Genomic DNA, 105,318 nt, shown 5'->3' with positions numbered 1-105,318 from the left:
CTTATGGTGGTTTTGCCGAGGGTGTTCACCTCTTCCCATTCCGAACAGAGAAGTTAAGCCCCTCATGGCCGATGGTACTGCACTATCATGCGGGAGAGTAGGTAGCTGCCATATTTATTGGAAAAAGGTTCAGGAGCAATCCTGGACCTTTTTTTATTTATACCCATCCCGGAATGTACCTCTACTTTGCACTTCCCCTGTGGATAATTCGCCCTCAAAAGCCCGCAGCCCCTCAAAATAGCGCGCCATAAATATGCAATACACATTGTAATTGCACTTACCGTACAAATGTACCCTTACTCCAAACACAACTTCTATCCGCCGAAAAACACGCGCTTTTATTTACCCCCTGTCAAATACGACGGCATCACCGGATGATGTACTGTTCCTGATCGCCAACTTGCCCGCGAAATTTTGTAGCCGCGACAACGATGCCGATTTGAAAATGACCACATACGCCACCCCGGCAACTTGCCGAACAGGATTTCCTCGCTGATAAAAAAGCAGTATTCCGGAATAGAAACACGCTCAACTATCCCGATAGCGAAAGGAAAAAGTCGGAGGTAAAGCGCATCTAAAAAGAGGATGGATGATTTTGGCCGATGAAATCGCCTCTTTTCTGCATGTCTCCGGTAGCGGTGAAGACCTGAATGGAACGGAGGACTGGCTTTTCCGGAAAGATTCGCAGGAAGGAACGGAGAAAGTACTGCATCGTAACGGCGATATCGCTTTGAAAATCTTTCAGGTGCAGTTGAATTTCGGAATTGATGTGGATAACTTCCCCTGCTGCCTCGGTTGAATCGTTGCCGATCTGCCGTATCTATACATCTCCGGCTTCCCATCGTCCTTACAATTATTCAACACCCTATATCGTTATCCGGATAGTAAAAAGATGCGGTCGTTTATCACCGGCTACATCCAACGGTACGAAATCATGCTGTCTGAAAATATTAATTTTATAAAAGACGAGGGCTTGTAGACTACCATCATGCCGACACTATACCAGGTTTTGGGCGTCCCGGAAAATGCGGCGCCTGCGTTCATCAAAGGTGCTTTCCGGAAGTTGTCCATGCAATACCATCCGGACCGCAATCCCGGCAATCCCGCCGCGGAGGCCCTTTTCCGTGAAATCCTCGAAGCATATCGCATCCTTTCCGATCCAAACGACCGCCTGCGCTACGACCGCCAGCTCGCCTGGAGCCGCGTGCCCCCCGTTCCCACGGCCACACAAACAAAACAGCATACACCGCCACGGAATCAACCGGCTGGCGGATACCGGAACCCTGCTCCACCGCCCCCTCACGCCGCGCAACCACCGCGCACCATGCCCCTGAAATTCATGGGCATCGTGTTGGGTGCCTTGATTTTGCTTTTCGTAGGGTTGTACAATTTCGGCCCGAAACCCAAAGATGCGATTCTGCCGGAAATCGAATATAACCCGCAAAACGTTGCGAATCTGCCGAAAGGCGTCTCCCCGGAACAGCACGTCCTGTTTGCCAACGGCGATACTACCACATACGGGGAATGGCACGAATCCATCTCGCACCACACCGTCAACGAATCCTGGCAGTCGTTCGGCGCACAGGGTACGCCGGCGCTGTTTGTCACCATTTATTTTACGCCAGACAGGCATACCTATTGCGATTTCGTTTTCCTGGAAGATGGGGAAGGCACTTTCAGGCAGGTGTTTCGCTACCACGGCGGTACCTATAAAAACGGAACGCTCGTCCAGCTTTTCTTCGGAAGGGACGTGGAGCCGGAGAATTGCGGTGATTGTGAAGCGGACGACCTCCCCAATCCCGGGATTACCGGAATTTTCCTCCGCGAATTAACGGAAGGCTACCGTTTTGAAAACGCGACCCAACGCCATGAAAGGAAGATCCGGCAGAACCTGGAATGGTTGGCCGCCAATGCGGATGTGGTGGATTTCGGGCCAGGCGGGCTGCAGCGACAGTTTCTCCGGCAAATGCTGACATGGCATTTCCTGCATCGTGCGGATGCCTCTGCCGAAGAGGTTTTTAGGGAATATTACCAACGACCGGATGTGGATAAAGCCTGGGAAGCGATCGCCCGGCTGATTAAAAATTATGAAAACAAAATAGCCTTCGATGTTGCATTGCTGCATTCGAAGGCTATCTGAGCCACCCATCGGAATCGAACCGACGACCTGTTATTTACGAAACAACCGCTCTAACCAGCTGAGCTAGGGTGGCAGGTGGTGCAAAAATAATGTCCGGAACGAAATAAATTACTATCGCACCCAAAAAAAACTTTATTTATACCTCCTCGTTTTCCTCCTCATCTTCTTCATCGTCTTCCCGCATCGCTTCGCGAACGTTATCTGCTTCCACGGAAAGCGCGTCCCACAGGATGTCTTTCAGCTGCTGCAAACCCGCTTGCGTGACCGAGGAAATGAAAACATGCGGCACATCGGCGGGCAGTTCCGCGGAGATGGCTTCCTGAAGCTCTTCGTCGAGCATATCGCTTTTGGAGATGGCGATGAGGAATTGTTTATCGAGAAGTTCGGGATTGTATTGTTCGAGCTCGTTGACGAGGATGTCGAATTCCTTTTTGTGATCGGGGCTATCGGCGGGGATGACGAACAGCAGCACGGCATTCCGCTCGATGTGGCGGAGGAACCGGTGGCCGAGGCCTTTGCCTTCGTGTGCGCCTTCGATGATACCCGGGAGATCGGCCATGCAAAACGAGCGATCGTCGCGGTAATGCACCATGCCGAGTTGGGGCGTGAGGGTGGTGAAGGCGTAGTTCGCGATTTTAGGCCTGGCGGCGGTGATGCTGGACAGGAGGGTGGATTTGCCGGCGTTGGGGAAACCCACCAGCCCGACGTCTGCCAACACTTTGAGTTCCAGTACCTTCCATCCTTCAAGGCCGGGTTGGCCCGGCTGGGCGTATTCGGGAGCCTGGTTGGTGGCGCTTTTGAAATAGGCGTTGCCGCGGCCGCCCTGGCCGCCCGGCATGAAGATGATCTCTTCGCCGTCTTTCATCACTTCTGCCTCCACTTCGCCGGTTTCTTCGTCGCGCACGATCGTGCCGAGGGGCACTTCGATCACGATATCTTTCCCGTTGTGGCCGGTGCAATTGTCGCCGCTACCGTTCCCGCCGTTTTCGGCGAGCACGTTTTTGTACCAGCGAAGGTGCAGCAGCGTCCACAGTTGGGAGTTTCCGCGGAGGATGAGATGCCCGCCACGGCCGCCGTCGCCCCCATCTGGACCGGCAAGCGCCTTGAATTTGGTGCGCATAAAGTGCCTGCTGCCGGCGCCGCCGTGGCCGGATTTACAGAATACCCTGATATAGTCTACAAAATTCTCCATGATTCAATATTTGCCTGCTTCGGTGTTGGCCGGGAACAAAAGCAAAACGCAAAGATCGTAAAGTTTGGCTTTACCTGATCTTTGCGTTGTAAATATGATGCAAAACGGGCTGGCTACACGCGCACGCCCATCAGATCGTCGATTTCTTTGCTGAGCGATTCGAAAATGTTTTCGATGGTGCCTTCGCCCTTGATTTTCTTCAGTTTGCCGAATTTGGCGTAGTGATCGGCAACGGGAGCGGTTTTGTTATGATACTCCACGATGCGTTTTTTCACCACCTCTTCGCTGGCATCATCAGAACGGCCGGAGGTATGACCGCGCTCCAGGAGGCGGCGAACCAGCTCATCTTCAGGTACTTCGAGGCTCAGGACGGCGGAAATGGCCGTTTTCTTGAGGGTCAGCAGCTTGTCTAACGCTTCCGCCTGGGCGGTGGTACGCGGAAAGCCGTCGAAAATGAAGCCGCGGGCTTCAGGATTGGCGTCCAGCTTGGAGGAGATCATGCCGATCACCACCTCGTCGGGCACCAGTAAGCCCTGGTCCATCACCTTCTGCGCTTCCAGGCCGAGCGGCGTTTTTGCCGCGATCTCGGAGCGCAACAGGTCGCCGGTAGACAGGTGAATCAATCCGTACTTTTCGATAATGTTGGCACTCTGCGTTCCTTTCCCGCTGCCGGGAGGGCCAAATAGAATTAAATTGACCATGTGTTGCTGATAAAAATTGACCGCAAGCAATAGGCTTGCGCTTGTTTACAGGTTCGTTCGCGATGCTTCTTCTTACAGTCTGCGCCCTAAAAAGGTTCATCCATCAACGGGCCGTAAGGTGCAAATATAATAAGAAATTGAATGAGTTGGTAATTTATATTGTAATTACTGAATTCTGGCGAATGTATCAGCCAAATTAATAAAGATAATTCAAGAAAAGAAGGAAAAACGTAGACGACGATTAAATCAATCCATCCCAATTCGACCATCCGTCCCAAAGATATATTCGAATAATGCAATGCGTTCGCCGTCAGTCAATTCCCGCTGGTGGATGCACAGGATTTTTGTTATGTTTATGACATGATGAGATTATTAACGGTAGCAGGGCTGAGCGGATTGCTCATGGCCGCTTCCGCCCGGCCGGAAAGCTTCCTCGAGAAACCATCCATCCAAACGGACAACACCATGCAGGCGCGCCCGGGCCCCGGGCCGGCCGAACGCTGGGTCGACAGTGTATTCAATTCACTCAGTCATGAAGAACGGATCGCGCAGCTGATCATGATCCGCGTGCATTCCAACCTTGGGGCAGACCATGTTGCCGCCGTTCTCAACGATATCCGCAACGTGAAAGTAGGCGGGATCGTGACGTTCCAGGGCGGACCGGGGCGGCAGGCCCACCTCGTCAACCGCCTGCAGGCGGCCAGCAAAACGCCGCTGCTCGTAGCGGTAGACGGTGAATGGGGGCTCGGAATGCGGTTCGTGGACAGCGTCATCGCTTTCCCGCGGAACCTGATGCTGGGGGCGGTGCAAGACAGTGCGCTCATTTACGAAGTGGGCAAGGCGATCGGCGAACAATGCCGGCGGATGGGCATCCAGTATAACTTCGCGCCCGTTCTCGATGTCAACAACAATCCCGAAAACCCCGTGATCAACGACCGATCTTTCGGGGAAGACAAATACCAGGTGGCGCGCCTCGGCGTGGCCATCATCAAAGGGATGCAGGACGTGGGCGTGATGGCCTGCGCCAAGCACTTCCCCGGGCATGGCGATACCGACGTGGATTCGCACCACGACCTGCCGGTGATCCGGAAATCGCTGGCCAGCCTCGACTCCCTCGAACTGTATCCCTTCCGCCGCGCCATCGAGGCCGGCGTGGCATCGGTGATGATCGCCCATCTGAACGTTCCCGCGATCGACAACAAGCCCAACACCCCCACATCCATCTCCTACAAAACCGTTACGGACATGTTGAAAAAAGACATGGGCTTCGACGGGATCGTGGTGACCGATGCACTGGAAATGCAGGGCATCCGCAAATATTACAGCAACGGGCAGGAATCGCTGCAGAGCCTCCTGGCGGGGAACGACCTTATGGAACTGCCGTCCACGGCGCGCGGGAGCGTGCAGGCCATCGCAACGGCCATCCGGAAGGGACAGATCAGCCGGGAAGAAGTTTACCGCCGCGTCAAGAAAGTGCTGCGCTCCAAATACGATGCAGGACTGGCCTCCCTCCAGCCCATCGATGCCCGCAACATCGCAGCAGACCTCAACGCGCCGGTGCTCCCTCTCCGCCGCCGGATCTCGGAAGAGGCCATCACCGTACTTCGCAACGATAATCACCTCCTGCCCGTATCCACCGTTCCCGGCCAGCAGAAAATAGCCGTGGTAGCCGTGGGGGTAGACGGCGGCAACAATACCTTCCTTTCCGCCGTGCGCGCCCACCGCCCCGATGTGGCGGGATACGTGTTCAGCCCCAGGCAAACCGAAGCCCAGGTGGCCGGAATGGTCAAAGTGCTGAAAAGGGATTACGACGCCGTGATCATCGCACTGCAGCATTACAGCCGCAGGCCTGCGAACAATTACGGCATCACCCGGGCCGAAAGGGCCGTCATCAACCAGATACAGGAAGAAATGCCCGCCGTGACGGTCGCGTTCGGCAACCCCTACGCCATCCGTTATTTCTGCGACGCGCCCACGGTCATCGCGGCATACGAAGACGATAGCATCACCCACCGCGCGGCGGCAGACGTGATTTTCGGTAAAACGCAGCCGAAAGGGAAGCTGCCCGTTACCGTATGCGAGAATTTCCCCTTCGGTACCGGGCTCACCAGTCTTGTCCCCGAAACTCCGGCCGTGACGGCGGCAACCATCGACCCGGAAAGCGTGGGTATGAAAAGCGCCGTCCTGCAAAGGATCGACTCGCTGGCATACGACATGATCGCCCAGGGTGCGGCACCCGGATGCCAGGTGCTGGCGGTGAAAGACGGCAAACTCGTCTACCATAAAAATTTCGGTTTTTACGATTACAGCCAACGTGAAAAAGTGACCGACAGTTCCGTGTACGATCTGGCTTCTGTCACTAAAATCTGCGCTACCACGCTGTCTGTGATGCGGTTGTACGACGAAGGCAAGTTGCGTCTTGATGCTACGCTGGGCGATTACCTGCCCTGGGTGCGCGGGACGGACAAGGCAAAACTCACGATCCGCGACGTGCTCCTTCACCAGGCGGGCCTCGTAGCCTACATTCCCTTTTACAAGGAAACGCTCATGCCCAACGGCTGGCCCGACACCTTGCTGTTCGCCCCCCAGCAGGATTCCCTGCACACCGTACGGGTCGCGGAAAACCTGTATATGGAACGCCGGTACGAAGACACCATGTTCCGCCGGATACTCGACAGCAGATTGCTGCCCGCGGGCCGCAGGTATATTTACAGCGATAATGATTTCATTTTCCTCGGGAAGATCGTGGAAGCGCTTACCGGCCAGCATCTCGACCATTACGTGCGCGAAACTTTCTACGAGCCCCTCGGCCTGCAGACCACAGGCTTCGAGCCGAGGAGCCGGCTGGCGCTGAGCCGTCTGGTTCCCACGGAATTCGAGTCCAATTTCAGGGTGCAATGGATCCGTGGGGATGTGCACGACCCCGGTGCCGCGATGTTCGGCGGCGTGGCCGGCCATGCAGGGCTGTTCTCCAGCGCCAGCGACCTGGGCGTGCTGGTCCAGATGCTGCTGAATGGCGGCGCGTATAACGGGACCCAGTTCATCCGTCCTGCCACGATCCAGATGTTCACGGGGTATCATTCCGGGATCAGCCGCCGCGGGCTGGGGTGGGACAAGCCCGAGAAAGACAATGCCACGCGGAGAGACCCTTATCCCTGCAAGTCTTGCTCCCCGCAAACCTACGGCCATACCGGGTTTACGGGAACCTGCGTGTGGATAGACCCGGCGAAGAACCTGGGGTTTATATTTTTAAGCAACCGGGTTTGCCCGAACGGGGGAACGAATTACAAGTTATCGAGCCTGAAGGTGCGGGAGAATATGATGGAGACGTTATACCAGGCAATGCTGTAGGAAGAAGATTTTCGATAAAGGGACGGGGCCGGTATTACGCCGGCCCCGTTGTTTTTGGTGTTAACGAAACAGGCAGCCGGTGAGCGGGGTCACGGGCTGCCTGTGGGGAACATGGGGCTGGAAGAGCCAGGGGTTATTATTCGACAGACACGGCGCGGTTTACCATGTACTGCGTTTTGATAACAACGGATTTTTCCAGTTTATTTTTTCCATTTCTGATTTCGAAGGTATAGTCGCCGTCTTCCAGCTTCTCGAGGTTGTAGCGGCCAACAAACCGGGATGAATTCAGGTCGAGCGCTTCTTTGTGAAGCGTATTGTTGTACCCGTCTTTGATGTAAAGGGTAAGTTTGTCTTGCATGGGATTGTCGATCTGCACGATGAATTTCAGGCCGCGGGCGCCTTCCTGTGCGATGTCGATCCTGCATCCTCTTTTTACCATATAGTTGGCGTCTTCAGGGCCTTTCTCTGCGCGGGTTTCGCGGTTGGCCGGCTCGGTGGCGTAGGCGAAAGCGCTTTCCTGCGCGAGGGCTTGCATCGAGATGCCGATGATCAGTAAAACCGTCGTGATAAATCGTTTTGGAGCTGCAACAAATGTCTTTTTCATTTCTTGGATATTTTAATAGTTAACTTTCTCTGGTTTCGTAAGTGTCTTTCTTTTTGACACCACAAAGGTCCAGCCTTGTCGTTAAGCCATCATTAAGCGGGCATTAAGTAAATGTGAGCAGATCGTTGATTTTTTGTTATCGATAGGTAATTGCCTTGGTAAATTGCTCGAACGGTAGATCGTTTTGGAACGGGGTATCGGAACTGTCTGTAAGCTGCTGACGGGCTAAAGTTGTTAATCGTCTGTTAATCGGGAAAACGAAAGTACGATTTAACGCTATACAAAAATCAAAACGGAAAGATTTTTTTTCGTAAGGATAGCGTACCAAATACACGAACGCCGCCGGCCGGAGGGGCCTGGCGGCGTTCGTTCGCTATTGTCTTGTAATTGATAACGGCTTGTTAATTATAGCCGGGGTTTTGCTTGATTTTATCGTTCCTCCGGATCTCCGCCGCCATGATCGGCACGAGGTAGTGCTTGTCGGAGAAAACGCGGTCTTGCCCGCTGTTCACTACCTTGTACGACCAGGTGTAAGTGGTGCCGTCGGGGTTCAGTTTCCCGAAGATCTCGATCCCGTTCGCGGGGCCGGTGAATGCGGTTTTGGCGATCATCCAGCGGCGGGCGTCGTAGTAGCGGTGGTCTTCGAACGCAAGCTCGTAGCGGCGCTCGTAGCGCATCGCTTCCCGGAGCGCATCGCCTGTAACCGTATTGGCCAAAGCCGGCATGCCGCCACGGGTACGGATTTGATTGATCAGCGGGCGCGCTTCGTCAAACCTGTTCAGCTCGATCATCGCTTCGGCCGCGTTCAGCAAAATCTCGGAATAGCGGAACCAGGGCCAGGCCTGGTCGCCTCGGAAGAATTGCGCGTCGAGCGTAATGTCCATGAACTTGCGGATGTAATATCCGGTATAGGTGCCGTTCCAGTTCTCGATCGCACTGGCGCGCGTGTCGAGACCGTTTTGCACAACGATCGCGCCCTGTGCATTTTTCTTTTCGAATTTACCGGTCTGGATTTCACCTACAGGATCGAGGGCGATGGCATCCGCCGGACGTTTCTTCCATTTCGCGCCGTTATACAAAATTGTTGCGTAGAAGCGGGGATCGCGGTTTGCGTAAGGGTTTGCCGCATGCGCGGGATTGGCCCAGCTGAAAGCGGATCCGTCCGCCATCTGGTATCCGGATACGAAGTTTTCCAGGGGAACGTTGCCGCCCCAGTTGTGGTACCCGTTCGGCCCGTTGTACAAGTCGTGCGAAGTGCCCTGGAACTGGCGGTTGAAATACCGCGCGAAAATGATCTCCGGATTATCCTTGTCCAGAAACACGCGGGTATAGTTGTCGGTAGCGTTGGACGTGGGTTTGTAGATGGAGAAAACGTTCAGGTCGATGATCGCCCTGGAAGCGTCGAGGGCTTTCTGGTAGCGTTGGTCCTGCGTGGCCGGGGTCGCGTTCACATAGCCGCGGTACGCCTGGTCGGCCGGGATGTTCGGCTGGTTGAAAAGATCGCTGGCGGCGAACGTGAGAATGCGTGCTTTCAGGGCCATGGCGGCGTATTTGGTGGCGCGGCCGGGCTGTTCGTGCTTGGGCGGGAGGATGCCTGCCGCCTTGTCGCAATCTTCCACGATGAAATTCACGCATTCTTCAAACGATCCGCGGGCGATGAGCATTTCATCCCGGTTTTCGAGCGAGTACGGTTTCTTCACGAGCGGAACGCCGCCCCAATATCTCACGAGGGTGTGATAAAAGAACGCGCGGAGATAATGCACTTCCCCGATGAGCCGCTGCCGCTGGGCTTCGTCCGTAAACGGCACTTTCCCGATCATTTCGAAGAAAATATTACAGTTACGGATGGCGCGGTAATATTTCTCCCACTCGCCGTACCGGTCGTTGAACGCACCAAGATCGTCGGGCGAAAGCGCATCGGTTACCGCCGTTTGGGTCCCGTAGTTATGGATAAACCGGCTTTCGTCCGATACCGAGCTGAGCATCACTTCGGTAAAGCCATGCCGCATTTGCAGGTACAAATTGTTGACGTAAGCCACCACCAGCGGAGGATCTTTCCATACGTCTTCGTCGCTGTAATCGTTCAGCGGCTTTTTATTCAGTATGTCTTTGTTGCAGGCAGCAGAAAACAACGTCATCGCCGCAATAAGCATATATGTAAGGTGTTGAATTGTTCTTTTCATGACGCTTGTTTTAGAAGGTGAGGTTCAGGCCAACGTTGAAGATGCGCGTTTGCGGATAGAATTGTCCGCTGCCGGAGGGCGATTCCGGGTCAAAGATCTTCACCTTGTCGAACGTAATGAGGTTCTGTCCGCTCACGTAAATCCGCAGGTCTTCGATGCCGGCGCGTTTCCGGAGGCGTTCGGGGATGGTGTACCCCAGTTCCACCGTCTTCAGTCGCAGATAATCGGTATTCCAGAACCAGAAAGAGTTGGGACGGCTCACCCAGTACTCACGGTCACGGTCGTACGGCCGCGGCATGGAAGCGTCGAGGTTGTCGGTCGTCCAGCGGTCGTTAGCGATCTTCATGGGGAAGTTCCCGATGAGGCCGGATTCCGTCCGGATGTACTGGCTCGATCCGGTGGCGCCCTGCCACAGCATCGTCACATCGAAATTGCGATAATTGGCCGCCAGCGTGAGCCCGTAGTTCCAGGTCGGGTATTCTGAACGGTCGATGCGCATGCGGTCGAGGTCGTTGATCACCCCGTCTCCCTTACCGTCTTTGGTGGGTAAGTCTTCGAAGATGATATCGCCAGGCCGTGCGCCGCCTACATGTGGATAACTGTTTACGTGGTCGGCGTCGCGGAAGATGCCGATAGCGCGGTAATAGAGCGGTGCGCCGATCTGTTTGCCGGTCACTTTCTGCCATTCGGGCGTGTTCGGCGCTTCGTCCCAGTTCACGATCTTGTTTTTGGCGTGGGAAATGTTCGCCACGATTTCGTAGGTGAACTTGTTCACGGTGCGCTTGTGGGTGATGTGCAGGTCCACGCCTTTGTTCTTCACTTCCCCGATGTTTTCATCCGGCAGCGTCATGCCGGTATACAGCGGGATGGAAGCCTGGCGCGGCGCCAGGATGTCTTTTCGGTGCGTGAAGAAGAACTCCGCTTCCAGCCCGATCAAACCGTTGAACAGCTTCGTTTCCAGCGCGATGTCGGTGTTGTTGGACCGCTCCCAGGTGATGAACGGGTTGGGAATGGTAGACGGGTTGATGGCGCTGTTGGGCGTGCCGCCGAAAACGGGCCCGTTGGCGATGATGTTGTAAGTCTGCACGTACTGGAATGCCTTGATGAGGTCGTTCCCCATTTGTCCGTAAGACGCGCGGATTTTGAAATAATCCATCGTGGAACCGAACGTCGATTTCCAGAACGGTTCGCTGCTCAGTACCCAACCGGCGGAAACGCCGGGGAAGAAACCGAACCTGCGGCCTTCGGGGAAGTTCTGCGACCCGTCGTACCGCCAGTTGAAATCGAACAGGTATTTTTCGGAGTAGTTGTAGGAGAAACGGCCGAAATAGTTCAGGCGGGCGTATTCGAAGCCGCTGCCGCTATTGTCTTTCTCGTCGTTGGAGCCGGCATTGATCTGGTCAACGGAACCGGAGAGATAATACTTCCGCTTCAACCATGCCGCATCGCCGCGCTGCTCGCTGCGTTCTATCGCAACAATGCCGCCCACGTTGTGTTTGCCGAATGCGCGGATATAGTTGATCTTCCCATTCAGGGTGATGTTCTGGCCCTGGTTGAACCATTCTTCCAGTTCGGGGGCGGATACACCGCGGTTGGAACCGGAAACTTTCGGTTGGCCGTTCTGATCGAAACCGTTGAAGGAATACAGCGTCCAGGGCTTGATGAAGCGCTTGTTGAAGTTGAAAGACTGGTCCAGCGCAAAGTTGGCGTCGAGGAAGAGGCCTTCCACCTGCGGGATGTACAGTACGGCGCCGAGGTTGCTGTTGAGGATGTAGGTTTTGTCTTTCTGGTACCCGATGGCGTTGGTACTGGTTACCACGGGGTTGTCGCCGTATTCGATATCGGGGCCGGGCAGTCCGTTGGGCCAGACGGCGGCTTCTGTGGGCCGTCCGCGAAGGAGGGCGCGGAAGATGGAACCGGCGCTCCTCGGCGGGAAGTTCCTGTCTTCGAGCCGGCCGGCCACGTCGAGGCGAACGGTGAAGTATTTGTTGACGTTCGCGTCGAGGTTGATGCGGACGTTATGCTGCCGGTATTTGGTGGCGCTTTCCTTGAAGATCCCGTCCTGGAAAAGGGTGCCGAGGGAAACGAAATAGATGAACTTGTCTGACCCGCCGCGCAGCGAGAGATCATGACGGTTCTGGCTGCTGAGGGGCTTCACCACTTCGCCTACCCAGTCGGTGTTGGGATGCGTCCAGGGGTCGGAGCCGGAAGCGAACTTCTGGATGTCCTGGTCGGTGAAGGGTGCCGTTCCGCCTGCATTGACGTTGATTTCATTCACGATCCTGGCATACGTAGGGGCATCGGCCATTTCGGGAATACGCGTAGGTTGGGTGAAAGCCTGGTTGAAGCTGTAGCTCAGTGTAGGCTTGCCCGTTTTACCGCGCTTGGTTGTGATGAGGATAACGCCGTTGGCCGCGCGGGAACCGAAGATGGCGGCGGATGCGTCTTTCAGCACCGAAATGTTCTCGATGTCGTTCGGGTTCAGCCGCTGGAACCCGTCGCGGGGAATTCCGTCGATCACCACGAGCGGATCGGAGTTGTTGAAAGTGCTTCGGCCGCGGATGAGGATGCGGGAACCATCGTAGCCGGGCTCACCGCTGTTGTTGAGGGCCATCAGCCCGGAAACGCGGCCCACCAACGCGTTGGAAACGTTCACGGTCGGCGCCTGCTTGATTTCTTCCCCCTTCACCGTGCTCACCGAACCGGTTTTGGTCACTTTCTTGGTAACGCCATACCCCGTTACCACGTACTCGTCGAGCTGACTTTCCGTTTCCTTCAGGGTGATGGTGACGGAGGAAGCGCCATTGAGCGGGTACTCCTGGGTTTCGTACCCGATAAACTGGATCACGAGCACGGAATTGGGCTCCACGCCAGACAGCGTGAAGTTCCCTTTTTCATCTGTAACTGTCCCTTTGGTAGTGCCTTTCAATACTACCGTTACGCCGGGGAGGGAGACGTTCTTGCCATCCCTGATTTTTCCCCTGACCGTTTGCTGGGTAGTTTGCTGGACAGATTGGGCGTGGGAGACGGGCATGTCCCCTGAAAAGACGGCGAGCACAGCCATGAGCATGGCTCCGCCATAACGTGGAATTCTTCGCATAACTGTAACGTGTTAGGTTTCGTTCAAAAAAATAGTAACGGGTATCGATTCAATAATTACCGATGCAATTCGTCAATGATATATTCACTGTGTCGTATCAACTCATCGTTGAAAATTCGTGGAATGCTTGAAGCATAGCCATGGGCATGGCTTTGCCGCAACGAGGAATGTTTAGCATAATTTTTTCTGTTTAGGTTTATTCAAAAAATGGCCACTGTATCGATTTAGATCCTTCTAATTACAGATGCAAGAATTCACTGTTATTACTATTGCATCCATATCATACAACCGGGCAACAAATCGGGCTACACTTAAACGGGTCTGGCTGTCTGTCGGGAAAAACGTGGAGGCGGACAGGCCTCCGGGAAAGATAATGGCGTGGCCAAAAGCCTGGCACAGCCGTAACGTGGAAAGTTTCGCATAACGTATCGGGTTTCGTTCAATAAATAGATTAACGGGTTCGATTCAGATTTCAGGAGTTAAGTTATCAAGATTTTCTTTAAATATTTTCTAAATAAGTGTAAGATGGACATAATAAAGTTTAGAAAATATCCGGTAACTTAGTCTTGATACTGCATATTCATGAAAGCGAGACTCTTACTGACTGTGGCCGTATTGACATTTTCGGCCTGCACCAAGGAAAAAAGCAAGGAAACGCCTAATAAGGGTACAACCTGCGATTATGCGCCCTACTTCACAGGCGCTACGTTTTCATATAATACGGTAGACGGGTCTGCCGATACGCTGCGCTATTCGCTCCTCGTAAAAGGCGACTCCATGATCAACGGCCAGCCCTGGCGTGTGCTCGAAGATGTGGACATGGGCGAAAAATCCCTTTTCCGCTGCGGCGGGGGAGAATATGAAACCATGGCCGATTTTTCAGACATCCCCGGTGCGCCGGCAGATAAATTCCACACTGTTTACCTCCGCGATAACCTGCCGCCCGGCGGGTCGTGGAATGAAACTATCGCGGTCGATATTCCCATTCTCGGGAAAGTCGACGTCACCGTTACGCACACCATCATCCAGAAAGGATCGCCTAAAACCACCAAACAGGGGCAAACTTTCGAAGATGTGATAGGCGTCAGGACGGAAGCATCCATTCCCCCGGTTTATCCCGCACAGGAAATATTCACGAATTTCTACGCGAAAGGGGTAGGCCTCATCCAGCTGGAAGGCCAGACAGACACGACGTACATAACATCGTACGTTTTTCCTTGATTGTCAGTTTATTATTCACCATCCTTCCAGGCCCAGAGGTACCGGCACGCGTGTGAACGGTAGGGCGCCCATTTGGCAGACAGTTCCAGCAACCGTGCGCGGTGCTGCTTTTTGTCGGAGTGGTCGAGCTTGTACAGCCGGGTCATGGCTTGCTGAATACCGAGATCGTCGGGAGAGAATATGTCTTCACGGCCCAGGTAGAACATGAGCAGCATTTCTACGGTCCACCGGCCCACGCCCTTGATGCGGGTGAGGTAGGCGATCACTTCTTCGTCGCTCATTTTGTGAAGGCGCGCGTCGGTCAGTTTTTCTTCGATAACGAAGCGGGCCACGTTGTGGACGTAGGAGACTTTGGCGTTGGAAAGCCCGATGGCGCGGAGGGTTTCGGGCGGGGTGTCGAGGATTTGCCGGGGCTTGGGTTCCTTGCCGCCGTAAAGCGCCAGGAATCTGCCGTAGATCACCTCCGCCACGCGGACAGACAACTGTTGGCTCATGATGGAGCCCACGAGCTTCAGTGCGATGTTTTTCCGCACCGGCAGTATTTCCAGCGGGGCGGAGACGATCTTTTGCAGTTTTTTATCCTTACGAAGATGTTGAATGTAAACTTCGTGCGGTGTCATGTTGTGAACGGTTAATCGATGGCGTAGGAAACGGTCCCGTCTTTCTCGTCTTTCAACTGGATGCCGATGGCCTGCAGCTGGTTCCGGATTTTATCTGACGTTGCGTAATCCTTGCGGCCCTTGGCTTCTTTCCGGATGTCGATCAGCAGTTGCAGCACGCCGTCGAGCTTGCCGGTGTCGGCGGTTTCTTCGGAACGCATGCCCAGGATGTCTACCAGGAACGTTTGCCAGGTGGTTTTGAGCAGGGCGAAAGTGGATTCGCTGAGCTCGTGCATTTTGATCTGACCGCCGCGGAGCGAATTCACGATGGGCGCCAGTTCGAAAAGATTGGCGAGCACGCGGGCGGTGCTGATGTCGTCGCTCATGGCGGTGGCGCAATCGTCGCAGAAGTCACGCACCTGCTTGTCCAGTTCATCGTTGATGGGGCTTCCGTTGCCGGCGTATTCCAGTTTCTGGAGCGTTTCGAAGGCAGACCAGAGGCGGGCCAGCCCTTTTTCCGCGGCCTGCAGGGCTTCGTTGGAGAAGTCGAGCGTGGAGCGGTAATGGGTCTGGAGGATGAAGAAACGGATGGTCATGGGGCTGTAGGCCTTTTCCAGCAGCGGGTGCGTGCCGGCGAAGAGGTCCGTGAGGCGGATGACGTTGCCGTAGCTTTTGCCCATCTTTTTCCCGTTGATGGTGATCATGTTGTTATGGACCCAATAGCGGGCCATCATGTCTCCATGCGCAACGGTGCTTTGGGCGATTTCGCATTCGTGGTGCGGGAACTGGAGGTCCATACCGCCGCCGTGAATATCGAATTGCTTGCCGAGGTATTTGCCGCTCATGGCGGAGCACTCGATGTGCCATCCGGGGAAGCCGTCGCCCCAGGGGCTGGGCCAGCGCATGAGATGCTCGGGCGGTGCTTTTTTCCACAGGGCGAAATCGACCTTGTTCCGCTTTTCGTCCTGGTTATCCAGTTCGCGGGTGGTTTCCAGCTGGTCTTCGATGACGCGGCCGCTGAGGATGCCGTAATGATGCTGTTCGGAATATTTCTTGACGTCGAAGTACACGGAGCCGTTGGCTTCGTAGGCGAACCCGTCGTCGATGATCTTTTTGATCATCTCGATCTGTTCCACGATGTGGCCGGTGGCGGTGGGCTCGATGCTGGGTTGGAGGTTGTTGAACTGTTCCATGGCCCAGTGGAAGAGGTTGGTGTATTTCTGCACCAGTTCCATGGGCTCCAGTTTTTCCAGCAGCGCGCCTTTGGCGATTTTGTCTTCCGCATCTCTTCCTTCTTCCTCAAAGTGCCCGGCGTCGGTGATATTGCGGACGTATCTCACTCTGTAGCCCAGGTGCAGCAGGTACCGGTACAGCACGTCGAACGTGATGAACGGGCGCGCATGGCCGAGGTGGGATTCCCCCGAAACGGTGGGGCCGCACACGTACATGCCCACGTGACCGGGATACAACGGTGTGAATACTTCTTTTTGTCGGCTTAGGGTATTGTGTAGTTTAAGCTGTTCTGACATATCAAAAGGTTCGAGGGGCGAATTTCGCATTTTATCACCCTAATTTCGAATTTTTTAGCCAAAAGCCGAAGACAAACTTATGAAGCTTATTCGTCCTCCCCGAACCGCAAATTCGTGATCACGGGGTAATGGTCGCTGAGATCGGTGGGGATGGTGCGGAAGCCGTGGACGGTAAACGCGGGATCCGCGAAGATGTAATCGATGCGCAGGGTGGGCGAGATGCCGGAGAAAGTTCTGCCCACACCGCTGCCTTTCTGCAGGAACGCGTCTTGCAGGTTGCCGCGGATGGTATAATAGGTATAACTGGCCGGGGTATCGTTGAAATCGCCGCAAACCACCACAGGATGCGGGCTCGTACGGATGAAATCGGCTACGATCACGGCCTGGCGGCTCCGGCGGACGTACGCGTCGCGCATTTTGTACAGGATGCCGCGCGTGGCCACGAGCCCCGTGTCTTTCTGGGCTTTCACTTTATTGATAGACTGGTAGTCTTCCTTGTTGAACCGGAAAGATTCGAGGTGCATGTTGATGATGCGGACCGTGTCTCCGTCCTTTAAGATGTCCGCGAAAATGAGGCTTTCGCCCAGTGGCCCGCTCGATAATTTTACTTTGTCGGACAGGATGATGGGGAATTTCGAAAAGATGATGCTCCCCCAGTGCTGGGAGCCGTTGCGGTTGAAATCGCTCGAAAAGAAACGGTGGGGCATATTCAGTTCCCGCGAAATATCTTCCCGGTTATTGAAATCGTTTTTCTTTTCGGAAGTGTAAAAATCCTGCAGGCACAACACATCCGGCTCATACCGTGCTATCAGCCTGAAAATGGAATCGCGCACGGGCTTGCTGTTCTTCGTACTGTACAGCCCGAAAAGCGCCACGTTGAAACTCATGACGTTGAAACTACCGTCGGGCCGGTCGGCCGTATCCCAGTTCTGCGGCCAGCGGATCGCCACGAAGGAGGAGACCGACTTCCAGCCGAGCAATATCGCTACCAGCGGGATGAGCGCATATTTGGGATGAAAGATGAGCCAGAAAATGAGGAAAAGCCCCAGGATGGCCAACAGGAAAGGAAACCCGAGGGTCAGGAAACTGATCGGCCAAAACCGTACCGGGGAAATGAGGGGGACCAGGCAGGCAAGTAGGAAAAAAACAACAACAAGGATGTTCACCGTAAGGAAAAAACCTTTTGTAAAAAGTCGTAAAAATTTCAACAGGTCAAATGTTTGGCTGCTATAAATTTAAATCATTAATTGACAATACGTTAATAAATGTAATGCCAAGTTGTGGAACAGCCGGTTTCGTATGCAAAATCTCTTTATTGTGTGATCACCGGCGCAAGGATAAACGCGCTGAAAGGGGAAAATGTTGCAGCAGGCGGCTCCTGTACACTTTCACGTCTTCCACCTGGAAACGCTCGTCGGGCAGCATGTAATCGATCCGCAAGGTGGGCGAGATGGAGGAGAAAGTCCTCCCCAGGCCGAATCCCCGTTCCAGCCAGGCGTCCTGTAGCCGGTTGCCGCGAACGGTGTGGTAGGTATAAGACAGGGGAACGTCGTTGAAGTCGCCCGTCACGATGATCGGTTCGGGTATTTTTTCCATTTCATCTTTCAGGATATTGGCCTGTTGGGCGATGAGCCTTTTGGTGAGCCGTCGCCCGCTGAAGGGCAGGATGGCCCGGCGGAAATTGTACTGGTCGCTGTTGAGCTGGTACGACGCGAAGTGCGCCACCAGCAGGCCCACCGTGTCGCCATGCACGAGGAGCCGCAGCCGCAGGAGGTCTTCGTCGCGGCCGTAACCGCCTTTGAACGGGATGCGTGCGGAGTCGATGATGGGGAAGCGGGAAAAGACGATGGTGCCGTAGTGCCAGGTTTTCCAGTTCACGAAATGCGGTGCGAAGTAATGGTAAGGATAATTGCCGGCTTCGCGGATGCGCTGGAGGTGCCGGTCGCGGTCGGGCCGGGTGTTGGTGTAGAACTCCTCCATACAAAGGATGTCTGGCGACGCTTCGCGGAGCACTTCGTCGATTTTATGGACGATGGGCGTGTCGGTTTTATATTTTTTCAACCCCATGCTGGAGGAGTTGAAGGTCATGACGGTGAATGATTTCGCGGAGGCGCCCACATCGCCCCGGATGCCGCCGAATGCGAAATAGGGGATAATACCGCGGACAGACAAAACCAGCGCCAGCAGCGGGATGCGCCAGTATGGCCGTTTCGTTTTCCAGAGCACGGCCATCAGTATGATAACGATGATCCAGAGAACGGGAAAGGCGAGGCCGGCAAAGCCGAAGGGCATATAATTTCGCGGTCTGGCGAGGGGGAGCCAGGCGGAGGCAACAAGCATCAGGGAAACGGAATAAGTGGTGACGCGGAGGTTCAGGAATCGGAACTTCTTCATGACGGCATGGGGTATGGGATGTTGAACAGCTAAAATAATAAAGCTGCCGCGATTTTCTGTATAAATCCGTGTTATTCTTCGTCGCGGCTGGCGCGGATGAGGATTTCGCGATCTTCGGGCGAGAGGCTTTCCATGCCCTGGTCGTTGATCTTGTCGAGGATTTCGTTGATGCGGTGTTCCGGAACATGGCCCACTTTTACGTAAGGCAGGGGCGTGTTGCGAGAGGGCGGCTCGGGAAAAGTGGCGCTTTCCTCAGCTTTGCGGCTCAACTTTTTTTTTGGATCGAAAATATGGGTGATGTTGTAAAAGAGGTCGAAAGATTTGTCGCCGAAGCGGCTGCCATTCCGCAGTGCCAGGGCGATAAAAGCGCCGGCGATGGCACCTCCGGTCATGTAGGCGAGATGGGTAAGGCTGCCCTGCTCGATGGATACTTCTCCCAGGGTGGCGGAAGCGATGTGTACTACGAGGAAAATCCCGAAGAAGATCCATACGGGCACTCCGCCGCGCCAGAGCTGTGGAAATACGCGGAGCCCCGGGGAAAGGAAGGTGATACCGGCGGCCATGGCCATCACACCTGCGTGCGCGCCCATGATGCCGGAACCGGCGGTTACGGGCGGGAAAACGCCTGGCAGTAAATTAACGGCGGCCATATACGTGGCGTATCCGGCGAAGCTGCCGATCACGTAAACGACGGGTATCTGTTTGTATCCGGCGCGCTGTTGCAGGATGGTGCCGAATACGAACAGCCAGACCATATTGCTGAAAATATCCCAGAAGTCGAGATGCGCGAACATCGCCGTGAGCAAGGTCCACGGTTTGGCAAGCAGGGTTCCCGGTGAGGCGGATACCATGGTGTTGGTCATGATGTCACGTACGAAATGCTGCTCCTGGTACCCTTCCATGAAGAAAATGATCTTGATGAAGTACAGGAGAATGAATACGGTAATATTCACCAGCAGAAGCTGGGTTACCATGTTCTTTTCTTCTCCGAGGGACAGGCCCGGCGTCCGCTCTTTTTCTGCTACTTCCATGGCGCTGGTGTTTGTATGCAAAAATACGATTTTAAAAGGTCATTAACTGCGGGGACGGCTTCGTTCCCGCCATATCTTCAGCAAAATGTACCCGAACAAAGCGCCGCCGATATGCGCGAAATGCGCGATGCCGTCGCCACTGTTCCGGAACCCTACGTAGAGCTCGAGGAGTATGTATCCGCCGATAAGGAATTTAGCTTTTATCGGGAATGGAATGGGTATGATAAACATTTCTACATTTGGGTACAGGTACCCAAACGCCAGTAACACTCCAAAAACCGCACCGGAAGCACCCACCATGCTCCCGTTCCGGAAAGCGTCCACCAAAAGGGAAACCTCATGCTTGGCCTGCCAAACAAGCGCATCCGAGTCTGGTGGCAGCTTTTGCCAGGCGTCAAGGAAGCCGTACCAGGATTCTTCCTTGTATTTTAAAGCGATATGCCGGAAATTTTCGAGGGTGGGCTGGTCGAAGAAAAGCTGCGCTTCTTGGGCGATGGTTATATTTTCCCAGGTAAGCACGAGTTCCTGGCACACGGCGGCGCCCAGGCCGCAAATGAGGTAAAAGTTGAGGAATCGCTTCGGGCCCCAGCGGTTTTCGAGGATAGACCCAAACATCCAGAGGGCGAACATATTCGAAAATATATGAAGGAACCCTTGCTTGAAGCCTTGCTGAAATCCGAAACGGACGCCGGAATCATCGTGCAGAAACATGTGCGTGATGAACTGATGGGGACGGAAGTGTTCGGAGCCCCAATATCTCAGCGCGAGGTAATCCGACAGGCGGATGCCATACATTCCCGGCAAAGCCAGCTGCGTAAGCCAGACAATGATGTTGATGATTATCAGATATTTGATGACCGTTGGTAAAGGCTGGAATCCGCCCATTCTCATCTCACTCATGACCGTTACTTATTCGTGATGTTTGCTGTCAATCTTTGTTACCGCTTCACGCTGCAATATTAATATCTGCGCTGCAGCAGCACTACGTTCTCGATGTGGTGGGTGTGCGGGAACATATCCACCGGCCTCACCCGTTCGATGGTATACTTTTCGGCCAGCAGGGCGAGGTCGCGCGCTTGCGTGGCGGGGTTGCAGGATACGTACACGATGCGCGGCGCGGCTACTTCGAGCAGTTTGGCCGTCAGTTTTTCGTGCATGCCTGCGCGCGGAGGGTCGGTAATAATGACGTCCGGCGCGCCATGGGCGGCAAAAAACGCATCGTCGGCAATGTCGATCACATCTCCCGCGAAAAATTCCGCATTCGTCACGTTATTCATGGCCGCGTTTTCTTTCGCATCGGCGATGGCTTCGGGGATGAGCTCGATGCCCACTACCTTGCCCGCCTGCCGCGACACGAAAATCCCGATGCTGCCGGTACCGCAGTATAAATCGTACACTGTTTCCCTGCCGGTCAGTCCTGCAAATTCGCGCGTCACTTTATATAATGCTTCGCCCTGGAACGTATTGGTCTGGAAAAACGATTTCGGCCCGATCTTGAAGGTAAAATTCTCCAGTTTCTCTTCCACATACCCTTTCCCGAACCAGGTTTTCGGCTCGAGATCGAAGATACTGTCGTTTTTCTTCGGGTTGATGGTGTAAAGCAGGGTGGTGATGGCGGGAACCTGTTCCTGCAGGTGATCGAGCAGGCCTTTCAGGGCCTCGTCTTCATGATGGACCACGAGATTGGCCATCACTTCGCCGGTGGAGCAGATGCGCAGCACGAGGTTGCGCAGCCATCCGGTTTGCTGGCGGATATCGAAATAAGACAGGTCATGCTTTTCAGCATAAGCCCGGATGGTATTCTTGATAAGATTTGCCGGTTCCTCCATGAGGTGGCAGGTCTTGATATCCAGCACTTTATCGAAAAGGCGCGGAATGTGGAAGCCGATCGCGTTGCGGCGGGGGATTTCTTCCCCTTTGGCCGGCATTTCCGCATCGGTCAGGTACGCTTTATTGGAAAAAGTGAATTCCAGCTTGTTCCGGTAACGGCGGATGTGTTCCGCGCCCAGGATCGGCTCCAGCGGCGGGAATTCGAGGTGGCCGATGCGTTTGAGATGATCTTCCACCTGCTGTTGTTTGTAAGCCATTTGCTGATCGTAGGGCAACATCTGCCATTTACAACCTCCGCAAATGCCGAAATGTTCACAGAAGGGCTCGGTCCGCTGGTCGGAATAGCTCCGGATGTGGGTGGCTTTGCCTTCCGCCCAGTCTTTTTTGCTTTTCGACAGCCGGACGTCTACCACATCGCCGGGCACCACGCCGCCTTCGATGAAGATCACCTTGCCGTCTACCCGTGCAAGGGCTTTGCCTTCTGCGGCATAGCCGGTTACAGGCACATTTTCAAGTACTACATTTTTTTTCCTCACGGGTGCAAAGGTAGGACGGTTTTATTTACTTTTATTCCTCCTATGCAAAAACTGCTAACTCTCCTGCTCGGCTGCCTTTGCAGCACTTTATCCCTTCATGCGCAGGGCTACCAGATCACCGTCAGTTTCCGGAACCCGCCGTCCGGCACCCTGTACCTCGGGCATTATATGGGCAAAACCACTTATGTAATGGATTCCGCGAAGATCAACGATCAGGGCACCGCCGTGCTCCAGGGCAAAGAAACCCTCCCGGGCGGCATTTACCTGGTCGTATTGCCCGGAAAGCAAAAATATTTCGAGATACTGCTCGATAAAAAGCAGCAGTTTTCCATCCAGGCAGACACGGCCGACCTCCTGGCCAACACGGTTTTTACCGGCAGTCCGGACAATGCCATGTTCTCCGATTACAACAAATTCATTCTCCACAATAGCCGCGAACTGCAGGCCAAAGCCTCCGCGGCCCGCACCGCGGCAGACTCCGCAGCGCTGCGCCCCCTGTCAGACGCATTCGGGAAGCAGCTCCAGGATTACCGGGCCAACGTTATCTCGAAGCATCCCGCGTCGCTGCTGGCCGCCATTTTCAAAGCCATGCGCGAACCGCAGATCCCCCCCGTTCCCCGGCGCGCCGACGGAACGGCCGATTCCACCTATCCGTACTTCTATTATAAAGGGCATTATTGGGACGATGTGGATTTGGGGGACGGGCGCCTCGTGCGCACGCCCATCCTCGAAGCCCGCCTCGAACGCTATTTCAAGCAGCTCGTGGCGCCGGTGCCCGATTCCGTGATCCTGGAGGCAGACAAAATCGTTGCCAGAACACGGAAGGATAAAGAATCCTTCAAGTTTGTGGTCTGGTGGCTGACCCATACCTATGAAACAAGCCCGGTAATGGGGATGGACGCGGTTTTCGTTCACCTCGTAGAAAAATATTACGTGACCGGGGAAGCGTACTGGTTGAGCGATGAGCTGCGCGACAAGATCATCAGCCGCGCTTATACCATCGCGCCGAACCTCATCGGCCAACAGGCGGCACCGCTGGAGTTGAAAGATACCTCCGCGCGGAAAACCAGCCTGTACGACATCAAATCCAAATACACCGTGATCGTTTTCTGGGACCCCACCTGCGGCCACTGCGTCACCGAAGTGCCGAAGCTCGACTCCGCCTGGAAAGCCAGCTGGAAAGATAAAGGGGTTACGATGCTGGGGGTGCGGACAGACGGAACGCGCGAAGAATGGACCAAATTCATCCGCGACAACAACATGGCCGGCTGGATCCACGCCTGGGACCCAGAATACAAAACCAACTACCGTAAATTCTACGACGTATACGCCACTCCGGTCGTTTACCTGCTCGACGAACGGAAAAAAATCCTGGCAAAACGCCTCGGCGTCACCCAATTAGATGAATTCCTGAAACGGGCCACATCCGGCGATAGCCGAAAGTAGTTGATTGTATGTAGATGATTTTCAGTTAGTTGATACGGTATTTGCCGCCTTTGGCACGTTCTTTGGAATGCACCTGTCATCACCAAATCCAAAGGTTATGACGAAAACGATGATCTTAACTTGTATGGCGATCGGAATCTCGGTTGCCGCAATGGCCCAGGTAAGAGTAGGTGTAAAAGGCGGTTGGAACGTGGCAAACGTTTCTGACGCAAACAGCGGTTCGGTCGATAAAAGCCGTTCGCTGAATTCATTCCACATCGGCGCGATCGCGGACCTTCCGCTGTCTCCCGTCCTCTCTTTGCAGCCGGGCGTTTTTTACACCGGTAAGGGCACAAAACTCGAACGTGGCGAGTCTGACGGCCTCAATTACTTCAAAACAACAACCGGCCCCCGCTACATAGAAGTCCCCGTAAATTTCGTCGGTAAAATCCCCGTCGGGCAAGACACCCGCGTTTTCCTCGGCGCCGGCCCGTATGCAGCATTCGGCGTAGGCGGTAAAAACAAATGGGAAACCACCGTGGCCGGTATTAAAACCTCCGGCGAAAGCAATATCAAGTGGGACGACGATACCCCGTTCAACGACGGCGATCCCAACAAGGGGTACGATAAATTCAAACGGTTCGATTATGGTGGTAACCTCCTGGCCGGTATCGAATTCGGGAATTTCCTGCTGTCTGCCCAGTACGGCCTCGGCTTCGGCAAAATCCTTTCCGGGACAGACAACAGTTCGGACGACAAGGGTAAAAACCGGGTCTGGAGCTTTTCCGTCGGCTACATGCTTGGCCGCAGCAAGTAAACAATTTGAACGGCATGGCAGTTTATTAGTCGAAACTTACATCCGTACTGCAACATTTTCCTAAAACAACAAAAATATATCATGAAAAAAGTTCTCTTGTCCGTTGCAGCCATGCTGATGGCAGGCGCTACATTTGCCCAGGTTAAATTCGGGGTGGTGGCAGGACCGCAGTTTTCCAGCCAGACGTATAAAATGAACGGCAACAAGGAAACCAGCGATTTATTGACCGGTCTTCGTGGCGGTGTTACGGTAGATCTTCCGCTGGCCGACGAATTTGTTATCCAGCCGAGCCTGCTGTATTCCGGCAAGGGCGGTAAGGAGAAAAACGGAAATTTCGAGGGCAAGATGCGCATCCATTACCTGCAGTTGCCGGTCAACTTCATGTTCAAGCCGGAAGTGGGATCGGGGAACCTGTACCTCGGCGCAGGTCCGTACTTCGCCATGGGCCTGGGCGGTAAACTCGAGGGCCAGGCATTCGGCCTCACGGGCAGCCGCGATATCGACTGGGACAATGACATCAAGCGTTTCGACGCGGGTGCCAACCTCCAGTTCGGTTACGAATTGCCCCAGGGCCTGAACTTCGGGCTGTATGCAGATCTTGGCCTGGTGAACATCCAGCAGAACGGCAACAGCGACAATTCCCGCCGCAATACCTCCTTCGGTGTGACCGTGGGTTACAAGTTTGCGGGCCGTTAACCGGCGCTTTCATCGCAACGCTCAATATTTAAAAAGTCAGGCGTGGATCGCATCCATGTCTGGCTTTTTTTTATCGCCTACGCATTCACTATCAATGGTTCAGCGGTTAAAACGACACTTTGGGGCCCGATAAGTGGAATTTAAGTTAACAATTGGTTATTACGGATGTTTATACTATGGAACTCAATCTTCTTTGTAGTAGCTTGCGGCCGCATTACATTAGGACAGTAGACGACGATTGTAGGACCCCTAACCGAATTACACTCCGATTTTTTCGATTATGCCAGCCTTAGGATCGTCTGGACCCCTAAAACTATATCCATGAAGAGAGCTTTAATCGTGTGCATGCTCATGTATGTAACCCCCGTTGTATTAGGACAGGTTAGTGTAGGCGTGAGAGGAGGGATGAACGCATCCAACATTGAATTTGGCGGAGATGCTGCCGACATTATCGGCAAAGGTTACATGGACCCGCTGTATGGCTGGCACTTAGACCTGGTGCTGAACATCCCGTTGGTGAACAGGGTTTACCTGCAGCCGTATTTCCGGTATATCCGGAAGGGCGCTACCATTCGCGATCAGCCCTGGCTGAAACCGGACGTACCGGGGATGCTGATTTCCAAAGGCCGGCGGATGGAGCTGAATTATCTTGAATTACCGTTGAACATTGTGTATAAATTGCCCGTCGGCAAAGGGTACCTCACCGGCGGATTGGGCCCATACTTGGGTTATGGCCTCAGCGGCAGGTACAGTTACCGGACCATGCGCGATGGGGAGGTGCAGAGCCATGAAAACAGGAAAGTTCGGTTTTCGGGCGGCGGGAACGATGAGAACGTGATCCGGATGGGCCGTTGGGACGCCGGAGCGCATTTTTCAGTTGGGTACGAGTTTTTCAGCTCGCTGACCATCGCGGCCAACTGCAATATCGGGATGGTAGATGTGGACCGCAGCAGTTCTACCCACAGCCGCAACCAGTATGTGGGGCTGAGCGTGGGTTTCCTGTTCAACCGGGAAGATTATTAAGGGATTATCGATGCCTGATAAAAAAAGGAAGGGACCATCATGCGGTGGTCCCTTCCTTTTTATTTTTTATCCCCGGGTAGGGGTAAGGTGAATGGCAGGCGTCATAATACCAAGCAATACATCACCAATAAGTTTTCTAAACAAAGGTGTGACAGTTATAGGGAAACACAGCCATTGCGTATCCACGCAATGGTTTTTCCATTTTTACTGGATGGCCGAAACCACCGCATGCACCACTTTGGGTTTGCCGAGCGTGTAATAATGCAGCACGGGGATGCCGGCGGCTTTCAGTTCTTTCGACTGCTGGATGAGCCATTCGGTGCCCACCAGTTCCACGTCTTTATCGGTTTTGCATTTCACCACTTCGTTGGCGAACTCGTCGGGCATATCTACATGGAAGATGCGCGGGAGCACGGTCAGTTGTTTTTTGGAAGTGAGGGGCTTGAGGCCGGGGATGATGGGAACGGTGATCCCGTTTTCGCGGCATTTGGCTACGAAATCGAAGAATTTTTTATTGTCGAAGAACATCTGGGTAACGATATAATCGGCCCCGCCGTCCACTTTTTTCTTCAGGTAGTTCATGTCGGTCTGCAGGTTGGGGGCTTCGAAATGTTTTTCGGGATAGCCGGCCACGCCGATGCAGAATTTGGTTTTGATGCCGCCCTGGAGGTCTTCTTCGAGGTACATGCCGTTATTCATCTGTACCACCTGCTCGAGCAGTTCGAGGGCGTAGCGGTGGCCGTTGGGATGGGCTTCGAAGAAGGTTTCGTTCTTGGGCGCGTCTCCGCGGAGCACGAGCACATTGTCGATCCCGAGGAAGTTGAGGTCGATCAGGGCGTTTTCCGTCTCTTCCTTGGAGAAGCCGCCGCAGATGAGGTGGGGCACGGCGTCTACCTTATAATGGTTCATGAGTGCGGCGCAGATACCCACGGTGCCGGGGCGCTTGCGGATTTCTACCTTGTCGAAACTCCCATCGGCCCGCTTCTTGAACATATGCTCGCTGCGATGGTAAGTGACATTGATATATGCCGGCTTGAACTCCATCAGCGGGTCCAGGTGGTCCCAGATAGAGTCGATGCTTTTCCCTTTCAGGGGCGGCAGGATCTCGAAAGAGATCAGGGTGTCTTTCGCCTGGGCGATATGTTCGGTGACTTTCATTGTTGGTCTTTGCTTTTTGAAGCCCCGCAAAAATAATATATCCCCCAATAATTAGCTAATAGCCAATAAATGGTTAAAATCCTTCATCTGATTGGCGCAAAACCCTTTTCCATTCGCTGATTTTATTATTTTTGCCGAGATTCTAACTATGGCATTAAGGATACATACCCAGCAATTGGTGAAACGCTACCGCAGCAGAACGGTGGTGAACCACGTTTCGGTGGAGGTGACGCAGGGCGAGATCGTAGGGCTGCTGGGCCCCAACGGTGCGGGCAAGACCACTACTTTCTATATGGTAGTGGGTTTGATCAAGCCGGACGAGGGCGAAGTATTCCTCAACGATCTGAACATTACCAAACTGCCCATGTACAAACGGGCCCAGATGGGCATCGGGTACCTGCCGCAGGAAGCCAGCGTTTTCCGCAAGCTCAGCGTGGAAGACAATATTTCCGCCGTCCTGGAAATGACGAAACTGTCCCGGACGCAGCAGAAAGAGAAACTGGAAAGCCTCCTCAGCGAGTTCCGCCTCCAGCACGTACGTAAAAGCCCCGGCGACGTTCTCTCCGGCGGCGAAAGGCGCCGTACCGAGATCGCACGGGCGCTGGCCGTAGACCCCAAGTTCATTCTCCTCGATGAGCCCTTCGCCGGCATCGACCCCATCGCCGTGGAAGATATCCAGGGCATCGTGGCCAAACTCAAATACCGCAACATCGGCATCCTGATCACCGACCACAACGTACAGGAAACCCTTTCCATCACCGACCGCGCTTACCTCCTTTTCGAAGGCAAAATCCTCAAAGCCGGATCTGCCGAAGAACTCGCGGAAGATGAACAGGTGAGAAAAGTGTATCTTGGCCAGAATTTCGTGCTCCGAAGGAAAGATTACCTCGACGAAGCAGCAAAACAAGTAGAATAACCTATAACAAAACCCTGCTATAAACCGGTATGAAGATATTAAGTCCAGCGCTGTCGCAATTGGCCAGACTACGGATGGGGCGTATTGAGCACTTTATGCAGTACCCCCTGCAGGTTCAGCAGCAGGTCTTCCAAAGCCTGCTGAGCGCCGCGCAGTACACCGAGTTCGGCAAACAGTACGGATTCTCCAAAATATATAAAGTCGAAGAGTTCAAGCAAAGAGTGCCCGTTCATTCCTACGAAACCATGAAGCCCTATATCCAGCGCGTCATGGAAGGAGAACAGAACGTCATCTGGAACACGCCCATCAAATGGTTCGCCAAATCCTCCGGCACCACCGCCGATAAAAGCAAGTTCATCCCCGTATCCGTCGAAAGCCTCGACGAATGCCATTACCGCTCCGGCCGCGACGTGTTCTCCCTGTATTATAACAATTTCCCGGACTCCGACGTGCTCACCGGCAAATCGCTCGTGATCGGCGGCAGCCACCAGGTTAACAAACTTTCTCCCGATTCCGACAGCTATTACGGCGACCTGAGCGCCGTTATGCTCCAGAATATGCCGTTTTACGGCAACCTCCTCCGCACGCCCGACCTCTCCATCGCCCTCATGGACGAATGGGAAGAAAAGATCGAGCGGATGGCCAGCACCGTCATTCATGAAAACGTCACCAATATCGCCGGGGTCCCCACCTGGACGATCGTGCTCATCAAACGGATTTTCGAACTGACCGGGACAGACAACCTGGCCGACGTTTGGCCGAACCTCGAAGTGTACATGCATGGCGGCGTGAGCTTCACTCCGTACCGCGAACAGTTCAAAAAGCTCATCCGCAAGCCGGATATGAGTTACCTGGAATCGTACAACGCTTCGGAGGGCTTCTTCGCCGCGCAGGACGTGATCGGGCAGGAGGGACTGCTGCTGTTCCTCCAGCACGGTATTTTCTACGAATTCATGCCGATGGAAGAGCTGGGGAAGGAATTCCCCCATACCCTGCAGCTGCATGAAGTGGAACTAGGCAAGAACTATGCGCTCGTGATCAGCACCAATGGCGGCCTGTGGCGTTACCTGGTGGGCGACACCGTGCAGTTCGTTTCCCTCGCGCCGTACCGCATAAGGGTGAGCGGGCGCACGAAATCCTTTATCAATGCATTCGGGGAAGAACTGATCGTCGACAATTCGGACAAGGCCATCGCCGAAGCGGCCGCAGCAACAGGCGCCGTGGTGAACGATTATACCGCCGCTCCGATCTATTTTAGCGACGGCGATTGCGGCGGGCACGAATGGCTCATCGAGTTCGAACAGCAGCCCGAAAGCCTGGACGCGTTTATCGACATCCTCGACCGCACGCTCAAATCCATCAATTCCGACTACGAAGCCAAGCGGCATAAAGATATGGCGCTGCGCCGGCCAACAATGCACGCCCTCAAGCCGGGGACCTTCACGGAATGGCTGAAAAGCAAAGGCAAACTGGGCGGACAGCACAAGGTACCGCGCCTCAACAACGAAAGGAATGTGCTGGAAGAACTTCTCCGGTTTATTGAAAAACAATAGGGAAAGATGTAATTTTCAATACCTTCACTCATCATCAGACTAAAGTTAAAACTACACAGTTACAATGAAATTACTGGACAACAAAGTAGCCATCGTTACAGGTGCCAGCCGTGGGATCGGTGAAGCGATCGCGCTGAAGTTCGCCGAACAGGGCGCACATGTCGCTTTTACGTATGTAAGCTCCGATGAAAAAGCCAAAGCGCTCGAAGCCAGACTGCAGGCGCTCGGTGTGAAAGCAAAAGCATACAAAAGCAACGCCGGCGTGTTCGAAGAATGCGAAGCGCTGGTAAACGATGTGGTGAAAGAGTTCGGCACTGTTGATATTTGCGTGAACAACGCCGGTATATCCAAAGACAACCTGATCCTCCGTATGAGCCCCGAGCAGTGGGACGAGGTGATGGACGTGAACCTGAAAAGCGTCTTCAATATGACGAAGCTGGTGGTGCGCCCGATGATGAAAGCCAAAAAAGGCAGCATCATCAACATGAGCTCCATCATCGGTATCAAAGGCAATGCGGGCCAGAGCAGCTACGCGGCTTCCAAAGCGGGGATCATCGGTTTCTCGAAATCCATCGCGCAGGAGCTGGGCAGCCGCAACGTTCGCGTGAACTCCGTGGCTCCGGGCTTCATCGAAACCGATATGACCCATTACCTGAAAGACGGCGAAGGCGCCAAAGCTTACCTGGACAAAATTCCCCTGGGTAAATTCGGCTCCACCGACGATATCGCCAACGTTTGCCTCTTCCTCGCTTCCGACATGAGCGCCTACGTTACCGGCCAGACCTTGAGCGTTTGCGGTGGTCTTAATACCTGATAATCAATTATTTGAAATATGATGAAGGCGGTCCGGCAACGGTCCGCCTTTTTGTTATCGGTGCCCGGGATGCCGCTGATACAGAAAACTGGGAAATTGCCGTAACGGACGTTATATTGGCAGGCGTGGAAGCCTTCTCCGCGAGTATGATATAGCAAACGCATCTAAAAAGAGCGAACCATGAAGCTACTGAATATTACCCTCCTCGCCGGAATGCTGCTCCCGGCGATGGCGCAGGCACAACAACGGCCGAACATCATCGTTTTTCTCGTCGACGATATGGGCTGGATGGATACGTCGCTCCCATTGGGCGACAGCACCTATCCGCTGAACAAACGGTACCACACACCGAATATGGAAAGGCTGGCGGCCGAGGGGATGAAATTCTCCCAGGCATACGCCACACCGGTGTGCACGCCCACGCGCGTAAGCCTCATGACCGGCATGAACGCCGCGCGGCACCGCGTCACGAACTGGACATCGCCGGTGAAAGACCGGCCGACGGACCGGCCAGACGATCAGTTCGGGCCGCTGGACTGGAACATTAACGGTTGCAGTCCTGTAGCGGGGATTCCCGGCTCCGTGCATGCCACACCGTTGCCGCAACTGCTCCGCGACGCGGGATATTTCACGGTGCACGTGGGCAAGGCGCATTGGGGCTCGCAGGGCACGCCCGGCGCCAGTCCGTATAACTTTGGTTTTACCGTGAACGTGGGCGGCCATGCGGCGGGGCATCCGCAAAGTTACCAGGGCAAGGAAAATTACGGGAACCTCCCCGGGAAAGCGAGCGCACAGGCCGTTCCGGATCTCGAGGAATATTGGGGCACCGAAACTTTCCTCACCGAAGCCCTCACCGTAGAAGCGATCAAATCCATCGAAACGCCCGTCAAAACCCAACAGCCTTTCTTCCTCCATCTCGGCCATTACGCCGTTCACGACCCCATCCAGGGCGATCAACGTTTCCTGCAGCGTTACCTCGACGCCGGGCTGGACACGATCGAGGCGCGGTATGCATCGCTGTTGGAAGGAATGGATAAAAGTTTGGGCGATATCATGGATTATCTCCGGAAAAAGAACATCGACAAACAAACGGTGATTATTTTTATGAGCGACAACGGCGGCCTCAGTTATTCGCCCCCGCGCGGCGGCCCTTCGCACACGCAAAACCTGCCCCTGAAAGCCGGGAAAGGTTCCATGTACGAAGGCGGCATCCGCGAGCCGATGATCGTGAAATGGCCGGGCGTGACCAAAGCAGGATCGATGACGAAGCAATACGTGATGATCGAAGATTTTTTCCCGACGATACTCGCCATGGCCGGTGTCCGGCAATATAAAACGGCGCAGCCGGTAGACGGGAGAAGTTTCGTGAACGTATTGCAAAACCCCCGCTCCGCCGATTCCACGCGATCACTGGTGTGGCATTTTCCGAACAAATGGCAGCAGCAGGACGGGCCGGGTATCAATTACAAATCCGCCATTCGCCAGGGCCGCTGGAAAATGATCTATAACATGCGGAACGGGAAAAAGGAATTGTACGACATCGAAGCCGATCTTCGCGAATCGAACGACCTTTCCGCCGCCAACCCCGCAAAGGTAAAAGCCCTTTCCGCACTGCTGTCTGACCGGCTGCGTGAATGGAAAGCGCAAATGCCGCCGCTGAAAAACACCGGGAAAGCCGCGCCTTTCCCCGACGAAACCGAATAACTCGAATATGCAGATACAACGACTGGCTGCCGCTGCGGCCCTGTTGCTGGGGCTTTCCGGCACAGCAATGGCGCAGCGCAAGCCCAACATCATCCTCATCGTTTCGGACGACCACGCCTTCCAGGCCATCGGCGCCTACGGCGGGCAGCATGCACGAACGCCCAACATCGACCGCATTGCGCGGGAAGGCGTGAAATTCAACCGCGCCTACGTCACCAATTCCATCTGCGGCCCCAGCCGCGCGGTGATCCTGACCGGTAAACACAGCCACCGCAACGGGTTCAGGGATAACGAACATTCCCGGTTCGACGGCAGCCAGAACACTTTCATCAAAGAGCTCGGCAAAATCGGCTACAATACCGCGTGGATCGGGAAGTGGCACCTGGAAACCCAGCCACAGGGGTTCTCGTACTGGCAGGTGCTCCCCGGGCAAGGTTCCTATTACAACCCGGATTTCCTCATGATGGACGGATCGAAGAAAAGGTTCGACGGATATGTGACCAACGTCATAGAAGACGAGGCCGAAAAATGGCTCGACGGGCGCGATACCACCCAGCCTTTCTGTTTGGTCATCGGCCACAAAGCCACCCATCGCACCTGGATCCCCGACACTACCGACATGGGCGCCTACGAAAACACGACGTTCAACCTCCCGGCGAATTTCCGCGATAATTATGAAGGCCGGAAAGCCGCCGCCATACAGGAAATGAGCGTATCGAAATCCATGATCATGGGCTACGACCTCAAAATGTTCGGAGACAGCGCCGAAGCCAACCGCGACGGTAACATCAAACGTATGAACCCCGCACAGCGCGCGAAGTTCGACGCATTCTACGGCCCCATTGCAGACGGGCTCAAAACCGTCCGCTTCACCGAAGAAGGCTTCGCACAGTGGAAATTCCAGCGGTACATGCGCGATTACATGAGCACTGCGCTTTCGCTCGACCGCAACATCGGCCGCACGCTCGATTACCTCGACCGCCACGGGCTCACCGATAATACCATCGTGATTTATATGTCCGACCAGGGTTTTTATCTCGGCGAGCACGGCTGGTTCGACAAGCGTTTCATGTACGAGGAATCTTTCCGCACGCCCCTGGTGATGCGGTACCCCGGTGCCGCGAAGCCCGGTTCCGTCAACAACGATTTCGTCATGAACCTCGACATCGCGCCTACGTTATTACAGGCCGCCGGCGCGAAAGTTCCCGCGGATATGCAGGGAGCATCTTTCCTGCCGAAGCTTTCGGGAAAGGGAAAATCCCGCAAGTCGATGTATTACCATTATTATGAAAACGGCGAGCACGCGGTATCTCCGCACTTCGGGGTGCGCACGGAACGGTACAAGCTCATCCGGTTCTACAAGCGTGTGGAAGGCTGGGAGCTGTACGATCTGAAGAAAGACCCTTCAGAGATGAAGAACCTTTACGGTCAGAAAAAATACCAGAAAATCCAGGCGAAACTGGTAGCCGAACTTCAAAACGAGATCGGCCACTACGGCGACACAGACGCCATGGTTATCCTGCGGAAAGGTTTATAAACCTTTGCCGGGAATCTCCGCACGGAAGTATTCCATGCATTTGCGATCCTGCAGCGTCACGTACACGGTACGGCCATCGTGCCCGCCGAATACGAGATTGCTGCAGGATTTTCCTTTCAGGGGAATTTCCCGGTAGATTTCGCCCTCCGGTGTGATCATGACGATCGTGCCTTTGCCATAGCGGGTTACGTAGAGGTTGCCTTCGCGGTCGGTCTTCATCCCGTCGAACCCGAAATCGGGGAACTCGGCGAAAAGGCGTTTGTTGGAAATGCTTCCATCGGCATCGATATCGAATTGCCAGATTTTACGCTGCACGCTTTCGTTGACGTAAAGCGTTTTTTCGTCGGGGCTCAGGCAGATGCCGTTGGTGGTGCCCATGCTCCCGTGGAGCAGGTGGGGCGTTCCATCGGGATCGATGCGCCAGATCTGGCCGGTGCCGGCTTTCCAGTTGGGATCGGAAGCGAAGAGCTGTCCTTTCGCGTTGATGCAGAAATCGTTAGGCTGGTTGAAACGGTCTGAATGGCAGAAAATGCTGATATTCCGGGATTTCATGTTCACTTTCAATATGTTATGACCGATAAAGTCGGCCAGTAGCATATTCCCGGACTTGTCGAAAACGATGCTGTTGGCGATGCTGCTGTCTGGCAGGGTCACGAACACATTGCCGCGGCCCGTAACAGTGCTGATGAGGCCCACGGTGCCGTCGTACTTGAAATTCACCACGTACAACTGGCCACGGGCGTCGAAATTCGGGCCTTCGATGTTGGAGGAAAACATGTTTTCCTTCGTAAGGTCGCGGGCAACGTAGGGGATCTGTGCTTTCTGGCCGAGGGCCACGGTGGCAGAGAGTGTCAATAGTGCGGTGATCAGGCGTTTCATACCGGTAAATTAATTTTTTTGACGGAAAATGGGAAATGCCCCTAATTTGCAGCCCGTATGATTCACGTATCGGATATCAAAGACCTGGAACTGCTCACGATCCATAAGGTGGGCAACGGCAATAACGACGAGCCTCTCGTGCTTTCGCAGCAACCGCTCGAACTGCAGGACGAAACCATCGGCACCCTGCTCCTCAGCTACTTCATCCAGCCATTCGCCAACATGGCCGAATATTTCCGCTTCACCCACGAAGCCGATATCCAGCTCAATGAAGTGTATAAATATTGCAGCCTCATCTTCGAGAATAAAGACAACTTCCAGGAACAGTCCGTCAACATCGCCAAACACCTCTACAAACACTCCACCCATCCCAAAATCAAGGGCGGGGAACTGTATATCACCCATTTCTCGAAATGCCAGGTAGATGGCGAAGAGGTGGAAGCGATCGGGATTTTCAAGTCGGAAACCCGCGATACCTACCTGAAAGTGTTCCTCAACGACGAAAACTACCAACTGAACTACGACGACGGTATCAACATCAACAAACTCGATAAAGGCTGCCTCGTTTTCAATATCGGACCGGAAGAAGGGTTCAAGGTCGGCATCGTAGACAGCAACAGCAAACAGGAGGCCGTGTACTGGAAAGACGCGTTCCTGCAAGTGGAGCGCCGGGCAGACAGCTACCATCAAACCGAGACGATGGTAGACCTGTGCCAGCAGTTCATCCAGAAAAAACTGCCGGAAGAGTTCGAAATGAACCGGATCGACCAGATCGAGCTACTGAAAAAATCCGCTACTTATTTTAAAGAGAAGGAAGAATTCAAGATGGAGGAATTTGCGGAGGAAGTGCTCGGCCACCCCGATGCCGTAGACGCCTTCCGCGAGTACCGCGATCATTACCGCGATGAATACAAGCTCGACGTGCCCGACGAATTCGAGATCAGCAACCCGGCATTCAAGAAAGGCCAGAAATTCTTCAAGAGCATCCTCAAGCTCGACCGCAACTTTCACGTATATGTGCATGGCAACCGCGAAATGATCGAGCGCGGCTACGACGAGGAGCGGAGCATGAATTATTACAAATTGTATTTCGAGGAAGAGAAGTAGGCGCTAGTAATCGAGCTGCTGCTGCAGGCTGTCGAGCTGCTTGAGCGCGCGGAGGATTTCGGTGTCGTAGGGATTTTTTCCTTCAGACAGCGTTTTATAATTCCAGACGAACAATTGTTTCTGTGTGGTGTAAATCTTGCGCAGGATGCGGTTCTGCCTGCGGGAATCCTGTGCCAGGTGGAGTTTGTCGACTTCGTCCATGATGCGCAGGTTTTCATCCATATAATAAATGGCGTAATTCTTCAGCCATTTCATCCTTTCCTCGTTGGTGCGGGCCGTGTAGGCGCCCGATGCCATGAGGTAATTCTCGTCCATTTTGGTCCTTTTCTCCAGGTAAACATTCACATCGCGCGGGGCGAGGAAGTACGCGGCGGAGAAGATGATCCCGCAAACGGCCAGTCCCAGCGCGGTGAAGCCCGTTTTACGCTTCGCGGAAGCTGTGGGGCGGAGGCCGGGAAGCCAGAGCAGCCCCATGAATAATCCGCAGAACAGTCCGCCGAAATGCGCGGCATGGTCGTAATTGGTGGAAAAGAAGATGGATGCGAGGTTCATGACGAGATAAATCCCGATGCTGACGAGCAGGGCTTTCCGTTCGCGCGGCTCGATGAATTTATGCAGCAGCAGGGCGAGGATAAACCCGAACAGTCCGAAAACCGAAGCGGAAGCGCCGAGGGAAGGCGTGATATCGTACCACCAGAGCCCGGCGAGGGCGCCGCCGATGCCGGTCAGGAGATAGACGAGGGCGAACCGGGCCCTTCCGAGGAGGGGCTCCAGGTAAATGCCGCACATCATCACGGCGTACATATTAAAGAAGAGATGGAACCCGTTGGCATGGAGGAACCCGGCCGAAACCAGCCTCCATGGCTCACCGAAGAGCGTTAGCGGCTTGTAGTTGGCGCCCACGGCGTTGAGTGCTTCGCCGGCGGGCGTCCAGCCGCTACTTTGCGGGAACAGCCATTTGTTGGTGGTGATGAGGAAGATGAGGGCGTTGAGGACGATGAGGATCGGCGTCACGAAATAACCTTTCACCGGCTTGAAAACCTGCGTGAAACCGTTTACCACCCTTCGGCTCCGTGTGAGATGGACCGTTTCCCCTTCCGGACGGATAAGGTGCCGGCGCTCCCGGATGGCGGCTTCCAGTTCATCCGGCGCAATGGCGGCGTCGATGGAATGGAGCGCCCTCAGCAGGCGGATCACGTTCTGGCGGTTACGCCCGAAGTCGAGGACCTGTACGCCGGTGGAAACACTGAACAGTTCGATCTCTTCCTGTGAGAAGTCGATGCTGACCTGTTCGTTCCACGATTTAAGGCTGAAGTGGGTGAAGGCGGTGAGGCTATCGGGGGTGGCGGTGCCTACTTCCCATTCGAGCCTTTCGGCGGCGAGCCAGAAAAGGATGAGCCGTTCCTCCGTGCTGCGGTGGGAGAGGGAAGCGTAGGTGCTATATCGGGGTGGGAATCCGATCATGGTACAATAAAGAGAGACGCACCGGAATGCGTCTCTCTTGTATACGAAGGTACTCGAAAATTATTGATTGTTTTCAGGCTTCGGCTCGCGTGGTTCCCTGGGCTTTTGATCGCCACCGCGGTTCTCGCGTGGTTCTCTGGGCTTTTGTTCGCCACGGGGCTCGCGCGGTTCGCGAGGCTCGCGGGGTTTTTGATCGCCGCCGCGGGGTTCCCGGGGTTTCTGATCGCCGCGGGGCTCCCTGGGCTTTTGGTCGCCGCCGCGGTTTTCGCGGGGTTCCCGGGGCTTTTGGTCGCCACGGGGCTCGCGCGGTTCACGAGGCTCGCGGGGTTTTTGATCACCACCGCGGTTTTCGCGGGGTTCCCGGGGTTTCTGGTCGCCACGGTTTTCGCGGGGCTCCCGGGGTTCCCTGGGTTTTTGCTCGCCGCCGCGGTTCTCGCGTGGTTTCTGATCTCCGCGGTTTTCGCGTGGCTTTTGGTCGCCGCCGCGGTGTTCACGGTGTTCCCGGGGTTTTTGTTCTCCGCCCCGGTTATCCGGCCTGGGCTCGCGTGGTTTCTGATCTCCACGGTTTTCGCGTGGCTTTTGGTCACCGCCGCGATTGTCGGGCCGTTGCTCCCGGGGTTTCTGATCACCGCCCTTGCCTTTGTTCTCCTTTTGTTGCTGCTGTTCCTTCTGCTTTTCGCGGCTTTTGGCCTTGCGCTTCTGGGACGCTTTTTCGAGGGAGCGGAGACTGATCTGGCCTACCACGTCGGCAAACCCGAGATCGGCTTCCTTATTGGGTTTGGACGTTACCACTTCCACCGCCTTCAGCTCGTCCGGACGGATGCCCTGGGTATTGAGCTGGCGGATTTCCTTCACACGGGTGATGGTGAGGGGGTATTGTTTGTTGCTGTTGTCGTAGGAGTACCACATCAGGTTCTTGAAGATATCCCTTTTCTGCAGCGAGGCTTTGCCTGTGGAGGTTTCGATCACATCGCAATCGTCGGGGAAATCTTTCAGGGCGTCGAGGTAGGTATCCAGTTCGTAGTTCAGGCAGCATTTCAGACGGCCGCACTGGCCGGAAAGCTTCGCCTGGTTGATGGAGAGGTTTTGGTAACGGGCTGCGGTCGTGTTTACCGATTTGAAATCGGTCAGCCAGGTGGAGCAGCACAATTCACGGCCGCAAGAGCCGATGCCGCCTACTTTTCCTGCTTCCTGGCGGGCGCCGATCTGGCGCATTTCCACCTTTACACGGAATTCGGAGGCATATACTTTAATCAATTCACGGAAATCGACACGGTCGTCTGCCGTGTAGAAGAAAGTCGCTTTCCGGCCGTCTGCCTGGATTTCCACTTCTGCAAGCTTCATCTCCAGGCCCAGGTTCCGGGCGATGGCACGTGCCTTGATCAGCGCGTCCCGCTCACGGTTTTTGTTCTCCGACATGCGGTGCATATCGTCGTTAGACGCGCGGCGGAGTACCTTTTTCACTTCGGGTGTATCTTCCACCCGTCTCTTCTTCATCTGCAACTTCACCAGTTCGCCGGTGAGGTTGACCATGCCTACGTCAAAACCGCTGATCCCTTCCACAGCCACCATTTCGCCCTTCTCGAACTGTTGTTTGGTGGAATTTCTGAAGAAATCTTTGCGACTACCGTTATTAAAACTTACTTCTAAAATATCGAATGGTGCTAAACTATCACTCAAGGGAATATTGGAAAGCCAGTCGAAGACGTTGAGGCGGTTACATCCGCCACTGCTACATCCTCCATTGCTCTTGCATCCCGTCGGCTTCCCCTCTGCACCCGTACCACATCCGGCACAAGCCATATTATTCGGTTTATTAATTTAAAAAATGTTGATCCCTGGTACCCCAGGTCACTAAAAGTACATATTAACTTCCAGATTCAAAAGGGCGTATAGGGAAATAGCCGGACAAAGGTACGTTAAATAGTTGACAGCTAAACAGGCAGCGGACGGCCCTTAAAGACGTACTGAAGCCTGATGGAGAGCGCGTGGAACAGGATTTTCCCGTTAGCGTTCCGCTCGATGTGATAGTACGCATTGTCCAGTTCTTCCATGATCTGGCCCATTTGACCGAGGTTGGCCAGTTTTTTCAGTTTTTCTGCGAAATCGATCTCTTCCTGGGTGAAAGCGAGCTGCGAGGGGTCCATATATTGAACGCGGAGACTGTGCTCCAGCACGTTGATGAAGTAGCGGATGAACTGCTTCTGGTTTTCACGGCCCATTTTGGCGCTGGCCATATGGTCTACCCACTCCTGGAGCCCCGCCCTGTTTTGCATGAAGATGGCATTGAGCCAGTTACGCAAAAGTTCATGGTAATCGTTATCGGAATGGTTGAGCAGTTGCACCGCTTCGCGATAGTTCCCCGACGCGATCGTGGCGATCTGGCGGGCACGCGTTTCGGGAACGGCGTTCCGCTGGGTGAGGGCTTTCACGATCTCTTCTTTCGGCAACGGATTGATCTTGATGAGCTGCGTTCTCGACAGGATGGTCGCCAGGATCTGCTCCTGGTTTTCCGCCACGAGGATGAAAACCGTATTGGCCGGCGGCTCCTCGATGAGCTTCAGCAGCCGGTTGCCCTCGTTCCCGAGGTATTCCGGCATCCACATGAGCAATATCTTGAAAGGGCTTTCGAAGCTCTTCAGGTTCAGTTTCCGGATAATGTCCTGGCATTCATGGGCCGTAATATTGCCCTGTTTGTTCTCCGCGCCGATGAACTGCAGCCAGTCGTACGCGTTGCCATACGGCTGCTGCGCCACAAATTCGCGCCACTCGCTCGCATAATCGGTGCTGACAGGCTTGTCGCCCGATTTGCGGGGGATGACGGGGTAGGAGAAATGAATGTCGGGATGGATATACTTCCGTGCTTTCACACAGGCGGAACACTCGCCGCAGGAATCATGCCCCTGGCGGTTCTCGCATACAAGGTATTGCGCAAAGGCCAGTCCCATGGGCAGCCCGCCCGCTCCTTCGGGGGCCAGCATGATCATGGCGTGGCTGAGCCGGTTGTTTTCAACCGCATGCAAAATCTGGTCGCGCGTGGCTTCCTGTCCGATGATATCCGCGAAAAACATGGCGGTAAAAATACGGGATAATTGGTTATTTCCCTTCGATCGCGGCGGTCACTTCCGGACTAAAAACCGAAGTACGCGGTTTGAAAACGGCGATCAGTTCCCCTTTTTCGTTCAGCAGGTACTTTTGGAAGTTCCAGGTCACCTCTTCCGGGGCGAGCTGTTTGGCTTTCGCTTCTTCCGTCAGCCATTTGTAGATCGGGTGGATGTCTGCCCCCTTCACGGAGATTTTCGCCGCCATGGGGAAGGTTACGGCGTATTCCTTGGTGCAGAACGCCTTGATATCGGCATTGGAACCGGGTTCCTGGCCGCCGAAGTTGTTGGCGGGAAAGCCTACGATCACCAGTTTACCGTGGTATTGCCTGTACAGCTTTTCCAGCTCGGCATATTGCGGCGTGTTCCCGCATTGAGACGCGGTGTTGACGATCAGGATCTTTTTGCCCTTGTATTTCGAGAAATCGATCTTGCCGCCTTCGATGGCGTCTACCTTAATATCATACACATTCCCGAAAAGGACGGGGAAAAGGGCGGAAAGCAGAAATATTTTGAACATGTTCAGCCTGTTTTGAGGGATGGTTAAAAACTCGGTGTTGTCTATCCAAATATACGTTTCAACGTACAAAAATCAAGCCCTATTTGCCCTGTTGGAGGTAGTTGTCGAGCGGGAGGCGGTTGGTGAGCGACCGGGCGAGCGTCATTTCGTCGGCATATTCCAGTTCCCCGCCGAAAGCGATCCCCCGGGCGATGGTAGTCACTTTCACCGGGTAATCCTTCAACTTTTTCGATAAATAATAGATGGTGGTATCCCCTTCGATGGTAGGGCTCAGGGCCATAATGACCTCTTCCACACCGTCCCGCTGCACCCGCTCCACCAGGGAATGGATCTGCAACTGGTCTGGCCCGATCCCGTCGATCGGCGAAATGATGCCCCCCAGCACATGGTACACCCCGTTAAACTGCTGGGTATTTTCAATGGCGATCACATCGCGGATGGATTCCACGACGCACACTACTTTATGATTGCGGGAAGCGTTGGCGCAAATGGTACAGGTATCTTCGTCGGAAACGTTATGGCAGGTTTTGCAGAACTTGATCTGCCGGCGCATTTTGGCGATGGCCTCCGCGAAACCTTCCACCTGGGCCGTATCCTGCTTCAGCAGGTGCAGCACCAGCCGTAAAGCCGTTTTCTTGCCCACGCCCGGCAGCCGCGCAAACTCGCTGACTGCATTTTCTATCAATGCGGAAGAAAAGATCATACGGCAAAATTACGGATATTGACTATAGTTTGACGTTAGTGGGGACCGTCCAGTTCTTTTTAACGTTGATGGGATCTTTGAAGGTAAACACCGTTTCGGGCTGCTTTTTCGGGTTTCGGTAATAAATGCCCGTATCCCAGCGCCCGTTGAAGTTCCGGTCCACGATCACGCGGATTTCGTACTCCCCGGGCTGGATGAGCCCGCGTTCCCATTTGCCGTTTTTCACAATGCCGGTATATTTCACTTCCTTTCCGCCCTGCACCAGCTGCACCACAAACTGGTAACTGCTGTCGCTTTCGGGCAGGATGTGGCGGGCGCTGTCGCTCACGCTGAGATTTACGGTCACGGTACCGTAATCGTCCAGCTGTTTGGCTTCGAAGCGGACGGTATCCGCCTTCGCCGTTTGCAGCCCGGTGGTATCGGTGGCGAAGCCCGCGGGGAGGATCAGCTGGTAAGGCATGCCGGGCTTCCAGTTGTACGACATCCTGAACTGCTTCATAGTGGTATCCGCCACGGTCAGCCCGAACCGCACGGGCCGGAGGGTCGTATCTTCCAGCAGCGAAATGGCGGAAGAATCGAGGCTGCGGATGGGGAAGTTGAAAGACAGGGTAAGGCTGTCGCCCAGTTCCTGGCGCCCGCCGCTAAGATCGGCGCTCACGATCAGTTTGGGTTTCTTCTTGTCGTCTTTCTTCTTTTCTTCCTGCTGCGGCTGGGCTTCTTCCGGCGCGGCCAGGTCTTCGTATTTCGGCCGGAGCGAATCCGGCTCCCTGAAGAGCGACATATTCACATCCGCCAAATTTTCCGACAAATCGAGCGGCGCATCGTAATAGGCGATGAGCTCGTCGGCTTCCGTATACTGGAAATCGCGGTTTTCTTCTTTCAGGGCGAAAATCCTGTAAGTGCCCGGCTTGAGGTTCTTGAACCGGAACGTTCCGTTGCCTTTGGTTTTGGCCAGGTACAACGGTTTTTCCTTGGACACCACGGAGTCTTCCGTGATATTGGAATACAGCATCACGGCCACGTTACTGTCCGGCTTGCCGGTTTCGGCGATGAGGATGGTGCCCGACAGGGTGATGGAATCGAGGTAATCGCCGGTAGACACCACGTACTGGAAGTCTTCGATCGGGTTGCGCTCGTTCACGTCCTTCACGGCGTCTCCCAGGTTGAAAGTATAAGTGGTGTTGGGTTGGAGGGAATCCTTGATCACCATGGTCACCGAGCGCAATTTGGCGGTGATCACGGGCGTGCGTTTCAGCGTGGGCGACACGATGAGCTTTTCCAGCACATTATCCAGCTCCACGTATTCATCGAACCGGAACGTAACGCGCTGTTCGTTGAAATTGAGGGTGGAATCGGGCGGGGAAACGGACAGGACCCTCGGCGCCAGGGTGTCTCGCGGCCCGCCGCCGGGCGGCACGATGTTGGCGCAGCCGGAAAATAGATAGCCGCAAGCCATGAGAACGATCCAAAAGCCGGTCCAGCCACGCATTATATGATTCATGATTCCTTTTCGCTGAATTTTTATGATTTGCAAACTTACTGTTTGTTGGCCATTAATTATTCTTCCTCCTCCACCAGGGTGTGCAACGCCACCTCCAGCTTATTGTCTTTCACGAAGTTGCACCATTTGCAGTCGTCTTTCCCGCAGCCGGTATAAAACTCCTTGTTCTGGATGCGGACCCAGGTGTCGCGGATCTGCTGGTTCACCGTCGTTATATCTTCGGGGAGGATGTCGATCTTCTCCTTGAAATATTCCTTCTGCTTGTTCGGCTCCACGAAATCGAACTCCGTGCTCACCACATGCCAGTTCTTCTGCTTATAATTATCGAGGAGGATTTTATAGAAAACCGCCTGCCGCCAATAGTCGCCCCCGTTGGGATTGCGATCGTTGGGCCGGTCGAATTTCTTGTAATCCTTCTTCGTTTTTTCATAATCCCCGGTTTTGTAATCCACCACGTTCACATTGCTGCCGTCGAACTCGAGCTTGTCGATCTTCCCTTTCAGCGGAACGCCGTTCACCACCACGTTCCGGATGTTCCGCTCGATGCTGACGATGCGGTTCCAGACCGGGAGGTATTTGTCGTAATAATTGGAAAGGATCTCTTCCCCGTATTCCATTCTCCGGTTGAAAGCCTCTTTGGTAAAGGCTTCCCGGCTGCGGAGCATGCTGTACCGGAAATCTTTGATGAACTCTTCTTTCGGGGGGAACTCGTTCTTCTTTTCCTGCATCTTCTGGAAAAGCTTCTCCAGCGCAAAGTGCACCGCGGAGCCGAATTCCGTGTTCTCCGACCGCCCGGAAGGCACGCGGAGCAGATTCTGGTAGAAAAACGCGAGCGGGCAATGCAGGTAATTATTCAACGCCGTCACGTTCATCGTAAACCCGCTCAGCAGGGTATCGATAAACAGCTGGTCCACTTTCTCGATCTCCGGCGCCTGTTCCTTGCCGTATTGCAGGATCTCGAAATGGAACATGGTTTCGTCGTCCATGATAACCGGCACCACGTCGAGATTGTGCACTTGCTGTATTTCGGCTACGAACACACTGGGTACCAATGGTTTGCCGTCCTGTTTAAATTCGGGATAACTGATGTAGAGATGTTTTTCGGCACGGGTGATGGCCACGTAAAACAGCCGGCGCAGCTCCTGCTGGTCGGTGGAGGTGGCTTCCGTGGTAAAAACGGTGTCGGGGAAAGAGAACCCGCCCGACATCTTTTTCTTGTCTTCCCAGATGTTGGACGTTACCCCCGCGATGAACACATATTCGAATTCCAGGCCTTTCGAGCCGTGGGCGGTCAGTAAATTGACGCCCTTTTCGTTGCCCGACACCTGGATCAGGGGGATCGACAGCCCGTTGGATTCCATCAGGTCGATGGTTTCCATGAGTTTTACCACGTTCATTTCTGGCCGGCGGCGCGTTTCGTCTTTGACGAAGTCGAACAGCGCCTGGAGCACTTTCATGAGCCAGATTTTTTCCGGGCTGGCGAGGATGTACTGGAGGATGCCGCCGTCGCTGATGATGGACGAAAACAGTTGTTGCAGCGTGATGTTATGCGCGTCGCCGATCCATTTTTCGAGGAGGCGCCCCAGCCGCAGGGCTTCATCGTGCGGGGCGAGCGAAAACAGCGTGGGGTTGCGGGTGTTCACCCATTCCTGGAGGTATTTGCGGATGGAGGATTTTTCCGCATATCCTTTTTCCGCTACTTCTATGCTGATGCGCGCCGTTTCGATGGGCGGCACCTTATAAAAATCGTAATGCAGGAGCTCGAAAAGAATATCGTCGCCGCTGTACGGCGTTTCCAGCTCGCGCGCAATGTACCGGACTATCTGCAGCACCTTTTTGGCGAAGGGGATCTCGAAAAGGTTCTGGTTGCGTTTCGAGAAGAAAGGCACGCCTTTCAGCCGGAAATACTGCGCCAGCTCTTCGCCGTACCGGTTCTCTTTATATATGACGGCGATTTTCCCCGGGTTCACGCCGCGGCCCAGGAGGCCCTCCACTTCGAGGGTGATGTGGGCCATCTCGTCGCGGGGAGTGTTGTACCGGCGGATCACGGGCGGCAGGTCCAGCGGCGTCAGTTTGTCGTTGGATGCTTTCAGTTGCTTGCTGAGGCCGGGCAACTTGTCTACCAGCCGCGAGCCCTCGTTATGTGCGATCACCGACATCGACACGTCGAGGATGTTCTGCACGGAACGGTAATTCTGCGTCAGCACCACCGTCCGCAGGTCGTGCGCAAGGTGATCGTTGGCGAATTGCTCCATGTTTTCCACGTTGGCGCCCTGGAAGCGGTAGATCGACTGGTCATCGTCCCCCACCACGAACACGTTCGGCTTTTCCTCGCCGGAAGTGAGCAGGCCGATGAGCATATTCTGGGTACCGCTGGTATCCTGGTATTCGTCCACCAGTATATATTGAAAACGTTCCTTATAGTCGAGCAGGAGGTTGGGATGTTCGCGGAATGCGCGGATCACCCAATTGATCATGTCGTCGAAATCGTAACGGTTCGCTTTGTGCATGAGTTGCTGGAACACGTCGAATTGCTCCACGGCCGCGAGGAGCCGGGCCATTTTTTCCCGTTCGCCGTTCAGTTTGTCCTGTTTCAGGTCGCCTTTTTTGAAGCGGCCGGAGTTGCGTTGATAGATGTATTCGGTGCGTTCCGGCAGCGATTCCACGTAGGCTTCCACGCGTTCGCGGATGAAAGGGACCGTCCAGCCTTCGCGCTTCATGGTCGAGAAAAGGCTCGCCAGGTTGCGCATATCGAAATACACATCGCCGCGGTAGCGCTTGAGCGGATTGTCTTTGGAGAACCCGTCGATGAGGGTTTTGAGCAGTTGTATCTTTTCGAGATCGGAGATCGGATCGAGCACGTTCTTTTCAAAAAGCGACAGGTTGTCCTGGATTACTTCGTTGCAGAACGAGTGGAAAGTATGGATGTTGACGCGATAGGCGTCTGGCCCGATAAAGTCGGTGAGCCGCTTGCGCATGGCTACGGTGCCGGCATCGGTGTAAGTGAGGCAGAGGATGTTGTGGGGGAGGAAGTCGGTGTCGCGGAGGATTTTGCCGATGCGCGACGCCAGGATCTGGGTTTTGCCCGTTCCCGGCCCGGCGATCACCATCACGGGCCCTTCGGTATTGTCCACCGCTTCGCGCTGCGCGCTGTTGAGGCGGGCGTATACTTCCTCGTACCGTTGATTATATTGTTCCTGTTGCGGATTGATCATGTTTTTGGTAAATATGCCGGTTGTACGACGGAGCGGATGTCGCTCCAGGGTACGAACAGCGAGATTTGTCCCACTGCGTACGCGGCGATTTCGTAAGGGATAAAGCTAAAAACGACCCCCTTACCGGTCGGGTAAAAATTTTCGTTCGGCACGATATGCGGTTCGAAGAGGAACCCCTTGTCCAGCGGTTCCCCTGCCGGTACGCGGAACTGTTTGCGGAAGGCTTTCTCCAGCGCGGCGCCCACCGCGGGTTTATATCCCGGCTTGAAAACGTCTTTCACCGTGAGTTTTTTCTTCGCGGCGAGGTCGTACGCATCAAATGTAGTGCCGTAGTTCCCGTGGGCGCCGCCACTGTAATCATAACTGAAATTGGCGATCACCAGCAAAGGGTATTTATTCCATACCACGCTTTGCGACTCGTGCGATTCCCAGTTCCAGGTAGCCCCCGATCCGGATTCGATCCCGGATGAATCGATGGTTTTCAAATTGTCCTGGTAACCGGAAAGGTACCCCAGCGCCGAGGATTTTAACACCTGCGAAGGCATTTCCCCCGGTTTCATATCCGGCTGCATCGCCTTGCGGAGAAACGCGATGATGTCAGCGTCGGCGCCGCCCGAAGGCCAAATCATCCCGGCGCTGAATTGCGCCATGGGCGACGAAGCATCGCCCGGCCGCAACTTCGCCGAATCCCCGAACACATACGTCCCGAACGTAATGGCGCTGTCCATATCTTCCTGCAGCCCGAATTCGAACGACTTTTCATTGCCGGTCCAGATGCCGCGGAATTGCGATCCGTCGAAAGTCCCGCTGAAGATGTTCTCGTTATTCGGCCCCGCGAACTCCGCGAAAATGAGGCTGTCTGCCGTTTCGCGGGAAAGCGAGAGGCCGATGGGCTCGCCTGCTTTATCATAAAGGTACCAGGCCTCATAATCGCCAGGCGCATATTTGACAAGCTGCATCGTAACCGGCTGGCCGGCCAATGTACCTTTGAATTGCTTGTAAAAGGAATGGGCGACGGATACTTTGACCGGCGCAACGGCGGCGGCGGTACTATCCAAAGCGGCTGGCTTCTTTTGCCCGGACTGGCATGCGCACAGGGGCGCCAGTGCCGTTAGCATACAGATCAACATTCTCATGATGCCGGAGATTACGGACGAAATTACCACAAAACCGCGAAACGGAGGCTATCGTGCGTAGCCTTCCTGTACCACCGTTTTTATGTCGGCCCAGGGCACGAACAGGGTGATCTGCCCCATTGCATAGGCGGCGATCTCGTAGGGGGTATAACTGAATACTACGCCGTGGGAAGTCAGGAAGAAGTTATCGTTCGGCTCGATTTTTTTCACGAAAAGCCCGGCTTCTTCGAGGGATTTCACCTGGTATTTTTTTAGGTACGATTTGCCGAGCGCGGCGGATACGACGGGTTTGTAATTGGGCTTGAAAACGTCTGCCAGGGTGAGTTTTTTCTGTTTGGCGAGGTCGTAGGCGGAGAAGTTCGACCCTCCGTTCCCGTGGGCCCCGCCGGTGAATTCGTAGGTCCAGTCTTCGATGGCGAGCAGGGGCCACTGGTTCCAGGCTACTACCGAGCCGGATTCGGTGCTCCAGCTCCAGGAGGGGCCCATGCTGGTGGAATCGAAGTCTTTTGCGTTGCTTTTATAATTGGTGAAGAATGAGTCTGCGCCGTTTTTGAGCAGGGAGGCCGGTGTGGAACCTTGCGGGATCCCGGGGGCGAGGGTTTTCTGCAGAAACGCGACCGTGCTTTCGCCGCCGCCGGTGGGCCAGATGGTATACGTGGAAGCCCTGGCCAGAGGGGAGTTGGACCGGTCGGGCAGGAGCCGGGTGGAATCGGCGTAGGCGATCACGGAGAAGATCACGGCGCTGTCGTTATTTTCGGCCAGGTCGAAGTCGAAGGTATTTTTCACGTTCACCCATTTCCCCTTGAAATGCCCGTCGGCGCTCACCATCCCGCGGAAAACACCGTCGGTTTCCGTGTAGCCTTCGTTGACGATCACGCTGTCGTCCGTCCTTTTTTCGCCGTAAAACGGGCGTAAAGCGATGGGTTCGCCATGGGAATCATAGGTGTACCATCCACGGAAATCGTTTTGACCGGCTTTTTGGAGCAGGAGCGTGATGTTTTGTCCTGCCAGCGAGCCTTTGAATCGTTTGGCCCAGGTGGCGGGCAATTCGGTGGAAGCGGGAACGGCGGTGCTGTCGGCGTTTCCGTCTTTTTTTGTGGCGGATTGGCAGGCGGCCAGGGCGAGGAAAGCGGCGGGAATGAGGAGGTGTTTATGCATGTTGTGTTTTTTTGGATTGATGGAAATTACCAGTAATAGAGACAATCGTCAGTCTCCGAAGGTTCAATATCCCGTAATTTTGCAAAAAAGAAGCCGAAAATGATCAATCAGAAGATAGCAGACCTGCGGCAGGATTATCGCCGCGCCACGCTTAACGAGCGGGAAGTAGCTGTTCATCCCGTGCAGCAGTTCGACCATTGGTGGCAGGAGGTGCTGGCGGGGGAGATCGAAGAGCCGAACGCCATGACGCTGGCTACCTGTACGCCGGATGGTATACCTTCTGCGAGGATCGTATTGCTGAAAAGCTTCGACGGGAAGGGGTTTATGTTCTTCACGAACTATGAAAGCCGGAAGGGGCAGGAGCTGGCGGAGAACCCCCGGGCCACGCTGCTTTTCTTCTGGAAGGAGCTGGAGCGGCAGGTGAGGGTGGAAGGCCGGGTGGTGAAGGTGGCGCCGGCGGTGAGCGACGAATATTTCGATTCCCGCCCGGTTGGCAGCAGGATCGGGGCGATCGCGAGCCCTCAAAGCCGGGTGATACCGGGGAGGGAAGTGCTGGAAGAAAAGGTGAAATCCCTGGAAGCGCAATACCTCCAGCATGCGCCGCAGCGGCCGGAACATTGGGGCGGATACCTGGTGGTGCCGGAGAAAGTGGAGTTCTGGCAGGGGCGGAGCAGCCGGCTGCACGACAGGTTGTTGTATACCCTGGAACCCGCCGGGAGCTGGAAGATCGAGCGATTGGCGCCCTGATCAGGGGGTGAAAATAATAAAGGGGATACCGGTCATATGCCTTGGCGGCAGTTGCCTGGTATCCCCTTTTATTGTCTGCGTGCGATTAAGCTTTCTTAGCGGCGGCTTTAGCAGCAGTGGCTTTCTTGGTTTTAGCCGGACGGCTTTTGCCAAAAGATCCGTTGGAGATCTTGCCTTTCTTGGTTTTGATATCACCTCTACCCATGGTCGAATGATTTTTTATTGATGAATGATAAGGGGAAGTTGCCTCCTGCGGGAGGGCTTCCGGCTGCAAAAATAAAAAAAGCAAGAAACATTTGATGTTCCTTGCTTAATAAAGTTGGGTCGCCAAGTGTTAGATCTTGTCGGACAGCGCTTTACCGGCTTTGAATTTAGCCACTTTCTTAGCTTTGATCTTGATGATCTGGCCAGTCTGGGGGTTTCTACCGTTACGTGCAGCGCGTTTGCTAACAGAGAAAGTACCAAAGCCTACCAGGGTAACTTTACCACCTTTTTTCAGGGTATCGGTAACTGCTTTGGTGAATGCGTCCAGAGCGTCGTTGGCCTGGGTTTTGGTAATACCGGCGTTTTTTGCAATGACTTCTACTGCTTCGGCTTTGTTCATAGTTAGTTAAGATTTAACTAGTGAGAAAATGTTTGATGTGAGCAAATATAAAGCCTTTTACAAGATTACCAAATTACAGCAAAACTTTTTTACCGGCTGAAAAACCCTACAGGTAACGTTTACAGCAGATTGAGATATGCAAAAACGGAAAGCCGGCGATTTGCCTGTTCTGCTGAAATGCGCTACTGCATTGAGTTTGAATGCTATTTGCGCTGAAACGCCCGTCCCTGCCAAGTTTTGTGCCAAATACCCACCCATTTTAAAACAGTGGATTACCTGTGGATAAGTTATGCGGATCATACCACCTGCATCACCGTTCTGAAGGCTACAAACTGGTCTCCGAACAGCTCGAAAGCCTGCTGCCGCAAGCGCGGAGCGTGCTCCTGGATATAGGTATTATAGTTCTCCAGGGTGTCTGCGAAGTACTGAACGGTATACGTTGGCCCGTCGGAATCGTCCTGGTCCAGCAGGCGGCACATGCGGTAATCATGGAAAAAGCCGGTGCCGATGATGGTGGGGATGTGTTCCTCCCGCATCCATTGCAGCCAGCTGGCGTGGATTTCGGGCGTTACTTTGGTGGTGACGTTATATATGATCATGCTTGTTTGAGTTTGAGATAAACGGGGCAATGGTCGCTGTGCTTCACGTCTGGCCGGATCGCCGCGTCTTCGATGCGTTGGCGGAGGGGATCGGAGACGGTGATGTAGTCGATACGCCAGCCCTTGTTATTGGCGCGTGCGTTGGCGCGGAAGCTCCACCAGGAGTAATGGTCGGCGGCCCCGGGGTGCATGGCGCGGAAGCTGTCTGTGAACCCGTTGCTGAGGAGCTTGGTCATCCAGGCGCGCTCCTCGGGCAGGAATCCGGAAGAATCCTTGTTGGAAACGGGATTGTGAATATCGATCGCCTCGTGCGCGATGTTGTAGTCGCCCACTACCACCAGGTTCGGGCGTTCCTTGCGCAATTGCTGGAGATATTCGTAGAACTCGTCGAGCCACTGGTATTTATAGGTTTGTCTTTCCTCGCCGGTGGTGCCGGAGGGGAAATAGGCGTTGATGAGGGTGAGGTCGCCATAATCGGCGCGGATCACCCTTCCTTCGGCGTCGCTCTGCATATATCCGTTCCCGTATTGTACGTGGTCGGGTTTGAATTTGGAGAGGATGGCCACGCCGCTGTACCCTTTTTTCTGGGCAGGGTGCCAGTAATCATGGAAGCCGAGCTGTTCGAACTGCTGGTAGTCCACGTTATCGCGGTGGGCTTTCACTTCCTGCAGGCAGATCACGTCTGCCGGGTCGGTTTTGAGCCATTCGGTGAATCCTTTGGTCATGGCCGAACGCAGGCCGTTGACGTTATAAGTGACGATCCTCATGTAATAATGTTTGCGGCAAAAATACAGGATTCGGGGAATGGATGGATGGCTACAGGCCCGTAAGATTTTTATGGGGATGGATAAGCGGCCCGATCTGGCGGGTTAACGACGCTTGCGGCCGGCGGGGTGGTTGGAGGGAAGAAGCCGTTCGCCGGGGTGGGGAAAAAAAGAGCGGCTGCGCATGGGAGCGGCAGCCGCTTGAGATGCCTGGGAGGAGTGTGTGGTCCTCCGCCGGAGCATTAGAGGGGTCTTACGATCCCGCCGAGGCCACCGAGGAGGCTGTTGAGGAGGTTGGTAACGGTGGAAAGGAGACCGCCTACGGGGTTGCCTTCGCCGCCGCCGAGGATGCCGCCGAGCAGGCCGTCGAGCAGGCCGCTAAGGTCCAGCAGGCCGCCTTGTGTGTCTACGGCTTCGATTTGGGTCAGTTCTTCGCAGCCCAGTTCTTCGAGTTTGAAGTTTTCCATGTGTTCAGGTTTATGGTTAAAAAGAATAGTGGCGCCCAGTACCGCGGGCGCCACCAGGGTTCAGGTACGACTAGCGCAGCAGACCGCCGCCGAGGCCGCCGAGGAGGCTGTTCAGCAGGTTGGTCACGGGAGACAGGAGGTCGCCCAGGCCACCGAGGCCAGGCAGGCCGCCGCCAGTGCCGGGAAGGCCGGGAAGGCTGCCCAGTAATGCGTTGGTGTCAAGTTGTGCTCCAAGGGTAATTTTACCGTTTACGTTGTTAAGGCCGAGGGAAAGGAAGCCCCCGTTTACTTCCTGGGCTGTAGTTGCGTCGAGTTCCTGGCAACCGAAATTTTGAACTTGCAAGTTTTCCATGATTATAGGAGGTTTGGTTAAAAAGCACGTTATGTCTTTAAGGTATCGGCAGTACTTCTCCCGGATGATTTCTTTGGCAGCAGGCAAACATCGCGCGGGGAAACGCATTTCCGTTAACGGGCGTAAATTACGGAGCAGCAATCGATCGACGGTCGTTCATTTCTGTTCATTTTCAACGGAATAACTGAAAAATCCGTTCATTTTTTGAACAGAGGGGGCATTTGCAAACCGTTAACATAAAATCCGGTTGGCAAACGGCATATTGAAATAGCCGGATTTTGCGTAAATTATATATGTAGCAGCGCCATGTTACCGGCCGGAAACACCTCCGGGTTCACACACAGCAATATGACCAGCCTCGCCCCGCTTCCCTCCCCAAACCCCCTGATGCCCTCCCGGAAGGGCGGCTATCTGCTTTTGTGCCTTTGCCTCGCCGCTTTCAGCTCCTTCGCCCAGGCTTCCCTCATCCAACGCCTCAAAACAGAACTGCACCGCACAAAAGACAGCACCGCTTACAACGATCAGCTCAATACCCTCAGCGCCATTTACCTCGTCACCCATCTCGACAGCTCCCTGCTTTATGCAGAACGCGCGCGCGACCTCTCCCGGCGCATCCATTATCAAAAAGGACTGGCAGACGCATCCGTCAACCTCGGTGCCTGCTTCACCTTCCAGAACAACTCCAACGTAGCGCACCGCCTTTACCTCGAAGCCCTCAGCCTGTACCGCACCCTCGGCGATTCCGCCGGCGTTTGCACCGCGCTTTACTGCATCGGCGGCTACTATCATTACGAAGGCAACCTGCCCCAGGCGCATCAGTACATGGAATCTGCCATGGGCGTAGGCAGCAGGCTGCTGAAGGATTCCATCTGGACCACCATGCTCGCCAACTATTACATCGTTTTCTCCTCCGATTCCGCCAAGGCAGATTCCGCGCGATGGGCGCTGCATAAAGCGCGCGACATCGCCATTCGTTATCACGACGATCGCATGATCACCTACACCGGCCTGTTCCTCGCGCATGAAAAAGTCCGTGAGAACAAACTCGATTCCGCCTTGCTGGAACTTCAGATGCTGACGGCACATGCCGGCGCGGAGAAAATGCATTACCTCGATCTGTACGGGAACGCGCAGATGGTCATATACGCCGCATGGGCGAAGCTCGCGGATTCTACCCGCTACCGGCAGCGCGTGCTGGATGCCGCTGCGGCCGGCGGTTACAAGAAGCTCATGATCAGGCCCGTCATCGCGTTGTACGAATTCTATAAAAAGTCCGACCCCGTAAAAGCCCTGCACTACGCCGATATGCTCGAGGAGATCGCTTCGCACCAGGAGCACCTGCGCTCGCGCCAGGAGCAGGATTACATGGAATCTTTCCTGCGCGACCAGGAGCTGAACAATTACCGGTTGGATAAACAGTTGCGCGAACAAACCGAAACGTACGACCGGATGGAAAGCCGCAACCGGGCCACGGTATTCATTTTCATCGCAGTGTGCCTGGCGCTTTCCGCGATGTTGCTGTTTACATGGTACCGCGCGCAAAGCGAGAACAAACGCATTAAAAAGCGCATCAGTACGATCAACCGGATGGTGATCGAGAAGAACCAGTTGCTGCATCATCACGACGATTTCAAGAATAAACTGTTGACGATCCTTGCGCATGATTTCCGTTTGCCGTTGAGCCACATCATCAATGTAGCGGAGCTTTTCAGGCAGAAAGACCTGCGGCCGGCGCAGTACCAGGAGATCGCGAATACCATTGCCGCCATGGCGGCGGATACGCTGCAACTTTTCGAAACGGTGCTGAGCTGGATACGTTCGCAATTGACGGGTTTCGAGTACAACCCGCTTCCGTATTCGCTGGAAGAGTTATGGCAGGAGGTGCTGGACCTTTACGCTGCCGATATCCGCGATAAGGGATTGGTGCTGGAAATGGCCATCCCGGCGGGTATGCAGGTGAAAGGGGATCGGGAGATGATGCAATTCGTGCACCGGAATTTGTTGCACAACGCCATCAAATTTTCGCTGAAGGCGAGTGCGGTGAGCATCCGTGCATCGAAGCAAAAAGAGCGTGCAGTCATTTCCGTTACAAATGGCGGTTCGGGGATTTCCGATGTCGACATTTATCACATCTTCGAATACAAGGTGCCGGGCAAGTATGCTCGGGAAGGTAATAGGGGAGCGGGTTTGGCGTTGATCATCTGTAAAGATTTCATCGAAAAAATGGAAGGGTCTATTACCGTTAGAAGTGATGGATCTTCTTACACGACGTTCGAATATACGTTAATGTTGGAGGATGAAGGTATTAATACCATACCTATAAACTGAATAAAATGAACGATCGATATATCAATTCCTCCGACTAAATTGCAGGCATTGTTTGACACACCAAATATCAAATTGATGATGCAGGAGTCAAAATGATTGAAACGGAACGGATCACGCGTTAGCCCCGATGATCGTTCTCCCCGGCGGAAAGTGCCGGACTTGCACATATACAGCGTTTCCTGAACAGAAAGCCAACGATGGCGCCATTGCTGCCGACAGCGGGATGCACCTGATTTTACAGGCGCACCGGGTATCGGTACGGTGTTCGCCTTGCCACAAACTCAAAGTGGTTATTTATTGAGCGCTTAAAAATCATGCATATATGTCAAAACATATAGCCAGGTCAGCTTTGCCTTTCATCTATTGATGAGTTAGCCCGAAGAGGTACCAGTGTGCTGTGTGGCAGGGCGTTTTGGCTTTGCCGCGCAGCTGGTGCCGGAATATGGGAGCGCACACACGTCCAGCGGCTTTGCCGGATAACTTTTGCAGGCTGGCAGGTTCGGGCCGGAGTCTTGTAACCTGAATAGGAGCAAATGCATTGAGAAACATAAAATGATGCGGTTATGTCAGGGCATATGGCCGGGATGGTCATCTGGTGCTGTGTGACAGCGCATTCGAGCCTGCCCGGCGGTAGGTGGCGATAGTCGGGAAGCATCCGGGTTACGCGGTGTGTTTTTACCTGCCGGCCAGTTGGGTCCCAGGTTTTATAATCTGTTTATGAGCAAAGTTTACCCTATAAAACAACCAGGCAGCGTCCAGTTGGTGACGGCCTGCTGCTACAAAGACCATGCTTTGTTGCGCGATGATCGATACAAGCAGTTCGTAATGGAGGGCCTGTCGTTCATGGTGGCCCAGCAGCGGATTTGGCTGTATGGTTATGTGTTGCTGGAAGACGAGTTTCATGCCATGTGGCAGCAACGGCCTCCCTGGGAGAAAGCGAATGTCCGCCAACCTTTGCTGCGGCACATCGCCCGGCGTATCAAGTACGATTTGCGGGCAACGGACCCCGGAGCGCTGGAACTTTACCGGAGCCACCTGGCAGACCGTGTGTTCCAATTCTGGGAGAAACAGAAGATCCGGGTGGAAATCACGAATTTCTCAACCGCCGGCGAAATGCTGGAAAATATGCATCAGGCGCCGGTTCATTCCGGGTTGTGCCGCGATCAGACCGAATATCCATATTCCAGTGCCTGGTTTTATGGGGATCGGGTTCCGCCGGAGGATATTCCTGTACCGGAGCTGACAGACTTTTCAATTGCTTTCCAGCAACCGGGATCCAGGATGGTTCAACCGGAATCCGGCCGGGTAAGAAAGCGGTACATCCGTAGCAGGGGAGGATTGTTGTTGCCGAAGCCCCCTCACAGGAAGTTTCCCGGACCGGAAGGCGATTAATGGCCTGCCCCCCGGGATAAGGCAGACAGTGTTTCGAATGTGGGGTAAAGTATCCTTTGCCGAAAGGTTCCGCCAGGCACATTTCGTTGTGCGGTGCGGGGAAACCCCGGTCGAAGTCAGATGCTTTACTGATCAATAAAAGCATCAATTCGGGATAGGGCATCCTTTGCCGGGAGGTCCCGCACCTGCGCATCTCGTTGCGTATTGCGGGAGAAACTCCGGGAGTGGTTTAATGCTTTGCCACTCGATTATGTTCCGTTTTTGAGAATGGATCCCTTGAAAGGAGGTTCGCATCGCAGTATCTGGCTGGGTGCTGAGGGCGAGCCTCCGGAAGAGGGGCTGTTATGGTAAAAATGCAGCGAATGCAATCGCACTCGTTTGTCGTGATTTGACAATGGAATAACATAATGCGCTATGCGTGTATTCATAGCGATTGGTTTCACAGACAGCCCGTTTGCATCTGCAAATGGGGCCGGAATCCCTCCTTCGGAGCGCTCCGTTCTGTTCGCAGGGTTAGGCGTGCGAACGGACCTCCGGGAGGTCCGGGATCGAAGACGGGATGTGCCGCCGATCGCTGTGATGATATGGGAAATTAAAGAATACGCATGATGGATGCACACTTTTGAAAGGGTTAAAACGGGGTGGGGATTCTTCCTCTGGCCTTGGACTTTCAGGAAAGCAGCAACCGCGGGCCGTCGGGATGAATGGACGGAATTAGCTGTGCCGGATGAAAACCTGACACGAAATGGTCGGTCGCATGTGTATTGACCGGTGAAGGCACACCGGGAAAAGATTTGAAAGGTTCTAACATGTGGGTATTAACGAACCAACCAATGGGAATAAAACGGCCTGGGGATTCTTCCCCGGGCGCTATTTCCACGCAAAAAGCTCTTTGAAAGGCGGGACAAACCAGGATGATTAACTATGGGGTTATGTCTGAAAATACAGTTATCTGTACACAAGTGATAACCGGCCGGGGATTCATCCCGGGCTGCAATTTTTATCAGGCATACCTGCAGCATAAAATATCAGGATAGGTCAAATTCATACATTTTCCATTATTACCGGTCTGGAGATTCCTCTCCGGGCTCATTTCTAAGCAGATCGGTCGAGGGTAAGATTTTACGGGGTTGTAAATCCTTAATGGTTAACTATAGGTGCAAGCCAGGGGATTCTTCCCCGGCATTTTTATAACGGAATGAACACGAGAGTAGACACCTTCTTCCTTGAATTCCTTCAATAACGCAAATGCCAGATGAACAACGCCTGGGGATTTCTCCCCGGGCAATGTTTTTCGACCGGAGGAATTTACCGGGAATGGACTCCCGGTGTAAAAGATAGCAATGCTGAATAGATAGGCTGGTGTATCCGGATTTGATCAGATACAAATCTTGATTGATACGGAAGAAAAGGGCCGGGGGATTCTTCCTCCGGCACATACGGTTAAGATGCCGGAGAGTCGGGCAATGCAGCGACGCACAGGCATAGGCGGTAAAAAATGCAATACTGATTCTTTGACTTTGATGAAATGAAACCCGGGGAATCTTCCCTGGGTGGGGTTTCCCCTGAATCAAGCGTAAAGGCCAGGTATCGGCAAATGCTGCATGGTGCGGAAGTTGGCTTGAAACGAAATAGATGTTGATCGATTCATTTTCATTGGATGAGATTTCCTACCTGGGGATTCCTCCCCGGGTATTTTCATCCTCCTAATCGTATGGAGCAGTAAGTTTATCATGACATGATCGAACAAGCATTATTATGTGCTGCAATAGGAAAATGTCTAAGTTATCCGAAAAGAGATAGTGTGAAATTGACGCCTGTGGCGGCTGGAAACGTTTTTTTGTTCGAGAACGCTCGGCCTGGGGATTCTTCCCCCGGGGCCTTTCATTTCCCTGATGTAAATCGAACATCATAATTGACACTGAAAGGATCACAATCAGTTTTATGTACTGCTGTGGGATTGAACATAAGTTAACCGAAAGGAATTATAAATGGAATTGAGCCAAGTTGGTGCCGGTGGCAGCCGGGAACGTATTTTTTGTTCGAGAACGCACGGCCTGGGGATTCTTCCCCGGGGCCTTTATTTTCCCGATCAGGTGAAACACAGTCAATAAAGATACTCCTTACCGATTCGACATACGCTCGCTTGAGCAAACGGGCCTGGGGACTCTTCTCCAGGCATCTTTGACGCAGCAGAGGGGAAACGCCTTTGCAACGAGTCCGCGGATTTTTTCGACAGGCAATCGCTCAGCTTCGTTTGTGCGAAGCGGTAAGTATCAGATAAATGGTTGCATGAATTTTAGTTGCTTTTTAAACTGGGGTTAGAGTTTAACAGAATGGATGTTTGGGGCTGGGGATTCTTCCCCGGCCGTTTTCCAGTCCTTCTGAAATTTCTTAACAACTGAACGTTTGCTTCCGACCCCATATAAACATATTCAAACAGATTAGTACAACGATCCATTAACAATTAGACAGGCCATTTTGCTTTTGAATTCAATGTCGATTGCATGTTCAAACACCCTGGGATTCTTCCCGGGGTAATTTCCTTATTCATTTCCTATACAATACTTCAAGATTCAATCTACACAGTTACTAATGGACACATGAAATGAAGCCTGGAGAGTCCTCTCCGGGCAACCTATGGTTGGGAACAGACTATCCGGGGGCTGGTTCCCGATGCCGGCTCATTTTGTGTGATGAAGGGGCACATTGACTTGCGGGTGATTTTCAAAAAGTTTTTTGAACGGTTACGCATGAAAACATTCTTGCTGGGGGTGACCAGTCTCAGTTTAGGTAGCCCGAAAATTGTTAGTGATCAAAATTATCGTCAACTCCCGTGGGCATATTGTTCACTTAATGAATAACGGCTGGCTTGCATATGCTTGCTGCCTTCATTTTCCCAATCTGGATTGCCGGATCGATTGAATAGCCGTGCCCGCCGTTAAGTTCGGGCGATGCCTACTTTGCCGGATTCCAGGACGCGGATACCGCCCAGCCCCTGCCAAATTCAAAACGCCTCGCCCTGGTACAAACAAAGTCCCCCCGATCCATCAACCAGATCGACCGCTAAATGCCCCAATCCCCCCAAAAAATCAAGAGCCGGAAAGCGTTCGCTTCCCGGCTCACAAATTTCCCGGAGCCTTCTATAGAGGGCGTCCAGTCATTATTTTATTATCCCTTCACCAGGGTCCCCACGTTACGGCCCATGATCACATGGAGGAGGTTGCCGGGTTTGTTCATGTCGAACACGATGATCGGCAATTTGTTCTCCTGGCAGAGGGTAAACGCGGTCATGTCCATGACATTCAATGACTTCTGGTATACTTCGGAAAAAGTAATCGTCTCAAATTTAGTCGCGGTCGGATCTTTCTCGGGGTCAGCGGTATAAATACCATCTACTCGGGTGCCCTTCAGGATCACGTCGGCCTGGATCTCGATCGCACGGAGGGAAGCTGCCGTATCGGTGGTAAAGTATGGGTTACCGGTACCTGCACCAAAGATAACCACACGGCCTTTCTCCAGGTGGCGGATTGCCCGACGGCGGATATAGGGCTCGGCGATCTGTTCCATTTTGATCGCGGATTGCAGACGGGTATACATGCCCTCTTTCTCCAGGCCGCTTTGCATCGCCATACCGTTGATCACGGTAGCCAGCATACCCATATAGTCGCCTTGTGCCCGCTCAATACCGGTTTCTGCTTCATTCATCCCCCGGTAAATATTGCCGCCGCCGATCACGATGGCCACCTGAACCCCCAGGTCGGTCACCGACTTGATATCGTGTGCATATTGGGCAATTACCTTCGGGTCAATTCCATAATTACTATCTCCCATCAGAGATTCACCACTCAGTTTGAGCAGAATTCGTTTGTACTTTGGCAACATGTCAACTATGATTATGAGTAATTCGCAGAATTTGTTAAATATACAAATCTGCCTCAAAATTATCCCCTGTAATCGTAAGGGCAAAAAAAAGGAGAGAAATTTTCATTCTCTCCTCTATATTTTGCTAATAGCGATTAACCTAAAGCTACGCGTTTGAAGGCGGAAACCTTCAGTTCAGCGTCGATTGATTTCAAATGGTCGGCTACGGTTTTGTTGCCGTCCTTCACGAAAGGCTGACCCAGCAGGGTGCTGTCTTTCAGGAATTTGTTGATTTTACCGGCAGCGATTTTCTCAGCCATTTCGGCGGGTTTGCCTTCGGCTTTGATCTGCTCGATCGCGATTTCTTTCTCGCGGGCGATGGCTTCGGGGGAGATACCGTCTGCGTCGATTGCTGCAGGATTCATGGCAGCGATCTGCATAGCGATGTCTTTACCTACTTCTTCACCAACTTCTTTGTTCAGACCAACCAGAACGCCCATGCGGTAGTTACCGTGGATGTAAGCGGTTACGCTGGCAGCGTCTACTCTTTCGAAGCGGCTCAGGGTGATTTTCTCACCGATTTTAGCCACCTGGTCGTTCACCTTGTCGGCAACCGTAGCACCGTCGAGGGGAGCTGCGTTCAGCTCTTCTACGGTCTGGGTATTATTAGCCAGCGCCAGGTCGGCGATGGATTGAGCGAATTTTACGAAATCTTCGTTCTTGGCCACAAAGTCGGTTTCGCAGCTCAGCAGTACCACAACACCGGATTTACCGTCTGCAGCGGTTTTTGCGATCACAACACCTTCTTTGGTTTCGCGGTCGGAACGCAGGGCGGCCACTTTCTGACCTTTCTTGCGGAGGTAATCAATTGCTTTCTCGAAATCGCCATCGGTTTCTACGAGTGCTTTTCTGCAATCCATCATACCGGCTCCGGTTTGCTGACGCAGTTTATTTACATCAGCTGCTGTAATTGTTGCCATTGTATATAATTCGTTTATATGTTAACGTTTGTTGAAATTTCCCTTGCCGGGAATCTTTATAACCGTAAATCGTGAACGATTTTTGGTCATTCACGATTTACGTATAGTTATGTTGACTTGATCAGTGCTTAGCGAGCGCCACCGGGTCTGCCTGCACCGGAGGGGCGGAATCCGCCACCACCGCCAGGACGGTTGCCGCCAGAGCGACCACCACCGCCACCGGGACGGTTACCACCGCCGGAGCGGCCACCACCGCCACCAGGACGGTTGTTACCACCACGACCGCCGGGGCCACCAGGTCCGCGACCGCCCGGGCCACCAGGACCACCGGGTTTACGGCCTCTTTCGCCACGCTCGTCTCCACCTTCCAGTTCGAACTTGCGAATTTTGCTGTCGGCTTCTTCTTCTTCAACCTCGTCGGTTTTCTCTACGGCGCGCTCAGCCAGACCTTCCGCGATAGCTGCAGCGATGTAGCTAACGATGATGGCGATGGATTTGGTAGCGTCGTCGTTCGCAGGGATTGCGAAGTCTACCTTGGTGGGGTCGGAGTTGGTGTCAACCATACCGAAGGTAGAGATACCGAGACGTTTTGCTTCTGCCATAGCGATATGCTCGTGGCTGATGTCTACGATGAACAGGGCAGCCGGAACACGTGCCAGTTGAGCGATACCGCCCAGCACTTTTTCCATTTTGTCCTTATCGCGGGAGAGCGTCAGGCGCTCTTTCTTGGTGATGTTGTCGAAAGTGCCGTCTGCCAGCATTTTCTCGATGCTCTGCATCTTCTTCACGCTCTTGCGGATCGTGGAGAAGTTGGTGAGCATGCCACCCAGCCAACGCTCGGTAACATAAGGCATGTTTACGCGCTTGGCAGCTTCGGCCACGATTTCTTTCGCCTGCTTTTTGGTAGCAACGAACATGATCTTTTTACCGCTTTTGGCGATGGATTTCAGCGCAGCGGCTGTCTCCTGCAAACCTTCAACGGTTTTGTTCAGGTCAATGATGTGAATACCTTTCTTCTCGGCGAAGATATAAGGCAGCATCTTGGGGTTCCACTTCTTCTTCAGGTGACCGAAGTGTACACCGGCTTCCAGTAACTGCTGCTGTAATGAAGTATTATTTTCCATGTTGTTTTTGTCGAATTGATGTTCAAGAATTGAATGATACAATCATTAACGTTTAGAGAACTGGAAGCTTCTTCTGGCTTTAGCTTTACCGGGTTTCTTACGTTCAACTGATCTCGGGTCACGTTTCAGCAGGCCTGCAGCTTTCAGCGCAGGACGGAACTCGGGGTTGATCTCGCACAGTGCGCGCGCAATACCCAGTTTCACCGCTTCCGCCTGACCTTTGATGCCACCACCCTGTGCATTCACCTTAACATCGAACTTGTCAAGCGCGTCAATGGTCTTCATCGGCGCTTCTACCTGGTTCTGCAGGTAAATCAGCGCGAAATATGTTTTATAGTCCTTGTCGTTCACCAGGATGGTGCCGGTACCTTTGCTCACATATACGCGGGCAACTGCTTCCTTACGACGACCGATAGTATTTTTTTGTTTTTCCATTATTCAGGCGATATTAGAAAGTTAAAGACTTCGGTTGCTGAGCGGTATGCGGATGCTCGGCACCGGCGTAAACGAAGAGTTTCTTGTACATGGCGCGGCCCAGACGGTTCTTCGGCAGCATACCTTTTACAGCACGCTCGATCACCACTTCAGGACGACGTTTCAGCAGATCTTTCGCAACCTCTGCTTTCTGACCGCCGGGATAACCGGAGTAGGTCAGGTATTCCTTGTCGTTCAATTTGTTACCGGTGAACTTTACCTTCTCAACGTTGATCACGATGATGTTGTCGCCGCAATCGGTATGAGGAGTGTAATAAGGCTTGTTCTTGCCTCTGAGGATCGCCGCAATTTTGGCGCTCATTCTGCCTACAGTCTGGTTGGTAGCGTCAATAACGTACCAGTCACGCTTTACGTAAGCGTCGTTAGCAGATTTTGTTTTGAAACTTAAAGTATTCATTGCTTATTGATAATAAAATTAAAGTCTCGCCCACTTATGGGAGTGCAAAGCTAAGTCGATATTTTATATAAACCAGCAAATGGGAGGGGTTTTTTCGGAAAGGCCTTCGCAAGTTATTGATTCTCAATAAAGAATTTGTATCGCCATTTTAGTTGTCCTACTTTTTCCTTGATTTTCAAGGGTTTCTGCGCAGCAAAAAGGACCGGTTGCCCGGCCCTTCTACATTTGCTGTGATGTTGATCAGCTTAATCGCGGCGGCTGGCGCCCAGATATATCATTAAATATTGCAATAGGATCACTACGGATGATACCGCCGCCACCACATAGGTCATAGCCGCCCACCAGAGCGCATCTTTCGCCTGGTCGTGCTCCTTCTTATATGTAATGCCGGCACCGTCCAGCCACGCCAGTGCGCGCCTGGAGGCGTCGAACTCCACAGGCAGGGTCACCACGGAAAACACGGTGGTCACCGCAAACAGGCCGATACCCAGCAGGAGCAGGTTAGGCCAGATATTGACCATCAGGATGCCCGCGATCAGTACGATCTGCACCAGGTAAGAGCTCACCTGTACGGCCGGCACCATTTTGGACCGGAACTGCAGCCATGCATAGCCCGTAGCGTGCTGCACGGCGTGCCCGCACTCGTGGGCTGCCACCGCAGCGGCGGCCACACTGGCCGAATTGTATACGTCCGGGCTGAGGTTGACGGTCTTGTTGGCCGGATTATAGTGGTCGCTGAGGAAGCCTTCGGCGGATAATACCTTTACGTCGGTGATGCCATTGTCGCGGAGCATCTTTTCCGCGATCTCCCTACCGGTCAGCCCCGAAGAAGTCGGCACTTCGCTGTATTGCTTGAACTTGCTCCGCAATCGCCAGCTGACCAAAGCACTGATCCCTACGAAAACGAGGGAAATTATCATGATTGATGGTGTCATCTGAGTCGTGGTTTAATTTAACGCTGTTTGTAAATGTACTTATTTCCTATCAAATCCCTTACCAGCCGGCCCGAAGCTGACAGCCGGCCGAAAGATGGACGAATTTGTCCGGATTTACCGGTTTTCCGAAATTTAACACTGACAGTTTGGCGGAAAAAACGGGTGGTCCACCGATTTCGCATGGTTATATGTAAATTAATTAATATTCATAATATATTCAAAAAATTATATGTGATTATCCGCTTTAGCGTCCCTCGCTATCAAGGATTTATGATGGCCCGCCGAAAATGAACTGCAAGCGAAATAGGCGTCGATAGTGGCTTCCAGCCGACCGACTGCCAAAACAATTAACACGTTAAAAGTTATCAACATCCATCAAATAAACTTTTTTATTCTCATCCCATTTAGTAATTTAGTCCTGAATTTAATGGGTTAGTAAGTAGAAAGAGTCAGCGGAATCATCCGTTGGCTCTTTTCTCATTTTTACCCAGATCCGATTTTCCCTACGTCAATTTTTTTTCCCGTTATTTTGTTCCATGAGCAAAATCAGAACAGCTTTTTTTTGTCAGAACTGCGGATATGAATCAGCGAAATGGACCGGAAAATGTCCGGCGTGCAATCAATGGAACACATTCGTGGAAGAAAAGGTACAAAAAGAGATTCCGCTAAGACAACAAGGCTGGAAATCGGACGATGCGTGCGCACCAAAAACCATCCATCTCGCCGATGTGGAAACGATGGAGGAAAAACGCCTGCATACGCCCGACAATGAGCTCAACCGTGTGCTCGGCGGCGGCATCGTTGCCGGTTCGCTGGTACTGGTAGGCGGTGAGCCCGGCATCGGTAAATCCACCCTGTTCCTGCAAAACGCATTGCTGCTCAAAGGCGTGCGCACACTGTATGTCAGCGGAGAAGAAAGCGAACAGCAGATCAAAATGCGGGCAGACAGATTGCAGATTCAGAACGATGAATTTTACCTGCTGACGGAAACCTCCACGCAAACGATCTTCCAGGAAATCAGGAAACTCGAACCGCAACTCGTCATCATCGATTCCATACAAACCCTGCAATCTCCCCTGATCGAATCCGCACCAGGCAGCGTATCGCAAATCCGCGAAACAGCCGCTGAAATGCAACGCTTCGCCAAGGAGTCCAACACACCTGTTTTCCTCATCGGGCATATCACGAAAGACGGCTCCATCGCAGGGCCCAAAATACTCGAGCATATCGTTGACACCGTGCTCCAATTCGAAGGCGATCAGCATTATGCTTACCGCATCCTCCGCACCATCAAAAACCGCTTCGGCTCCACGGCCGAACTGGGCATTTACGAGATGACCGGCACAGGGCTCCGGCAAGTGAGCAATCCTTCGGAAATCCTCATCTCCCAGCGCGACGATATGCTTAGCGGCGTAGCGATCGCAGCCACCATAGAAGGTTTGCGGCCCATGCTCGTGGAAGTGCAGGCCCTGGTGACGCAATCGGTATACGGTACCCCGCAGCGAACGGCCACCGGCTTCGACCTCCGGCGCCTGCAGCTGTTGCTGGCAGTGCTGGAAAAACGCGGCGGCTTCCATTTCGGCGTGAAAGACGTATTCCTCAACATCGCGGGCGGCTTGCGGGTCGAGGACCCGTCGATCGACCTGGCGGTACTTTGCGCGCTGCTGTCGTCTTACGAAGACATAGGGATTTCACACAAGGTATGTTTTGCAGGAGAGGTGGGCCTCAGCGGGGAGATCCGTGCGGTGAACCGCATCGAGCAGCGGATCGCGGAAGCGGAAAAGCTTGGTTTCGAGAAAATATTCATCTCCCGGTATAATAAAAAAGGCCTCGATTTCAGTAAGATGAACATCGAAGTGGTGCCGCTCGGGCGGGTGGACGAAGTGTACCGGTTGCTCTTCTGACCGGGCGCTTCGCGTATTTGTTAACCCAAAAATCATCAATTATGTTGCGAGCACTGTTGCAGCTGCTCTATCCGCATGCCTGTGAGCTTTGCGGGCGGGACTTGTCGCCGTCCGAACAGTTGTTGTGCCTGCGCTGTTCCATGCGCATGCCGGTTTCGGGATTCCACGCCGTGCGCGGCAATCCGGTGGAAAGATCGCTTTGGGGGCGGGTTCCGGTGGAATTCGCTTCCGCGGGGTACGTGTTCAGCCGGCATTCCGGTTTGCAGTCGCTCATTCATTTGTTCAAGTACGGTGCGCGCCGCGATGTGGCGGTGCACCTGGGCCGGCAGTTGGGATTGCAGTTGCGGGAGCAGGGCGTGAGCCGGGAATGGACGGGTATTTTGCCGGTGCCGTTGCATACGGCCAAGTTGCGGAAGCGCGGTTATAACCAGGCCGAGGCGCTGGCGGAAGGGATCGCCGGGGTGGAAGGGATGCCGGGGCTGGTGAAGGGGCTCGTACGGCATATGGCGGCGGAGTCGCAAACGAAGCGGTCGCGCGTCGGCCGCTGGGAGAACGTTTCCGCGGGTTACGCCTGGCATGGCGTATTGCCGGAAGCCGGTGCGCATTTGTTGCTGGTAGATGATGTGCTGACGACCGGGGCAACGATCGAGGCCTGCGGGCGCGCCGTGCTGGGGGCTTCTCCGGAAACCAAGCTCAGCGTTTGTTGCCTGGCCTGGGCCGGGTGAGGCGGATGGATGTCGGGAGTTGCGGTAGTCTGGGCGGGGTGGCCTGGATAGGGATGGTATTGCCGCGAAGGAAATAAACTACCGAAGCAATCAGCGTGGTGAAGTTTATGATAGTTTGCAGCCGATAAGCGGGGCAATTTTTTGTTGAAACGCGCAGGTACAAAAAAATACAGGTGTTCGAAAACACCTGTCTCTGGTAACTATTCCACGTTATGAATACGCAATTGTTGCATTATGTCAACTACAGCTTAAGCGGATTTATTCACCTTATGCTTGTGCTGGCGGGGCTTACCCTCTTTCTGCGAGGCAGATGCGTTAGGGTTCACGTACACGATCCTGAATCCCCCGCCGGTAGCGGTGCGCTCGGCTACGACCTGTTCGAGGCCCAGCTTCGCGAGATGCCGGCTAAGCTGCCGGATGTCATTATTGTCCATTTGTTTGAATTTGCGGTTGCTGAATAGGTTTCGGTCTGATGTGGGTTGCGATCAGCGGCACATATAACAGCAGCCGGCTGCCGAACGGCAGTGGTAGGAGTACGCCGCGGGGCGCGTGTCCGGTTCCGTTTTTCTTACTGGTAATAACATCGTCAATGAGTTTAATGGTTGGTCTTTGTTGCTGATCCTGTTGTATTACCCTACAAATATAGTAGACTAAATAGACTAAACAAAATTATTTTTGGGGGGATTTGATAAAATTAGCAACATTATGTTGATATACAGATGATTAGATAAGATGTTATTTGGATCGGTATGGAAACTGACCGTTCCATCGGCAGTCTTTCATTTATTATGTGGGAGTTTTCTATCTTTGCAAATGCCCGCGGGTGGATTTGTTTATTGTTCGGCCCCGGGTTTCATCTTGAAATGTAACTAATAAACGTACAAGCCATGAAATCTTTGCATCAATGCGCCGCAGAGCGCATCCTCATCATCGACGGTGCCATGGGCACCATGATCCAGCGATACAAACTCCAGGAATCCGACTACAGGGGCAAGCGCTTCGCCGATCACCATTCAGACGTGAAAGGGAATAACGAGCTCCTATCCATTACCCGGCCCGATATCATCGAAGCCATCCATCGCGAATACCTGGAAGCCGGCGCGGACATTATCGAGACCAACACCTTCAGCGCCACCGTCATCGCCCAGGCCGATTACGACCTGCAGCACCTGGCGGCGGAAATGAACACGGCATCCGTGAAAGTAGCCCGCAAAGCGGCGGACGACTTCACGGCCCGCAATCCCGAAAAACCCCGCTTCGTGGCGGGCGCCATCGGCCCCCTCAACAAAACGCTCTCCATTTCGCCCGACGTTAACAACCCGGGCTTCCGCTCCGTTACCTTCGACGAAGTGGTAGACGCCTATTACGAGCAGATCAAAGCATTAACGGAAGCAGGTGCAGATATCCTGCTCATCGAAACCATCTTCGACACGCTCAACGCCAAAGGCGCCATTTTCGCGATCAAGAAGTATTTCCGCGAATCCGGCCGCCCGCAACTGCCCGTCATGATCTCCGGCACCATCACGGATGCTTCCGGGCGCACCCTCAGCGGCCAGACCCTCGAAGCGTTCTACATCTCCGTCATGCACGCAAAACCCTTCTCCATCGGCCTCAACTGCGCCCTTGGCGGCAGCCAGATGCGCCCTTATGTGGAAGAGCTCTCCCAGATCGCCAACTGCTACGTTTCCTGCTACCCCAACGCCGGCCTCCCCAACACCTTCGGGGAATACGACGAAACCCCGCACGAAACGGCCTGCATCCTGGAAGACTTCGCCAAAGAAGGATTCGTTAATATCGTTGGTGGTTGCTGCGGCACTACGCCCGACCACATCCGCCATATTGCCCAACATGTAAAAGATATTGCACCGCGCCCGCTCCCCATCGTGGAAGCTACGCTCGCATAAGACAGGGGACACACCACCATGAGTACAACACATACGATCCGGCCGTTCCTGCGCCTCAGCGGCCTCGAACCGCTCGTAGTAAGGCCCGAAACCAACTTCCTCAACGTCGGCGAAAGGACCAACGTTACCGGCTCCAAAAAATTTGCGCGGCTCATACGCGAAGGACTATACGAAGAAGCGCTCTCCGTTGCCCGCCAGCAGGTAGAAAGCGGCGCGCAGATCATCGATGTGAACATGGACGATGCGCTGCTCGACGGCGAAAAGGCCATGACCACCTTCCTCAACCTCCTTGCCTCCGAGCCAGACATCTCCCGCATCCCGGTGATGATCGACTCCAGCAAGTTCTCCGTGATCGAAGCCGGCCTCAAATGTCTCCAGGGCAAATGCATCGTGAACTCCATCTCCCTCAAGGAAGGCGAGGAGAAATTCATCGACCAGGCCATCATCTGCCAAAGCTACGGCGCATCCGTTGTCGTAATGGCTTTCGATGAAAACGGCCAGGCCGATACGCTCGAAAAACGCGTGACCATCTGCCAGCGTGCGTACGACATCCTGGTAGATCGCGTGGGCTTCGACCCGCAAGACATTATCTTCGACCCCAACATCTTCGCCATCGCCACCGGCATAGAAGAGCATAATAACTATGCAGTAGACTTCATCGAAGCCTGCCGCCAGATCAAACAGCGCATGCCGCTCGCCAAAATCAGCGGCGGCGTATCCAACGTATCGTTCTCGTTCCGCGGCAATGACGTGATGCGCGAAGCCATGCACTCCGTGTTCCTCTTCCATGCCATCCGCGCAGGACTGGACATGGGGATCGTGAACGCCGGGATGATCCAGATTTATGATGAGATCAACCCGGAAATGCGCGAACTGGTGGAAGACGCCATCCTCAACCGCAGGGACGATGCTACCGAAAGGCTCATCGCGTACGCAGATACCGTGAAGGCGAAAGGGAAAGTGATCGAGAAAGATGAAACCTGGCGCAAAGGGACCGTAGAGGAAAGACTGAGCCACGCACTGGTAAACGGGATCACCGATTATATCGAAGCCGATACGGAAGAAGCCCGTCAGAAATATCCCCGTCCGCTGGAAGTGATCGAAGGTCCGCTCATGGATGGAATGAACATCGTCGGCGATCTGTTCGGTTCCGGAAAGATGTTCCTCCCGCAGGTCGTGAAAAGCGCCCGTGTGATGAAAAAATCCGTGGCCGTGCTCACACCTTTCATCGAAGAGGAAAAAGCGAGATACGTGGCCGAGAACGGCGGCGTCATCAAATCCGCAGGTAAAATCCTCCTCGCTACCGTGAAGGGAGACGTGCATGATATCGGCAAAAACATCGTGGGCGTAGTGCTCGGCTGTAACGGATACGACATCATCGACCTCGGCGTAATGGTGCCGGCGGAAAAAATCCTCCAGGCCGCGCGCGACGAAAAAGTGGATATCATCGGGCTCAGCGGCCTTATCACCCCGAGCCTCGACGAAATGGTCCACATCGCCCGCGAACTGAAACGCCAGAACTTCGACATCCCGCTGCTTATCGGCGGCGCCACCACTTCCCGTACGCACACGGCCGTGAAGATCGCACCGGAATACGATAACGGCGTGGTACATGTGCTCGACGCATCGCGCAGCGTAACCGTAACCGGCAACCTGCTCAATAAATCGCTGCACAAAAACTTCCTGTCGGAAGTAAAACAGGAATACCACAAACTCAACGAACAATTCAGGAATAAAAAGCCCGTCAAACAGTACCTCACGCTGGCAGACGCAAGGGCCAACAAAGTTCCCGTCGACTGGAACGCTTTTACGCCCGTGAAACCCGTTCAGCCGGGAATCCACGAATTCCAGCACTACGACCTGGGCGAAATCGCGGAGTACATCGACTGGAACCCGTTCTTCATCGCCTGGGAACTGCACGGGAAATTCCCTGCCATCCTGAAAGATGAAGTGGTGGGCCAGCAAGCCTCCGATCTGTTCAAAGACGCGCAGGCCATGCTGAAGAAGATCATCGACGAAAAGTGGCTCACCGCCCGCGCCGTGATCGGCCTTTTCCCCGCCAATTCCAATGGACTGGATACGGTGATCGCCACTTCGCCAGACGGTGCGCAGGTGCCGCTGGAGTTCCTCCGGCAGCAGATCAAGAAAGCGCCGGGCCAACCCAACATCAGCCTGTCCGACTTCATCGCGCCAGCCGAAACCGGCAAGCAGGACTGGATCGGCGGATTTGCCGTAACCGCGGGTGAAGGCATTGAAAAGTGGCTGGATAAATTCAAGAAGGAGCACGACGATTATTCCAGCATCATGCTGAAGGCGCTGGCAGACCGCCTGGCCGAAGCGTTCACGGAATTGCTGCACGAAAGGGTGCGGAAAGAATTCTGGGGTTACGCGACGGAAGAGCACCTGTCCAACGACCAGCTGATCGCCGAAGAATACCTCGGTATCCGTCCCGCTCCGGGTTACCCTGCTTGCCCCGAGCACACGGAAAAATACAAACTGTTCGATCTGCTGGGCGCCACTGCGTCTACCGGCATTACGCTCACCGAATCGCTGGCCATGTACCCCGCGGCGAGCGTGAGCGGCTGGTATTTCGCCAACCCGCAATCCAAATATTTCGGCCTGGGCAAAATCGAAAGAGACCAGTTGCGGGATTACGCGGAACGCAAGGGTTGGGACCTGGAAACGGCCGAAAAATGGCTGCGTCCCAGTCTCGATTAGGCGTAACCGTTCAAATATTTACAGGCGCAGTTCCCGGGAACTGCGCCTTTTTTATGATGTCTGATCCGCTATTTGGGTAAATCCGCGACATTGAATGCATGGAGCAAGCGGTCTCCGACCATGAAACGTATTTCCTTCGCCTCCGATTTGGGAATGGCGCCGAGCCAGGCCATGGCTTTGGTGTAGGAGGTTTTCGGCGTATCCACCTTGATGGCGAAATCCAGCGTAAGCTCGTTTTCAAACTGCAGAACCCGCTTCAGTTCGATCGACTGTGTGAGCTCGCTGGGGCGCAAAACCACGGCGGCAAGGAGATTTTGGCTGAAGTCTACGGTGTCTATCGTGTTGTTCATCGTTTTGGCGACGCCGAAGATCTTTCTCATTTCTTCGGGATTGTTGATGACCCAGCATTGAATATCGCTGCTGAATTTGACGGTGTTGTTGACGAAGTATCCGCTGAGAGGGCGGATCACCACGTCTTTCTGCATGACGATACTCGCGGAATCGGTGCCCAGCGTGTCTTTCGACGAAGCGTGCTCGTCGGAGCGCGACGTACCGGGCCCGCAGGCGGCGAGGAACAGCAGTAAACCTGCCATGGATAAGCTTTTCATAATGATGGTTTTGGTGATGACAATGGGGGATACCGCAAACAAGATACCGGGAACCCCGGCTTCTATAACATTTTCATGACAGAAGAAGTTGAAAACAGGAGAACCACGCAGGAAAATGCGTAGAATTACGCTTGAAAGTACCCTCCGCAGGGTATTACCTTTGTGCTATGCAATAAGATCGCATGTAGCCCCAAAAAAGCAGTTCAGAAAGTTAAGGTACACACTGTTCAGTTAACCCCAGTTACAGTTTTAAGGCCGCCGGTAAGGGCGGCCTTTTTTATGTTCAAACTTGTTTGACAGGATTATTTACCGTCTACCCACATCCCGTTATCGCGGATGAGGTTGATGAGCTCGGTAACGGCCACATCGCTGGAGAGTCCCCGCTTCACGACTTCCTTCCCGCGATACAGGGTAATTTTCCCCACGCCGCTGCCCACATATCCGAAATCGGCGTCGGCCATTTCCCCCGGACCGTTTACGATGCACCCCATGATGGCGATTTTCACCCCCTTGAGGTGGTTGGTCACCGCGCGGATGCGGGCCGTGGTTTCCTGGAGGTCGAACAACGTCCGGCCGCAGGAGGGGCAAGAAATGTATTCCGTTTTGGAGATGCGCGAACGGGTAGCCTGGAGGATGCCGAAAGCAACGTTGTTCAGCGTGGCGGGAGATGAAGATTTTTCCGCAGCGGTGAGCCACAGTCCGTCGCCGAAGCCGTCCAGCAACAGGGCGCCGGTTTCAGTAGCGAAATGGATGAGGTCTTCGTCGGCGTTTTGATGGGCGCTGTTGCATTGGAGGATCACGGGGTGGGGGAGTTTTTGCTCCATCATGCCCACCAGTAACCGGCGTACCGATGCCATAGCGTGCGCGTTGCCGCTGGCCACCACCGGTACCACGTTCCCTTTCAACTGCGCCAGCGCGTCCAGCACGCCGTTACCAAGTTGTTCTGCGTCTACCTGCACGAAATTCACAACATCGCTGATCCCGGAAACGCTGTTGATATCGCTGAAATACGGATGGTATTTGGATTTGTCTTCCGCATGCTGCCAGGTTTCCTGGTCCACGATCACCTGCAAAGTGCCGGGTAGCGCGAACGGGAGGACCTGTCGGCCGGTGAACAGGTAATCCGCCGCTGCGTCGCCGATGTTCCACTTGTCGGTAGCTTCATCGTAATGATACCCGATGCTTTCGAGATGGGCGGGCGTGATAGCGGGGATATGACGGAGGTCAGCCACTACCACGGGCACCTGTTTGCCGCCGATGTTGCCGATGGCGATGGATGTGCGTTTTGTAAACTGGAAAGGCGAATACGGCAGTTTCTCCGGATCGGCGACCGGCGCAATGGGCGCATGGCCCGCGCGCTGGGTGTACCGGCGCACGAGGTCGCGGCAAACGGGCAGCTCGAATTCGGGATCTTCCGTGAGCGACACGCGGATCGTATCTCCCACGCCGTCTTCCAGCAAAGTGCCGATCCCCGCGGCCGATTTGATGCGGCCGTCTTCCCCGTCGCCCGCTTCGGTAACGCCGAGGTGGAGGGGGTAGCAATGGCCGAGCTCCTGTTGCATGGTGCTCACGAGGAGGCGATAGGCCTGCACCATTACCTGCGGGTTGCTGGATTTCATGCTGAGCACGATGTTGCGGAAATGGAGGTCTTCGGCGATGCGGAGAAATTCCATGGCGCTTTCCACCATCCCGTTTGCGGTGTCGCCGTAGCGGCTCATGATCCGGTCGCTGAGGGAACCGTGATTGGTGCCGATGCGCATGGCGGTGCCGTGTTCCTTGCAGATGTTGACCAGCGGCGTGAAACGGTCGCGGATGCGGTCGATTTCTTCCTGGTATTCGGCGTCGGTATATTCGAGGAGCTCGAATTTCTTTTTATCGATGTAGTTGCCGGGGTTGATGCGGACTTTCTCCACGATGCGCGCCGCGACTTCGGCGGCGTTGGGCGTGAAGTGGATGTCGGCCACCAGCGGCGTGGTGTACCCGCGTTTCCGCAGTTCGTTTTTAATGGGGAGCAGGTTATGCGCTTCCTTGATGCTGGGAGCGGTGATCCGCACCAGTTCCGCGCCTGCTTCGATGCAGCGGATCGATTGTTCAACGGTGCCCATGGTGTCCATCGTGTCGGTCGTGGTCATCGTTTGGATCCGGATCGGGTGGTAATTGCCGATGGTGAGGTCGCCCACTTTTACTTCCAAAGTGGCCAGTCTTTCGTATTTCGTCAGTGATGGACAATATAATTGCATGAATGCGGTGTGTTGATCGTTTTGAGTTTATTTCAACGGATTGATAATAAACATTTTAATATGTGAAATGTAGCATGTAGCAGGTATCGCGGAAGCGGCATCGTACACGGTACATTTTTTCAAAATTAGCAAATAATTCCCCGTTCCTTGCCTCCTCACATTTTGTTATTTTATATGAGCGGTAAACTTTCCGCCCGATAATTTGCCTAGTTTTAGCAAGTTTTGCGTGCTTCATGTTTGTAACCAGCATCGCCAGTGTCACCATTTAACCTGAGAATCAATAACCTGTCATCGATTTTGAGTAAGATAGAGGATACCATACCCTACCAGCAGATTCCGCTAAACGGACAGTTCAGCGTTTTCGAGATGGAGCATTTCCAGGCCGAATATGCAGACGTTCCCCATCGCCATCATGTTTTCCAGATACTGTGGTTCACCAAATCCGCCGGCGATCATGTCGTCGATTTCGTGACCTACGAACTGGGCGATAACATCCTATTCCTCCTCCGCCCCGGCCAGGTGCACCAGTTGCCCAAGTCGGGATTCTACGGGTACAGCATCACTTTCACCGAACAGTTTTATTGGGAAAACAAGCACGAGCGGCAAACCCTGTACGATTTCACCACGCTGTTCGACGATTCCCAGGAATACGCGCCCATCCGCATCGGCGCCACGGCGGCGGAATCCCTGCAGAAGCTCATTGCCCTGATGCGGGAGGAGTTGCGGCAGGAAGGCGGCAGCAGCTTCGTCATCAAACATTACCTGAACGCCTTCCTGTTGCTGGCGGAAAGGGAGAAGAAGAACAACCCGGTCAACAGTCCCGACGTCCACAACCACGATACCCGCATCATCCAGCTGCGGCGCCTGGTGGAGAAGCACTTCCGCCAGGAGCACCAGGCCGGCTTTTATGCCGCACATTTCTCGTTGACGGCCAAGCGGTTGAACGAAATCGCGCGGGAAGCCATCAGCAAAACCGTGACCGATATGGTGCACGATCGCCTCGTCCTGGAAGCCAAAAGGCAGCTGGCGTTCAGCAACCGCAATGTGAAGGAGATCTGTTATGAACTGGGGTTCGAGGACCCGGCGTATTTCAGCCGCTTTTTCCGGCATCATACCGGCATTTCGCCGCACGAATTCCGGGAAACGGTGTTCAAATAGTGCAATGGAATTGCCTTTTTGTCCAAACACCGGGGAGAGATTCAAGGCTATTTTTACATCTGTTTAAACGGAAACCATGCTTTATAACGCGTTTCAACCGCGTTTTTTTACATTTTGGAAAGGAAAGTAAGCGAATAGCCGTCCTGCTACCAGGGCGGCTTTTTATTTCCCGATGGAGAACCCCCGGCCCAGCACTTCATGCACTTCATGGATGACCGTAAACGCTTCGGCATCCACTTCCGCCACCACTCTTTTCAGTTCCATAAGCTCCTGCTTGTTGATGATGACGTACAGCACTTCCTTGGGGTCTTTCGTATAGGCGCCGTGGCCGTGGAGCACGGTGGCGCCGCGGTTCATATCGCGGGTGATCTTTTCGGCGATGATGGCGGCAAAAGGTGAAATGATGGTGACGGCGCGCTTGCTGTTGAAGCCTTCCACCACATAATCCACCACCCGCGCACCAATGTACACGGCAATAAAGGTGTACATCGTACGCTCGATGCCGATCATGAAAATACCTGCGGAGATTACCACCACGTCGAACGTGAGGATAGCGTTGCCGAGGCTCCATCCAAAGTATTTATTCAATACCCGCGCCACGATGGATGCGCCGCCCGTGGTGCCGCCGGAAAGGAAAACGAGCCCCAGGCCGATGCCTACAAGCAAGCCCGCGAAGATGGCCGCCAGCAAGGGATCGTTGGTGGGCGGTTGCCGGTTGGCTTCCGTGATGTAGAGGAAAAAGGAACAAAAGAGGATGGAAAGCAGGGTGTAAATAACGGTCCGCCGGTTCAGCAGGCGCCAGCCCACGATCATGAGCAACGCGTTGATGAGGAGGTTCACCAGGCCGGCAGACCATCCCAACAAATAATGCGATAATATGGAAATGCCGATCACCCCGCCTTCAGAAAGCTGGCTGGGGATGGCGAGGAAATTGATACCGATGGCGAATATGAATGATCCGAGCAGGATCAGGAAAATGTTCCAGGCGTGCACTTTCATGCCGCAAAGGTACGGGAAGGCCTGATATTACCAGTCCTTTTCCACGCTCACGGGCGAGCCCTTGGTTTTCTTCATTTTATCTTCCTGGAGCTTCTTTTCCTGTTGCGCCAGTGCCTGGAGCAGGCGTTTCGCTTCTTCCTGCGAGAGTTTGCTCGGTTTGGGCTTGGGTTGCTGGTCCTGCTGGTCTTTCTGATCTTTTGGGTCTTGCTGCTGGTCTTTTTTATCCTGCTGGTCTTTCTTGTCTTTGTTCTGCTGGTCTTGCTGGTCTTTCTGCTGCTTGTCTTTGTCTTTCTGCTCTTTATTATCTTTCCCGCCGCCCTGGTTCTGCTGTTGCTTTTTCAGCATCTCCTGCGCGTAGGCGAGGTTGTATCGTGCCTGTTCGTCGGCCGGGTTGGCTTTGAGGGCTTTTTTGTAAGTGGCGATGCTTTCCTCCCATTTTTTATCTTCCATGAAAGTATTGCCGATGTTGTACGTGGCGTCGGCGGCGTTTTCCTTCCGGGTGGGGGCTTTCAGGGCGTTGGCGTATTGCTGGCGCGCGGCGTCGAAACGTTTCTGTTCGTAGAGCGAATTACCGAGGTTGAAGTTGCCTTCCATGGATTTCGCGTTTCGCTCCAGTGCCTTTTTATAGCTGGCTTCCGCGTCGGCGTATTGCTGCTTTTTATACTGGTCGTTACCCTGTCGGATGTATTTGGATGTGCCTTGCTGCGCAGTCGCCGGCAGGGCAAAAGCGAGCAGCGATGCGGTCAGGATGCTGACGGTATGGAGGATGTTCTTTTTCATGCGGCCTCCGCTTTTTGTATCCCGGGCAATGCGTCGGTTTTCTTGCGGGAAGTGCCTTCGGGAATGAAGAATTCCAGCACGATCAGCACGAGGCAGATGCCGAGGAAATATTGAAAATAACTGTTGTAGTCGGTGAACACGTTCTCGCCGAACTCTTTCTGTTCCATCTTGTCGATCCGGTCGGAAAGGGCGTCTACCACTTCGTCCGTATTGTTCAGCAATTGGAGATACATGCCTTTGCCGGCGGATGCGATTTTCTTGAGCTCTTCTTCGTTGAGTTTGGAGATAACGGTATTGCCTTCGTTGTCTTTTTTCATGCCGCCGGATTCTGCGTCGGGGAGTGGCGATCCGGTAGGGGAGCCGATGCCCACGGTATAAATTACCACCCCGTTTTCCAGGGCTTTTTTGGCTTCGGCAACGGCGCCTTCCTGGTGGTCTTCGCCGTCAGAAATAACGATGAGGGCTTTATGCTTGCGTTCTTTCTTGTTGAATGCTTCGTCGCTCACGCGGATGGCTTCGCCGATTTCCGTGCCCTGGCGGGGGATGAGATCGGGCGAGATGCTGCCCAGGTACATGCGCGCGGCGGAATAATCGACCGTCAGCGGCATCTGGAGATAGGCGTTCCCCGCGAAAACGACCAGCCCGATACGATCGTTGTCCATCTTTTCCATGAGCCGGGTCATGAGCTGCTTGGCCCGGGTAAGCCGGTCGGGCTTGGCGTCTGTGGCGAGCATGCTCTTGCTCACGTCCAGCGCGATGATCACGTCTACGCCTTTACGGGTGATCTTTTCCACGCGGCTCCCTTTCTGCAGATTGGCGAGCCCGATCACGCCGAAGAAAAAGGCGAGGAAAACGAGGATGAACTTGAGGGTGAAGAGTTTACGGGAATATCCGCTGAACAGTTTTTCCACCATGGCGGGGTCGCCGATGCGGCGGATAGACCGGCGCTTCCACCAGGAAACCCAGAAGAAGGCGAGCGTCAGTACGATCAGCAGCGCGAATGCCCACAAATACTCTGTATGTTGGAATCTAAGCATGTTGTAAAACGCCACTTCCCGGGCAATGGCCGGGAAGTGATTCAAAAATAATTTTTTTGTAACGTATTACAAGGGTCGGGGGAAATGTTTTACCAGTTTTTTAACAGCCTATCGTTCCCCTTTGTAGAATCCTTCGCTGGAAAGGATGTTGCGCGTCAGCTCCTGGCCCAGGGCTTTCATGTCGGCCGAAGGGTCTTCCGTCTCGAAATTGAGGACGAAGAAGGAAGGATGGAGGTTCTCCTCGATCCAGCCGGTTACCCAACCGATCCTTTTGGCGCCTGTGCGGGCTTCGCCGGCTTTCCAGGCGAAAATATATTTGCTGGTCTTTTCCATGATCATGAGCCCGGCGGTGAGTTCCTGCGCGCGTTTCTGGTAAGGCAGCTGGGAGAAATACAGTTGTTTGGTGAAGCCGAGTACTTCGTCTGGACTGATTTGCAGCGAGTTATCGAGCCAGAAAGTGTCTACCCGGCTGATTTTGCGGTTGCCGAAGCCGACGGAGTCCATCCACCGCTGGAGGGTGTCTTTCCCGATGGTGCGGGCTACTTCCTGGAAGGCGGGCAGCGATGCGTTGCGGAAGGCCTGGTTGAAAGGCTCCCCGGCGATGGTCACCACGGAATCGCGGATGGCGCCCGTTTGCAGGCCGGTAAGGGAGAGGAACGGCTCAAAGATGCCGGCGGGGACCGTGCGCTCTTTGGCGCGGTCGATATTATAGACCCGGAAGGTGCCCTGCCCGTTGTCGAACAGCATAAAACAGCCTTCCAGCTTGTGCTTCGCAAAGTGTTGCTGCCACTCTTTCGCATCTTTCACGTTGTTGGGAGTGCAGGCGCCGAGCCCCAGGGCCGCGGCGATCAGTAACAGGCCGAATCTTTTCATCAAGCGGTAATTTTTTTTGATCGAGACTGCAAAAGTAAGGCTTCCCCCGTAAAAGGAGGGATGATGCAGATCAGGTTTCCCCGCAGGGGCACGAAAAAAGGCGGCCTGAGCCGCCTTTCCGGTTGATATGTATTTGAATATTATACGGTTTCGGCTGTTTTCAGCACGCCCAGTTCCCTGCCCACTTTCGTGAACGCGGCGATGGCCTTGTCCAGGTGCGCTTGCGTATGTGCCGCGCTCAGTTGCACGCGGATGCGCGCCTGGCCTTTGGGCACTACGGGGTAGAAGAACCCGATCACGTAAATGCCTTCCGCCAGCAGTTTGTCGGCAAAATCCTGGCTCAGTTTGGCATCGTACAGCATTACGGGAACGATGGGATGGTCGCCCGGCTTGATGTCGAACCCGGCAGCGGTCATTTTCTCGCGGAAATATTTCGTATTGAATTCCAGCTGGTCGCGCAGCTCGGTGGTTTCGCTCAGCATGTCGAGCACGGCGATGGACGCGCCTACGATGCTGGGAGCAACGGAGTTGGAGAACAGGTACGGACGGCTCCGCTGGCGGAGGATGTCGATCACTTCCTTCGGTCCGCTGGTGAAACCGCCGGAAGCGCCGCCGAGGGCTTTGCCGAGGGTGCCGGTGATAATGTCTACCCGGCCCATCACGCCGCGGTATTCGTGGGTGCCGCGGCCGGTTTTGCCGAGGAAGCCGCTGGAGTGGGATTCGTCGCTCATGACGATGGCGTCGTATTTATCGGCCAGGTCGCAGATTTTGTCGAGCTGGGCGATGGTGCCGTCCATGGAGAACGAGCCATCGGTCACGATAATGCGGCTGCGGGCGCCTTTGGCTTCCTGGAGCTTGGCTTCCAGGTCGGCCATGTTATTATGTTCGTAGCGGAAGCGCTGTGCCTTGCAGAGGCGGACGCCGTCGATGATGGATGCGTGGTTGAGGGTGTCGGAGATGATGGCGTCCTGTTCGCCGAAGAGGGGCTCGAATACCCCGCCGTTGGCGTCGAAGGCGGCAACATAGAGGATGGTGTCTTCCGTGCCGAGGAATTTGGAGATCTTCTCTTCCAGTTCGCGGTGAATGTCCTGGGTGCCGCAGATGAACCTCACGCTGCTCATGCCGTAGCCATGGGTGTCGATCGCTTCTTTGGCGGCGGCCACAACTTTGGGGTGGGAGGAAAGCCCGAGGTAGTTGTTTGCGCAGAGGTTGATGACGGTTTTGCCGTTCACCGTGATTTCGGCGCCCTGCTCGGAAGTGATGATCCTTTCCCGCTTGTACAAGCCGGCGTTATCGATTTCCTCCAGCTCGGTTTGTAAACGTTTTACGAAATTATGATTCATGTTGCACCTTATTTTATAGCTCTTGGTCTAACAAAGTTAGGGCAATAAATGTATTACGCTTCCTGCGGGCGGAAATAGGGAATCGGCCGTAAGGCAAAAAGTTTGACGGAGGTGTAACATTTAAATCACGGTTTGCGTCATATAATTATCACAGACGGTTGGATTATGACGAGACGAACTGTTTGCTGGTGCATTCGGCAGGCTTGCTGACATTTTATCTTCCAAAAGGGCGTTTTGCGCCAAAGGATAAGCGTGTGCAGGCAAATCGGGCATCGTGCTTTCCGTAGAATTGTCATGGCGCCGTGGCTGGACCGGGAAAACGGCACTATTCAACAATTTGTCGGAACTTAGCACGCTAAAGAACCTATCGCCGGATGACGGAAAAGGAGTATAACAAATGCGTAGATCTGTACAGCGATAATCTCTTCCGTTTCATCGTGAAGAACCTGGGGCACGCCGAAGATGCCCGGGACGTTGTCCAGAATGCGTTCGAGATATTATGGAAGCACGTTAGTGATGTGCCTTTTGAAAAGGCCAAGAGTTACCTCTTTACCGTGGCTTACCATAATATGATCGATCATGTCCGGAAGGTGAAGCGGGTAACGTTGGTGGAAGAGTTCCGGGAGGAAACGAAAATATCGGATCAGAAGATACATAACGCACGGAGTATCATAGAAAAAGCCCTCGACCGGCTGAGCGACGTACAGCGATCGCTCATCTTGCTGAAGGACTATGAAGGGTACAGTTACGATGAGATCGGCGAAATCATGCAGCTCAATGCCTCGCAGGTTAAAGTATATCTCCACCGGGCCAGGGCGCATCTCAAGGAATATCTCGTGAAAATGGAAAACGTGATTTAGTCAAGGTATTCAAAATCAAATTTTATGTCAGTCGACATTCACATATCGAACTACGAGGAGTATCTCTACAGTTATGTAGACGGCGAGCTGAATCCCGAAGAAGCCGCTGCCCTGGAGGCATTTGTGGCCGCCAACCCGCGTGTGCGCGCGGAGCTCGACCAGCTGCTGGCCACCAAACTGCCGGCTGCCGGCCCCGTGTTCGACGGCAAAGCCGCACTTTACCGGCAATCCGCCACTCCCGAAAGAAATTACGAAACCGTACTGCTCGAATATATCGACGGCGAACTGGCCCCCGCAGAAGTGAACGCCCTGGAAGCCTTTATGGACGAGCATCCCGCCCTGCGTGCCGAGCTGGCCGTTTGGCAAAGGACCCGCCTGCAGCCAGACCCCGCGGTTTCTTTCGGCGACAGATCCACCCTTTACCGCCATGCCGAAAAGCAACGCGTGATCCGGATGGACCGCCGATACTGGTGGGCCGCCGCCGCCATGCTGGCCGGCTCCCTCTTCCTGCTGCGCAACTCCTTCCGGGAAGACGAAGCGGCGCCCGCAGCCCAGCCCATTGCCGTAATACAGCCCGCCGCACCTTCCGCGCAGCCGGATGCAACGCCGGTAGTGCCGCAGGCGGCTGAAAACCTTCCGCCTTCGCCGGAGAAAGCCGCTGCGCTGGCAGACGCCGGCATTCAGCCGCGCAACGCAGCGAATGCCACGAAGCAGCGCCCGGCGGCTTCAACCCCTTCGCCCCAAAAAGATGAGTTGGTGAACGAAACTGCCGATGCAACGCCTGCGGCTTCCAATACCCTGCTGGCGCTCAACACCATCGACCGGCCGGCCCCGCGGCCCGAAGCGGCTTCGGTGAACGCCAGCATTTCTGGTGCGGCAACGGGAATTAAAGCGCCGGAAGCAGCGCCGGTCAAAGCATCGATCGACGTACAGCATACCGCATCCCTGGCCACGGCGGCGCCCGAGCCACCCGGCGAGCTGATCATGTCGGTGACGGGGAACGGGCTCGAAAGCAAGGTGCTGGACAAGGTGACAAACGTGGCCCGCATCTTCGCCAAAAAACGGAATAACAGATAACATCCAACTAACCGGTTAAACGGTATAGATATATGAAGTGTAAAATTTTACTCAGTTGCTTACTGGTCTTCGTTTCTGCTGCCGCGCTCGCGCAAAGTCAGGCTGCGATCGATACCATTCAGATCAAGGGACTGGTGATCGTGAAAGGCAGGACTGCCGAAGGGAAGAACGTGTTCAGGGCATACCAGGATACGGGATATGCCCGCCAGAAGCTGAAAAAGAACCTCCACACCCGCTGGCTCGTATTCGACGTGGGCTTCAATAACTATCGCGACGAGAGCGATTACAACGGGGCGGCCATCGTGTCGTTGCACCCGGCCAATAACTCCAGTTTCCTGGGGTCGTCTTATGCCAGTCCGGTTTATTATGACAAAAGCTTCGATTATTCCGGCGCGGCGCTGAACAGTTTCGCTCCGCGGATGGGGAGCGAGCCGCTGACGCCTTCCGAGTTCAAACTGATCCCCGGAAAGTCGATGAACGTGAATATCTGGATCATCATGCAAAAGCTGAACCTGTACAAGCACAAGATCAACCTGATCTATGCGGCGGGTTTGGAGATGAACAACTACCGCTTCGCGCGGAACATCAGTTACGTACCGGGTTACCCGACCACGATCATCCGCGATACGGTGAACTTTTCGAAAAATAAGTTGTTTGTAGAATATCTGTCCGTTCCATTGATGCTGAACTATACGGCCAATCCCGCGCGCCCGAACCGGTCTTTCAAGATGAGCATGGGCGTTCAGGGCGGGTACCTGTTGAAGGCACGCACCAAACAGATCAGTGAGGAGAGAGGCAAGGAAAGAATGACAGACGAATTCAGCCTGAATAAATGGCGTTTTGCGCTGACCGGCGAATTAGGTTACGGACCGGTTAAACTATACAGCAATTTCGCACTGACCCCCCTTCACGAGTATGGACTCGAGCAGTATCCATTTTCAGTTGGTTTTAGGTTTAACGGATTCTAATGTGTACATTTAAGGCCGGGAAAACTGAAATCACGGAAACTTGGCGTTGTCGGGTAAATGGCAAAGCGACCCGGCGGACGTATCCTATAAAACTGTCTAAAACTCCCAAAAAGTAGAGAAGTATGCGTTCTATCCTGATGTTTCTTGTAGTGGTTGGTGGAATCGTGACCATGCACGCAAGTAATCTGAAGTTACCGGATGCCCCGAATGCACCCACAACCGGAGGAAATTCCAACGTTTCTATTCCCGGCAGTGCCAAAGCATTGCCTGCTCCCGATGCTTCCGAATCGGTGGTATACATGCCAGACAGCGTTTTTCATGTTTATCGCGACCACAATCTTTTCGTCACCGATCATTATCATGTGCTGTACGTGAAGACCGACACGGTATTCCTCACTACCCAAAGCCCGGAGAACCACCGCAAGGTGATGGCCACGAACGTTTTGTTCCGGTAATCCTTTCGAGCGGAAATATTCCGGTTTCGCCGTGCTTGCTTGGCGCAGGGTTCATTATATTTGGCGGATAAAACACCAACCGCCTTATGAGAAAAATGTTTCTGCTCCTGGTATCGGCCACCATGCTGATTCAGGCAGCCTTTTCGCAGAGCGCTCCACCGGTATGGAAAGAAGCCCGGTCTGGCGGCTACAAGTACCGCTTTATTCCCGGAGACCCCATGCAGGCCCGGTTCTACACCCTCTCCAACGGCCTGACCGTTATCCTCAGCGTTAACAAGAAAGATCCCCGTATCCAGACGCTCATCGGCGTCAGGGCCGGATCCAACAGCGACCCAGCCACCCACACCGGCCTCGCGCATTACCTCGAACACCTCCTGTTCAAAGGCACTTCCAAATTCGGCAGCCTCGATTGGGCAAAGGAAAAACCCATGCTCGACCAAATCGAGAAACTGTACGATACCTATAACCGCACCACCGATGCATCCAAACGGAAAGCCATTTACCGGCAGATCGACAGTGTTTCCGGCGTTGCGGCCACCTTCGCCATCGCCAACGAGTACGATAAAATGATGACGAACATGGGCGCCCAGGGCACCAACGCCCACACCTGGGTGGAAGAAACCGTGTACCAGGAAGATATTCCCTCCACCGCGGTCGACAAGTTCCTCGCCGTACAGGCAGAACGCTTCCGCGACCCCCAGTTCCGCATCTTCCACACCGAGCTTGAAGCCGTGTACGAAGAAAAGAACCGCGGGCTCGACAACGACGGCCGGAAGATGTACGAAACTTCCCTCACCGCGCTGTTCCCCACCCACAACTACGGCCAGCAATCCACCATCGGTACCATCGAGCACCTCAAGAACCCCTCGCTCATCGAGATCCGCAAGTTCTACAACAAGTACTACGTACCGAACAACATGGCCATTATCTTTGCCGGAGATTTTGATCCGGATTACGTGATCCGTAAGGTAGACGCGGCTTTCAGGTACATGAAACCCAAGCCCGTTACGGAATATACCGGCCCGAAAGAGCAGCCCATCACCCAACCCATCGTGAAGGAAGTGTTCGGCCCCGATGCGGAAAACATCAGCCTCGCATTCCGCATGCCCGGCGCAACAGACACCCGCAATACCGTGCTCCTCAATGTGGTGGCCTACGTCCTGTCTAACGGCAAAGCCGGCCTGCTCGATCTCAATCTCAACCAGCAACAGAAACTCCTTCGCGCTTCCATCAGCCTCTACCCCTGGAAAGACTATTCCGTGTTTTCGCTCAACGGCCGCGCCAAGCAGGACCAGTCGCTGGACGATGTGAAAGATCTCCTGTTGTCCCAGCTCACGGCGCTCCGCAACGGTGATTTCGACGAATCCCTCATCAAGGCGATCGTCAATAACATCAAGCTGGACGAAATTCAGGGGCTCGAATCCAACGAAACCCGCGCCAACTCCCTCATGGACGCGTTCATCAAACACCGCGGCCAAAACTGGAACTACGATGTAGGCATGATCGACGCCATGAGCAAAGTGACCAAAAAAGACATCACCGACTTCGCCAACAAGTTCCTGAACAACAATTACGTGTTGCTTTACAAACGAAAAGGCGAAGACAGGAATATCGCGAAGGTGGACAAGCCGCCGATCACGCCCGTAGCCGTGAACCGTGACGCGCAATCCGACTTCCTGAAGAAAGTGGCCGCCATGCCCGAAACGCCTGTGCAGCCGCTCTGGCTCGATTTCCAGAAGGATATCCAGAAAGGCAAAGCCGGTCCTGCCGAACTGCTGTATGTGCAGAACAAGGACAACAGCCTTTTCCGCCTCCATTACCGTTTCGGCATGGGCAACTTCTCCGACCGCCAGCTCGGCATGGCGCTGGAATACCTGAAGCTCGCGGGTACCGATAAATACACGTCCGAAGAGATCAGCAAGCAATTCTACCAGATCGCGTGCAACTTTTCGGTGAACGTGGAAAACGAGGAAACAACCATAACGCTTTCCGGTCTCCAGGAGAATTTCGATAAAGCCGTGGAACTGTTCGATCATTTGCTGACGCAGTGCAGGGCAGACGAAAAAGTGCTCACCGGGCTGAAGAACCGCATGCTGAAATCGCGTGCAGACAATAAGCTGAACAAGGCGTCGATCCTCCGCGGGCTGCGCAGCTACGCAACGTATGGCGCGAAGAATCCCTTCAACCTGCAACTCAGCAACGAAGAGCTGAACGCGCTGACGGCCGATGGGCTGGTGCAGCAGCTGCACGACCTTTCCAACTTCCGCCATTCCGTGATTTATTACGGTCCGGCTACGATGGTGGGCGTTTCCGCGGATGTGGCGCGCCTGCACAAACAGCCGGTAGCCTTTAAAGACGCGAAGCCGGCCGTGGCGTTCACCCGCACGGTGAACACCGGCAACAAAGTGCTGTTCGCCGATTACGATATGGTACAGGCCGAAGTGAACTGGGTGCGCAATACCGACGGGTACGACGCTTCCCGTACCGCGGTAGTGGATCTGTACAACAACTATTTCGGTTACGGAATGGGCTCTATCGTGTTCCAGACCATCCGCGAATCCAAAGCGCTGGCGTATTCAACGTATGCATTTTACGCTTCGCCCGTGAAGAAGGACGACAAATATTCCATGCTCGCGTATGTGGGCAGCCAGGCAGACAAGATCAACGAAGCGATCGTGGGGATGAACGAGCTGCTGACTACGCTTCCCGAATCCGATAAGGCGTTCGAGACGGCGCGGAGCAGCATGCGCAAAGGCATTGAAACCGAGCGCATCACGCAAGACGGCATCGTGTTCAATTACCTCGGCGCCCTCAAGCTGGGGCTCAATTCCGATATCCGCAAATCCGTTTACGAGCGCGCCGGCCAGCTGAAATTCAGCGACCTGCAACAGCTTCACCAAACGGAGGTTTCTAGTAAACCTTACACTTATTGCATCGTGGCGTCGGAGAAAAGACTGGCGGCCGACGATCTGAAGAAATACGGCGACGTACAGAAACTTTCCCTCGAAGAAATTTTCGGTTACTGATCCGCATTGAGAATAAATCACTTGAAAGAGCGCCCCCGGGCGCTCTTTTTCGTTTGCACAATATTGGGATCGTTCACGCGTTAAACGGAAAGAATAAACTGAATAACCGACTGTATATCCATGTGGCGAATTTGCTGTCTGATCCTCCTGTTGCCGCTTTTCGCGTTTGAGCACAACTACGCTGACCTTTACACCGTTCGGCTGGACCCGTCCCGCATCAATGCGGACAAAGTTTTCCTGCTGGTCGATAAAAGTGATTACCGCATGTATGTGTACGAAGATGTTACGCTGATCAAAATCTACAAAGTGGTTTTTGGCAGCAACGATCAGTCAGACAAATTGGTGGAGGGCGACAAGCGAACGCCCAACGGTACGTTCCGGATTCAGCAGAAGCGGGTAGACGGGCGCTGGAGCCGGTTTATGTTGCTGGATTATCCGAACAGCGAGTCATATGAAAAGCACGGGCGCCGTGTGAATGCGGGGCAGGTCCGGCCTGATGCGAGCCTTGGCGGCGGTATCGGGATTCATGGGGTGGAAAGTGCCTCGGGCATTCTGGATTATTATGTAGACCGGCGCATTAACTGGACGTTGGGTTGCGTCAGCCTGAAAAACGCGGACATCAACGAGATTTATAACGTCGTGAAGGTGGGTACGCCCGTCGTGATCCGCCCGTAAAAACGTAACCACGTTAATCATATAAATAGAAAGAGGGATACCGTGCGTATCCCTCTTTTCGTTGGCGTATCTGCGAATGAATTACAGTTTTCCGAGTTTGATTTCCTCTACCACGGCAGGGTCTAGCAGGGTAGTCGTGTCGCCGAGGTTGTCGAGTTCGCCTTCGGCGATTTTGCGGAGGATGCGGCGCATGATTTTACCCGAGCGCGTTTTCGGCAGGCCGCTCACGAACTGGATTTTGTCCGGCTTCGCGATGGGGCCGATGATGCGGGCTACGGTTTGCATGATATCTTTCTTCGTGAGCTCGGGATCTTTTACGTGCAGTTCGGAGATAACGTAAGCGTAGATGCCCTGGCCTTTAATATCGTGCGGATAACCTACCACGGCGCTTTCCACTACGCCGGCGTGCATGTTGATGGCGTTTTCCACTTCGGCGGTGCCGATGCGGTGGCCGCTGACGTTGAGCACATCGTCTACACGGCCGGTGATGCGGTAAAATCCGTCTTCGTCGCGAAGGCAGCCGTCGCCGGTAAAGTAGAGATTTTCGTACGTAGAGAAGTAGGTGGTGCGGCAGCGTTCGTGATCGCCGTAGGTGGTGCGGATCATGCCGGGCCAGGGGAACTTGATGCAGAGGTTGCCGTTCACGCCGTTGCCGGTGATTTCCTGACCGTTTTCATCCACGAGTATGGGTTGGATGCCGGGCAGCGGAAGGGTGGCGTAGCCGGGTTTTTCCGGAGTGATGCCGGCGATGGGGGCGATCATGATGCCACCGGTTTCGGTTTGCCACCAGGTGTCGGTGATGGGGCATCTGCCTTTACCGATCTGGTCTTTGTACCAATGCCATGCTTCCTCGTTGATGGGCTCGCCCACGGTACCGAGGGTGGTGAGGGAGCTGAGGTCTTTATGGTTGACCGGCCCGAGCCCGAAGCCCATGAGGCTGCGAATGGCGGTGGGCGCGGTGTAGAGCACGTTTACGCGGTATTTGTCGACGATGTCCCAGAAACGGCCGGCGTCCGGGTAAGTGGGAACGCCTTCGAACATGAGCGTGGTGGCGCCTGCGCTGAGGGGGCCGTACACGATGTAGGAGTGGCCGGTGATCCAGCCGATGTCTGCCGTGCAGAAAAATACCTGGCCGGGTTTATACTGGAACGAATTGATGAAGGTGTAGTTGGCGTAAACCATGTAGCCGGCGCAGGTGTGCACCACGCCTTTGGGTTTGCCGGTGGAGCCGGAAGTATAAAGGATGAAGAGCATGTCTTCAGCATCCATTTCTTCTGCAGGAACGGGCGGGTTGCCTTGTGTTTCCACGGCTTTGATCTCGTCTTCCCACCACACGTCGCGGCCTTTCAGCATGGAAACCGGGGTGCGGGTGCGGGTGCAGACGATCACTTTTTTCACGGAAGGGCAAGCCATGAGGGCATCGTCTATCACGGATTTGAGCGGAATGTCCTTCGCGCCGCGGAAAGCCCCGTCGCAAGTGATCACCAGGCTGGCCTGGGCGTCCTGTATACGGTCGGCGATGGATTGTGCGGAGAAGCCGCCGAAAACCACCGAGTGGATGGCGCCGATGCGGGCGCAGGCCAGTACAGCGATGGCGAGCTCGGGGATCATCCCCATATAAATACACACACGGTCGCCTTTCTTCACGCCATTATTCTTCAGCACATTGGCGAACTGGCAAACTTTATTGTACAATTCACGGTAAGTAAGGATGCGGTGGCGCTCCTCCGGATCATTGGGCTCCCAGATGATGGCGGGCTGATTGCCCAGGGTGCCCAGGTGCCTGTCTAGACAGTTTTCGGTAATGTTCAGCTTCGCACCGGTGAACCATTTTACGTCCGGTTGCTTGAAATCCCATTCCAGCACTTTATCCCATTTGCGGCGCCAGTAAAAATGGTCCGCCACATTGGCCCAGAATCCCTCCGGATCCGTAACACTGTGCTGCCAGGCCTGTTTGTATTCGTCAAAACTCTTGAGTTGGTACGGGTACGACATGATACCAGATAGATTAAAATGTTTTTAACAGTTTTTTTAACGGGCCTTAAATTTAAACAATTAAGTTTGAACAATATCAAATAATGATCAAATAACATTGGAATTGTTTCAATAATGAAGAACGCCCGGTTTTGCGGCCGGGCGTTCGTATTTCGCTGAAATGCTTGTTAATGGAGGGTTTTGACCCGCTCTTTCACATACGTGTGAATGTCCGTTTCGTTTTTGGTTTCGGGCTTGGCGCTCTTCAGGTAAAGCTGGTAGTGCCTTTTCGCCTTTTGCGGGTCTTGCATATGCTGGTCGTAAATCCGCGCGATGCCGTATTGCCGCATGGGTTGTTTAAAGAGATAATACGCCGTATCATAGTAACTGATCGCCGCGCGGTAGTTCTTCATCTTCTCGTAATTGCCCGCCATGGCCGCATAGTAACTGTCGAGGGATTTCGATTTCGCCATGTTGACGCATTCCAGCAACATCGAATTGCTTTTCTCGTACTGCTTTAATTCACCGTATGACAATGCCGCATAAAACTTCATGGTTTCCGGGGTGTCGCCCACCAGCTCCATGAAAAAGTCGTGCACGCGGATACAGCTGTCGTACCGCTTCATATTGTAATAGGCGGCCGACAGGTAAATATAAGCGAGTGGCGCCGTGGCGCGCGATTCCATGATTTGTCTGCCGTAGCGCACCGCATCGTCGAACTTGTTCAGGTTGAACGAAGTTTTCACGAGCATGGCGTTGATGTTGACGTTCATGCTGTCTGTCACATGATATTTAATCAACAGGCTGTCTGCCTTGCCAAATTCCTTCCTCCCCATGTATTCATCCGCGATGAATGTCACCGTACCGGGATCGAGCGGGTTGATAGCGTAGGCTTTTTCCATGTAAACAGCTGCCGAATCCTGCAGGCCCACTACATTGGAAGCGGCGCGGGCGAGCTGTTTCCAGCAGGCGGCGCTGTTCGGCCGCAATCCGGTCAGCCGCTGAAAGTGGGGGATGGCCTGGGCGTACAGTTGCTGTTGCGCCGCCATGGTGCCCAGTTGCTGGTTCGCGGTGATGTGGTTGGAATCGATGGCAAGAATGCGTTTGTAGTAATGCGCGGCTTCGGAGGATTGCGCGTTCTGGTAATACGCATTGGCGAGGATGACCAGCCCGTTGGGATGCGTCGGCTGCACCGTTTTCTCCATATAACGGATTACCTGTTCAAATTCCTGGTTCTGCAGGTAGCTCATCAGCAAATCATTGTCGACTTTATCCTGCGCGGAAACACCGCCGCAAATCACAATGGAAAGGAGCGTAAAAAGGAATCGCATAAGCGTGGATTTCCTGTAAAACTAAGAATTTAGTTGATAAGTAAAAATTAAAATTTTCAGGGGCTGGACGGGTTGGAAGGTTCGGCCGGAGAATCACCTCCGCTTCTGATGTGCACATCCTGCTGGGGAAAGGGAATCTCTATGCCGTGGCTGTTCATCGACTCGTAAATTTCCCGCAGCAGTTCGGATTTGACCGTCAGTCCCACGGCGATGTCTGTCCAGAAAAGCAGCCTGAAATCCACCGAGCTGTCGTTCAGCAAATGGATCACGACCAGCGGCGCCGGCGATTGCTGAATGTCTTTTTGCGCCTTGATGGCTTCTTCCAGCAAAACCTGTACCTGCTTCAGGTCAGACCCGTACGCCACGCCCACGATCAGTTCGCTGCGCTTCAGCTGCGTGGTGAGCGTCCAATTGGTGATGTGCTGGGAGAGGAGGTCGCCGTTCGGGACGATCACCACCGATCCCTCGACCGTCGCGATCTTACTGGCCCTGATCCCGATTTCTTTCACCGTCCCGGATTGCGTCCCGATATCTACCACGTCCCCGATCTCCACCGGCTTTTCGAACGCCAGGATCACGCCGGAAACGAGGTTGTTCACGATGTTCTGCAAACCGAAACCGATGCCCACGCTCAGCGCGCCGATGATGATGGTGAGTTTGTCCATCGGGATGCCCGACGCCGTGAACGCCAGTAAAATGCCCGCGCCTAAAACACCGAGGCGGATGAGCAGCACGGCGCTGTTCCAGCGGTTCTTCTTTACGGACCCGGAGCCGTCTTGATGCCCGAAGATGAACATCATCACTTTACTGATCTGGAACGCGACCCAAATCACCGCGATGAAAATGAAAATGCTGGAAAAGCTGAACGTAGTGTTGCCCAGTTTGCGGTCTGCTTCCAGGAAGGCGAGTACCGTATCGCGGATGATGCCGTAAATATTGAGGTTGCGCAACAGGATGGCGAACCAGGCTACCGCCGCCAGGAGGTACAGTGTAGACCGGAGGCTTTCGCGGATGCGGTTGAAATCCAGGAACGCTGCGAACCGGCTGTTGGATTTGCTGGCTTCCAGGTGCAGGTAAAATGTTTCGAACAGCAATTGCACGAGCACCACGAGCGCCTGTGCGGAGATGAGGCCGAACACGGCGCTGATACCGAAGAATTTGGCCAGCATCACCCGTCCGAAGAAATTGGCGAACATCGCGGCGATCATCATGGCGATGGCGAGGTATACCACTATGCGGGTATATTGCGGCCAATTGTAGGCGGTTTCCTGTTCCTGCCTTTTCAAAAACCGCCAGCAAACGAACAGCATGGCAGCCTGCAGTCCGAATTGCGCCCACCGTTCCGTGAAAGAGCTTTGCAGCAGGAGGTTGAGCAATGCGTACCCTACGTATACGGCGAGCATCGTTCCCCACAGCCAGCGCATCCACACGGGCATGTCGCGCGTTTGGAGGAGGCCCACGCAAATGGCCAGCACGGTCCACAGCATTACCATGAAAATGATCGGCGGGTTGGTGTAGAGGAAAGGCCCGAGCGTGAAAATGAAGATGAGCGAGGTGAGCAAGGGTTGCCGCGCGGCGAAGCGCGTATTCCCGAAAATACCTTTTTTATCGTGATGATATTTTTTGATGCGGTGAATACTGGCCATCATCCATCCGAAATAGGCGAGGAACAGGGCGAGGTTGATCAGGTGAACGTCCCGGTTGTAGCGGAGGTAAAACGTGAACACGCGGTGGGTGGCGAGGATGGAGCCTTCCATCACTTGCGGGAAGCTGTTTTCGTAATCGGCGGGCCGTGCGCTCCAGAGGTCTTTTTCCTCTCGTTTCCAGATGTTCCGCTGGGCGGTTTTCAGTTTAAAGTCGACTTCGTCGAGCATATCGGTGATGGCGATATAATTCATGGCCACCCGGTTTTGGAGGAGGCCGAGGCGGAGGAGGCTGTTGCGGTTGGCGGTGTCTGCCTGCAGCCATTTGCGGTTGAGTTGCGACAGTTGGTTGACGTACAGCGATTGCAGGCCGGGGTCTTTGGGCAGGCGTTCGAGCACCGTGTCGTGGAGGATTTGGTTGATCTCGCCGCTCATATCGGTTACTGCGCGGCTATAGGATGAAAGCGATTGTTGCCACCGGTTGTGGGTTTGTTCCATTTCGAGGAGGATGACCTGGAGGGCGTTGAGGCTCCTGATATTGAGGGCGCGTGGATTGGTGAGGATGCCGGTGTGGAGGATTTTGACGAGGCGTTCCGATTCCGGGAGCTGGGCGGAAATCTCGGTGGTGTCGAACCCGCGGCGGAGGGTGTTGTTGACGCGGTTGAGCATTTTGGTGATATTTTCCACGCGCTGGACCGCGTCCGTTACCACCGTATCGGAAGTTTTCTGTTTTGCGTCGGGCGTGATGGGGACCTGGACCGACTGTGCGCTGGCGGCCATCTGTAGCAGAACGAGGCAAAGGAGCGTGCAAACACGGATACTCATACGAATGGGTTGTATTGGAAAGTTAACTGAAATGTTGACGCTTCGGTTCATTTCCGGGCATAAAAAAGGGCCCGAAGGCCCGATTGAGTTGTGTAAAAGTTGATAACGTTCGATCAGCGGGGCGCGTCGGGCGCCATGGCGATCATCATCACCGTATTGTCTACCGGTGCTTCCAGGGTCATTTCCTGGTAGGTGAGGGTAGCGTACCCTTTCATGCGGGTAACGTCCAGCCGGTGCACATCGTGCCCGGGAAGGAAATGCGATTCCTGGCCGTGAACGGTGACGGTGACATGCGAGATGTTCCGCCCCTCCTGGTGGTGGAGATCGTTCAGGAAGCGGGAGATCGTGGTGTAGATGGGCTGATCTTCAGGGCCGGGTGGCGGCATGTGTAATGGCATGGCTCTCGGTTTTTGGGTGTTTGACAATGGTTCCGCCGGGCGGGGCGGAGGGTTATTGCAATGACGGTTCAAAATGGCCCAAAACGGTCTGCCGGGCGTTAACGCTTCCTGAAGCGGTTGCTCACACTGGCAACGTTTTTCAGCAGTTTGTCGCCCACGGAAATGATCTTGTCCCGCTCGGCGTTGCTGATCGGGTAGGCCCCTTTTGCTTTCCGGTAAAAAGTGGCATTGCTCCATCCGCATTCACTGCAGACGTGGTCCCGGAACGATTTTGGCAGCTGAACAAGCTCACTGTGCAGGTATACCAAAAGGTTGTGGGATGAAATCGGCGACGTTTCCATGCAAAAAATTTTATCATTTTGATTTGTTCTGGCACAAAATGTCAATAAAAATGTTATATTGATATTGTCTGTATCACATTTTATATTGACAACGATTACAAGTATACCAAAATATCTTTACATTGGAGTCGGTTTCAAAAAATATAATTCACGAAGGTGCGCGGCTCAAGCAGATCGTGCGGGACCGGGGTTTGAAGATCCTGGACTTCGCCAGGCAGGCAGGTTTCAGCAACCAGATCGCGCATTATTATTTCCGCAAGGAGGCCATCAAGCGGTCTACCCTGCTGGAGTTCTGCACAATGTTGGGCATCAGCCTCGATGAATTTTACGGGTGGACGCATCCGCGCCGTGCGCTTCCGCAGCCGTTGCAGGACCTTCACCATGGCCACCGGCTGGACGCCCTCATCGAAGAGAAAGGGTTGAACAAGACGCGCCTCGCGGGCCGCATGGCCCTCAGCAGGCGGGCGCTGTACAACCTGCTGGATAAACCCGCTTTCACGGGCGATCAGCTCAAAAAAGTCTGCCAGGTCCTGGAAATCAGTCAAAAAGAATTCCTCGGCGGCGCGGTAGACGAAGACGGGGCGGAACTGGCGGAAACGGAAACCTGGAAGGATAAATACTATAAACTCCTGGAAGATTACAACCAGGCACTGCTCGAAATTGCCCGGCTCCGGGAAGGCGCATCAGCCACAACTTGATAAAAAAGATGCTGCCACCAGATAGGGCAGCAGCATCTCCAGGGTTTCACAGGTCAGGAACTTGAGGGCTGGATGTTAACAAATCACAGACGAAATCTATAGCTAATTACCCCACAAAAGTATTGGCACCGAGTTACTTGAAGATTGCGGATCGGGAAAATTTTTACCGCGATGAGGAAAAAAAGAACGGATTTACATATATTAGCAATCCTATATCTGTAAAACGAATCTATCCCTCGAACTATGAAACACTGCCTATTCGCCATGGCCATGTGCCTCATCCTGCTGGTGGGGAAAGCTCAGCAGGCATCCGCTCCCGAAGTAAAGGAATTTGAAACGTTCTGGAAGAAAGTGCACACCGCCATCATGAAAAAAGACTTTCCCGCCGTGTCCGGCTACATCGAATTCCCCCTCGTTGTCCGCAAAAGCATCTCCGATACGGCCGTTTACACCGTTTCCGCCAAAGATTTCGCGGCTTTTTTCAACGGCTACCTCGAAATGCCCGCCCGCGACCAGTTCATCAACAAGTACGGACTCCTGAAATCCCGCCGCGATCTGAGCGACGACGACAAGTCCATGATTTCCGAAGATGCCGCCACCATGGAAGATTTCGAGTTCCAGAAAGTAGACGGACAGTGGAAACTGGTATACGTTTACGCCACCGCCGGGGAATGATCTGATCGTATTTTTACATATAAATTAAATCGCTACCGATAAATTTTACACGGCATCTTCTAATTTTTTGAAGGGAAAAACAATTATTCCCTTAATTTTGCACGATTTTTTATGCGCTGAATTCGCACGGGAAATCGGATGGTTTTTCATTAAAAAACAGCTAATAACGAAGATGCCCAAAGACACATCAATCAAATCGGTTCTCATTATAGGTTCCGGTCCCATTATTATCGGTCAGGCTTGCGAATTTGACTATTCCGGCTCCCAGGCGGCCCGCTCCCTGCGGGAAGAAGGGATCAAGGTAATTCTCATCAACTCCAATCCGGCCACGATCATGACCGACCCCATGATGGCCGATAAGGTTTATCTGTTGCCGCTCACCGTCGAAAGTATCGAGCAGATCCTGGAAGAGAATGAAATCGACGCCGTGCTTCCCACCATGGGTGGCCAGACGGCGCTGAACCTTTGTAAGGAAGTGGACGAACTGGGCATCTGGGAAAAATTCAACGTCCGCCTCATCGGGGTAGACATCAAGGCGATCGATAAAGCTGAAGACCGCGAGCAGTTCCGCCAGTGGATGATCCAGATCGGGATCCCCGTTGCGGAGGCCCGCACGGCCAACTCCCTCCTCGAAGGCAAGGAATTTGCCCAGGAAATCGGGTTCCCCCTCGTCATCCGCCCCAGCTTCACCCTCGGCGGCACCGGCGGCGGTTTCGTGCACGATAAGGACGAGCTCGACGAAAAGCTCGACCGCGGCCTCAAAGCCTCCCCCGTTCACGAAGTGCTCGTGGAAAAGGCAGTACTTGGTTGGAAAGAATACGAACTGGAACTGCTGCGCGACAGCAACGATAACGTGGTGATCATCTGTACCGTTGAGAACCTCGACCCCATGGGCGTACACACCGGAGATTCCATCACCGTGGCCCCGGCCATGACGCTCTCCGACACCGCGTTCCAGGACATGCGCAACAAAGCCATCATGATGATGCGCGACCTCGGCAACTTCGCCGGCGGCTGTAACGTTCAGTTCGCCATGAACCCCGAGAACGAAGAGCTCATCGCCATCGAGATCAACCCCCGCGTATCCCGCTCCTCCGCCCTCGCTTCCAAAGCAACCGGGTACCCCATCGCCAAGATCGCTTCCAAACTCGCCATCGGCTACACGCTCGACGAACTGGAAAACCAGATCACCCGCACCACCTCCGCCTATTTCGAGCCCGCGCTCGACTACGTAATAGTAAAAATGCCGCGCTGGAACTTCGACAAGTTCAAAGGCGCAGACGATACCCTCGGCCTACAGATGAAATCCGTTGGCGAGGTAATGTCTATCGGCAGAACCTTCACCGAAGCCATCCAGAAAGCCTGCCAGTCGCTCGAAAACGACGCCGTAGGCCTCGGTTACTACGGTAAATCCCTCATGAAAAGCGACGCACTGCTGGAAAAACTGAAGCGCCCCACGTGGGACCGCATCTTCCGCATCAAAGACGCGCTCATGGAAGGCGTTTCCGTGAAATCCATCCACCAGGCCACACAGATCGACCGCTGGTTCCTGCACCAGATCAACGATATCGTGACCCTGGAAAAACAGCTCATGGAGCACGACCTCGATTCCGTGCCCCTGCACCTGCTGAAAGAAGCCAAGCAAATGGGCTTCTCCGACAAACAGCTCGCCCTCATCTTCACCAACTGCGAAGAAGACGAAGTATACGAGAAACGCAAGGCCGCCGGCATCGTGCGCACCTATAAAATGGTTGACACCTGCGCCGCCGAGTTCGAAGCGAAAACCCCTTATTTCTACTCCACTTTCGATACCGAAAACGAATCCATCCCTTCCGATAAGAAGAAAGTGATCGTGCTCGGATCCGGCCCCAACCGCATCGGCCAGGGCATCGAATTCGACTATTGCTGCACCCACGGCCTCCAGGCCATCCAGGAATCCGGTTACGAAGCCATCATGGTGAACTGTAACCCGGAAACCGTTTCCACCGACTTCGACATGGCCGACAAGCTGTACTTCGAACCGGTATACTGGGAGCACCTCTGGGAGATCATCGAACTGGAAAAACCCGAAGGCGTGATCGTTCAGCTGGGTGGCCAAACCGCCCTGAAACTCGCGAAACGCCTCACCGAAAAAGGCATCCGCATCATCGGCACCTCTTTCGATAACATGGACATCGCCGAAGACCGCGGCCGGTTCTCCGACCTGCTCAAAGACCTCGGCATCCCGTACCCCAAGTACGGCACCGCTTACAATACAGACGACGCCATCGAAGTGGCGAAAGAAGTAGGATACCCCGTTCTGGTGCGCCCCTCCTACGTTCTGGGCGGTCAGCGCATGCGGATCGTCATCAACGAAGACGAACTGGAAAAATCGGTGCTCAGCCTGCTGAAACACCTGCCCGGCAATAAAATCCTCATCGACCACTTCCTCGACCGTTGCCAGGAAGCCGAGATCGACGCGATCTTCGACGGTGAGAATTTCCACGTGATGGGCGTAATGGAACACATCGAGCCGGCAGGTATCCACTCTGGCGACTCCAACGCCGTGCTGCCCGCATTCAACCTCACCGGCCTCGTGGTGACTACGATGGAATATTACGCGGAAAAGATCGCCCGTGCGCTCGATATCCGCGGATTGATCAATATCCAGTTCGCCATCAAAGACGGTAACGTGTTCGTGATCGAAGCCAATCCGCGCGCTTCCCGTACCACGCCGTTCATCGCCAAGGCGTACCAGGTGCCATACCTGAACATCGCCACCAAAGTGATGCTGGGCGCCAACAAGCTCACCGATTTCACCATCAGGAAGAACCTCAAGGGTTATGCGATCAAGGAACCGGTGTTCTCTTTCAACAAGTTCCCGGGCGTGAACAAGGAGCTCGGCCCCGAGATGAAATCTACCGGCGAAGCCATCCGTTTCATCAAAGACCTCCGCGATCCTTACTTCCGGACTTTATACAAAGAAAGAAGCATGCACCTCAGTAAATAAGAGGTGGCAAAACATACGAAGGACCGCGCCAGGCAACTGGCGCGGTTTTTTTGTGCGCAAAATCTCCGAAAATCGGAGAAACCCGGTTTGGCCATATGGCGCCGCCATCCTACATTGCAGCCAACATTGTTTGTGACCGATGAAAAACCACTCGTGGAAAGTTGCGCCTTTCCTGCGCCTGTTGCCGTTTTTGGCGGCAGGAGCCATTACCGGGACGTTCGTTCCCGCCATTCCCTGGATCATTATGACGTGCTGCCTGCTTTGCTGGGCCGTGCCGCCGTTGCTGAAACTTCGTGCACGGTTTGCCCTGCGTTGGTTCCAGGGAGCGGGCGTGACGGGAACGGTTTTTTGTGTGGGGATGATGTTGCCCGTGGCAACGGATATCCGCCAGGATCCGCAATGGATCGGGCATTGGGGGAAAGATACCTTGCAGATGGCGCTGACGCTGACGGAAGCGCCGCAGCAGAAAGCCCGATCCTGGAAAGCGGAATGCAGGCTGGAAAGCGTGTGGGAAAACGGGCGGGCGATACCGGCGGAAGGGGCCATCATCCTGTATTTCGCCGATGATCCGAAGGCTGCTCCAGGCGACCGGCTTTTTGCCTGCGCACGTGCGGAGCCCATCCGGAATGCTGGGAATCCGGGCGGATACGATTATGCGGCGTATTGCGCGCGCCGCGGGATTTTTCACCGGGCGTTCGTTACAAAGGCGCAGTGGTGGCGGCTCCCGGGGAACGGGCTTACCCTGCCGGAGCGATGGCTGTACAACGCACATGCGTATACGTTGCGGACGTTGCAGCGCCATGTGCCGGGGAAGGAGCGCGCCGGTATCGCGGAAGCCTTGCTGGTGGGGTATCGCGCCAACCTCGACGCGGATGTGGTTCGGGATTACACGAATACGGGCGTCGTGCATATCATTGCCATATCCGGACTGCATTTGGGGTTGATTTACCTGGGCGGTGTCGCCTTGTTGCGATGGTTGCCAAAACGTAGATGGGGCAATGTTTTGCGGGCTTTATTATTGATCGCGGTACTTTGGTTTTTCTCGCTGCTCACGGGGGCTTCGGCGTCGGTATTGCGATCTGCCGTCATGTTCACGGCCATCGCGGCGGGGAGCTTTCTCATCAGCAGGCATGTTTCTCCTTACAATAACCTGGCGGCGGCGGCTTTCCTGCTGGTCGCGGCGAAGCCCTCGTTTTTGGGGGACGCGGGTTTTCAACTGTCGTTTCTCGCAGTGGCGGGTATACAAATTTGTTACCGTCCACTGTACGGGGTTTGGTTGCCCCGATGGTCGTGGCTCGACAAAATCTGGCAACTGGCCGCGGTTTCGCTGGCGGCGCAGGTGTTCACATTGCCGGTGTGCCTGTATTATTTCCGGCAGTTCCCGGTGTATTTCCTGCCGGCCAACCTGGTGGCGGTGCCATGGAGCACGATGTTGCTGTACGGAGAACTGCTGCTGATGGCAGTTTCGGGTTGGGATTGGGCGGCGGATCGGGTAGGGTGGGCCGTGGGATGGGGGGTCGGAGGGATGAACGCCGTCATCGGTTGGCTCGGCGATCTTCCGGGCGCGGTATGGAGCCGGATCCGGATCACCCTGGCGGAAACGATAATGTTGTATGCGGTAATCGCATTGTTTGTGGCGGCGGGGGCGGTAGGAAAGAAGCGCTGGATGTGGGGTGCGGGCATTTTGATGGCGGTGTGGTCGGCGATGCACGGCTGGGAGAAAATAAACGCCTCCGCACAACGGCGGCTCGTGGTGATGAATATTCCCAAATCGACGCTGGTGGCGTGTGTGGATGGGCGTGAAGGATGGTACGTCGGGGATAGCACGCTGCAGGGAACGAGTGCTTTGCAGGGAGCCGGGTGGTATTGGAATGTGAACGGATTTTCGTTTGTGCCGGGGAGAAAGTTGGTGATCCTCGGGGAGAAGCGGCTCCTGGTGCTCGACGGGAAACTACCGGCTCGTCCACCTGCCGTAAAAATTAAGATAGATTATATTTTATTGTCACATAAAGCGGATGTCAATATCAGTCGCTTGCATGAATATTTCATATATGACCTCCTGATTTTTGACGCTTCCGTGCCTTCATTCCGGCTAGGGGAATGGAAAAATGCGTGTAAGGAACTAACTTTGCGCTGCTTTTCGGTTCCGGACGAAGGAGCCTTAGTCGTAAATCTCTAATCATTACTGTGCATGCAGAAGCAAATCAAATCCGCTTTGATCTCCGTTTTCTATAAAGACAACCTGGAGAATATCGTCAAAGCATTGGGCCAGCAGGGCGTAACCATTTATTCCACTGGCGGTACGCAGCAATTCATCGAGGACCTCGGTGTGAAATGCGTAGCTGTGGAAGACCTGACCGCGTATCCGTCGATCCTCGGCGGCCGCGTGAAAACCCTCCACCCGAAAGTATTTGGTGGCATCCTCGCCCGCCGGGAAAACCCGCAGGACCTGGAGCAGCTCGCCCAGTACGAGATTCCCGAGATCGACCTCGTGATCGTGGACCTCTATCCCTTCGAAGAAACCGTTAAAAGCACGACCGAAGAACAAGCCATCATCGAGAAGATCGACATCGGCGGTGTTTCCCTCATCCGTGCAGCCGGCAAGAACTATAAAGACGTGGTGATCGTGGCTTCCAAAGACCAGTACGGTTCACTGGAGCAGGTGCTGGTAGAAGGCAAAGGCGCCACCACGCTGGAACAGCGCCGCTTCTTCGCCGCCAAAGCGTTCGAAGTTTGCGCGCATTACGACGTTGCCATCGCTTCCTGGTGGATGCGTAACGAGGAAGGGAAAGATTATTTCCAGCTTTCCGTTCCCCGTGGCCAGGTTTGCCGGTACGGCGAAAACCCTCACCAGAAAGGCGTTTTCTATGGCAATCTCACGGAAATGTTCGACAAGCTCCACGGCAAGGAGCTTTCCTATAACAACCTGGTAGACGTAGATGCGGCCGTTCAGCTGATCGCCGAATTCAGCGAAACCACTTTCGCCGTGATCAAACACACCAACGTATGCGGTATCGCCAGCCGTGCAACGCTTTCCGAAGCCTGGGAAGCCGCGCTCGCCGGCGACAAGGAATCCGCCTTCGGCGGCGTACTCGCCTGCAACAAAGTGGTAGACGCGGCTACAGCGCAATCCATCAACGAGATTTTCTTCGAAATCCTCATTGCCCCCGGCTTTGAGCCCGCAGCACTGGAAATCCTCCAGGCGAAGAAGAACCGCATCCTTCTTTTGCAAAAACAGCCCCTGAAGTCTCCCAGCATGCTCAAAAACGTGCTGAACGGCGTACTGGTGCAGGATAACGACGAAGGCAGCTACAAAGAATGGAACGATACCGGTGCTCAACCCGCCACTGCTGCGCAGCGTGCCGACCTGGAGTTTGCCAACATCGTCTGCAAACACCTCAAATCCAACGCCATCGCGCTGGTGAAAGATCGTCAGCTCGTAGGCAAAGGCTGTGGCCAAACCTCCCGCATCGACGCGCTCCGTCATGCGATCGAGAAAGCCAAGCAATTCAACTTCAGCCTGGAAGGCGCTGCCATGGCGTCTGACGCGTTCTTCCCCTTCGACGATTGCGTTCGCATCGCACATGCAGAAGGCATCAACGCTGTGATCCAGCCCGGCGGTTCCATCCGCGACGCCGATTCCATCAACTTTGCCAAAGAAAACGGCATGGTGATGATCGTTACGGGCATGCGTCACTTCCGTCACTAAATCTGAGAATAGACGAACTTTTAATAAGAATGGCCGCCCGATTGGGCGGCCATTCTATTTTAGCAAAATGCAAGTTCGCGTTTCACGGTATTTAGCTTCGGCTTATTAATTAAATCAATTGCGGAATAGATCCTGTAAATTTTGTCGCACGTCAGGTATTTTGGAATTAACAGATCAATTTCTAATTTGAAAATCTTGCTTATAACGACGATATCAGTGAGTGTAAATGGTTTAACACCGTTAATCAATTCCGACATATGCGTCTTACTTTTATGACCAAGTAAGAAACCGAGTTCTTCCTGTGTAAGATTGAATTCTTTTAATTTGCGCTGAATGGTTTTCCTTCTTTTTTCGAAAAAAATCCGCTCCTTTTCCGCAACTGCTGCCGCCAGATCGCTTTGATCAACTTGATCCATGCTTACAAATAATTTATGTGGGCTACAATTTCTTGAATTGCTTCTTGTCTGGATGTTAGGTATTGGTTAACAGTAGTTTATGTAAATGAGTTTGTGCGTTAAAGCAAAGTAATTTCTACACAATCAATAATTTTGTACTATTGCCCCACAGCAAATGCCCTTTATACAGCAACATACGAGGAAGGAAGCCGATGACGCCGCGCTGGTCCGGGAATACAAGGAATCCGGTCAGTTGGAGACTTTGGCTGCGCTCTATGAGCGGTATATGGACCTCGTATACGGTGTTTGCCTCAAATACCTGGACGAAGACAGCGCTAAAGATGCCGTCATGCAGATTTTCGAAGAGTTGATAGGAAAGGTGAAACAGCATGAAATTCAATCGTTTAGAGGGTGGCTGCACGTCCTGGCCAGGAATCATTGTCTCATGAAGCTCCGCGCCGCCGGCACCCGGGGCAGGATCGTGGAAATGGATGATGAGGGATTTGTGGAATCCGGGCCATTTTTTCATCCGGATAGTGGTAACGGGTTGGAAGATAACCTCCAGGCCATGGAGCGCTGTATGGAGCACCTGCCCGAAGAACAGAAAAAGAGCGTAGACCTGTTTTACCTGCAGGAAAAAAGCTATCGCGAAGTAGCCGAAATCACCGGTTACGACATGAATAAAGTGAAAAGCTACATCCAGAACGGAAAGAGAAACCTGAAGATCTGTATGGAGAAAAAATAAATGGCAACGCCGAAAAAACATATCGAGCCCACTGCGGACATGATCCGCCGGTACCTGGCAGGCGAGCTGGACGATAAAACCATGCACGCCCTGGAGCGCCAGGCCCTGGAAGACCCCTTCCTGGCCGAAGCGATCCAGGGATATGGCAAAAGCCCCCATGCCCAGGAGCCCGCACTGAACGATCTCCGCGCCCGCCTGCAGCAACGCGTGGCACAACCGCCCATTACACCTACAGGCGCCGTTCGCCGCATCGACCGCCGCTGGCTGGCCGCTGCAAGCATATTGCTCCTTATCGCTATTTCCGCCGTATTTCTCATCAACCGCGGCCCCTCCGTGAAAGATGTGGCCCAGGAATTCCCCGCGGCCCCCAAAGCCCGGGACTCCGCCACGCCGCTAGCCCCGCCGGCTCCCGCCGCCGCACAGCCGGGAACCACCCAGGCTATCGTAGCCAATTCCGCCAGCGATCAACCCTCGCCACAACCGGAAAAGAAAACCGTGACAGCGTCCCGCAAAGCAAAAGCGACCCGCCAACGCGCTACGGAAGAGAAAGACAGGGCCCGGTCCACGGATTTCCATAAAACACAACCCTCCCGCGTTGCCGGTGATAATACCGCGGAAGCTGCACCCGCATTGGCGGCGGCGCCTGCTCGCACGCTTACGCTTCCACCTCCTCCGCCAGCGGCCACTTACGGAGCTGGATCAGTCAACAAGGCAAAAGTCACCGATACGATTTACATCGGCCGGAAGCCTTCCGAATTGATGAGGAAAAACCTGCAGTCAGATGATATCGCCAGCAAAACGCAAGGCAAAGTAGCGGGTGTGGAGTCCAATTACTCGTCTTATCACGAAGCGCACGACCTCCGCCTCATCAGCGGCAAAGTGCTCGACGCGTCTACCGGGGAGCTCATGCGCGGTGCCATCGTGCACGAACGTTCTACCAATAAACGCGTGATGACAGACAGTGCAGGTCAGTTTGCCTTCACGGTCAAGTCCGCTGCCCGCACCAGCCTCGACGTATCGCTGCTCGGATACAAAAACACGGTCGTAAATGTCCCTGAAAACAATAATTCGCTCGATATTTATCTTCCGACCGCCGAAAACGCCTTGTCTGAATCGATCCTGACAGGAGGCACCAGGGGCCGGGCTGTGCCTCTGCCAGGCCTGGGCCAGGCTGCTTACCGCCAATATCTCGACTTCCTGCCGCCGGTGCCCGTAGCGGCGCTGCGCGACTCGCTTTCCGGCGAAGTGCGGGTTACGTTCCTGGTATATCCCGACGGTTCCCTCCACAACGTAAAAGCCGATCGTCCTTTCCATCCCGCAGCAGGCGAAGCCGCCGTAAAACGGGTAGAAGAAGGCCCCAAATGGGTGCCGGTGAGCGGGCGTAAACGTAAAGCGGAGATCAACGTGCCGGTGAAGCTCATCCCCATGAAATAAAAAAGACCGGCAAAACGCCGGCCTTTCCACTATTATTCAAGCAATCCAATCAATTATTTCTTCCGTTCCTTCCATTGCTGGTTGAAAGATTTCGCCGCGAAAATGGGGAGCCCGCGCTCATCGTCGCCCCAGGCGCTGCCGAACAGTTTGCCGATCACGAAATTCTTTGTCTTCCCACCCACGAGGTTCATCATCCTGCGGCTGAGGCAAGCCTGTTTCCAGCCGAACCAGCCCAGTTTTTCGCCGCCGCCGGTATGATGCTCTTCCACCGCTTTATGACGGTTGTGGAGCAGCAGTTCGTGCAGGTTGATGCGAACGGGGCATACTTCCGTGCAGTTGCCGCATAGCGACGATGCATAGCTGAGGTGCATGTATTCGCCGACCCCTTTCAGATGCGGAGTGATCACCGAGCCGATGGGACCGCTGTAAGTGGTTTTGTAAGTATGGCCGCCGATGTTTTTATACACAGGGCAGGCGTTGAGGCAGGAGCCGCAGCGGATGCAATAGAGGGCTTCGCGGGCTTCCACGTCTTTGAGCAGGTTGGTACGGCCGTTGTCGAGGAAGATGACGTACATCTCCTCAGGACCATCCGTTTCGCCCTCCTGGCGCGGGCCGGAGAAAACGGAGTTGTAGGATGTGATCTGCTGGCCTGTGCCGTATGTCGCGAGCAGCGGCCAGAAAAGGGCGAGATCGTTGATGGAAGGCAGCACTTTTTCGATCCCGATCAGCGCGATGTGCGTTTTCGGGAAGGAAGTCGTCAGCCTGGCGTTGCCCTCGTTTTCCGTTACCGCGATACCGCCGATGTCGGCGATGACGAAGTTGGCGCCGGTGATGCCCACTTCCGCTTCCAGGTATTTCTGGCGGAGCTTGTCGCGGGCTACGAGCGTGAGTTGCTCGGGCGTAAGCGTAGAGGGGGTTCCCAGTT

At 54.1% G+C, this 105,318-nt stretch carries 85 protein-coding genes, 1 tRNA gene and 1 rRNA gene (1 of these 87 cut by a window edge); 36 read left to right on the top strand and 51 right to left on the bottom strand.

Translation table 11 applies throughout. The features are described 5' to 3' along the window. The first annotated feature begins 2 nt into the window (after positions 1–2). The 3 genes from rrf to EJ361_RS07175 all read left to right on the top strand — a co-directional run bounded on the left by rrf (position 3) and on the right by EJ361_RS07175 (position 2,140). A 5S ribosomal RNA gene (gene rrf / locus EJ361_RS07185) occupies positions 3–114 on the top strand. 475 nt (positions 115–589) lie between these two features. Then, positions 590–799 carry a hypothetical protein gene (locus EJ361_RS07180; protein WP_126244748.1) on the top strand — a complete coding sequence of 70 codons (210 nt, stop codon included), beginning with the start codon at positions 590–592 and terminating at the stop codon, positions 797–799. Between the two features lie 189 nt (positions 800–988). Then, positions 989–2,140 carry a J domain-containing protein gene (locus EJ361_RS07175; protein WP_126244746.1) on the top strand — a complete coding sequence of 384 codons (1,152 nt, stop codon included), beginning with the start codon at positions 989–991 and terminating at the stop codon, positions 2,138–2,140. Here EJ361_RS07175 and EJ361_RS07170 read toward each other — a convergent pair. The 3 genes from EJ361_RS07170 to EJ361_RS07160 form a co-directional block, all read right to left on the bottom strand. Beyond that, positions 2,140–2,213 (bottom strand) — tRNA-Thr (locus tag EJ361_RS07170). The two genes, EJ361_RS07175 and EJ361_RS07170, sit on opposite strands and share 1 nt — an antisense overlap. A gap of 63 nt (positions 2,214–2,276) precedes the next feature. After that, positions 2,277–3,332, bottom strand: coding sequence for a GTPase ObgE (gene obgE / locus EJ361_RS07165; protein ID WP_205686948.1), 1,056 nt, complete (start codon positions 3,330–3,332; stop codon positions 2,277–2,279). A 113-nt stretch (positions 3,333–3,445) separates the two neighbouring features. Next, positions 3,446–4,033 (bottom strand): adenylate kinase, encoded by a 588-nt coding sequence (locus EJ361_RS07160; protein ID WP_126244742.1) that lies wholly within the window; start codon positions 4,031–4,033, stop codon positions 3,446–3,448. A 360-nt stretch (positions 4,034–4,393) separates the two neighbouring features. Between EJ361_RS07160 and EJ361_RS07155 the strand changes: the two genes are divergently transcribed. Next, a complete protein-coding gene (locus tag EJ361_RS07155) occupies positions 4,394–7,384 on the top strand; it encodes a glycoside hydrolase family 3 N-terminal domain-containing protein (protein ID WP_126244740.1) in 2,991 nt (996 codons plus the stop codon). 136 nt (positions 7,385–7,520) lie between these two features. Here the strand turns inward: EJ361_RS07155 and EJ361_RS07150 are convergent, their stop codons facing one another. The 3 genes from EJ361_RS07150 to EJ361_RS07140 all read right to left on the bottom strand — a co-directional run bounded on the left by EJ361_RS07150 (position 7,521) and on the right by EJ361_RS07140 (position 13,271). Next, a complete protein-coding gene (locus EJ361_RS07150; RefSeq protein WP_126244738.1) occupies positions 7,521–7,988 on the bottom strand; it encodes a hypothetical protein in 468 nt (155 codons plus the stop codon). A gap of 401 nt (positions 7,989–8,389) precedes the next feature. Continuing rightward, entirely contained in the window at positions 8,390–10,171 is a 1,782-nt protein-coding gene (locus EJ361_RS07145; RefSeq protein WP_126244737.1) for a RagB/SusD family nutrient uptake outer membrane protein, read from the bottom strand. Positions 10,172–10,181: 10 nt separating this feature from the next. After that, positions 10,182–13,271 carry a SusC/RagA family TonB-linked outer membrane protein gene (locus EJ361_RS07140; protein WP_126244735.1) on the bottom strand — a complete coding sequence of 1,030 codons (3,090 nt, stop codon included), beginning with the start codon at positions 13,269–13,271 and terminating at the stop codon, positions 10,182–10,184. 582 nt (positions 13,272–13,853) lie between these two features. On the opposite strand from EJ361_RS07140, the gene EJ361_RS07135 reads away from it, so the two are divergent. Beyond that, a complete protein-coding gene (locus tag EJ361_RS07135; protein WP_126244733.1) occupies positions 13,854–14,492 on the top strand; it encodes a hypothetical protein in 639 nt (212 codons plus the stop codon). A gap of 11 nt (positions 14,493–14,503) precedes the next feature. Here the strand turns inward: EJ361_RS07135 and EJ361_RS07130 are convergent, their stop codons facing one another. The 7 genes from EJ361_RS07130 to rlmD all read right to left on the bottom strand — a co-directional run bounded on the left by EJ361_RS07130 (position 14,504) and on the right by rlmD (position 22,381). Further along, positions 14,504–15,112, bottom strand: a complete 609-nt coding sequence (locus tag EJ361_RS07130) for a DNA-3-methyladenine glycosylase family protein (protein ID WP_126244731.1) — start codon at positions 15,110–15,112, stop codon at positions 14,504–14,506. An 11-nt stretch (positions 15,113–15,123) separates the two neighbouring features. After that, positions 15,124–16,620: a cysteine--tRNA ligase gene (gene cysS, locus EJ361_RS07125; protein ID WP_126244729.1), complete on the bottom strand. Its 1,497-nt coding sequence runs from the start codon at positions 16,618–16,620 to the stop codon at positions 15,124–15,126. An 86-nt stretch (positions 16,621–16,706) separates the two neighbouring features. Continuing rightward, entirely contained in the window at positions 16,707–17,786 is a 1,080-nt protein-coding gene (locus EJ361_RS07120; RefSeq protein ID WP_126244727.1) for an endonuclease/exonuclease/phosphatase family protein, read from the bottom strand. A 157-nt stretch (positions 17,787–17,943) separates the two neighbouring features. Further along, the gene (locus EJ361_RS07115; RefSeq protein WP_126244725.1) at positions 17,944–19,014 is read right to left on the bottom strand and encodes an endonuclease/exonuclease/phosphatase family protein; all 1,071 of its coding nucleotides are present in this window, start codon (positions 19,012–19,014) and stop codon (positions 17,944–17,946) included. Positions 19,015–19,085: 71 nt separating this feature from the next. Then, positions 19,086–20,045 (bottom strand): rhomboid family intramembrane serine protease, encoded by a 960-nt coding sequence (locus EJ361_RS07110; RefSeq protein ID WP_126244723.1) that lies wholly within the window; start codon positions 20,043–20,045, stop codon positions 19,086–19,088. Between the two features lie 42 nt (positions 20,046–20,087). Next, the gene (locus tag EJ361_RS07105) at positions 20,088–20,945 is read right to left on the bottom strand and encodes a rhomboid family intramembrane serine protease (RefSeq protein ID WP_126244721.1); all 858 of its coding nucleotides are present in this window, start codon (positions 20,943–20,945) and stop codon (positions 20,088–20,090) included. A 59-nt stretch (positions 20,946–21,004) separates the two neighbouring features. Continuing rightward, positions 21,005–22,381 carry a 23S rRNA (uracil(1939)-C(5))-methyltransferase RlmD gene (rlmD, locus tag EJ361_RS07100; RefSeq protein WP_240646568.1) on the bottom strand — a complete coding sequence of 459 codons (1,377 nt, stop codon included), beginning with the start codon at positions 22,379–22,381 and terminating at the stop codon, positions 21,005–21,007. A gap of 72 nt (positions 22,382–22,453) precedes the next feature. Here rlmD and EJ361_RS07095 point away from each other — a divergent pair, with 72 nt between their 5' ends. The 4 genes from EJ361_RS07095 (at position 22,454) to EJ361_RS07080 (ending at position 26,372) form a co-directional block, all read left to right on the top strand. After that, positions 22,454–23,857 (top strand): TlpA family protein disulfide reductase, encoded by a 1,404-nt coding sequence (locus EJ361_RS07095; RefSeq protein WP_126244717.1) that lies wholly within the window; start codon positions 22,454–22,456, stop codon positions 23,855–23,857. A 124-nt stretch (positions 23,858–23,981) separates the two neighbouring features. Continuing rightward, positions 23,982–24,653 (top strand): porin family protein, encoded by a 672-nt coding sequence (locus EJ361_RS07090; protein ID WP_164714117.1) that lies wholly within the window; start codon positions 23,982–23,984, stop codon positions 24,651–24,653. Positions 24,654–24,734: 81 nt separating this feature from the next. Beyond that, the gene (locus EJ361_RS07085) at positions 24,735–25,349 is read left to right on the top strand and encodes a porin family protein (protein WP_126244713.1); all 615 of its coding nucleotides are present in this window, start codon (positions 24,735–24,737) and stop codon (positions 25,347–25,349) included. Positions 25,350–25,670: 321 nt separating this feature from the next. After that, entirely contained in the window at positions 25,671–26,372 is a 702-nt protein-coding gene (locus tag EJ361_RS07080; protein ID WP_126244711.1) for an outer membrane beta-barrel protein, read from the top strand. Between the two features lie 204 nt (positions 26,373–26,576). Here the strand turns inward: EJ361_RS07080 and metF are convergent, their stop codons facing one another. Further along, complete coding sequence (gene metF, locus EJ361_RS07075; RefSeq protein WP_126244709.1) at positions 26,577–27,530, bottom strand: methylenetetrahydrofolate reductase [NAD(P)H]; 954 nt, start codon at positions 27,528–27,530, stop codon at positions 26,577–26,579. 148 nt (positions 27,531–27,678) lie between these two features. Here metF and lptB point away from each other — a divergent pair, with 148 nt between their 5' ends. From lptB to EJ361_RS07050, 5 genes are all read left to right on the top strand, one after another. Beyond that, positions 27,679–28,446 (top strand): LPS export ABC transporter ATP-binding protein, encoded by a 768-nt coding sequence (lptB, locus tag EJ361_RS07070; protein ID WP_126244707.1) that lies wholly within the window; start codon positions 27,679–27,681, stop codon positions 28,444–28,446. A 29-nt stretch (positions 28,447–28,475) separates the two neighbouring features. Beyond that, on the top strand, positions 28,476–29,999 hold the full coding sequence (locus EJ361_RS07065) for a GH3 auxin-responsive promoter family protein (protein ID WP_126244706.1): 1,524 nt from the start codon (positions 28,476–28,478) through the stop codon (positions 29,997–29,999). 64 nt (positions 30,000–30,063) lie between these two features. Continuing rightward, positions 30,064–30,813 carry a 3-oxoacyl-[acyl-carrier-protein] reductase gene (gene fabG, locus EJ361_RS07060; RefSeq protein ID WP_126244704.1) on the top strand — a complete coding sequence of 250 codons (750 nt, stop codon included), beginning with the start codon at positions 30,064–30,066 and terminating at the stop codon, positions 30,811–30,813. 180 nt (positions 30,814–30,993) lie between these two features. Further along, the gene (locus EJ361_RS07055; protein WP_126244703.1) at positions 30,994–32,517 is read left to right on the top strand and encodes a sulfatase; all 1,524 of its coding nucleotides are present in this window, start codon (positions 30,994–30,996) and stop codon (positions 32,515–32,517) included. Positions 32,518–32,524: 7 nt separating this feature from the next. Then, positions 32,525–34,054, top strand: a complete 1,530-nt coding sequence (locus EJ361_RS07050) for a sulfatase family protein (protein WP_126244701.1) — start codon at positions 32,525–32,527, stop codon at positions 34,052–34,054. Here EJ361_RS07050 and EJ361_RS07045 read toward each other — a convergent pair. After that, positions 34,049–34,933 (bottom strand): SMP-30/gluconolactonase/LRE family protein, encoded by an 885-nt coding sequence (locus EJ361_RS07045; RefSeq protein ID WP_126244699.1) that lies wholly within the window; start codon positions 34,931–34,933, stop codon positions 34,049–34,051. The genes EJ361_RS07050 and EJ361_RS07045 overlap by 6 nt on opposite strands. 57 nt (positions 34,934–34,990) lie before the next feature. Between EJ361_RS07045 and EJ361_RS07040 the strand changes: the two genes are divergently transcribed. Further along, positions 34,991–36,040, top strand: a complete 1,050-nt coding sequence (locus tag EJ361_RS07040; protein WP_126244697.1) for a nucleoid-associated protein — start codon at positions 34,991–34,993, stop codon at positions 36,038–36,040. 3 nt (positions 36,041–36,043) lie between these two features. Here the strand turns inward: EJ361_RS07040 and EJ361_RS07035 are convergent, their stop codons facing one another. From EJ361_RS07035 to EJ361_RS06995, 9 genes are all read right to left on the bottom strand, one after another. Then, positions 36,044–37,504: a rhomboid family intramembrane serine protease gene (locus EJ361_RS07035; protein ID WP_126244695.1), complete on the bottom strand. Its 1,461-nt coding sequence runs from the start codon at positions 37,502–37,504 to the stop codon at positions 36,044–36,046. Positions 37,505–37,564: 60 nt separating this feature from the next. Next, positions 37,565–39,307, bottom strand: a complete 1,743-nt coding sequence (gene ricT, locus EJ361_RS07030) for a regulatory iron-sulfur-containing complex subunit RicT (RefSeq protein WP_126244693.1) — start codon at positions 39,305–39,307, stop codon at positions 37,565–37,567. 131 nt (positions 39,308–39,438) lie between these two features. Further along, positions 39,439–40,575, bottom strand: coding sequence for a DNA polymerase III subunit (locus EJ361_RS07025; protein WP_126244691.1), 1,137 nt, complete (start codon positions 40,573–40,575; stop codon positions 39,439–39,441). Between the two features lie 25 nt (positions 40,576–40,600). After that, positions 40,601–41,125, bottom strand: a complete 525-nt coding sequence (locus EJ361_RS07020) for a glutathione peroxidase (RefSeq protein WP_126244689.1) — start codon at positions 41,123–41,125, stop codon at positions 40,601–40,603. 79 nt (positions 41,126–41,204) lie between these two features. Beyond that, positions 41,205–41,828 carry a recombination mediator RecR gene (recR, locus tag EJ361_RS07015; protein ID WP_126244687.1) on the bottom strand — a complete coding sequence of 208 codons (624 nt, stop codon included), beginning with the start codon at positions 41,826–41,828 and terminating at the stop codon, positions 41,205–41,207. Between the two features lie 22 nt (positions 41,829–41,850). Then, positions 41,851–43,329: an Ig-like domain-containing domain gene (locus tag EJ361_RS07010; RefSeq protein ID WP_126244685.1), complete on the bottom strand. Its 1,479-nt coding sequence runs from the start codon at positions 43,327–43,329 to the stop codon at positions 41,851–41,853. A gap of 56 nt (positions 43,330–43,385) precedes the next feature. Then, positions 43,386–46,544, bottom strand: a complete 3,159-nt coding sequence (locus EJ361_RS07005) for an ATP-dependent helicase (protein WP_126244683.1) — start codon at positions 46,542–46,544, stop codon at positions 43,386–43,388. Next, the gene (locus tag EJ361_RS07000) at positions 46,541–47,680 is read right to left on the bottom strand and encodes a DUF3298 and DUF4163 domain-containing protein (RefSeq protein ID WP_126244681.1); all 1,140 of its coding nucleotides are present in this window, start codon (positions 47,678–47,680) and stop codon (positions 46,541–46,543) included. The genes EJ361_RS07005 and EJ361_RS07000 overlap by 4 nt, the downstream gene beginning before the upstream one ends. A 48-nt stretch (positions 47,681–47,728) precedes the next feature. Beyond that, entirely contained in the window at positions 47,729–48,838 is a 1,110-nt protein-coding gene (locus tag EJ361_RS06995) for a DUF3298 and DUF4163 domain-containing protein (RefSeq protein ID WP_126244679.1), read from the bottom strand. Between the two features lie 99 nt (positions 48,839–48,937). Between EJ361_RS06995 and pdxH the strand changes: the two genes are divergently transcribed. Next, the gene (gene pdxH / locus EJ361_RS06990; RefSeq protein WP_205686947.1) at positions 48,938–49,585 is read left to right on the top strand and encodes a pyridoxamine 5'-phosphate oxidase; all 648 of its coding nucleotides are present in this window, start codon (positions 48,938–48,940) and stop codon (positions 49,583–49,585) included. Between the two features lie 85 nt (positions 49,586–49,670). Here the strand turns inward: pdxH and EJ361_RS25855 are convergent, their stop codons facing one another. The 6 genes from EJ361_RS25855 to EJ361_RS06960 form a co-directional block, all read right to left on the bottom strand. After that, positions 49,671–49,874, bottom strand: a complete 204-nt coding sequence (locus EJ361_RS25855) for a 30S ribosomal protein THX (protein WP_240646567.1) — start codon at positions 49,872–49,874, stop codon at positions 49,671–49,673. Between the two features lie 45 nt (positions 49,875–49,919). Next, on the bottom strand, positions 49,920–50,189 hold the full coding sequence (locus EJ361_RS06980; RefSeq protein ID WP_126244677.1) for an HU family DNA-binding protein: 270 nt from the start codon (positions 50,187–50,189) through the stop codon (positions 49,920–49,922). 296 nt (positions 50,190–50,485) lie between these two features. Continuing rightward, positions 50,486–50,788 carry a DUF4286 family protein gene (locus EJ361_RS06975; RefSeq protein WP_126244675.1) on the bottom strand — a complete coding sequence of 101 codons (303 nt, stop codon included), beginning with the start codon at positions 50,786–50,788 and terminating at the stop codon, positions 50,486–50,488. Beyond that, entirely contained in the window at positions 50,785–51,555 is a 771-nt protein-coding gene (locus EJ361_RS06970; RefSeq protein WP_126244673.1) for an exodeoxyribonuclease III, read from the bottom strand. Before EJ361_RS06970 ends, EJ361_RS06975 begins: the two co-directional genes overlap by 4 nt. A gap of 239 nt (positions 51,556–51,794) precedes the next feature. Continuing rightward, entirely contained in the window at positions 51,795–52,019 is a 225-nt protein-coding gene (locus tag EJ361_RS06965; protein WP_126244671.1) for a hypothetical protein, read from the bottom strand. 70 nt (positions 52,020–52,089) lie between these two features. Then, positions 52,090–52,371, bottom strand: coding sequence for a hypothetical protein (locus tag EJ361_RS06960; protein ID WP_126244669.1), 282 nt, complete (start codon positions 52,369–52,371; stop codon positions 52,090–52,092). Positions 52,372–52,677: 306 nt separating this feature from the next. Between EJ361_RS06960 and EJ361_RS06955 the strand changes: the two genes are divergently transcribed. Both EJ361_RS06955 and EJ361_RS06950 read left to right on the top strand, forming a co-directional pair. Next, positions 52,678–54,699, top strand: a complete 2,022-nt coding sequence (locus EJ361_RS06955; protein ID WP_126244667.1) for a sensor histidine kinase — start codon at positions 52,678–52,680, stop codon at positions 54,697–54,699. 717 nt (positions 54,700–55,416) lie between these two features. Next, positions 55,417–56,091, top strand: a complete 675-nt coding sequence (locus EJ361_RS06950) for a hypothetical protein (RefSeq protein ID WP_126244665.1) — start codon at positions 55,417–55,419, stop codon at positions 56,089–56,091. A gap of 3,171 nt (positions 56,092–59,262) precedes the next feature. On the opposite strand, the gene pyrH is transcribed toward EJ361_RS06950, so the two are convergent. The 6 genes from pyrH to EJ361_RS06920 all read right to left on the bottom strand — a co-directional run bounded on the left by pyrH (position 59,263) and on the right by EJ361_RS06920 (position 63,886). After that, positions 59,263–59,976, bottom strand: coding sequence for a UMP kinase (gene pyrH, locus EJ361_RS06945; protein WP_126244662.1), 714 nt, complete (start codon positions 59,974–59,976; stop codon positions 59,263–59,265). Between the two features lie 134 nt (positions 59,977–60,110). After that, complete coding sequence (gene tsf, locus EJ361_RS06940; RefSeq protein ID WP_126244660.1) at positions 60,111–60,935, bottom strand: translation elongation factor Ts; 825 nt, start codon at positions 60,933–60,935, stop codon at positions 60,111–60,113. Positions 60,936–61,063: 128 nt separating this feature from the next. Beyond that, a complete protein-coding gene (gene rpsB, locus EJ361_RS06935; RefSeq protein ID WP_240646565.1) occupies positions 61,064–61,975 on the bottom strand; it encodes a 30S ribosomal protein S2 in 912 nt (303 codons plus the stop codon). A 129-nt stretch (positions 61,976–62,104) separates the two neighbouring features. Then, a complete protein-coding gene (gene rpsI, locus EJ361_RS06930; protein WP_126244658.1) occupies positions 62,105–62,494 on the bottom strand; it encodes a 30S ribosomal protein S9 in 390 nt (129 codons plus the stop codon). A gap of 13 nt (positions 62,495–62,507) precedes the next feature. After that, complete coding sequence (rplM, locus tag EJ361_RS06925) at positions 62,508–62,951, bottom strand: 50S ribosomal protein L13 (RefSeq protein WP_126244656.1); 444 nt, start codon at positions 62,949–62,951, stop codon at positions 62,508–62,510. A gap of 245 nt (positions 62,952–63,196) precedes the next feature. After that, entirely contained in the window at positions 63,197–63,886 is a 690-nt protein-coding gene (locus EJ361_RS06920) for a zinc metallopeptidase (protein ID WP_126244654.1), read from the bottom strand. A gap of 536 nt (positions 63,887–64,422) precedes the next feature. Between EJ361_RS06920 and radA the strand changes: the two genes are divergently transcribed. Both radA and EJ361_RS06910 read left to right on the top strand, forming a co-directional pair. Continuing rightward, positions 64,423–65,790, top strand: a complete 1,368-nt coding sequence (gene radA / locus EJ361_RS06915) for a DNA repair protein RadA (RefSeq protein ID WP_126244652.1) — start codon at positions 64,423–64,425, stop codon at positions 65,788–65,790. Positions 65,791–65,831: 41 nt separating this feature from the next. Continuing rightward, a complete protein-coding gene (locus EJ361_RS06910) occupies positions 65,832–66,515 on the top strand; it encodes a ComF family protein (protein ID WP_126244650.1) in 684 nt (227 codons plus the stop codon). Between the two features lie 248 nt (positions 66,516–66,763). Here EJ361_RS06910 and EJ361_RS06905 read toward each other — a convergent pair whose 3' ends face one another. Continuing rightward, entirely contained in the window at positions 66,764–66,949 is a 186-nt protein-coding gene (locus EJ361_RS06905) for a hypothetical protein (protein WP_126244648.1), read from the bottom strand. Between the two features lie 453 nt (positions 66,950–67,402). Between EJ361_RS06905 and EJ361_RS25850 the strand changes: the two genes are divergently transcribed. Both EJ361_RS25850 and metH read left to right on the top strand, forming a co-directional pair. Continuing rightward, on the top strand, positions 67,403–68,419 hold the full coding sequence (locus tag EJ361_RS25850; protein ID WP_240646564.1) for a homocysteine S-methyltransferase family protein: 1,017 nt from the start codon (positions 67,403–67,405) through the stop codon (positions 68,417–68,419). An 18-nt stretch (positions 68,420–68,437) separates the two neighbouring features. Further along, a complete protein-coding gene (gene metH, locus EJ361_RS06900) occupies positions 68,438–71,137 on the top strand; it encodes a methionine synthase (protein WP_240646563.1) in 2,700 nt (899 codons plus the stop codon). A 68-nt stretch (positions 71,138–71,205) separates the two neighbouring features. Here metH and EJ361_RS06895 read toward each other — a convergent pair whose 3' ends face one another. Both EJ361_RS06895 and ispG read right to left on the bottom strand, forming a co-directional pair. Beyond that, entirely contained in the window at positions 71,206–71,745 is a 540-nt protein-coding gene (locus EJ361_RS06895) for a hypothetical protein (protein WP_126244646.1), read from the bottom strand. A gap of 302 nt (positions 71,746–72,047) precedes the next feature. Then, on the bottom strand, positions 72,048–73,985 hold the full coding sequence (gene ispG / locus EJ361_RS06890; RefSeq protein ID WP_126244644.1) for a (E)-4-hydroxy-3-methylbut-2-enyl-diphosphate synthase: 1,938 nt from the start codon (positions 73,983–73,985) through the stop codon (positions 72,048–72,050). A gap of 297 nt (positions 73,986–74,282) precedes the next feature. Here ispG and EJ361_RS06885 point away from each other — a divergent pair, with 297 nt between their 5' ends. Beyond that, positions 74,283–75,143, top strand: a complete 861-nt coding sequence (locus EJ361_RS06885) for a helix-turn-helix domain-containing protein (RefSeq protein ID WP_126244642.1) — start codon at positions 74,283–74,285, stop codon at positions 75,141–75,143. A gap of 162 nt (positions 75,144–75,305) precedes the next feature. Here the strand turns inward: EJ361_RS06885 and EJ361_RS06880 are convergent, their stop codons facing one another. From EJ361_RS06880 to kbl, 5 genes are all read right to left on the bottom strand, one after another. Further along, positions 75,306–76,142 carry a YitT family protein gene (locus tag EJ361_RS06880; RefSeq protein ID WP_126244639.1) on the bottom strand — a complete coding sequence of 279 codons (837 nt, stop codon included), beginning with the start codon at positions 76,140–76,142 and terminating at the stop codon, positions 75,306–75,308. A gap of 27 nt (positions 76,143–76,169) precedes the next feature. Next, positions 76,170–76,922 (bottom strand): tetratricopeptide repeat protein, encoded by a 753-nt coding sequence (locus EJ361_RS06875; RefSeq protein WP_126244637.1) that lies wholly within the window; start codon positions 76,920–76,922, stop codon positions 76,170–76,172. After that, complete coding sequence (locus EJ361_RS06870; protein WP_240646562.1) at positions 76,919–78,004, bottom strand: VWA domain-containing protein; 1,086 nt, start codon at positions 78,002–78,004, stop codon at positions 76,919–76,921. The genes EJ361_RS06875 and EJ361_RS06870 overlap by 4 nt, the downstream gene beginning before the upstream one ends. A gap of 63 nt (positions 78,005–78,067) precedes the next feature. Then, entirely contained in the window at positions 78,068–78,832 is a 765-nt protein-coding gene (locus EJ361_RS06865) for a class D beta-lactamase (RefSeq protein ID WP_126244633.1), read from the bottom strand. Positions 78,833–78,972: 140 nt separating this feature from the next. Further along, a complete protein-coding gene (gene kbl / locus EJ361_RS06860; protein ID WP_126244631.1) occupies positions 78,973–80,175 on the bottom strand; it encodes a glycine C-acetyltransferase in 1,203 nt (400 codons plus the stop codon). 374 nt (positions 80,176–80,549) lie between these two features. Here kbl and EJ361_RS06855 point away from each other — a divergent pair, with 374 nt between their 5' ends. From EJ361_RS06855 to EJ361_RS06830, 6 genes are all read left to right on the top strand, one after another. Continuing rightward, the gene (locus EJ361_RS06855; RefSeq protein ID WP_126244629.1) at positions 80,550–81,035 is read left to right on the top strand and encodes an RNA polymerase sigma factor; all 486 of its coding nucleotides are present in this window, start codon (positions 80,550–80,552) and stop codon (positions 81,033–81,035) included. 24 nt (positions 81,036–81,059) lie between these two features. Further along, positions 81,060–82,112 (top strand): anti-sigma factor family protein, encoded by a 1,053-nt coding sequence (locus EJ361_RS06850; protein WP_126244627.1) that lies wholly within the window; start codon positions 81,060–81,062, stop codon positions 82,110–82,112. Positions 82,113–82,144: 32 nt separating this feature from the next. Beyond that, complete coding sequence (locus tag EJ361_RS06845) at positions 82,145–83,080, top strand: outer membrane beta-barrel protein (RefSeq protein ID WP_126244625.1); 936 nt, start codon at positions 82,145–82,147, stop codon at positions 83,078–83,080. Positions 83,081–83,202: 122 nt separating this feature from the next. After that, positions 83,203–83,535, top strand: coding sequence for a hypothetical protein (locus tag EJ361_RS06840; RefSeq protein ID WP_126244623.1), 333 nt, complete (start codon positions 83,203–83,205; stop codon positions 83,533–83,535). 86 nt (positions 83,536–83,621) lie between these two features. Then, positions 83,622–86,561: a M16 family metallopeptidase gene (locus EJ361_RS06835; RefSeq protein ID WP_126244622.1), complete on the top strand. Its 2,940-nt coding sequence runs from the start codon at positions 83,622–83,624 to the stop codon at positions 86,559–86,561. Between the two features lie 120 nt (positions 86,562–86,681). Continuing rightward, complete coding sequence (locus EJ361_RS06830) at positions 86,682–87,236, top strand: L,D-transpeptidase family protein (RefSeq protein ID WP_126244620.1); 555 nt, start codon at positions 86,682–86,684, stop codon at positions 87,234–87,236. An 81-nt stretch (positions 87,237–87,317) separates the two neighbouring features. On the opposite strand, the gene acs is transcribed toward EJ361_RS06830, so the two are convergent. The 5 genes from acs to EJ361_RS06805 form a co-directional block, all read right to left on the bottom strand. Next, positions 87,318–89,231 carry an acetate--CoA ligase gene (acs, locus tag EJ361_RS06825; RefSeq protein WP_126244618.1) on the bottom strand — a complete coding sequence of 638 codons (1,914 nt, stop codon included), beginning with the start codon at positions 89,229–89,231 and terminating at the stop codon, positions 87,318–87,320. 167 nt (positions 89,232–89,398) lie between these two features. Then, the gene (locus EJ361_RS06820) at positions 89,399–90,541 is read right to left on the bottom strand and encodes a tetratricopeptide repeat protein (RefSeq protein ID WP_126244616.1); all 1,143 of its coding nucleotides are present in this window, start codon (positions 90,539–90,541) and stop codon (positions 89,399–89,401) included. A 56-nt stretch (positions 90,542–90,597) separates the two neighbouring features. Continuing rightward, a complete protein-coding gene (locus EJ361_RS06815) occupies positions 90,598–93,009 on the bottom strand; it encodes a mechanosensitive ion channel family protein (protein WP_126244614.1) in 2,412 nt (803 codons plus the stop codon). 113 nt (positions 93,010–93,122) lie between these two features. After that, complete coding sequence (locus EJ361_RS06810) at positions 93,123–93,407, bottom strand: hypothetical protein (protein WP_126244612.1); 285 nt, start codon at positions 93,405–93,407, stop codon at positions 93,123–93,125. A gap of 98 nt (positions 93,408–93,505) precedes the next feature. Then, positions 93,506–93,748 (bottom strand): hypothetical protein, encoded by a 243-nt coding sequence (locus EJ361_RS06805; protein ID WP_126244610.1) that lies wholly within the window; start codon positions 93,746–93,748, stop codon positions 93,506–93,508. A gap of 122 nt (positions 93,749–93,870) precedes the next feature. Between EJ361_RS06805 and EJ361_RS06800 the strand changes: the two genes are divergently transcribed. From EJ361_RS06800 to purH, 5 genes are all read left to right on the top strand, one after another. After that, positions 93,871–94,446 (top strand): helix-turn-helix domain-containing protein, encoded by a 576-nt coding sequence (locus tag EJ361_RS06800; RefSeq protein WP_126244608.1) that lies wholly within the window; start codon positions 93,871–93,873, stop codon positions 94,444–94,446. 243 nt (positions 94,447–94,689) lie between these two features. Continuing rightward, a complete protein-coding gene (locus EJ361_RS06795) occupies positions 94,690–95,121 on the top strand; it encodes a hypothetical protein (RefSeq protein WP_126244606.1) in 432 nt (143 codons plus the stop codon). A gap of 172 nt (positions 95,122–95,293) precedes the next feature. Further along, positions 95,294–98,110 carry a carbamoyl-phosphate synthase large subunit gene (carB, locus tag EJ361_RS06790; protein ID WP_126244604.1) on the top strand — a complete coding sequence of 939 codons (2,817 nt, stop codon included), beginning with the start codon at positions 95,294–95,296 and terminating at the stop codon, positions 98,108–98,110. A 139-nt stretch (positions 98,111–98,249) separates the two neighbouring features. Then, positions 98,250–100,289 (top strand): ComEC/Rec2 family competence protein, encoded by a 2,040-nt coding sequence (locus tag EJ361_RS06785; protein WP_126244602.1) that lies wholly within the window; start codon positions 98,250–98,252, stop codon positions 100,287–100,289. A gap of 12 nt (positions 100,290–100,301) precedes the next feature. Beyond that, entirely contained in the window at positions 100,302–101,819 is a 1,518-nt protein-coding gene (gene purH, locus EJ361_RS06780) for a bifunctional phosphoribosylaminoimidazolecarboxamide formyltransferase/IMP cyclohydrolase (protein ID WP_126244600.1), read from the top strand. 59 nt (positions 101,820–101,878) lie between these two features. Here the strand turns inward: purH and EJ361_RS06775 are convergent, their stop codons facing one another. Then, complete coding sequence (locus tag EJ361_RS06775; RefSeq protein WP_126244598.1) at positions 101,879–102,235, bottom strand: helix-turn-helix domain-containing protein; 357 nt, start codon at positions 102,233–102,235, stop codon at positions 101,879–101,881. Between the two features lie 154 nt (positions 102,236–102,389). Here EJ361_RS06775 and EJ361_RS06770 point away from each other — a divergent pair, with 154 nt between their 5' ends. Continuing rightward, a complete protein-coding gene (locus EJ361_RS06770; protein WP_126244596.1) occupies positions 102,390–102,959 on the top strand; it encodes an RNA polymerase sigma factor in 570 nt (189 codons plus the stop codon). Beyond that, positions 102,960–104,393 carry a carboxypeptidase-like regulatory domain-containing protein gene (locus EJ361_RS06765; protein ID WP_126244594.1) on the top strand — a complete coding sequence of 478 codons (1,434 nt, stop codon included), beginning with the start codon at positions 102,960–102,962 and terminating at the stop codon, positions 104,391–104,393. A 53-nt stretch (positions 104,394–104,446) separates the two neighbouring features. On the opposite strand, the gene EJ361_RS06760 is transcribed toward EJ361_RS06765, so the two are convergent. Further along, on the bottom strand, positions 104,447–105,318 hold the 3' portion of the coding sequence (locus tag EJ361_RS06760; RefSeq protein WP_126244592.1) for a LutB/LldF family L-lactate oxidation iron-sulfur protein. Its footprint extends 508 nt past the window's final position; 872 of the gene's 1,380 nt are visible here — the last part of the coding sequence; its start codon lies beyond the right edge, outside the window; the stop codon is at positions 104,447–104,449.

Origin of the sequence: Chitinophaga rhizosphaerae (genome assembly GCF_003958645.1) — a bacterium.
GTDB classification, from domain to species: Bacteria; Bacteroidota; Bacteroidia; order Chitinophagales; family Chitinophagaceae; genus Chitinophaga; species Chitinophaga rhizosphaerae.
This window is presented reverse-complemented; position numbering and strand designations above follow the sequence as displayed.

Coding starts and splice junctions, on each gene's coding strand:
- EJ361_RS07180 (WP_126244748.1), top strand. CDS start 590: ATGATTTTGGCCGATGAAATCGCCTCTTTTCTGCATGTCTCCGGTAGC.
- EJ361_RS07175 (WP_126244746.1), top strand. CDS start 989: ATGCCGACACTATACCAGGTTTTGGGCGTCCCGGAAAATGCGGCGCCT.
- obgE (WP_205686948.1), bottom strand. CDS start 3,332: ATGGAGAATTTTGTAGACTATATCAGGGTATTCTGTAAATCCGGCCAC.
- EJ361_RS07160 (WP_126244742.1), bottom strand. CDS start 4,033: ATGGTCAATTTAATTCTATTTGGCCCTCCCGGCAGCGGGAAAGGAACG.
- EJ361_RS07155 (WP_126244740.1), top strand. CDS start 4,394: ATGATGAGATTATTAACGGTAGCAGGGCTGAGCGGATTGCTCATGGCC.
- EJ361_RS07150 (WP_126244738.1), bottom strand. CDS start 7,988: ATGAAAAAGACATTTGTTGCAGCTCCAAAACGATTTATCACGACGGTT.
- EJ361_RS07145 (WP_126244737.1), bottom strand. CDS start 10,171: ATGAAAAGAACAATTCAACACCTTACATATATGCTTATTGCGGCGATG.
- EJ361_RS07140 (WP_126244735.1), bottom strand. CDS start 13,271: ATGCGAAGAATTCCACGTTATGGCGGAGCCATGCTCATGGCTGTGCTC.
- EJ361_RS07135 (WP_126244733.1), top strand. CDS start 13,854: ATGAAAGCGAGACTCTTACTGACTGTGGCCGTATTGACATTTTCGGCC.
- EJ361_RS07130 (WP_126244731.1), bottom strand. CDS start 15,112: ATGACACCGCACGAAGTTTACATTCAACATCTTCGTAAGGATAAAAAA.
- cysS (WP_126244729.1), bottom strand. CDS start 16,620: ATGTCAGAACAGCTTAAACTACACAATACCCTAAGCCGACAAAAAGAA.
- EJ361_RS07115 (WP_126244725.1), bottom strand. CDS start 19,014: ATGAAGAAGTTCCGATTCCTGAACCTCCGCGTCACCACTTATTCCGTT.
- EJ361_RS07110 (WP_126244723.1), bottom strand. CDS start 20,045: ATGGAAGTAGCAGAAAAAGAGCGGACGCCGGGCCTGTCCCTCGGAGAA.
- EJ361_RS07105 (WP_126244721.1), bottom strand. CDS start 20,945: ATGAGTGAGATGAGAATGGGCGGATTCCAGCCTTTACCAACGGTCATC.
- EJ361_RS07095 (WP_126244717.1), top strand. CDS start 22,454: ATGCAAAAACTGCTAACTCTCCTGCTCGGCTGCCTTTGCAGCACTTTA.
- EJ361_RS07090 (WP_164714117.1), top strand. CDS start 23,982: ATGGCGATCGGAATCTCGGTTGCCGCAATGGCCCAGGTAAGAGTAGGT.
- EJ361_RS07085 (WP_126244713.1), top strand. CDS start 24,735: ATGAAAAAAGTTCTCTTGTCCGTTGCAGCCATGCTGATGGCAGGCGCT.
- EJ361_RS07080 (WP_126244711.1), top strand. CDS start 25,671: ATGAAGAGAGCTTTAATCGTGTGCATGCTCATGTATGTAACCCCCGTT.
- metF (WP_126244709.1), bottom strand. CDS start 27,530: ATGAAAGTCACCGAACATATCGCCCAGGCGAAAGACACCCTGATCTCT.
- lptB (WP_126244707.1), top strand. CDS start 27,679: ATGGCATTAAGGATACATACCCAGCAATTGGTGAAACGCTACCGCAGC.
- EJ361_RS07065 (WP_126244706.1), top strand. CDS start 28,476: ATGAAGATATTAAGTCCAGCGCTGTCGCAATTGGCCAGACTACGGATG.
- fabG (WP_126244704.1), top strand. CDS start 30,064: ATGAAATTACTGGACAACAAAGTAGCCATCGTTACAGGTGCCAGCCGT.
- EJ361_RS07055 (WP_126244703.1), top strand. CDS start 30,994: ATGAAGCTACTGAATATTACCCTCCTCGCCGGAATGCTGCTCCCGGCG.
- EJ361_RS07050 (WP_126244701.1), top strand. CDS start 32,525: ATGCAGATACAACGACTGGCTGCCGCTGCGGCCCTGTTGCTGGGGCTT.
- EJ361_RS07045 (WP_126244699.1), bottom strand. CDS start 34,933: ATGAAACGCCTGATCACCGCACTATTGACACTCTCTGCCACCGTGGCC.
- EJ361_RS07040 (WP_126244697.1), top strand. CDS start 34,991: ATGATTCACGTATCGGATATCAAAGACCTGGAACTGCTCACGATCCAT.
- EJ361_RS07035 (WP_126244695.1), bottom strand. CDS start 37,504: ATGATCGGATTCCCACCCCGATATAGCACCTACGCTTCCCTCTCCCAC.
- ricT (WP_126244693.1), bottom strand. CDS start 39,307: ATGGCTTGTGCCGGATGTGGTACGGGTGCAGAGGGGAAGCCGACGGGA.
- EJ361_RS07025 (WP_126244691.1), bottom strand. CDS start 40,575: ATGTTTTTCGCGGATATCATCGGACAGGAAGCCACGCGCGACCAGATT.
- EJ361_RS07020 (WP_126244689.1), bottom strand. CDS start 41,125: ATGTTCAAAATATTTCTGCTTTCCGCCCTTTTCCCCGTCCTTTTCGGG.
- recR (WP_126244687.1), bottom strand. CDS start 41,828: ATGATCTTTTCTTCCGCATTGATAGAAAATGCAGTCAGCGAGTTTGCG.
- EJ361_RS07010 (WP_126244685.1), bottom strand. CDS start 43,329: ATGAATCATATAATGCGTGGCTGGACCGGCTTTTGGATCGTTCTCATG.
- EJ361_RS07005 (WP_126244683.1), bottom strand. CDS start 46,544: ATGATCAATCCGCAACAGGAACAATATAATCAACGGTACGAGGAAGTA.
- EJ361_RS07000 (WP_126244681.1), bottom strand. CDS start 47,680: ATGAGAATGTTGATCTGTATGCTAACGGCACTGGCGCCCCTGTGCGCA.
- EJ361_RS06995 (WP_126244679.1), bottom strand. CDS start 48,838: ATGCATAAACACCTCCTCATTCCCGCCGCTTTCCTCGCCCTGGCCGCC.
- pdxH (WP_205686947.1), top strand. CDS start 48,938: ATGATCAATCAGAAGATAGCAGACCTGCGGCAGGATTATCGCCGCGCC.
- EJ361_RS06980 (WP_126244677.1), bottom strand. CDS start 50,189: ATGAACAAAGCCGAAGCAGTAGAAGTCATTGCAAAAAACGCCGGTATT.
- EJ361_RS06975 (WP_126244675.1), bottom strand. CDS start 50,788: ATGATCATATATAACGTCACCACCAAAGTAACGCCCGAAATCCACGCC.
- EJ361_RS06970 (WP_126244673.1), bottom strand. CDS start 51,555: ATGAGGATCGTCACTTATAACGTCAACGGCCTGCGTTCGGCCATGACC.
- EJ361_RS06965 (WP_126244671.1), bottom strand. CDS start 52,019: ATGGAAAACTTCAAACTCGAAGAACTGGGCTGCGAAGAACTGACCCAA.
- EJ361_RS06960 (WP_126244669.1), bottom strand. CDS start 52,371: ATGGAAAACTTGCAAGTTCAAAATTTCGGTTGCCAGGAACTCGACGCA.
- EJ361_RS06955 (WP_126244667.1), top strand. CDS start 52,678: ATGTTACCGGCCGGAAACACCTCCGGGTTCACACACAGCAATATGACC.
- EJ361_RS06950 (WP_126244665.1), top strand. CDS start 55,417: ATGAGCAAAGTTTACCCTATAAAACAACCAGGCAGCGTCCAGTTGGTG.
- pyrH (WP_126244662.1), bottom strand. CDS start 59,976: ATGTTGCCAAAGTACAAACGAATTCTGCTCAAACTGAGTGGTGAATCT.
- tsf (WP_126244660.1), bottom strand. CDS start 60,935: ATGGCAACAATTACAGCAGCTGATGTAAATAAACTGCGTCAGCAAACC.
- rpsB (WP_240646565.1), bottom strand. CDS start 61,975: ATGCTGCCTTATATCTTCGCCGAGAAGAAAGGTATTCACATCATTGAC.
- rpsI (WP_126244658.1), bottom strand. CDS start 62,494: ATGGAAAAACAAAAAAATACTATCGGTCGTCGTAAGGAAGCAGTTGCC.
- rplM (WP_126244656.1), bottom strand. CDS start 62,951: ATGAATACTTTAAGTTTCAAAACAAAATCTGCTAACGACGCTTACGTA.
- EJ361_RS06920 (WP_126244654.1), bottom strand. CDS start 63,886: ATGACACCATCAATCATGATAATTTCCCTCGTTTTCGTAGGGATCAGT.
- radA (WP_126244652.1), top strand. CDS start 64,423: ATGAGCAAAATCAGAACAGCTTTTTTTTGTCAGAACTGCGGATATGAA.
- EJ361_RS06910 (WP_126244650.1), top strand. CDS start 65,832: ATGTTGCGAGCACTGTTGCAGCTGCTCTATCCGCATGCCTGTGAGCTT.
- EJ361_RS06905 (WP_126244648.1), bottom strand. CDS start 66,949: ATGGACAATAATGACATCCGGCAGCTTAGCCGGCATCTCGCGAAGCTG.
- EJ361_RS25850 (WP_240646564.1), top strand. CDS start 67,403: ATGAAATCTTTGCATCAATGCGCCGCAGAGCGCATCCTCATCATCGAC.
- metH (WP_240646563.1), top strand. CDS start 68,438: ATGAGTACAACACATACGATCCGGCCGTTCCTGCGCCTCAGCGGCCTC.
- EJ361_RS06895 (WP_126244646.1), bottom strand. CDS start 71,745: ATGAAAAGCTTATCCATGGCAGGTTTACTGCTGTTCCTCGCCGCCTGC.
- ispG (WP_126244644.1), bottom strand. CDS start 73,985: ATGCAATTATATTGTCCATCACTGACGAAATACGAAAGACTGGCCACT.
- EJ361_RS06880 (WP_126244639.1), bottom strand. CDS start 76,142: ATGAAAGTGCACGCCTGGAACATTTTCCTGATCCTGCTCGGATCATTC.
- EJ361_RS06875 (WP_126244637.1), bottom strand. CDS start 76,922: ATGAAAAAGAACATCCTCCATACCGTCAGCATCCTGACCGCATCGCTG.
- EJ361_RS06865 (WP_126244633.1), bottom strand. CDS start 78,832: ATGAAAAGATTCGGCCTGTTACTGATCGCCGCGGCCCTGGGGCTCGGC.
- kbl (WP_126244631.1), bottom strand. CDS start 80,175: ATGAATCATAATTTCGTAAAACGTTTACAAACCGAGCTGGAGGAAATC.
- EJ361_RS06855 (WP_126244629.1), top strand. CDS start 80,550: ATGACGGAAAAGGAGTATAACAAATGCGTAGATCTGTACAGCGATAAT.
- EJ361_RS06850 (WP_126244627.1), top strand. CDS start 81,060: ATGTCAGTCGACATTCACATATCGAACTACGAGGAGTATCTCTACAGT.
- EJ361_RS06845 (WP_126244625.1), top strand. CDS start 82,145: ATGAAGTGTAAAATTTTACTCAGTTGCTTACTGGTCTTCGTTTCTGCT.
- EJ361_RS06840 (WP_126244623.1), top strand. CDS start 83,203: ATGCGTTCTATCCTGATGTTTCTTGTAGTGGTTGGTGGAATCGTGACC.
- EJ361_RS06835 (WP_126244622.1), top strand. CDS start 83,622: ATGAGAAAAATGTTTCTGCTCCTGGTATCGGCCACCATGCTGATTCAG.
- EJ361_RS06830 (WP_126244620.1), top strand. CDS start 86,682: ATGTGGCGAATTTGCTGTCTGATCCTCCTGTTGCCGCTTTTCGCGTTT.
- acs (WP_126244618.1), bottom strand. CDS start 89,231: ATGTCGTACCCGTACCAACTCAAGAGTTTTGACGAATACAAACAGGCC.
- EJ361_RS06820 (WP_126244616.1), bottom strand. CDS start 90,541: ATGCGATTCCTTTTTACGCTCCTTTCCATTGTGATTTGCGGCGGTGTT.
- EJ361_RS06815 (WP_126244614.1), bottom strand. CDS start 93,009: ATGAGTATCCGTGTTTGCACGCTCCTTTGCCTCGTTCTGCTACAGATG.
- EJ361_RS06810 (WP_126244612.1), bottom strand. CDS start 93,407: ATGCCATTACACATGCCGCCACCCGGCCCTGAAGATCAGCCCATCTAC.
- EJ361_RS06805 (WP_126244610.1), bottom strand. CDS start 93,748: ATGGAAACGTCGCCGATTTCATCCCACAACCTTTTGGTATACCTGCAC.
- EJ361_RS06795 (WP_126244606.1), top strand. CDS start 94,690: ATGAAACACTGCCTATTCGCCATGGCCATGTGCCTCATCCTGCTGGTG.
- carB (WP_126244604.1), top strand. CDS start 95,294: ATGCCCAAAGACACATCAATCAAATCGGTTCTCATTATAGGTTCCGGT.
- EJ361_RS06785 (WP_126244602.1), top strand. CDS start 98,250: ATGAAAAACCACTCGTGGAAAGTTGCGCCTTTCCTGCGCCTGTTGCCG.
- purH (WP_126244600.1), top strand. CDS start 100,302: ATGCAGAAGCAAATCAAATCCGCTTTGATCTCCGTTTTCTATAAAGAC.
- EJ361_RS06775 (WP_126244598.1), bottom strand. CDS start 102,235: ATGGATCAAGTTGATCAAAGCGATCTGGCGGCAGCAGTTGCGGAAAAG.
- EJ361_RS06770 (WP_126244596.1), top strand. CDS start 102,390: ATGCCCTTTATACAGCAACATACGAGGAAGGAAGCCGATGACGCCGCG.
- EJ361_RS06765 (WP_126244594.1), top strand. CDS start 102,960: ATGGCAACGCCGAAAAAACATATCGAGCCCACTGCGGACATGATCCGC.